Origin of the sequence: Pseudomonas paeninsulae (genome assembly GCF_035621475.1) — a bacterium.
Classification (GTDB): Bacteria; Pseudomonadota; Gammaproteobacteria; order Pseudomonadales; family Pseudomonadaceae; genus Aquipseudomonas; species Aquipseudomonas paeninsulae.
In genome coordinates this window covers 4217903-4331307 of sequence record NZ_CP141799.1, presented here as the reverse complement: position 1 = coordinate 4331307, position 113405 = coordinate 4217903, and the positions used below count along the sequence as shown (strand labels likewise).

General features: G+C 62.3%; 97 protein-coding genes, 3 tRNA genes and 5 pseudogenes (2 of these 105 running past the window's edge). 55 read left to right on the top strand and 50 right to left on the bottom strand.

From position 1 onward, the window contains the following. From VCJ09_RS19980 to ispH (VCJ09_RS19955), 6 genes and pseudogenes are all read left to right on the top strand, one after another. Positions 1-239: the 3' portion of a BrnT family toxin gene (locus tag VCJ09_RS19980; RefSeq protein WP_324731800.1), read on the top strand. 34 nt of this gene lie to the left of the window's left edge; 239 of the gene's 273 nt are visible here — the last part of the coding sequence; the start codon falls outside the window, past its left edge; it ends in the stop codon at positions 237-239. After that, positions 220-459, top strand: a complete 240-nt coding sequence (gene brnA / locus VCJ09_RS19975) for a type II toxin-antitoxin system BrnA family antitoxin (protein ID WP_324731799.1) — start codon at positions 220-222, stop codon at positions 457-459. Before VCJ09_RS19980 ends, brnA begins: the two co-directional genes overlap by 20 nt. Positions 460-599: 140 nt before the next feature. Beyond that, positions 600-1544 (top strand): 4-hydroxy-3-methylbut-2-enyl diphosphate reductase, encoded by a 945-nt coding sequence (gene ispH, locus VCJ09_RS19970; protein WP_324731798.1) that lies wholly within the window; start codon positions 600-602, stop codon positions 1542-1544. 467 nt (positions 1545-2011) lie between these two features. After that, positions 2012-2476, top strand: coding sequence for a helix-turn-helix domain-containing protein (locus VCJ09_RS19965; RefSeq protein ID WP_324731797.1), 465 nt, complete (start codon positions 2012-2014; stop codon positions 2474-2476). Continuing rightward, entirely contained in the window at positions 2469-3734 is a 1266-nt protein-coding gene (locus VCJ09_RS19960) for a type II toxin-antitoxin system HipA family toxin (RefSeq protein ID WP_324731796.1), read from the top strand. Before VCJ09_RS19965 ends, VCJ09_RS19960 begins: the two co-directional genes overlap by 8 nt. Before the next feature lie 90 nt (positions 3735-3824). Then, positions 3825-4358 (top strand): annotated as a pseudogene (ispH, locus tag VCJ09_RS19955) (4-hydroxy-3-methylbut-2-enyl diphosphate reductase); the annotation flags it as partial. 276 nt (positions 4359-4634) lie between these two features. On the opposite strand, the gene VCJ09_RS19950 reads toward ispH (VCJ09_RS19955), so the two are convergent. Further along, positions 4635-5150 (bottom strand): GspH/FimT family pseudopilin, encoded by a 516-nt coding sequence (locus VCJ09_RS19950; RefSeq protein WP_324731795.1) that lies wholly within the window; start codon positions 5148-5150, stop codon positions 4635-4637. 320 nt (positions 5151-5470) lie between these two features. Between VCJ09_RS19950 and VCJ09_RS19945 the strand changes: the two genes are divergently transcribed. From VCJ09_RS19945 to thiO, 7 genes are all read left to right on the top strand, one after another. Beyond that, on the top strand, positions 5471-5869 hold the full coding sequence (locus VCJ09_RS19945) for a type IV pilin protein (protein WP_324731794.1): 399 nt from the start codon (positions 5471-5473) through the stop codon (positions 5867-5869). 101 nt (positions 5870-5970) lie between these two features. Then, the gene (locus VCJ09_RS19940) at positions 5971-6420 is read left to right on the top strand and encodes a GspH/FimT family pseudopilin (protein WP_324731793.1); all 450 of its coding nucleotides are present in this window, start codon (positions 5971-5973) and stop codon (positions 6418-6420) included. A gap of 1 nt (position 6421) precedes the next feature. Further along, complete coding sequence (pilV, locus tag VCJ09_RS19935; protein ID WP_324731792.1) at positions 6422-6994, top strand: type IV pilus modification protein PilV; 573 nt, start codon at positions 6422-6424, stop codon at positions 6992-6994. A 2-nt stretch (positions 6995-6996) separates the two neighbouring features. Beyond that, on the top strand, positions 6997-7947 hold the full coding sequence (locus VCJ09_RS19930) for a PilW family protein (RefSeq protein WP_324731791.1): 951 nt from the start codon (positions 6997-6999) through the stop codon (positions 7945-7947). After that, positions 7944-8486 carry a hypothetical protein gene (locus tag VCJ09_RS19925; protein WP_324731790.1) on the top strand — a complete coding sequence of 181 codons (543 nt, stop codon included), beginning with the start codon at positions 7944-7946 and terminating at the stop codon, positions 8484-8486. The genes VCJ09_RS19930 and VCJ09_RS19925 overlap by 4 nt, the downstream gene beginning before the upstream one ends. A gap of 16 nt (positions 8487-8502) precedes the next feature. After that, the gene (locus VCJ09_RS19920; RefSeq protein WP_324731789.1) at positions 8503-11847 is read left to right on the top strand and encodes a pilus assembly protein; all 3345 of its coding nucleotides are present in this window, start codon (positions 8503-8505) and stop codon (positions 11845-11847) included. 261 nt (positions 11848-12108) lie between these two features. Next, positions 12109-13197, top strand: coding sequence for a glycine oxidase ThiO (gene thiO, locus VCJ09_RS19915; protein ID WP_324731788.1), 1089 nt, complete (start codon positions 12109-12111; stop codon positions 13195-13197). A gap of 347 nt (positions 13198-13544) precedes the next feature. Here thiO and VCJ09_RS19910 read toward each other — a convergent pair whose 3' ends face one another. The 3 genes from VCJ09_RS19910 to VCJ09_RS19900 are packed head-to-tail and all read right to left on the bottom strand — an operon-like array spanning position 13545 to position 16703. Beyond that, positions 13545-14882 carry a sigma-54-dependent transcriptional regulator gene (locus tag VCJ09_RS19910; protein ID WP_324731787.1) on the bottom strand — a complete coding sequence of 446 codons (1338 nt, stop codon included), beginning with the start codon at positions 14880-14882 and terminating at the stop codon, positions 13545-13547. Between the two features lie 2 nt (positions 14883-14884). Continuing rightward, positions 14885-16477, bottom strand: coding sequence for a sensor histidine kinase (locus tag VCJ09_RS19905; protein WP_324731786.1), 1593 nt, complete (start codon positions 16475-16477; stop codon positions 14885-14887). Then, a complete protein-coding gene (locus tag VCJ09_RS19900; RefSeq protein ID WP_324731785.1) occupies positions 16467-16703 on the bottom strand; it encodes a PP0621 family protein in 237 nt (78 codons plus the stop codon). Before VCJ09_RS19900 ends, VCJ09_RS19905 begins: the two co-directional genes overlap by 11 nt. 555 nt (positions 16704-17258) lie before the next feature. Between VCJ09_RS19900 and VCJ09_RS19895 the strand changes: the two genes are divergently transcribed. Continuing rightward, positions 17259-18890, top strand: a complete 1632-nt coding sequence (locus VCJ09_RS19895; RefSeq protein ID WP_324731784.1) for an NAD+ synthase — start codon at positions 17259-17261, stop codon at positions 18888-18890. A 299-nt stretch (positions 18891-19189) separates the two neighbouring features. Here VCJ09_RS19895 and VCJ09_RS19890 read toward each other — a convergent pair whose 3' ends face one another. Continuing rightward, positions 19190-20191 (bottom strand): outer membrane protein assembly factor BamD, encoded by a 1002-nt coding sequence (locus VCJ09_RS19890; RefSeq protein ID WP_324731783.1) that lies wholly within the window; start codon positions 20189-20191, stop codon positions 19190-19192. Between the two features lie 318 nt (positions 20192-20509). Between VCJ09_RS19890 and rluD the strand changes: the two genes are divergently transcribed. The 3 genes from rluD (at position 20510) to clpB (ending at position 25021) form a co-directional block, all read left to right on the top strand. Then, positions 20510-21484, top strand: coding sequence for a 23S rRNA pseudouridine(1911/1915/1917) synthase RluD (gene rluD / locus VCJ09_RS19885; RefSeq protein ID WP_324731782.1), 975 nt, complete (start codon positions 20510-20512; stop codon positions 21482-21484). After that, positions 21481-22218, top strand: a complete 738-nt coding sequence (gene pgeF / locus VCJ09_RS19880; RefSeq protein ID WP_324731781.1) for a peptidoglycan editing factor PgeF — start codon at positions 21481-21483, stop codon at positions 22216-22218. Before rluD ends, pgeF begins: the two co-directional genes overlap by 4 nt. Positions 22219-22456: 238 nt before the next feature. Further along, positions 22457-25021, top strand: a complete 2565-nt coding sequence (gene clpB / locus VCJ09_RS19875) for an ATP-dependent chaperone ClpB (protein ID WP_324731780.1) — start codon at positions 22457-22459, stop codon at positions 25019-25021. Between the two features lie 331 nt (positions 25022-25352). On the opposite strand, the gene VCJ09_RS19870 is transcribed toward clpB, so the two are convergent. Next, complete coding sequence (locus tag VCJ09_RS19870) at positions 25353-25685, bottom strand: PilZ domain-containing protein (protein ID WP_324731779.1); 333 nt, start codon at positions 25683-25685, stop codon at positions 25353-25355. A 17-nt stretch (positions 25686-25702) separates the two neighbouring features. Further along, positions 25703-28054: a DUF1631 domain-containing protein gene (locus VCJ09_RS19865; RefSeq protein ID WP_324731778.1), complete on the bottom strand. Its 2352-nt coding sequence runs from the start codon at positions 28052-28054 to the stop codon at positions 25703-25705. A 210-nt stretch (positions 28055-28264) separates the two neighbouring features. On the opposite strand from VCJ09_RS19865, the gene VCJ09_RS19860 reads away from it, so the two are divergent. From VCJ09_RS19860 to VCJ09_RS19850, 3 genes are all read left to right on the top strand, one after another. Continuing rightward, positions 28265-28340: transfer RNA gene (locus tag VCJ09_RS19860), tRNA-Asn, on the top strand. 10 nt (positions 28341-28350) lie between these two features. Then, positions 28351-28427 (top strand) — tRNA-Pro (locus VCJ09_RS19855). A 5-nt stretch (positions 28428-28432) separates the two neighbouring features. Beyond that, positions 28433-28508: transfer RNA gene (locus VCJ09_RS19850), tRNA-Lys, on the top strand. 413 nt (positions 28509-28921) lie between these two features. On the opposite strand, the gene VCJ09_RS19845 is transcribed toward VCJ09_RS19850, so the two are convergent. From VCJ09_RS19845 to VCJ09_RS19830, 4 genes are all read right to left on the bottom strand, one after another. Continuing rightward, positions 28922-30229, bottom strand: a complete 1308-nt coding sequence (locus VCJ09_RS19845; RefSeq protein WP_324731777.1) for an NAD(P)/FAD-dependent oxidoreductase — start codon at positions 30227-30229, stop codon at positions 28922-28924. Between the two features lie 63 nt (positions 30230-30292). Next, positions 30293-30466 (bottom strand): DUF3094 family protein, encoded by a 174-nt coding sequence (locus VCJ09_RS19840; RefSeq protein ID WP_324731776.1) that lies wholly within the window; start codon positions 30464-30466, stop codon positions 30293-30295. 82 nt (positions 30467-30548) lie between these two features. Then, a complete protein-coding gene (locus VCJ09_RS19835; RefSeq protein WP_324731775.1) occupies positions 30549-31043 on the bottom strand; it encodes an MOSC domain-containing protein in 495 nt (164 codons plus the stop codon). Positions 31044-31114: 71 nt separating this feature from the next. Then, positions 31115-31744, bottom strand: coding sequence for a DUF1780 domain-containing protein (locus VCJ09_RS19830; protein ID WP_324731774.1), 630 nt, complete (start codon positions 31742-31744; stop codon positions 31115-31117). A gap of 112 nt (positions 31745-31856) precedes the next feature. Between VCJ09_RS19830 and VCJ09_RS19825 the strand changes: the two genes are divergently transcribed. Continuing rightward, positions 31857-31994, top strand: coding sequence for a hypothetical protein (locus VCJ09_RS19825; protein ID WP_324731773.1), 138 nt, complete (start codon positions 31857-31859; stop codon positions 31992-31994). A gap of 132 nt (positions 31995-32126) precedes the next feature. After that, positions 32127-32816 (top strand): energy-coupling factor ABC transporter permease, encoded by a 690-nt coding sequence (locus tag VCJ09_RS19820; RefSeq protein ID WP_324731772.1) that lies wholly within the window; start codon positions 32127-32129, stop codon positions 32814-32816. A gap of 201 nt (positions 32817-33017) precedes the next feature. On the opposite strand, the gene yacG is transcribed toward VCJ09_RS19820, so the two are convergent. Both yacG and coaE read right to left on the bottom strand, forming a co-directional pair. After that, positions 33018-33224 (bottom strand): DNA gyrase inhibitor YacG, encoded by a 207-nt coding sequence (yacG, locus tag VCJ09_RS19815; protein WP_324731771.1) that lies wholly within the window; start codon positions 33222-33224, stop codon positions 33018-33020. After that, a complete protein-coding gene (gene coaE, locus VCJ09_RS19810; protein WP_324731770.1) occupies positions 33221-33829 on the bottom strand; it encodes a dephospho-CoA kinase in 609 nt (202 codons plus the stop codon). Before coaE ends, yacG begins: the two co-directional genes overlap by 4 nt. Positions 33830-34557: 728 nt before the next feature. Between coaE and VCJ09_RS19805 the strand changes: the two genes are divergently transcribed. Next, positions 34558-35094 carry an REP-associated tyrosine transposase gene (locus tag VCJ09_RS19805; protein ID WP_324731769.1) on the top strand — a complete coding sequence of 179 codons (537 nt, stop codon included), beginning with the start codon at positions 34558-34560 and terminating at the stop codon, positions 35092-35094. A gap of 280 nt (positions 35095-35374) precedes the next feature. Here the strand turns inward: VCJ09_RS19805 and VCJ09_RS19800 are convergent, their stop codons facing one another. From VCJ09_RS19800 to pilB, 3 genes are read right to left on the bottom strand one after another with little or no spacing between them, the layout of a single operon-like run. Further along, positions 35375-36247, bottom strand: a complete 873-nt coding sequence (locus VCJ09_RS19800; protein ID WP_324731768.1) for a prepilin peptidase — start codon at positions 36245-36247, stop codon at positions 35375-35377. A 3-nt stretch (positions 36248-36250) separates the two neighbouring features. Then, a complete protein-coding gene (locus VCJ09_RS19795) occupies positions 36251-37471 on the bottom strand; it encodes a type II secretion system F family protein (RefSeq protein WP_324731767.1) in 1221 nt (406 codons plus the stop codon). Between the two features lie 3 nt (positions 37472-37474). Beyond that, a complete protein-coding gene (gene pilB, locus VCJ09_RS19790) occupies positions 37475-39178 on the bottom strand; it encodes a type IV-A pilus assembly ATPase PilB (protein WP_324731766.1) in 1704 nt (567 codons plus the stop codon). Positions 39179-39412: 234 nt separating this feature from the next. On the opposite strand from pilB, the gene VCJ09_RS19785 reads away from it, so the two are divergent. The 5 genes from VCJ09_RS19785 (at position 39413) to VCJ09_RS19765 (ending at position 42973) form a co-directional block, all read left to right on the top strand. Beyond that, positions 39413-39598 carry a type IV pilin protein gene (locus VCJ09_RS19785; protein WP_324731765.1) on the top strand — a complete coding sequence of 62 codons (186 nt, stop codon included), beginning with the start codon at positions 39413-39415 and terminating at the stop codon, positions 39596-39598. A gap of 31 nt (positions 39599-39629) precedes the next feature. Next, positions 39630-40121, top strand: coding sequence for a hypothetical protein (locus VCJ09_RS19780; RefSeq protein ID WP_324731764.1), 492 nt, complete (start codon positions 39630-39632; stop codon positions 40119-40121). A 251-nt stretch (positions 40122-40372) separates the two neighbouring features. Then, entirely contained in the window at positions 40373-41182 is an 810-nt protein-coding gene (locus VCJ09_RS19775; protein WP_324731763.1) for an ABC transporter permease, read from the top strand. A gap of 1 nt (position 41183) precedes the next feature. After that, positions 41184-42023: a tetratricopeptide repeat protein gene (locus VCJ09_RS19770; protein ID WP_324731762.1), complete on the top strand. Its 840-nt coding sequence runs from the start codon at positions 41184-41186 to the stop codon at positions 42021-42023. After that, on the top strand, positions 42020-42973 hold the full coding sequence (locus tag VCJ09_RS19765; protein WP_324731761.1) for an ABC transporter ATP-binding protein: 954 nt from the start codon (positions 42020-42022) through the stop codon (positions 42971-42973). Before VCJ09_RS19770 ends, VCJ09_RS19765 begins: the two co-directional genes overlap by 4 nt. A 129-nt stretch (positions 42974-43102) precedes the next feature. Here the strand turns inward: VCJ09_RS19765 and VCJ09_RS19760 are convergent, their stop codons facing one another. The 6 genes and pseudogenes from VCJ09_RS19760 to nadC form a co-directional block, all read right to left on the bottom strand. Beyond that, positions 43103-43435 (bottom strand): type II toxin-antitoxin system HicB family antitoxin, encoded by a 333-nt coding sequence (locus VCJ09_RS19760; protein WP_324731760.1) that lies wholly within the window; start codon positions 43433-43435, stop codon positions 43103-43105. Then, on the bottom strand, positions 43432-43686 hold the full coding sequence (locus tag VCJ09_RS19755; RefSeq protein WP_324731759.1) for a type II toxin-antitoxin system HicA family toxin: 255 nt from the start codon (positions 43684-43686) through the stop codon (positions 43432-43434). Before VCJ09_RS19755 ends, VCJ09_RS19760 begins: the two co-directional genes overlap by 4 nt. Positions 43687-43815: 129 nt before the next feature. Then, positions 43816-43944 (bottom strand): annotated as a pseudogene (locus VCJ09_RS24905) (transcriptional regulator); the annotation flags it as partial. Positions 43945-44165: 221 nt separating this feature from the next. Continuing rightward, entirely contained in the window at positions 44166-44450 is a 285-nt protein-coding gene (locus tag VCJ09_RS19750; protein ID WP_324731758.1) for a type II toxin-antitoxin system RelE/ParE family toxin, read from the bottom strand. Then, complete coding sequence (locus VCJ09_RS19745; RefSeq protein WP_324731757.1) at positions 44440-44682, bottom strand: CopG family ribbon-helix-helix protein; 243 nt, start codon at positions 44680-44682, stop codon at positions 44440-44442. The genes VCJ09_RS19750 and VCJ09_RS19745 overlap by 11 nt, the downstream gene beginning before the upstream one ends. A gap of 294 nt (positions 44683-44976) precedes the next feature. Then, the gene (nadC, locus tag VCJ09_RS19740) at positions 44977-45825 is read right to left on the bottom strand and encodes a carboxylating nicotinate-nucleotide diphosphorylase (protein WP_324731756.1); all 849 of its coding nucleotides are present in this window, start codon (positions 45823-45825) and stop codon (positions 44977-44979) included. Between the two features lie 476 nt (positions 45826-46301). Here nadC and VCJ09_RS19735 point away from each other — a divergent pair, with 476 nt between their 5' ends. The 5 genes and pseudogenes from VCJ09_RS19735 (at position 46302) to VCJ09_RS24895 (ending at position 52889) form a co-directional block, all read left to right on the top strand. Further along, entirely contained in the window at positions 46302-48593 is a 2292-nt protein-coding gene (locus VCJ09_RS19735) for a DUF1631 domain-containing protein (RefSeq protein ID WP_324731755.1), read from the top strand. A 368-nt stretch (positions 48594-48961) separates the two neighbouring features. Then, the gene (gene ampD / locus VCJ09_RS19730) at positions 48962-49525 is read left to right on the top strand and encodes a 1,6-anhydro-N-acetylmuramyl-L-alanine amidase AmpD (protein WP_324731754.1); all 564 of its coding nucleotides are present in this window, start codon (positions 48962-48964) and stop codon (positions 49523-49525) included. Further along, on the top strand, positions 49522-50358 hold the full coding sequence (ampE, locus tag VCJ09_RS19725; protein WP_324731753.1) for a regulatory signaling modulator protein AmpE: 837 nt from the start codon (positions 49522-49524) through the stop codon (positions 50356-50358). The genes ampD and ampE overlap by 4 nt, the downstream gene beginning before the upstream one ends. A 533-nt stretch (positions 50359-50891) precedes the next feature. After that, a pseudogene (locus VCJ09_RS24900) lies at positions 50892-52034 on the top strand (HAMP domain-containing protein); the annotation flags it as partial. A gap of 141 nt (positions 52035-52175) precedes the next feature. Further along, a complete protein-coding gene (locus tag VCJ09_RS24895; RefSeq protein WP_407693052.1) occupies positions 52176-52889 on the top strand; it encodes a methyl-accepting chemotaxis protein in 714 nt (237 codons plus the stop codon). A gap of 271 nt (positions 52890-53160) precedes the next feature. Here VCJ09_RS24895 and VCJ09_RS19715 read toward each other — a convergent pair whose 3' ends face one another. Both VCJ09_RS19715 and cra read right to left on the bottom strand, forming a co-directional pair. Beyond that, on the bottom strand, positions 53161-53943 hold the full coding sequence (locus VCJ09_RS19715) for a TatD family hydrolase (RefSeq protein WP_324734699.1): 783 nt from the start codon (positions 53941-53943) through the stop codon (positions 53161-53163). 229 nt (positions 53944-54172) lie between these two features. Further along, complete coding sequence (gene cra, locus VCJ09_RS19710) at positions 54173-55168, bottom strand: catabolite repressor/activator (RefSeq protein WP_324731749.1); 996 nt, start codon at positions 55166-55168, stop codon at positions 54173-54175. Between the two features lie 167 nt (positions 55169-55335). Here cra and ptsP point away from each other — a divergent pair, with 167 nt between their 5' ends. The 4 genes from ptsP (at position 55336) to VCJ09_RS19690 (ending at position 63422) form a co-directional block, all read left to right on the top strand. Then, positions 55336-58212, top strand: coding sequence for a phosphoenolpyruvate--protein phosphotransferase (ptsP, locus tag VCJ09_RS19705; protein WP_324731748.1), 2877 nt, complete (start codon positions 55336-55338; stop codon positions 58210-58212). Next, a complete protein-coding gene (gene pfkB, locus VCJ09_RS19700; protein WP_324731746.1) occupies positions 58212-59147 on the top strand; it encodes a 1-phosphofructokinase in 936 nt (311 codons plus the stop codon). The genes ptsP and pfkB overlap by 1 nt, the downstream gene beginning before the upstream one ends. A 21-nt stretch (positions 59148-59168) precedes the next feature. Further along, positions 59169-60902 carry a fructose-specific PTS transporter subunit EIIC gene (locus tag VCJ09_RS19695; RefSeq protein WP_324731745.1) on the top strand — a complete coding sequence of 578 codons (1734 nt, stop codon included), beginning with the start codon at positions 59169-59171 and terminating at the stop codon, positions 60900-60902. A 123-nt stretch (positions 60903-61025) separates the two neighbouring features. Continuing rightward, positions 61026-63422, top strand: coding sequence for a membrane-bound PQQ-dependent dehydrogenase, glucose/quinate/shikimate family (locus tag VCJ09_RS19690; RefSeq protein ID WP_324731744.1), 2397 nt, complete (start codon positions 61026-61028; stop codon positions 63420-63422). A 324-nt stretch (positions 63423-63746) separates the two neighbouring features. Here the strand turns inward: VCJ09_RS19690 and VCJ09_RS19685 are convergent. Continuing rightward, positions 63747-65121: pseudogene (locus tag VCJ09_RS19685) on the bottom strand (chloride channel protein). Between the two features lie 157 nt (positions 65122-65278). Here VCJ09_RS19685 and VCJ09_RS19680 point away from each other — a divergent pair. The 3 genes and pseudogenes from VCJ09_RS19680 (at position 65279) to VCJ09_RS19670 (ending at position 67234) form a co-directional block, all read left to right on the top strand. Next, complete coding sequence (locus tag VCJ09_RS19680; protein ID WP_324731743.1) at positions 65279-66493, top strand: hypothetical protein; 1215 nt, start codon at positions 65279-65281, stop codon at positions 66491-66493. Then, a pseudogene (locus tag VCJ09_RS19675) lies at positions 66478-66696 on the top strand (PTS fructose transporter subunit IIBC); the annotation flags it as partial. The gene VCJ09_RS19680 and the pseudogene VCJ09_RS19675, both read left to right, overlap by 16 nt. A 139-nt stretch (positions 66697-66835) precedes the next feature. Further along, complete coding sequence (locus VCJ09_RS19670; RefSeq protein ID WP_324731742.1) at positions 66836-67234, top strand: endonuclease domain-containing protein; 399 nt, start codon at positions 66836-66838, stop codon at positions 67232-67234. Positions 67235-67395: 161 nt separating this feature from the next. Here VCJ09_RS19670 and VCJ09_RS19665 read toward each other — a convergent pair whose 3' ends face one another. Next, entirely contained in the window at positions 67396-68979 is a 1584-nt protein-coding gene (locus tag VCJ09_RS19665; RefSeq protein ID WP_324731741.1) for a peptide chain release factor 3, read from the bottom strand. A 436-nt stretch (positions 68980-69415) separates the two neighbouring features. Here VCJ09_RS19665 and VCJ09_RS19660 point away from each other — a divergent pair, with 436 nt between their 5' ends. Continuing rightward, positions 69416-70579, top strand: coding sequence for a type III PLP-dependent enzyme (locus VCJ09_RS19660; protein WP_324731740.1), 1164 nt, complete (start codon positions 69416-69418; stop codon positions 70577-70579). A 136-nt stretch (positions 70580-70715) separates the two neighbouring features. Here the strand turns inward: VCJ09_RS19660 and VCJ09_RS19655 are convergent, their stop codons facing one another. After that, on the bottom strand, positions 70716-72851 hold the full coding sequence (locus VCJ09_RS19655) for a TonB-dependent receptor (RefSeq protein WP_324734698.1): 2136 nt from the start codon (positions 72849-72851) through the stop codon (positions 70716-70718). 197 nt (positions 72852-73048) lie between these two features. On the opposite strand from VCJ09_RS19655, the gene VCJ09_RS19650 reads away from it, so the two are divergent. Both VCJ09_RS19650 and VCJ09_RS19645 read left to right on the top strand, forming a co-directional pair. Continuing rightward, positions 73049-75427, top strand: coding sequence for a sulfite reductase flavoprotein subunit alpha (locus tag VCJ09_RS19650; RefSeq protein WP_324731739.1), 2379 nt, complete (start codon positions 73049-73051; stop codon positions 75425-75427). A 103-nt stretch (positions 75428-75530) separates the two neighbouring features. Further along, entirely contained in the window at positions 75531-76277 is a 747-nt protein-coding gene (locus VCJ09_RS19645) for a 5-oxoprolinase subunit PxpA (protein WP_324731738.1), read from the top strand. 146 nt (positions 76278-76423) lie between these two features. Here the strand turns inward: VCJ09_RS19645 and VCJ09_RS19640 are convergent, their stop codons facing one another. From VCJ09_RS19640 to VCJ09_RS19605, 8 genes are all read right to left on the bottom strand, one after another. Continuing rightward, complete coding sequence (locus tag VCJ09_RS19640; RefSeq protein WP_324731737.1) at positions 76424-77413, bottom strand: peptide ABC transporter ATP-binding protein; 990 nt, start codon at positions 77411-77413, stop codon at positions 76424-76426. Further along, on the bottom strand, positions 77410-78381 hold the full coding sequence (locus VCJ09_RS19635; protein WP_324731736.1) for an ABC transporter ATP-binding protein: 972 nt from the start codon (positions 78379-78381) through the stop codon (positions 77410-77412). Before VCJ09_RS19635 ends, VCJ09_RS19640 begins: the two co-directional genes overlap by 4 nt. Beyond that, positions 78378-78533 carry a hypothetical protein gene (locus VCJ09_RS19630; RefSeq protein ID WP_324731735.1) on the bottom strand — a complete coding sequence of 52 codons (156 nt, stop codon included), beginning with the start codon at positions 78531-78533 and terminating at the stop codon, positions 78378-78380. The genes VCJ09_RS19635 and VCJ09_RS19630 overlap by 4 nt, the downstream gene beginning before the upstream one ends. Before the next feature lie 10 nt (positions 78534-78543). Then, complete coding sequence (locus VCJ09_RS19625; protein ID WP_324731734.1) at positions 78544-79455, bottom strand: ABC transporter permease subunit; 912 nt, start codon at positions 79453-79455, stop codon at positions 78544-78546. A 151-nt stretch (positions 79456-79606) separates the two neighbouring features. Beyond that, positions 79607-80617: an ABC transporter permease subunit gene (locus VCJ09_RS19620; RefSeq protein ID WP_324731733.1), complete on the bottom strand. Its 1011-nt coding sequence runs from the start codon at positions 80615-80617 to the stop codon at positions 79607-79609. Between the two features lie 137 nt (positions 80618-80754). Further along, positions 80755-82365, bottom strand: a complete 1611-nt coding sequence (locus VCJ09_RS19615) for an ABC transporter substrate-binding protein (protein ID WP_324731732.1) — start codon at positions 82363-82365, stop codon at positions 80755-80757. Positions 82366-82473: 108 nt separating this feature from the next. After that, positions 82474-84075, bottom strand: a complete 1602-nt coding sequence (locus VCJ09_RS19610) for an ABC transporter substrate-binding protein (RefSeq protein ID WP_324731731.1) — start codon at positions 84073-84075, stop codon at positions 82474-82476. A 224-nt stretch (positions 84076-84299) separates the two neighbouring features. Further along, complete coding sequence (locus tag VCJ09_RS19605) at positions 84300-85028, bottom strand: SIMPL domain-containing protein (RefSeq protein ID WP_324731730.1); 729 nt, start codon at positions 85026-85028, stop codon at positions 84300-84302. Positions 85029-85325: 297 nt separating this feature from the next. Between VCJ09_RS19605 and VCJ09_RS19600 the strand changes: the two genes are divergently transcribed. The 3 genes from VCJ09_RS19600 (at position 85326) to VCJ09_RS19590 (ending at position 88221) form a co-directional block, all read left to right on the top strand. Next, positions 85326-86579 carry an ATP-binding protein gene (locus VCJ09_RS19600; protein ID WP_324731729.1) on the top strand — a complete coding sequence of 418 codons (1254 nt, stop codon included), beginning with the start codon at positions 85326-85328 and terminating at the stop codon, positions 86577-86579. 13 nt (positions 86580-86592) lie between these two features. After that, positions 86593-87153 carry a response regulator transcription factor gene (locus VCJ09_RS19595; protein ID WP_079203159.1) on the top strand — a complete coding sequence of 187 codons (561 nt, stop codon included), beginning with the start codon at positions 86593-86595 and terminating at the stop codon, positions 87151-87153. A 126-nt stretch (positions 87154-87279) separates the two neighbouring features. Next, positions 87280-88221: an AEC family transporter gene (locus tag VCJ09_RS19590; RefSeq protein WP_324731726.1), complete on the top strand. Its 942-nt coding sequence runs from the start codon at positions 87280-87282 to the stop codon at positions 88219-88221. A 168-nt stretch (positions 88222-88389) separates the two neighbouring features. On the opposite strand, the gene VCJ09_RS19585 is transcribed toward VCJ09_RS19590, so the two are convergent. From VCJ09_RS19585 to gatC, 5 genes are all read right to left on the bottom strand, one after another. Next, a complete protein-coding gene (locus VCJ09_RS19585) occupies positions 88390-89484 on the bottom strand; it encodes a calcium/sodium antiporter (RefSeq protein WP_324731725.1) in 1095 nt (364 codons plus the stop codon). A gap of 99 nt (positions 89485-89583) precedes the next feature. Beyond that, a complete protein-coding gene (locus VCJ09_RS19580) occupies positions 89584-89955 on the bottom strand; it encodes a septal ring lytic transglycosylase RlpA family protein (RefSeq protein WP_324731724.1) in 372 nt (123 codons plus the stop codon). 225 nt (positions 89956-90180) lie between these two features. Continuing rightward, a complete protein-coding gene (gene gatB, locus VCJ09_RS19575; RefSeq protein WP_324731723.1) occupies positions 90181-91629 on the bottom strand; it encodes an Asp-tRNA(Asn)/Glu-tRNA(Gln) amidotransferase subunit GatB in 1449 nt (482 codons plus the stop codon). Positions 91630-91640: 11 nt separating this feature from the next. Continuing rightward, positions 91641-93095, bottom strand: a complete 1455-nt coding sequence (gene gatA, locus VCJ09_RS19570; protein ID WP_324731722.1) for an Asp-tRNA(Asn)/Glu-tRNA(Gln) amidotransferase subunit GatA — start codon at positions 93093-93095, stop codon at positions 91641-91643. Continuing rightward, on the bottom strand, positions 93092-93379 hold the full coding sequence (gene gatC, locus VCJ09_RS19565) for an Asp-tRNA(Asn)/Glu-tRNA(Gln) amidotransferase subunit GatC (RefSeq protein ID WP_324731721.1): 288 nt from the start codon (positions 93377-93379) through the stop codon (positions 93092-93094). The genes gatA and gatC overlap by 4 nt, the downstream gene beginning before the upstream one ends. A gap of 655 nt (positions 93380-94034) precedes the next feature. Between gatC and mreB the strand changes: the two genes are divergently transcribed. The 8 genes from mreB (at position 94035) to tldD (ending at position 105100) form a co-directional block, all read left to right on the top strand. After that, positions 94035-95072 (top strand): rod shape-determining protein MreB, encoded by a 1038-nt coding sequence (mreB, locus tag VCJ09_RS19560; RefSeq protein ID WP_079203152.1) that lies wholly within the window; start codon positions 94035-94037, stop codon positions 95070-95072. 137 nt (positions 95073-95209) lie between these two features. Continuing rightward, complete coding sequence (gene mreC, locus VCJ09_RS19555) at positions 95210-96136, top strand: rod shape-determining protein MreC (RefSeq protein WP_407692986.1); 927 nt, start codon at positions 95210-95212, stop codon at positions 96134-96136. After that, complete coding sequence (mreD, locus tag VCJ09_RS19550) at positions 96133-96621, top strand: rod shape-determining protein MreD (protein WP_079203150.1); 489 nt, start codon at positions 96133-96135, stop codon at positions 96619-96621. The genes mreC and mreD overlap by 4 nt, the downstream gene beginning before the upstream one ends. A gap of 41 nt (positions 96622-96662) precedes the next feature. Continuing rightward, entirely contained in the window at positions 96663-97283 is a 621-nt protein-coding gene (locus tag VCJ09_RS19545; RefSeq protein ID WP_324731720.1) for a Maf family protein, read from the top strand. 67 nt (positions 97284-97350) lie between these two features. Further along, positions 97351-98808, top strand: coding sequence for a ribonuclease G (gene rng / locus VCJ09_RS19540; protein WP_324731719.1), 1458 nt, complete (start codon positions 97351-97353; stop codon positions 98806-98808). Positions 98809-98839: 31 nt separating this feature from the next. Further along, positions 98840-102673, top strand: coding sequence for a YhdP family protein (locus VCJ09_RS19535; RefSeq protein WP_324731718.1), 3834 nt, complete (start codon positions 98840-98842; stop codon positions 102671-102673). Between the two features lie 93 nt (positions 102674-102766). Then, on the top strand, positions 102767-103621 hold the full coding sequence (locus VCJ09_RS19530; RefSeq protein ID WP_324731717.1) for a carbon-nitrogen hydrolase family protein: 855 nt from the start codon (positions 102767-102769) through the stop codon (positions 103619-103621). A gap of 36 nt (positions 103622-103657) precedes the next feature. Beyond that, positions 103658-105100, top strand: coding sequence for a metalloprotease TldD (gene tldD / locus VCJ09_RS19525; protein ID WP_324731716.1), 1443 nt, complete (start codon positions 103658-103660; stop codon positions 105098-105100). A gap of 42 nt (positions 105101-105142) precedes the next feature. Here tldD and yjgA read toward each other — a convergent pair whose 3' ends face one another. After that, a complete protein-coding gene (gene yjgA / locus VCJ09_RS19520; protein ID WP_079203144.1) occupies positions 105143-105661 on the bottom strand; it encodes a ribosome biogenesis factor YjgA in 519 nt (172 codons plus the stop codon). A gap of 117 nt (positions 105662-105778) precedes the next feature. Here yjgA and pmbA point away from each other — a divergent pair, with 117 nt between their 5' ends. Next, a complete protein-coding gene (pmbA, locus tag VCJ09_RS19515) occupies positions 105779-107125 on the top strand; it encodes a metalloprotease PmbA (RefSeq protein WP_324731715.1) in 1347 nt (448 codons plus the stop codon). Positions 107126-107292: 167 nt separating this feature from the next. Here the strand turns inward: pmbA and VCJ09_RS19510 are convergent, their stop codons facing one another. From VCJ09_RS19510 to VCJ09_RS19470, 9 genes are all read right to left on the bottom strand, one after another. After that, positions 107293-107565, bottom strand: coding sequence for an HPr family phosphocarrier protein (locus tag VCJ09_RS19510; RefSeq protein WP_324731714.1), 273 nt, complete (start codon positions 107563-107565; stop codon positions 107293-107295). 13 nt (positions 107566-107578) lie between these two features. After that, on the bottom strand, positions 107579-108436 hold the full coding sequence (gene rapZ / locus VCJ09_RS19505; protein ID WP_324731713.1) for an RNase adapter RapZ: 858 nt from the start codon (positions 108434-108436) through the stop codon (positions 107579-107581). Positions 108437-108438: 2 nt separating this feature from the next. Then, entirely contained in the window at positions 108439-108912 is a 474-nt protein-coding gene (ptsN, locus tag VCJ09_RS19500) for a PTS IIA-like nitrogen regulatory protein PtsN (RefSeq protein ID WP_324731712.1), read from the bottom strand. A 15-nt stretch (positions 108913-108927) separates the two neighbouring features. After that, the gene (hpf, locus tag VCJ09_RS19495) at positions 108928-109236 is read right to left on the bottom strand and encodes a ribosome hibernation-promoting factor, HPF/YfiA family (protein WP_079203139.1); all 309 of its coding nucleotides are present in this window, start codon (positions 109234-109236) and stop codon (positions 108928-108930) included. A 189-nt stretch (positions 109237-109425) separates the two neighbouring features. Then, positions 109426-110934: an RNA polymerase factor sigma-54 gene (locus tag VCJ09_RS19490; RefSeq protein ID WP_324731711.1), complete on the bottom strand. Its 1509-nt coding sequence runs from the start codon at positions 110932-110934 to the stop codon at positions 109426-109428. Between the two features lie 133 nt (positions 110935-111067). After that, positions 111068-111793: an LPS export ABC transporter ATP-binding protein gene (lptB, locus tag VCJ09_RS19485; protein ID WP_079203137.1), complete on the bottom strand. Its 726-nt coding sequence runs from the start codon at positions 111791-111793 to the stop codon at positions 111068-111070. Positions 111794-111795: 2 nt separating this feature from the next. Then, the gene (gene lptA / locus VCJ09_RS19480) at positions 111796-112338 is read right to left on the bottom strand and encodes a lipopolysaccharide transport periplasmic protein LptA (protein WP_324731710.1); all 543 of its coding nucleotides are present in this window, start codon (positions 112336-112338) and stop codon (positions 111796-111798) included. Then, complete coding sequence (gene lptC, locus VCJ09_RS19475) at positions 112325-112894, bottom strand: LPS export ABC transporter periplasmic protein LptC (RefSeq protein ID WP_324731709.1); 570 nt, start codon at positions 112892-112894, stop codon at positions 112325-112327. The genes lptA and lptC overlap by 14 nt, the downstream gene beginning before the upstream one ends. Before the next feature lie 8 nt (positions 112895-112902). Beyond that, on the bottom strand, positions 112903-113405 hold the 3' portion of the coding sequence (locus VCJ09_RS19470; RefSeq protein WP_324731708.1) for a KdsC family phosphatase. It continues 37 nt past the right edge of the window; 503 of the gene's 540 nt are visible here — the last part of the coding sequence; its start codon lies off the right edge, out of view — the gene reads right to left on this strand; the stop codon is at positions 112903-112905.

Sequence of the window (113405 nt, the reverse complement as noted above, 5' to 3'; positions counted from 1 at the left end):
AGTCCAACCAGGTAAAGCACGGGATCGATTTCATCGTCGCCCAGCGGCTCTGGAAGGATCTCGATCTGTTGGAGATTCCTGCCAAGACCCAAGATGAGCCGCGCTACCTGGTCATTGGGCGGATAGCAGAGAAACACTGGTCAGCCGTGATTACTTATCGGCAAGAGCACATACGCATTATTTCCGTTCGCGGGTCCCGTACGGAGGAGATAGCCCTATATGAAAGCAGCGAAATTTGATCGGCTTGTCGACGAAGGCGACGAGGACATCGTCTCTCATCTCGACCTCTCCCAAGCGAAGCGGGCCAAGCATCAGCAAAAGCGGGTCAATGTCGATTTTCCGGTGTGGATGATCGAGTCCCTGGACCGTGAAGCCAGCCGCTTGGGCGTGACGCGCCAATCGATCATTAAAGTCTGGCTGGCCGAGCGTCTGGAGCATAGTTCCGCCGCGTATCCCTGAGGTTCGTGGGAACGATCAAAGGCGTGAGGCAACCCTGCGAAGGGCGCCCCGCGTGTCGATTCGAACCCGTAGCTCGGGATCGTGCAGGCGTCTCGCGTTACACTCTTCATCCTCAAGTTTTCCGCGCGCCGGGAGTCACCATGCATATCAAACTCGCCAATCCCCGCGGCTTCTGCGCCGGTGTCGATCGCGCCATCGAAATCGTCAACCGCGCCCTGGAAGTCTTCGGCCCGCCGATCTATGTACGCCATGAGGTGGTGCACAACAAATTCGTGGTCGAAGACCTGCGCGCACGCGGCGCCATCTTCGTCGAAGAGCTGGATCAGATCCCCGACGACGTCATCGTCATCTTCAGCGCCCACGGCGTTTCCCAGGCCGTGCGCAACGAAGCCGAGCGGCGCGGCCTGAAGATCTTCGACGCCACCTGCCCGTTGGTGACCAAGGTGCACATGGAAGTGGTGCGCTACAGCCGCGAGGGGCGCGAATGCATCCTGATCGGCCACGCCGGCCACCCGGAAGTCGAAGGCACCATGGGCCAGTACGACACGGCCAATGGTGGCGCCATCTACCTGGTGGAAGACGAGGCCGATGTGGCCCGGCTCAAGGTGCGCAACCCTGAGGCCCTGGCCTTTGTCACCCAGACCACCCTGTCGATGGACGACACCAGCAAGGTCATCGACGCCCTGCGCAACAAATTCCCCAGCATCGGCGGGCCGCGCAAGGACGACATCTGCTACGCCACCCAGAACCGCCAGGACGCGGTCAAACAATTGGCCGCCGAGAGCGACGTGTTGCTGGTGGTCGGCAGCCCCAATAGCTCCAACTCCAATCGCCTGCGCGAACTGGCCGAGCGCATGGGCACCCCGGCCTACCTGATCGATGGAGCCGAAGACCTCAAGCGTGAGTGGTTCGATGGCGTTAGCGGCATCGGCATCACCGCCGGTGCATCGGCGCCGGAAGTGCTGGTGCGCGGGGTGATCAGCCAGCTCCAGGCCTGGGGCGCGACAGGGGAGAGCGAGCTGGAAGGGCGGCCGGAGAACGTGACGTTCTCCATGCCCAAAGAGCTGCGCGTTCAGCAGCTCTGAGCAGTTCCGTAGAATGGATTAGCCGCGCAACAACAAAACGCCCCGCACGAGGCGAGGCGTCAGTTGCGTACGGCTTTGGCGCGCAGCGACAGCCCGCCAGCTTTGCGCCACGCCGATCAACCACGGTGCACTGCCTGCGGCGAATGACCCTACGGATTGCGTGCCCTTCAGCAATAATCCGGCGCATCCCTGGCTCGTCTAAGTCTACGCTGCGGCGTGTGACCCTGATGCCGGCTGGTATGTGCGCGCGCCTCGTTGTCCTCGGGGTTCAATCACTGGCAGCGGCATAAGCTCTTTGTTTGCTTTCGTTCGTGCATCAAGCTCGGTTTGCTAATATGAAAATATGTTTTCATATATATCTAGATATATTAAATAATATTTTCACTTTTACGGTTGGTGCGAGTATATGTGTTGCGGGTGTTATTATTCCTCCATCTATCGCATGATAATTAATAAATACTTTCACTATGGCTAAGAGAACCGCCCCTTTGCTACCCGCAACAGACCGCTTGCTCGAGTCTTTTGGCGAGCGCCTGATGCTTGCGCGTAAGCGCCGGAAAATCACTGCCAAGCAGATGGCTGAGCGGGCCGGCATGTCACTGCCTACCCTGCGCTCGCTCGAGCAGGGCAGCGCTGGCGTGACCATCGGTGCCTACCTGGCTGTGCTGCAGGCGTTGGGGCTGGAGAATGATCTGTCCCATGTGGCGCTGCAGGATGAGCTTGGGCGTCATCTCCAGGACGCCGAACTGTCTCTCCCGAAGGCCAGAACTTCGGCTCCGGGCCAGGGCAAGGTGCGAATGGCGGGGGGCGGGAAGCTGAAGGAGGATGGCGGTCGGTCGGCACTCACCGCAATCAAGAAGTATCCCCCGCGCTCGACGTTGGTTACCGGTGCAGACCTGGCCGAATCGCTGCTGAGGGAATCTGATGGATAACACTGTCTTGGTTTACGCCGACTGGGACGGCCTTGGTGGCCCCCAGCTCCTGGGATATTTGCACTGCCTGCGCACGAAAGCCGCCGAGCGGTTTGACTTCGAGTACGCCGCCGCTGCGCTGGAAACCCCTGGGCTCCAGGTACAGATCGACCCAAGGATCTGGGCGACTGCCGGCCGGCAGTTTCCCGCCCAGGGGTCGGATACCTTTGGCGTATTCTCCGATGCTTCGCCCGACCGCTGGGGGCGTCTGCTGATGAAACGGCGACATGAGCGCGACAAGCGTGCGGGTGCTGCGCCAACAAATGCCAGGCTGTATGAATCCGACTTCCTGCTCGGCGTGCACGATAGCTTCCGCATCGGCGGACTCCGCTTCAAGACGCAAGCGCATGGCCCGTTCCTCGACGACCACCACGACCGGGCGGCGCCGCCGCTGGCCAAGCTGCGCGAGCTGGAAGAAGCCTCCCGGCGCTTTGAGCGTGGCGAGGACATGAGCGAAGGCCAAGACTGGCTGCGTATGCTGATCGCACCCGGTGGCTCGCTGGGCGGTGCGCGGCCCAAGGCCAGCGTTGCCGGCCCGGAGAATGCCTTATGGATCGCCAAATTTCCCAGCAACAATGACGACTACGACGTCGGGGCGTGGGAAATGGTGGTCAACACGCTGGCCAACCTCTGCGGCCTGCGTGTGGCAGAAGGAACCGCGGCGAAGTTCGCCAGTGACCATCACTGTTTCATGGTCAAGCGCTTCGATCGCACGCAGGACGGCCAGCGTCTGCACTTCGCGTCGGCCATGACCATGACCGGCCATGCCGATGGCGATGATCACTCCACCGGTGTCAGCTACTTTGAGATCGCCGAGGTCTTGATGCGCCATGGGGCGGCTCCGCAAGAAGATCTGAAGGAGCTGTGGCAGCGCATCGTCTTCAACCTGCTGGTCAGCAACACCGACGACCACCTGCGTAACCACGGCTTCATCCTCGATCCTGGTCGGGGATGGCGCTTGTCGGCCGCCTACGACATGAACCCTGTGCCCTACGCTGACGGGTTGAAGTTGAACATCTCCGAAGACGACAATGCGATGGATCTGCAGTTGGCCCGCTCGGTGGCGCATTACTACCGTATCAAGCCGTCTGATGCTGACGCCATCATCGAGCATTTCCAGTTGCGCATCGGTCAGTTCTGGCGAAAAGCTGCCCAGCGTGCCGGGCTAAGCCGATCGGAAATAGAGTTCATGGCGCCAGCATTCAGCCTGGTGCACTAACCTTTTCCCGAAACCATGAAGTTCCCGGGCACAAATGCGCTTCAGGCCGCGCCAGATAGGGGCTGGCGAATTCAACAACGGGTGGATGGTTCAGCCGGCGCCATCTACCTGGTGGAAGACGAGGCCGATGTGGCCCGGCTCAAGGTGCGCAACCCCGAGGCCCTGGCCTTCGTCACCCAGACCACCCTGTCAATGGACGACACCAGCAAGGTCATCGACGCCCTGCGCAACAAATTCCCCAGCATCGGTGGGCCGCGCAAGGACGACATCTGCTACGCCACCCGGAACCGCCAGGATGCGGTCAAGCTACTGGCGGCCGAGAGTGACGTGCTGCTGGTGGTCGGCAGCCCTAACAGCTCCAACTCCAATAGCCTGCGCGAACTGGCCGAACGCATGGGCACCCCGGCCTCCCTGATCGACGGCGCCGAAGATCTCAAGCGCGAGTGGTTCGATGGCGTTAGCGGCATCGGCATCACTGCCGGTGCATCGGCGCCGGAAGTGCTGGTGCGCGGCGTCGTTAGCCAACTGCAAGCCTGGGGCGCGATAGGGGAGAGCGTGCTGGCGGGGCGGCCGGAGAACGTGACGTTCTCGATGCCGAAGGAGCTGCGCGTTCAGCAGCTCTGAGCAGCCTGAGCTGGGCGCAGAGAATAGGGCGGTCCGGGCGGCGTTCCGTTTGGAGCGTAGCGACAGCCCTCCAGGAGGATGTGTGCCGCGCCGCTGAACCACGGTGCACTGTCTGCTGCACCCTACGGATTGCGGGTTATGCCAGATCGTGCGTTCGGCGACGTTCCGTAGGGCGGCTTCGGAGCGCAGCGACAATCCGCCAGATTTGCGCCGCGCCGATCAACCACGGTGCACTGCCTGCGGCGAGTGACACCCTGATATGGATTGCGTGCCCCTTCAGCAATAATCCGGCTCATCCCTGGCTCGTCTAAGTCTGCCGCTCGCGCTTAACACCAAGCGCCTGACCGCCTGCTCGCCGGTCGCGTGACAGAGCGTCAGCGTTCCCGCCTGAAAGGCGCCGCTCAACAGCTTGGCGTTGCCGAGCGGGGTGTAGCGTACATAGCGCCTGACTGGCGTATTGCCCTTGGCAATCACGCCCTTGGGCAGCGACTGTTCCTGTCTGAGTAAGGGTTCGCCCTCATCCAGTTGGCCGTTGTTGTTCAGGTCGACGAATACCCGCCAACCACTGGCCCAGTCGCCATCGACGTTGTCGACCAGTACCGGCTGGCGGCGCTTGATCGATTCGCTGCGAGCCAGCGACAGGTTCGCCGCCAGCGTATTGCTGGCGCTGACCAGTTGTTGATTGCCCATGAACTGCTGGGCACTGGGCACGCCTACAGTCGCCAGCAGGGTAAGGATGCTGAGCGAGGTAAGCAGTTCGACAAGGGTGAAACCGTATGCGTGGCGGTACATGGCGTCCGTGCCTCTTTGTTGAGTTCCCCTGCCATCCTGGTAGGGAGTGTGCCGGTCGTCTCCGCCTCGACTCCGGTGGTCGCGTAAGTCGGGGTCTTTTCTACGTCCGGCCTATAAGCTCTAGTCGGGAAACCGGTTTTTGCAAAGAAAAGGGCAAGAAAGCTGCTGGATTCACCTGAAACGATGGGCATGGCCGTCTGTGAGTTGAAACGCTCCAACTGTCGAAACTCCGTACTGGTTAGCGGTATTCCAGTGCAATGATTCGTACCCTACCGGGACATGAGTAGGGCATGTGGATAAAACCAACGGCGAGAGGGAACATGGTGAAGCGAACTGAACAGCGGGGGTTTAGCCTGATCGAGTTGATGATCGTGATCGCGATCATTGGAATCCTGGCAGCGATTGCTTACCCGTCATACACCCAATATGTGGTTCGAGCAAACCGCGGAGAAGCACAGGCTTACGTTATGGACCTGGCTCAGAGGGAGCAGCAGTACCTTATGGATGCGAGGGCTTACGCCAGTAGTGAATCGGCCTTGGGGGCCACCCAGCCAAGTAGCGTTCAGCGCAACTACACCATCACTATAAGTGTTGGGGCTGGCACCCCGCCAACCTTTACCATCACGGCTGCTCCCAAAACAGGCACTGTTCAAGCCGGAGATGGAAATTTGGTTATTAATCAGGCTGGCAGCAAAACATGGGCAGGGGGTGCTTGGTGATGTGTCGGGCTGTTGCCGCTTCATGCTCTCTGAAGGCTGGCGTGATTAAAGGGGCTGGCAAGGTCGAAGACTCGGCGCTATGGCGTGGTCGAGGGGTGGGCTTGAGCAAATGCAATGGCTTCACTTTGATGGAGCTGATGATCGGCTTGGTAGTCTTGGCGATTTTGGTGGGTATCGCGATTCCCTCATATAAGGGGATGGTCGCTAATCAACGCGTTCGCGCGACAACGACGGATCTGCATTCTGCCTTGGTTCTGGCGCGTTCAGAAGCGATCAAGCGCAACAGGCAGGTCACGCTAAGCCCTGCGGCGACCGGAGGTTGGGGTGGAGGGTGGAGTATTATCCCGAGCGGCGGTGCTGCAATACTCAGTCAAGTCCTGACGGGGGGGGTTGCGATATCTGGGCCAGCAGCTGCTATTGCCTTTAAGGCCTCTGGTCGAGTGGGTGCTGAAGCTAAGTTTGAAGTCAGTTCGACCTCCGACGCGGCAAAACTAAGTTGCCTGACTCTGGGTGTCGATGGGCGGGTCAGTTCGGCAAAGGGCGGGTGTTGATATGCGGCCAGCAAGGATTTATACAGCCTTCCAGGCAGGTTTCACCCTTATCGAAGTTTTGATTACGCTCTTGGTGCTGGCCGTAGGCTTGATGGGGTTGGCGGGCATGCAGGCGCGCATGTTGAATTCGCAGTTCGAGGCTTATCAGCGAGCGCAGGCAGTGATGCTGGTTGGAGATATGGCCAATCGTCTGCGGAGTAATGTCTCCGCCGCCCGTGATGCTCGGTATGTCAGTGCGACTCTCTATGGCATTAACAATGCCTTGGGAGATGCAACGGACTGTACGTCGGGAAATGTAGTTGAAAACGATCTTTGTGCCTGGAATCAGGCGCTCAAAGGGGCCTCAATCACGGAAGGTACGCAAAAGTTGAGCGCGATGATCGGTGCGCGAGGTTGTATTGAGAGCATTAGCGGTTCAGCGACCAGTCAGATGGTGGTCAGGGTCACGGTGGTATGGCAAGGGCTTTCGCCAACAGTAGCCCCTGCCTCGGCTTGCGGGAAAGAAAGCTATGGCGATGACCGCCAGCGTCGGGAGGTTTTCGTGGATGTGACGTTGGCCTATCTGGGGGTATGAACATGAGTTCCAAAATGTTTTTGTGTGCATGCCTGCGGCAACGGGGCTTTTCCTTGATCGAAATCATGGTGGCCATGGTACTCGGTATAGTCATCCTGCTTGCCGTGTCCGAAGTGTTCATCAATAACAGTCGCACCCGTGGCGAAATCGAGAAGACAGGCAGGCAAATCGAAAACGGCGCTTACGCTCTTTCACTGCTTGCGGATGAGTTGCGCAATGCCGGGTACTTGGGCGAGGCGGGCACTCAAGCGGCTCCGGCGTTGCTTCCACCGATATGCCCTACTGCAGTAGTAGATATTCAAAATGCATTGGGAGTTCCAGTGCAGGGGGTGATTGGTTCAGGCACTAACTGTGCTGCGGCTAAGAGCGGTAGCGATTTCATTGCTATTCGTCGGGCTAGTACTTGTGACGTCGGCTCGACAAATTGCCCGGCGTTTAAGGCCGGAGATGTTCATCTGCAGGTTTCAGCCTGCAAAAACTCCTCTCCCGGTGTGGTTCTCTTGGCTTCCGCTGCCGCTGGTCTGACGTACAAACAGCGAGACTGCACTAAAACGGCGCCTATTTACCGACTGCTGAGCAGGGTCTACTACGTGACAGCCGATGATGTGCTCACGCGAAAAGAATTGAGTGGCATTGATTATAGTTTCACAAGTCCACTGGTTGATGGTATCGAGACACTGCAATTTGAGTACGGACTCGATACCGACGGGGATGGCGAGGTTAATTCCTTTTCAGTCAGCCCAGCCGCCACCCAGTGGTCGAATGTGGTCGCCGTGCGAGTCTGGCTGGTTGCCCGCAATCTTGATCCAACCAATGGCTATACCGATGCGCGCACTTATCAGTTGGGGAGTTCTAATTACAGCGTGCCTGCCGCGTTGAAGGGCTTCAAACGGCAGGTTTATTCCACCACAGTGAATTTGCCCAATGTCTCTGGCCGGAGGGAAAGGTCATGAAGCGGCTCGTACACATTCCTTCCGGGAATTCGCAGCAAGGCGTGGTGCTTGTTGTCGCGCTTCTCATGTTGCTACTGGTTACCCTGATGGCGGTGAGTGGGTTCAACCTTACCCAAACCAATCTGCAGGTGGTGCAAAACATGGAAAGCCGGGAGCTGGTATTACATGCTGCCAGTTCTGCTTTGGAAGAAGCGATCAGCAGCACGAAAATCGTGAGCAGCCCTACGGCGATGTTTACCAACAGCTGCGGCCAGGCGAACAGCAAGTGCTACGACGTCAACGGTGATGGCATCAACGATATAACGGTCGCGGTTGCTCCGCCCAGTTGCGTAATTATCCTCAATATAAAGAATGACGACTTGGTTATGCCGCGTGATGCCGATTGTTTTATGAATGGGCAGAATTCCTTGTGCGTCAATGCAGTATTCGAGTTGACAGCCACAGCAACGGATAACCTGACGGGGGCGCAAGCCGTCATGACTCAGGGCGTGGGTATGCGTGCCAGTGCCAATAAAGTCAGTGGTATCTGTCCCGGATAAATGGAGGAGACTAAAAGTGAATATATGGCTTAGGTTCATCAAGCTGATGGCAATTTTAATGGCGTTGAATTTTCCGCTTGGTATGGCTAAGGCGGAAGACATTGATATTTTCATCGGGGGAGAAGCGAATTCCGCCTTACCCAATATCGTCTTTATCTTGGATAATACGGCTAACTGGTCGCGTGCATCACAGAAGTGGCCTGGCGGTCTGACGCAGGGGGAATCCGAGGCGCGCGCCATCAAAACGGCCCTTGCAGGCATGGTGGACAATACCACCAGCGTGGCCAAGTTTAATGTGGGTATGCTTGAGTTTACGACCTCCGGTAATGCCGGTGAGGACGGCGGTTTTGTGCGCTTCGATTTGCAAGCGTTGACGCCTAATGGCTATAAAGCGCTGAGCGAAGAGCTTGATGAAATACTCGCCCCAGGCGGGGTCAATGACAACAAGGAGAAGCGTAGCGCGAATACCGCTTACGGTAATTTGATGTACGATTTTTACAACTACCTTGGCGGTTTTTCGCAAAGTTACGCTGGGGGTGGTACGGAAAGTACCAAGGCAGATCCCGGTGGCTACAGTAGCCTGTACTCTCGCTTCGCTACGCCAATAGCCGACGATAATTTGTGCTCGAATACCTATCTGATCTTTATTGGTAACCCCAATTCGAGCGGGCCGGCGGATGATTCGTCGACTAACAGCGATGCTCTTAAGGCGCTCTATACCGCTTTAGGGGATTCTCCCGAGAAGCTTGCCGGGTTGAGTGGTGGCGCTCCACTGCCGCTGCCTCAGTTTACGACCACTACAACTACCACTCCAGCAACTCAGTTGGGCTATTCAGCGCAATGTTACAAGAACAACGAGGTTAATAACTGTACTACGGCGGAGAATGCCACAGGGTTGTGCGTAGGGAAAAGTAACTGCTCATGTAGTACAGCTACCCCCCAAGCATGTACAAAATCAACCTCGAAGTTTGTGGTGTCACAGGCTGGTGAAACCACCACAACAGTGGCGCCTGTTGTAGGCTCTTTCGACACTACGTCTGGTGCAGCTTGGAACCTTGATGACTGGAGCAAGTTTCTCCATAACTATGGTGTGCCATTTACAGTGACTGATGCTTTTTCGGGCAACTCAGTAATTCAGCGAGTCAAGGTGACCTCCTATTTGATCGATGTGTTTAATGCCCATCAAGATGCTAGTCAAACCAAGTTGTTTTTGAGTGCGGCCGATGTCGGCGGTGGGAAATATTTCGCCGCGAAAAATGAAAATGCGATAGTCGATGGCATCAACTCGGCGCTGTCGGATATTCTTTCGGTCAGTGCGACCTTTTCTGCTGCTACCTTGCCGCTGAGTGCCACCAACCGCTCGCAAAGTGCGAACGAAGTGTACATCGGCATGTTTCGTCCGTATAAGGCGCCGCGTTGGTTCGGCAACCTTAAGCGCTATAAAATTGGACTGATTAATGGCGCCGCCGAACTGGTAGATAGTTCGGGTGAATCTGCAGTAAATAATCTGAGTGGATTTTTGACTGAATGTGCGAAAAGCTATTGGACGCTGGATAAAGGCAATTACTGGGAGAGCCTGAACTTATCTCCCCCCCCCTTAAGTCAGTGTACGACAGCGAGTATCCTCCAAAAGTGGTCGGATTCGCCGGACGGGCCATTCGTGGAGAAAGGTGGCGCTGCACAGGTCTCGCGCTACAGCGTGATTGCCAACCGGAAGGTGCTGACGGTGAGCGGGAGCAGCCTGGCGGCGGTGACCGCCGCCAATTTGGGCAATAACACTACCCTGTTGAACTACTTGAAGGGCAGCACGCCTGGTGCGGGTGAGACCATGTCATCCTCCACCGGCAGGCCGAGCATTCATGGTGATGTTATACATTCGCGCCCTTTGCCGATTAACTATGGCGGCAGTACGGGTACCGTGCTGTTCTATGGTGTAAACGATGGCTTGTTTCGAGCAGTTAAAGGTGCTGACGGTTCCGAGCTGTGGTCGCTTCTGGCACCAGAACACTTCGCTAAGATCCAGCGTTTGTACGATGACAGTCCATTGATCGCTTTTCCCAACGCAAGTGCGACCGAGACGCCTACTCCCACGCCAAAGGATTACTTCTTTGACGGTGCCGTGGGCCAAATTACTAACTACGATGCGAATAATGCGGTTACCTCGGCCTATATCTACCCGACCATGCGCCGCGGGGGGCGCATGGTCTATGCCTTGAATGTGACGGATCCGAATGCTCCTTCACTGTTATGGAAGCGCGGCTGCCCTAATCAGGGCAACACCACTGGCTGCGATAGCGGCTTCTCTGGTATCGGCCAGACCTGGTCAACACCACAAGGCGCCTATTTAGGCGGATATGTCGATGCTACTAGTGGCGCTAGTAAGCCGGTTTTGATCTTCGGTGGAGGCTACGATACCTGCCTTGATCCGGATAGCCGCACTTTCGCCTGCTCTTCGGCCAACGGCAAGGGCGTCTACGTGCTGGATGCCACAGACGCCACAATACTGGGCACTCTGCCAATTCTCGCAACTGACTATCCGGTAGTGGGAGACGTCGCGCTAGCTGATGTGAACTCAGACGGCAAGACGGATTTTGCGTATGCAGCGGATGCGGCAGGTAATCTTTATCGAGTCAATTTTGCAAACATGGCTAGCGATGGCACGCTTACTGCGCTAGCAAAAAATGCATGGAGCATAACCAAGATCGCTTCGACTCAGGGTGCTAATCGGCGCTTCCTCAACTCACCAGCGGTAGCGGTCTATAAGAACTCAGTGTATGTGAGTTTGGGCTCGGGTAATCGGGAGCGACAACTGAAATCCAATTACCCCTACCAGACTCAGGTAGAAGACCGCTTCTATGTATTCCTGGATAATCCGAGTTCTAGCAGCGGAGCCGTCGACCTTGATGGCAGTTCTATGAATAATTCAGTGGCAGGAAGCAATTGCGGAGCTGCAGGAATCTATCCGAATAGCACTAAGCGCGGCTGGTACTATGACTTGGCTGGACGAGGTGAGCAGGTGATTAATCCTGCGGTCATCGGCGCCGGAAAAGTATTCTTCAACTCGTATCAGCCCGATGGTACGAGCGCGGGGGTCTGTGCTGGTCCTAAGGGCATTGCGACTGGCTATAGTGCGAGTCTTTTTACTGGCGCCTGTGAGATGACAACAACGACTCTCGTCGGACCTCCTCCAATACCGCCCACTATTCCTCCAGCCATTTGCATTGCAAATTGTGATACGACTAATCCTATAATCGTTACTGTCTGTATCGGATGTAAGCCGGGGCTTGCTCCGGTCCTGGTTGAGCCGAAAGTAGATCAGTCGCGTCAAAAGATTTACTGGAAAACAGATATTGATCGCTAAGGAAGGTCTGAATTAGCGGCGCCTAGGCATGCTGCCGGCTTCAAGCTGGGTGCAGGGCGCTCCCACCGCGACCACCTTTGTCCTGCAGGCTACGCGGGCCAACACCATGGCGAACGATCCGTGCGGCAACTTCAGAATCTCCCACTCTGGAGCGCAGACCCTGGATGGGGCGACGCGTACCGTGGCGCAGTGTTGGTAGAAAACTGCAGGGGTTTTGACGTATAACGGGCCGCCTTTGCGGCCCGTTTTTTTGGAGGAGCTATGCGGATCTTGGTAGTGGGGGGCGGTGCAATCGGTCTACTGTCGGCGCGTTTGTTGGCCGCGGCCGGTGTCGAGGTATGCCTGCTGGATCAGAGCGCGGTGGGTGGCGAGTCCTCCTGGGCCGGAGGCGGCATCGTTTCGCCGCTTTATCCCTGGCGCTACAGCCCAGCGGTGACGGCGCTGGCGCACTGGTCGCAGGATTTCTACCCGCAGCTGGGAGCGCAGTTGCTCGAGGACACTGGCATCGATCCCGAGGTGTATGTCACCGGCCTGTACTGGCTCGATCAGGAACAAGCCGCGCCCCTGGCTTGGGCCGCGCGGGAACAGCGGCCGATGCAGGCGGTGCCTGTCGAGGCGGTGTATCGGGCTGTGCCGGCGTTGGCCCAGGGCTTCTCGCAGGCGCTGCACATGCCGGATGTGGCCAATGTGCGCAACCCGCGGCTGGTCAAGGCCTTGCGGGCGGCGCTGGCACAAATGCCGAATGTGACCGTGCATGAGCAGTGTGCGGTAACCGGGTTTATCCGTGCAGGCGAGCGGATTGGTGGCGTGCATACTTCGCTGGGGGAGATGCATGCCGATCAGGTCGTGGTCGCCGCCGGCGCCTGGAGTGGCGAGTTGTTGCGCAGCCTGGGCATCGAGTTGCCGGTCGAGCCGGTGAAGGGACAGATGATCCTCTACCAGTGCGCCGAGGATTTCCTCACCAGTATCGTGCTGGCCAACGGGCGTTACGCGATTCCCCGCCGCGATGGCCATATCCTGATTGGCAGTACCCTCGAGCATGTGGGGTTCGACAAGACGCCTACTGAGGCAGCCTTGGCCAGCCTCAAGGCGTCGGCGGTCGGACTGTTGCCGGCGCTTGCCGATGCCGACGTAGTGGGCCATTGGGCCGGATTGCGGCCCGGATCACCCAAAGGCCTGCCCTTTATCGGCGCGGTGCCGGGGCATGCAGGCCTTTGGTTGAACTGCGGCCATTTCCGCAATGGCCTGGTGCTGGCGCCGGCCTCCTGCCAGTTGTTGACAGACCTGCTGCTCGGGAATGAACCGATCATCGATCCGGCGCCTTACGCGCCAGAGGGGCGTTTGGGTTGAGGATGCGGTGTCCGCTGCTTTTGTAGGAGGGTCGCCCCGGCGCGATGCTTTGGTTTTGCCTGGTTCCCATGCCCTGCGTGGTAACCCCGCTCAGGACGCTCGGCGTGGGTACGGGCCTGGCGGTGATCCGCTCCAGCCCACCAGTGGCTGCACGGATCACCGGTCAATCAATCACCTGGCTCGAGTAAGCCCCCGGCGTAATCCGTGGAGCGCTCGTGCCGGCGCGGATTTCACGGATGCATCCAAATCGCTGTGATGGGTATCGCTGCGCTCAACGCCATCCTACGGGTTGGCGGTCTGGGGCCTTTGTAGGATGCGGTTGAGCGCAGCGATACCCATCGGCAGGCTCAATCGATCCCCAGTTTCTTCAGCCGGTAGCGCATCGAGCGGAAGCTCAGGCCCAGGCGTTGGGCGGCGGCGGTGCGATTCCAGCGGGTTTCTTCGAGGGCTTGCATGATCAGCTTGCGCTCGATGTCTTCCAGGTGGTCTTCCAGGTTGTCGATCTGCGCCAGGCTGGCGTCGCCGGTTTCGCTGGAGCCGCAGACGTCGGCTAGGCGCAGGTCACTGGCGGTGATGCGGTCGTCTTCGCACAGGGTATAGGCGCGTTCGAGCATGTTCTCCAGTTCCCGCACGTTGCCGGGGAAACGATAGCTCTTGAGCTTGTCCAGCGCCTCTGCGTCGAGTCTGACCGGGCTCAGGCCGGGGCCTTCGGCCAGGCGCTTGAGCATGACCTCGGTCAGCTGGCCGATGTCTTCGCGTCGCTCGCGCAGCGGTGGCACGCGCAGTTCGATGACGTTCAGGCGGTAGTAGAGATCCTGGCGGAAGCGTCCCGCGGCGACCTCTGCGGCCAGGTCTTTGTGGGTGGCGCAGAGAATGCGCACATCGACCACCAGTTCCTGTTGGCCGCCGACCGCGCGTACGGCTTTCTCCTGAATCGAGCGCAGCAGCTTGACCTGCATGGGCAAGGGTAAGTCGGCGACTTCGTCGAGGAACAGAGTGCCGCCATTGGCCGCCTGAAACAGCCCCTGCTTGTCTTCGATGGCGCCGGTGAAGCTACCCTTCTTGTGGCCGAAGAATTCGCTTTCCATCAGTTCCGACGGGATCGCGCCGCAGTTCACCGGCACGAACGGCTGTTCGCTGCGGCCGCCCTGTTCGTGGATCAGGCGGGCGACCAGTTCCTTGCCACTGCCGGACTCGCCGCTGATATACACCGGCGCCTGGCTGCGCGCGAGTTTGAGGATCTGCTTGCGCAGCGCCTTCATCGGCGGCGACTCACCGAGCAGGCGGCTGTCGACCGGCAGCTCTTCGCTGCCCGTCGAGCGCAGGCGCAGAGCGGTGGCTACCAGCTCGCGCAGGCGGCCGAGGTCGACCGGTTTGGTCAGGAAGTCGAAGGCGCCGGCTTTCAGCGCATTGATCGCGGTGTCCAGGCTGCCGTAGGCGGTGATCATGGCCACCGGCACCTGCGGATGACGTTGCAGGATATGCTGCACCAGGTCCAGGCCGGTGCCATCGGGCAGGCGCATGTCGGTCAGGCACAGGTCGAACGGCTCCTTGGCCAGCCATTCGCGCGCTTCCTTGACGTTGCGGGCGCTGCGGGTGTCGAGCTTCATGCGGCCTAGGGTGATTTCCAGGAGTTCGCGGATATCGGGCTCATCGTCGACGATCAGGGCTCTCTGGCGGGTCATGGTCAGCTCAGTTTGCGTGGATGGGCGAAGGTGATACGAAAGCAGCTGCCGCCGCCCTCGCGCGGTTTGTAGTCGAGTCGCGCCTGGTTGCTTTCGCACAGCTCGCGGGAAATATACAGGCCAAGGCCGGTGCCTTTGTTTTCCGTGGTGAAGAACGGTTCGAAGATGTGCTGCAGTTGCTCGGGCGCCACGCCTGGACCGTCGTCGAGTATTTCCAGCGCCGGCAGATCGCTGTTCTTATCGCGGAACAGTTTCAGCCAGACCTGACCCTGCGGGTTGTTCTGCGCGCTGTAGCGCAGGCCGTTTTGTACCAGATTAGTCAGTACCTGGGTGAGTTGGTGCGGGTCCATGCGGGTTTGCACGGTGCCGCTCTGGGTCTCCAGGTGGAGTGTCTGGCCAGGCGCAGCCGAGCTGCGGAACTCGCTGGCGAAGCGGTGCATCCAGTATTTCAGGTCCAGCAGTTGCGGCTCGGCCTGGCGTCGGCGCGACAGCTGCAGGACGTTTTCGATCACCAGGTTCATCCGCCGCGAGTGATCCTGAATGATTTGCGCCAGGCGCTGGTCCGGGCCATGTAGGTCTTCCGACTCCTGCAGCAGTTGCGCGGCATGACTGATCGCGCCGAGCGGGTTGCGGATCTCATGGGCGATGCCGGCGGTCAGGCGACCGAGGGAGGCGAGCTTGAGCTGCTGGGCCTGCTGGGCAATCTGCGAGATGTCATCGAGAAACACCAGGATGTGCCGCTGGCCGCCGCGCTGCAGGGCGATAAAGCTCGGTTGTAGTGTCGGGCCATCGGCAAAGGCCTGCAGGCTCGAGGGGCGTAACGTCGGGTTGTGCAACCATTCCTGCAGGCGCTTGACCAGTTCGGGGCAGTGCGGGTCGAGGATCTTGCCGGTCAGTGCATCATGGCCGAGCAGGTGCAGTGTGCCCTGGTTGGCCAGCAGTACCCGATGCTGCGCGTCGAGCACCAGGATGCCGGTACGCATGCGCTGTAGGATCAGGGCGTTCAGGGCTTCCAGGCTGGCGACGTCCGCCGCGCGCTGTTCGGCCAGGCTTTCGCTGTCTTGCAGGCGCCGGGTCAGCCCTTGCACAAGCAGGGCGGCGGCAAAACACAGGGTGCCGAGCGCCCCAGCTTGCACATACTGCGCGCTGGCTTCCGGGCGACTGAGGCTAAGGTAGAAGGTCAGGTAGATCAGGCCGATGGTGGCGACAGCGGCGATCAGCAGGCCGATGCGTCCGCGCAGCAGAATATTGGCGATGGCCACCGCAACGATCAGCAGGTTGCCGATCCCGCTGGGCGTGCCGCCGGCCGCATAGAACAGGGCGGACAGCAGGATCACATCGACCATGGCCAGGCTGAAGATCTGCACCACGTTGCGGGGGCGCTGCACCAGCACGGCCACCAGCATATTCAGGATCAGGTAAAACCAGCTGCCGTAACGGAACAACTCGGCATGGGCCAGGTTCAGCAGCTGTGTGTCCATGTCGCTGGAAATCAACAGGACCAGGGCCAAACCGATGGTCAGACGATACAGGTGGTAGAGCCGCAGCACGCGGCGGCCCTGAGTACCGGTGAGCGCTAGCGCTTCAACGCTCACCGGTTTTTGGGCCCTGCTCGAGATGGCCCTGACTGCAATACCAGCGATCTGCCTCGGTCAGTGCCTCTTCGCGGGGCAGATAAACCCCGCAATGGGCACAGCGGACCATGGGCGCGGGGTCTTGCCGGCTTGGCCCGGAGCGCCGCGCGGGGCGGGTAAAGCGCCGCCAGAGCCAGAAGGCGGCGGCGATAATGGCTATCCAGAACAGCAGGCGGAACAGGCCCATAACGCTCTCTTCTTGATTGGAAAGGCAGATGGATGGAAAGCCTGGCAGTTTAGCCAAGGAAGTGGCGTCAGCACAGCGGCTATTCTGCTTCCTGGTTGGCTACCATCGAAACCGCGCTCCCCTGTAGGAGGACCGCGCCCGTTCCTGACGGGCTTTGCGGCATTCCCCTCATCCATAACGTCCGCCCAACAATCAAGAGCATCGAGCCGGGGTCGGCCCTCCTACAAATGCAGCAGACACCGCGTCGATGGTTCCCACGCAGAGCATGGGAACCATCGAATCCTATGGGCTGGCGGCGGCGGGCTTTTGTAGGATGCGGTTGAGCGCAGCGATACCCATCACGGCGATCTGACGAAACCCCGCATCGCGCCGGGGCGGCCCTCCTACAAGAGCGGCCAGTGTAGTGGTCAACTAATTTCGGACAGTTTTGCCTGTGATTGCGTTCGCGACATGCTTACCTGCCGGTTAAACCCTATGCTGATGAGTGGATGATGGAGTGTTACGACTGAGCCGCCGGGCGCAGTCGAAAGTGGGACTTATGAGGTGGAGGCAGTCATGAGCCAAATCCTGCGGGTCGTGATGGCCCAGTTGAATTTGCGTGCGGGTGATGTGCACGGCAACGTCGAGAGCATCATCGAGGCGGCATGCAACGCCCGTGATCAGTGGCTGGCGGATGTCATCGTGTTCCCCGAATTGGCGCTCTGCGGCTATCCGCCAGAGGATCTGCTGTTGCGCTCGAGCATGCAGCGGCGCATCGAGCAGGGCTTGCAGCGCCTGCAGGACGACGTCAGCGGCATCTATCTGGTGGTTGGCTATCCCTGGCAGGAGGATGAACTGCGCTACAACGCCTGCGCGGTGATCGCCGACGGCCAACTGCTAGCCAGCTACTATAAGCAAAAATTGCCAAATTATCGGGTGTTCGACGAGAGGCGCTATTTCGAGCCCGGCAACCAGCCCTGCGTGGTCGACATCAAGGGCGTGGCCGTGGCGCTGAGCATCTGCGAGGACATCTGGTTCGCCGAGCCGATGGCGCAGGCCCGTGCCGCCGGGGCGCAAGTGATGCTGAGCCTGAACGCCTCGCCGTTCCACCTCGACAAGCAGCGCGAGCGCGAGGAAGCACTTGCCGAGCGTGCGCGCGAAGGGGCGATGCCGATTGTCTACGTCAACCAGGTTGGCGGCCAGGACGAGCTGGTGTTCGACGGTGGCAGCTGTGTGGTCGATGCCGACGGCCAGGTCTGTCAGCGCATGGCCGCCTTCACCGAAGGCTTGTATCCGGTTGACCTGGTGTGTGATGGCGAGCGGGTCAGCCCGCGGCCGGCCAACTGCGTGCCCTTGCCGGAGCTGGAAGCCAGCGTGTATCAGGCCCTGGTGGTGGGCGTGCGCGACTATGTGGGCAAAAACGGCTTCAAGGGCGTGCTCATCGGGCTGTCCGGCGGCATCGACTCGGCCCTGACCCTGGCGGTGGCGGTCGATGCGCTGGGCGCCAAACGGGTCGAAGCGGTGATGATGCCGTACCGCTACACCGCGCAGATCAGCCTGGAGGACGCCGAGCTCGAAGCCCATGCGCTGGGCGTGACTTATCGGGTGCTGCCGATCGGGCCCATGGTCGAAGCGTTCATGGGCACCCTAGCCCCGGTGTTCAAGGGCCTGGCCCGCGATGCCACCGAGGAAAACCTGCAGGCACGCTGCCGTGGCACGCTGTTGATGGCCCTCTCCAACAAGCAGGGCTACCTGGTGCTGACCACCGGTAACAAGAGCGAGATGGCGGTCGGCTACGCCACCCTCTATGGCGACATGGCCGGGGGTTTCGATGTGCTCAAGGATGTGCCCAAGACCCTGGTGTTCCGCCTCTGCGAGTACCGCAACAGCCGGGGGGGGGGGATTCCGCAGCGGGTCATTGACCGACCGCCTTCAGCCGAACTGGCGCCGGATCAGCAGGACGAGGATTCGCTGCCACCGTACCCGGTGCTCGACGAGATCCTCAAGCTGTACATCGAGTACGACCTGTCGGCCGATGCGATCATCGCCGAGGGTTTCGATGCGGATACGGTCAAGCGCGTGCTGCGCCTGGTCGATCTCAACGAGTACAAGCGCCGCCAGGCCGCAGTCGGCGTGCGGGTCACCCAGCGCGGCTTCGGTCGCGACCGGCGCTACCCGATCACCTCGGGTTGGCGGATTGGCGATTGAGGTGTAAAGGCAGCCTGCGTCAAATCACGGGTCGCCGTGAGGGATATCACTCTGCTCGGCCTACGCGGCCCGCACCATCCTGCGTGTTGGCTGTTTTGATTTTTTGTAGGATGCGGTTGAGCACAGCGATACCCATCGGTAGCCGTCAACCCATGACGAATAAGCCCCGGCGCAATCCATGGCTCGGTTACGCAGGCGTCTGATATCCCCGATTTTATCTTGCCCATAAAAAATGCCGCGCACTCGTCTCAAGTGCGCGGCATTTGCTCTGAATCTCGCTGTTTAGGCGGTTCAGTTTTTCAGTCGAACAGGCCGAAGGTCATGTAGCTGAACCAGGAGCGTTTGCGGCCCTGGGTTTCCTGGCGGGGTTCGTCAGCGGTTGCCGATTTCAGCTCTTCGGGGATCTCCTCCGCGGCGTCTTCGTACTGGCGGATCACGTCCTGGCCGGCGCGGGTTTCGCCCGGCGGCAGCGGCGTGTCGCTTTCGATCAGGCCGAGAGTAGCCTTGGCCAGCCAGGAGCGGGTGTCGGCTTCTTCTTCACGGGGCACGAATTCGCCACCGACCAGGCTTGGGTGATCCGGGTAGTTGAGCTTGAGGGTTTCCAGGCTGGTCGCGGCCAGATCATCCAGGGTCAGGCGCTGATAAGCCTCGGTCATCACCGCCAGGCCGTCGCCGACTGCCGGGGTTTCCTGGAAGTTTTCCACCACGTAGCGGCCACGGTTGGCGGCGGCGACATAAGCCTGACGGGTCAGGTAGTAGTGAGCCACATGGATTTCGTAAGCGGCCAGCAGGTTGCGCAGGTAGATCATGCGCTGCTTGGCATCCGGCGAGTACCGGCTGTTCGGGTAGCGGCTGGTGAGCTGGGCGAACTCGTTGTAGGAGTCGCGGGCGGCACCGGGGTCGCGCTTGGTCATGTCCAGCGGCAGGAAGCGGGCGATCAGGCCACGGTCCTGGTCAAAGGAAGCCAGGCCCTTGACGTAATAGGCATAGTCGACATTCGGATGCTGCGGATGCAGGCGGATGAAGCGCTCGGCGGCGGATCTTGAGGCTTCCGGCTCGGCATTCTTGTAGTAAGCGTAGATCAGCTCCAGCTGGGCTTGTTCGGCATAACGGCCGAACGGATAACGCGACTCCAGAGCCTTGAGCTTGGTCACCGCACTGGTGTAACTCTTGTTGTCCAGATCGCTTTGAGCCTGCTGGTACAGCTCGGTCTCGCTCAGGTTCTCGTCGAGTACGTCTTTGGACGAGCAGGCAGCGGTAAGGGCGAGGATGGCGATCAGCAGCAGGTGTCTCACTTGCATGGCGGCTTGCGTCCCTGTGACGGCGGCTGTCTTGAGCAAAGCCGTCCTGTTATGATGAGCGCCCCCGGTGACCCTGGGGCAAAGACGCCGTATTTAACCACAAGCGCGTAGCCGAAACCAAAAGTAGGGCCTGTTGACGTTGCATTTTCGCCGCAGCCCTTGGGGTTGTGCGGTAAAAGCAGCCAGGTCGTATTGCGGGTCGTGCCAAGTTAGCGACCATTCCGCGATGTCCCACGCCTTGCCTGGCCTGATTGGCCACGGCAATGCGGCGTGCAATGAAACATCAACCGACCCTCAGGTCCTCCACTGTTGCCGAGCATGTCCTCTATTAATAAGCAGACCATTGAACTGAACGCCGAGGTGCCCATTGATATGGGCGGTCAACGCCTCGACCAAGTCGCCGCCCAACTGTTCGCCGAGCACTCGCGTTCGCGCCTGTCTGCCTGGATCAAAGAGGGGCTGCTGACTGTCGATGGTGCCGTGGTACGCCCGCGTGACATCGTGCATGGCGGAGCGTTACTGGCGCTGCGCGCCGAGCAGGAGGCCCAGGGCGAGTGGATCGCCCAGGACATCGCCCTGGACATCGTCTTTGAGGACGAGCAGATTCTGGTGATCAATAAGCCGGCGGGGCTGGTGGTGCATCCGGCCGCGGGGCATGCCGATGGCACTTTGCTCAACGCCTTACTGCACCACGTGCCGGATATCGTCAACGTGCCGCGTTGCGGCATCGTTCATCGCCTGGACAAGGACACCACCGGACTGATGGTGGTGGCCAAGACCATTGAGGCGCAGACGCGCCTGGTCGATCAACTGCAGAAGCGTACGGTCAGCCGGATCTACGAGTGCATCGTGATCGGCGTGATCACCGCCGGCGGCAAGATCAACGCGCCCATTGGCCGCAGTTCGGCGCAGCGCCAGCGTATGGCCGTCAGCGACGGCGGCAAGCCGGCGGTCAGCCATTACCGGGTGCTGGAGCGCTTCCGCTCGCACACCCATGCGCGGGTCAAGCTGGAAACCGGGCGTACTCACCAGATTCGCGTGCACATGAGCCATGTTGGTTATCCGCTGGTCGGCGACCCAGTCTACGGTGGGCGTTTCCGCATTCCGCCTGCGGCCAGCCTGACCATGGTGCAGAGCCTCAAGGAGTTCCCGCGTCAGGCCCTGCATGCGCGCTTCCTCGAACTGGATCACCCGATTACCGGGAAACGGATGAAGTGGCAGTCGCCGCTGCCGGATGATTTCGTCTGGTTGTTGACGCTATTGCGTCAGGATCGCGAGGCATTTATCGGGTGAGCAGCTGGGCCCATGACTGGTTGACGCCAGATTGGCCTGCGCCCGCCTGGGTCAAGGCCTGCATCACGACGCGCAGCGGTGGCATCAGCGCCGCGCCGTTCGACAGCTTCAACCTCGGCGAGCATGTCGAGGACGACCCCGTTGCCGTGATCAAGAACCGCCAGCGCCTGATCAGCCAGCTGGGCTGCAGGCCGGCCTGGTTGCGTCAGGTGCATGGCGTTGCCGTCGTGCCTGCCGAGCCGGGTGAAGTGGTCGAAGCCGACGCCAGTTGGACCGCCACGCCGGGGGTCGCCTGTACCGTGATGACCGCCGATTGTCTGCCAGTACTGTTTTGTGATCGTGCCGGCAGTCGGGTCGCCGCCGCCCATGCGGGGTGGCGTGGGCTGGCTGGTGGCGTGCTGGAGGCGACTCTGGATGCGCTGGCCGTGCAGCCGGAGGACGTACTGGTCTGGCTCGGGCCAGCGATTGGCCCGCAAGCCTTCGAAGTGGGCGCCGAGGTGCGCGAAGCGTTCATGGCCGTGCATCCTCAGGCAGCCGAAGCCTTCGTTGCCAGCGTCAACCCGGATCGTTATATGGCCGATATCTATCAGTTGGCGCGGATCCGGTTGGCGGCGCGAGGGGTTACGGCCGTCTACGGAGGCGGTTTGTGCACCTACAGCGACCCGCGCTTCTACTCCTACCGCCGCGCCGCCCGTACCGGTCGCTTCGCTTCGTTGATCTGGCTGGCCAGCTGATCCTTTCTCTCTAGGGTGTCGCTCGCCGCAGGCAGTGCGCTGCGGTTTGTGGGCGCGGCACAAGGCAGGCGAGCTTGTTGCTGTGCTCCGAGCGAACGCCTGAGTGCTCGGCATGACCCAGATCAACGCTTGCGCGCTTGAAACTCGCACAATCGACCTCATCTAGTCTTCATCTCGGCAGGCTTTCAATATAGGGGTGTCCATCGCGCCGGCCTGCTCTTAAAGGAAGGATGACGCAATGCGAATCGACCGTTTAACCAGCAAGTTGCAACTTGCCTTATCCGACGCCCAATCACTGGCAGTCGGCCTCGATCATGCCGCTATCGAGCCGCTGCACCTGATGCAGGCGTTGCTCGACCAGCAGGGCGGTTCGATCAAGCCGCTGCTGAGACAGGTTGGCTTCGACGTCAACAGCCTGCGCCAGGGGTTGAGTCAGGAGCTCGATCGTCTGGGCAAGATTCAGAACCCTACCGGTGATATCAACCTGTCCCAGGACCTGGCGCGCCTGCTCAACCAGGCCGATCGCCTGTCCCAGCAGAAGGGTGACCAGTTTATTTCCAGCGAGTTGGTGCTGTTGGCTGCCCTGGACGAAGGCACCAAACTGGGCAAGTTGCTGCTCGGCCAGGGCGTGAGCAAGAAAGCCCTGGAAAACGCTATCAGCAACCTGCGCGGCGGCGACGCGGTGAACGACCCGAATGCCGAGGAATCTCGTCAGGCTCTGGATAAATACACCGTCGACCTGACCAAGCTCGCCGAAGAGGGCAAGCTGGATCCGGTGATCGGCCGTGACGACGAGATCCGCCGCACCATCCAGGTGTTGCAACGCCGCACCAAGAACAATCCGGTGCTGATCGGCGAGCCGGGCGTGGGCAAGACCGCGATCGTCGAAGGCCTGGCCCAGCGTATCGTCAACGGCGAGGTGCCGGATGGCCTGAAGGACAAGCGCGTGCTGTCGCTGGACATGGGCGCGCTGATTGCCGGGGCGAAATTCCGCGGTGAGTTCGAGGAGCGCCTGAAGGCGGTGCTCAACGAACTGGGCAAGCAGGAAGGGCGGATCATCCTGTTTATCGACGAAATCCACACCATGGTGGGCGCCGGCAAGGCCGAGGGCTCCATGGACGCCGGCAATATGCTCAAGCCGGCCTTGGCGCGTGGCGAACTGCACTGCGTCGGCGCCACCACCCTCAACGAGTACCGTCAGTACATCGAGAAGGACGCCGCTCTGGAGCGACGCTTCCAGAAGGTGCTAGTGGATGAGCCGAGCGAGGAAGACACCATCGCCATCCTGCGTGGCCTCAAGGAGCGCTACGAGGTTCACCACAAGGTGGCGATCACCGACGGCGCGATCATCGCCGCGGCCAAGCTCAGCCACCGCTACATCACCGACCGCCAGCTGCCGGACAAGGCCATCGACCTGATCGACGAGGCAGCCAGTCGTATCCGCATGGAGATCGACTCCAAGCCGGAAGTGCTCGACCGTTTGGAGCGCCGGCTGATCCAGCTCAAAGTCGAAGCCCAGGCGTTGAAGAAAGAGGACGACGAGGCGGCGATCAAGCGCCTGGAAAAACTCAAGGAAGACATCGCCCGGCTGGAGCGCGAGTACGCCGATCTTGAAGAGATCTGGAAGGCGGAAAAGGCCGAGGTGCAAGGCTCCGCGCAGATCCAGCAGAAAATCGAGCAATCGCGCCAGGAGCTGGAGGCCGCGCGCCGCAAGGGGGATCTCAGCCGCATGGCCGAGCTGCAGTACGGCATCATTCCGGATCTGGAGCGCAGCCTGCAGATGGTCGACCAGCACGGCAAGACCGAGAACCAGCTGCTGCGCAGTAAGGTCACCGAGGAAGAAATTGCCGAGGTGGTGTCCAAGTGGACCGGTATCCCGGTATCGAAGATGCTCGAAGGCGAGCGCGACAAGCTGCTGAAGATGGAAGGCCTGCTGCACCAACGGGTGATCGGCCAGAACGAAGCGGTGGTCGCCGTGGCCAATGCGGTACGGCGATCCCGCGCCGGGTTGTCCGATCCAAATCGGCCCAGCGGCTCCTTCCTGTTCCTCGGCCCGACCGGGGTGGGCAAGACCGAGCTGTGCAAGGCATTGGCCGAGTTCCTCTTCGACACCGAGGAGGCGCTGGTGCGCATCGACATGTCCGAGTTCATGGAGAAACATTCCGTGTCGCGGCTGATCGGTGCCCCGCCAGGCTACGTCGGCTACGAAGAGGGCGGTTACCTGACCGAGGCGGTGCGCCGTAAGCCCTACTCGGTGGTGCTGCTTGACGAGGTGGAGAAAGCTCACCCGGATGTGTTCAACATTCTGCTGCAGGTCATGGAAGACGGTCGCCTGACCGACAGCCATGGGCGCACCGTCGACTTCAAGAACACCGTGATCGTGATGACCTCCAACCTGGGCTCCGCGCAAATCCAGGAGCTGGTCGGTGACCGCGAGGCGCAGCTAGCTGCGGTGATGGATGCGGTGAACACGCATTTCCGTCCGGAGTTCGTCAACCGTATCGATGAAGTGGTGGTGTTCGAGCCGCTGGCCCGCGAGCAGATCGCTGGCATCGCGAAAATCCAGCTGAGCCGCTTGCGCCTGCGTCTGGCTGAGCGCGAGCTGAGCCTGGAACTGAGCGATGAGGCCTTGGACAAGCTGGTTGCCATCGGTTACGACCCGGTCTACGGCGCGCGGCCGCTGAAGCGGGCGATTCAGCGCTGGATCGAAAACCCGCTGGCGCAACTGATCCTCGCCGGCAAGTTCGGCCCTGGCAGCACCGTCACCGGCACAGTCGAAAACGACGAAATCGTCTTCGTCTAAGCCTGCTGCTGCAACAACGCCCCGCACGGCCAGCGCCGTGCAGGGCGTTTTCATGCGGTTGCGGCCGCTCTCATGCGTGGCCGCGAGTCTGTAGGTACGGCTTTTTGTAGGATGCGGTTGAGCGCAGCGATACCCATCGGCGGCCACGCGGAGCAACGCTCACTCAGCGACGTAGCCGGCACAAGCCCCCGGCGCAATTCGGGGGAGGTTGGGCAGGCGCCGCAATTGCCCGTATTTCCTACCGGTCGCGGTGATGGGTATCGCTACGCTCAGCCTACGCGGCCCGCACCATTCTACGGATCACTGGATCATCGGCATGATCGGCTAGCGTTTAAAGATGCTTGAGCAGCACGTCCAGTGCTGCGGCTTGGCCTGGTTCCAGGTCGATGATATGAAAACCGGCCCAGCAGTGTTGGCCGTCGGCGCCGGGGCGGCTCCATAAACAGTCGGCGCTCAACTGGATCTCGCCGACCCCGTCGATCACCTGTTCACTGACCAGGCGGCATTCGACCAGGCTGTCCGCGCGGTGCGGCTTGTCGCTGAACAGCATGAAACCGTCGGCGGAGAGGTCTGCCACCCGGCCGAGGCGCTGTCCGGTATGCAGCTCGAAGACTTCCAGCTGCAGTTCGGTGCTGTGACGGCTGTGCTGACGGCGATCTTCCATGGGGGTTCCTTGGCGGGTTAGCGGGGTTTGCTCGTGCGGCCGCTAAAGCGCTGCAGCACACGATAAATGGCGTTGAGGGCGCGATCCACCAGCGGCGCATCGCTTTCGGGTGGAACGATGCGGGCCTGGCCCTGTTCCATTTCAGTGGCCAGTTGGGTTAAGGGTTTGATCGCCGCCCGTTGGCCGCTGTGGTCGACAAACATGTAATTGCGCGTGGTCGGACTGAACCAAGAGAGCTTGAGCAGGTGGGGTTGATTGTCCGTGAGGAATTCGAACCAGGTACCGAACTCGATTTGCATCAGCTCCTGGGCGAATGTTTGCGCGCGTGCAGACAGGCCAGACTCGCGCGGCGCCAGAGAGGCGAGCATGGCGTCCTCGCCGAGCATGGCGCCGAGTGTGCTCGCCGCCAGTTGCTGGGTGAAGGTATCGGCGAGTTGCGGTTGTTTGGCTTGTGCGGCGTACTGGCAGGCAACCAGGTCCTGAAGCAAGCGGCGAATGCCATCCTCGTGGTAACCACCAAGCAGTTGCAGGCCTTTGCGCAAATCATCCAGTAGCGCCACGCGTAGCGCTTGCAGTTGCTGGCGGCCGCTTTCATCGAGTGGTGTGCCGCTCCAGGCCAGTTGTTCAGCCACTTCACAGGCGCGTTGCCACTCCCTGCTACTCTCGCCATGGCGTAACAGGACGAACACCAGAACATCGGCCCAGGTCAGTTTGAGGAAGCTGCGAATGATCCCTGGCGTCTGGCGTTGGTTCAGGCTGCGGGCAATCACGTTGACGGCCTGCTGGCGGGCGCCCAGCAGTTTGTCGCGGCCCTTGGCGGCCTCCACGGCGCGGTGTTCGCGCAGTTCGACCTTGTGCTTGAGGGTGGCGGTGTATTCGTCAAACTGTTCGAGTAGCGTCTCGAACAGCGATTGATCGCCGCTGTCTGCGCCAATCACCCGCTCCACCACCCCTTGCATCTTGGCCAGCAGGGCGCGCTCATTGGTTTCGCCGCCATAGAGCGTGCCTGCCTGGGCCATGCTGTTGAGCAGGCGACGCGCCGGATGCTGGTGCTGGGTGAACAGCGCCTTGTCTTGCAGCGCCACTTTCAGATAAGGCGTGTGCAGGTGGGAGAGGAGAGTCTTGTAGCTGTCCTTCAGGCAGGTGTCGTCGAGAATGAAGTCGAACAGCATGCCGACCAGGTCGATCACGTCGGTTTCCTGTTCCGCCAGTTTCTGTTGACCAGGGCGCTGACTGAAGACTTCCAGTTGTCGCTGCAAGTCGGCTTTCAAACTGTCGACCTGCTGTGGATGCTGTAGGCGCTGCGCCAGTTCATCGGCTGACTGACGTTGCATGTGGTTGAGGGCGTCGAGCAGGTCGCTTGCGCTGTACGTGCTGGTGGCATCGCGCGGGGCATAGCTGGCGATACTGCGCGTGCCGCCGAGCAGGGGGGCGTCAATATCGCGTTGGCGGTGTTCGCCAAGCAGGGCGGACAGGCCCTGTAGCAGCACTAGCGGATTGCTGGGGGGCGGGCCATCGAGATCGAGCGGCTGTGCCGGGCCTGAGCGGTGGCTCGCGCTTGTCGAGGGGCTGGCGGTGGTTTGGGGATTGCTACCCGCTGGCAGGTCTATCCTGGTGTCGGGCGTGTTCTCGGTTCTGCTTGGTCGCTCTGGGTTGGCGGCGCGCTGGGCGCTGTATTTGAGGTTGGGCAGTACACCCGCGTCCACCAGTCGCTGATTCAGTGCGCTATATATAGTGTCCAGACTGAGCATCACGTGCTTGTCGAACAAGCTGTAGAGGATGGCTTTGATTTGCAGCGGAAACGGGCTGGGCGCCAAGGCCTGACGAAATGCCAGGGCAATCATCTGCGGGCCGAAGGGATTGTTCTCCTCGCCCAGTTGTTGTCCATTGTTGAGCAGGGCCAGGCGTTGCTCCAGAGCAAACAGTTGCTGCGCGCAGCGTGATGTGACCTGGCTGACCATGGTGGTGATCAGCAGGCTTTCCTCGTACTCCTCGTTCTGTACCAGGGCGAGCTGCTCGGCATCCAGTTCAGTGGTGCTGGGCAGAGGTTTGAGTTTGCCATCAAGGAAGTCGGAGAAATTCTGCGAGATTTTCTGGTGGTAGCTTCGCTCGATCAGTGGCCGCTGTTTACGAATCTCGCGCATGTTGTCGAAGAACAGGTTTTGCACCTGATTATTCTCGGCTTTTTCCGCGCACTCGAACATGGTGTCATCGACTTGAGCAAAAACGCCCGTCAGTTGCTCCGCCAGTCGGTTCATCACCAACTTGCGACAGCTTTGCACCAGCTCGCCAAAGCGAGGCTGAATACCGCGGCTGGCCAGGGTTGGCGCTGGTTTTTGCGTGCCTGATGGTATGTCCTGATTGCTCATGGATTTTCCTGATTGCGGCCTTGTGGCTAACGCATCCTGCGCGGAGCACACTCAGTGAAGATATAGCAGGCCCTCACAAACGTGCAAAGCATTGTCATAAAAGCAATTTAAGGGGTTGACAGGCGGCTGCGGAAACGTAAAATGGCGCGCCTCAGACACGGGAATAGGTTCACGCCAAAGCCTAGTAGAAGAGACCTGAAAGCACGAAGTTCCGCGATAGCTCAGTCGGTAGAGCAAATGACTGTTAATCATTGGGTCCCAGGTTCGAGTCCTGGTCGCGGAGCCAATCTTTCAATCGGGGTATAGCGCAGTCCGGTAGCGCGCCTGCTTTGGGAGCAGGATGTCGGGAGTTCGAATCCCCCTACCCCGACCATTTTTGGGTCGTTAGCTCAGTTGGTAGAGCAGTTGGCTTTTAACCAATTGGTCGTAGGTTCGAATCCCACACGACCCACCATTTTCACCTGCAGCTGTTTGCAGCGTTGAATCTTAAGGTTGCGATGAGATGTTCATCGACAACCATAAAAGAAGCGCCCTTCGGGGCGCTTTTTTTATGCGCGTGATTTGTAGTCGGTCTCGCGACGATAGCAGGCTTGAGGTGGCGATCCGTTCGGAGCGCAGCGACAGCCCGCCAGCTTTTGTGCCGCGCCGATAAACCAATGGTGCACTGCCTGCGGCGAGTAACACCCTGCGGGTTGTGGATTGCCTCAGATTCGGCGGTCCGTATGTAGGGCGGCCTCGGAGCGCAGCGACAACCCGCCAGCTTTTGTGCTGCGCCGATTAAACCAATGGTGCACTGCCTGCGGCGAGTGACACCCTACGAGAGCGCCGGGCCAGCGAATGCATCTGCCCCGGCGTCCCGTATATCGCTCAATGCAGTTTCAGGCGAGGCTCGGTGCTGCGGCCGATGCGGTCGCTGAGCATCAGTAGCAGGGTGCGCAGCGGGCCGTACAGCGCCATTTGGTGCATGCGGTAGAGCGAGACATAGAACACTCGCGCCAGCCAGCCTTCCAGCATCACGCTGCCGGTGAGGTTGCCCATCAGGTTGCCGATCGCCGAAAAGGTCGACAGTGAAATCAGCGAGCCGTAATCACGGTAGCGGTATTCCGGCAGGGCTTGGCCCTGGTCGTCGATGCGTAGTTTCAGCGACTTGGCCAGCAGCGAGGCCTGCTGGTGAGCGGCCTGGGCGCGTGGTGGCACATTGCGGCCTTCGCTGCCGGGTTGCGGGCAGGCGGCGCAGTCGCCGAAGGCGAAGATATTGTCGTCGCGGGTGGTTTGCAGGGTAGGGCGCACTTGCAGCTGGTTGATCCGGTTGCTTTCCAGGCCGTCGAGGTCCTTGAGGAAGCCGGGCGCGCGAATACCCGCGGCCCAGACCTTGAGGCTGGCAGTGATGATGTCGCCCTGGGCGGTGTGCAGGGAGTCGCGGGTCACCTGGCTGACCGAGGCGTTGGTCATGACCGTCACGCCGAGGTTTTCCAGGGTCTTGTGCACCGGTTTACCGATCCGCTCCGGCAGTGCCGGCAGCACCCGTGGGCCGGCTTCGATCAGGGTGATGCGCATGTTTTCCGGGTGGATGCTGTCCAGGCCATAGGCCGCCAATTGATGCGCCGCATGGTGCAGTTCGGCGGCCAGTTCCACGCCCGTGGCGCCGGCACCGACGATGGCCACGCTGATCTGCTCGGTGGTATCGCTCTGGCTGGCGTGGGCGCGCAAATAGTGGCTGAGCAATTGGCTATGGAAGCGCTCGGCCTGTTCGCGGGTGTCGAGAAACAGGCAGTGTTCGGCGGCGCCGGCGGTGCCGAAATCGTTGGTGGTGCTGCCGACCGCGATCACCAGGCTGTCGTAGCCCAGTTGCCGCTCGGGCACCAGCACCTCGCCGCGCTCGTCGAGCGTCGCGCTGAGGGTGATGCGCTGCTCGGCCCGGTCGAGCCCGGTCATGCGCCCGAGCTGGAACTCGAAGTGATTCCACTTGGCCTGGGCCACGTAGTTCAACTCGTCTTCCGACGAGTTTAGCGAGCCGGCGGCCACCTCATGCAGCAGCGGTTTCCAGATGTGCGTCAGGTTGGCGTCGACCAGGGTGATTTTGGCTTTACTGCGTTTACCCAGAGTTCTACCCAGGCGGGTAGCAAGCTCCAGGCCGCCGGCACCGCCGCCGACGATCAGGATTCGATGGGACATGGATCACTCTCACAAGGCTTGGAAAAAAATTCGGCAAGTCTGGCTGGGCGAGCGCGAAGCAGCTCATAGCACCAGGCGACTCAGAAGGCGGCTCAGCAGGCCCAGGGCGATCACCACGCCGACAATGATCAGCAGCAAGCGCCACACCTTGAAGGGTTGACGTTCGACTTGATGCTGGGGGGCACTCAGGTACTGGTCGACGCGTTTTTGATCGTCGGGACTCAGGCGGCTGGACATAAGAACCTCGAAGGATCAGACCGTGGGGAAACACTGCGGTTCTCGGTCGGCCTGTGGATGGTGGCTATTCTAGCCGTGGCGTTCACAAGGGCTCAACGCACAGGTCGTCATTCAGACGAATAATGCCGCCTTCCAGTACGCGGGCGGTGATGCCGCCATGACCGCGCACCGCCTGGAAGGTACCTGGCCCCAAGCGTTCTTCGAGCCGCGCACAGGGCTGGCACCAGCCGGTAGTTTCCAGCACGGCCTGGCCGATGCGAAAGCGCCGGCCCTTGAGGCTGAACAGGTTGATACCACTGATGGCGATATTGCGGCGCAGATCCTGCGGCTGGATCGGTTGTGTGGCGGGACGGCCGAGCAGGGCGCCGATCACTGCCAGGTGTTCCCACTGGATCAGGGTGACCTGTCGCGCATTGCGTGGCCCGGGACGGCTGTGGTCGCCGGTGAGGCCGGCTTCATGGCGCGCCTCCACCGCATCCAGTGCGAGCATGGCGCCGCGCGAGGCGGGACGTACGCCAATCCAGCGCACCTGGCCACGTTGCGGTACGGCCGCGAGCAGTTCTTGTAATGGACTCATGGCGGCTCAGTGTCTCTCGCGTGCTGTCATCAGGTGGGCCGGATTGCAGGGCGTTTCAGCGTCTCAGGTCATCACAGGCTGATGCCGACATCGAACAATACGCTGCGGCCGAGGTTGCTGCGCAGAAAATCTGGCGCATCGGGATGAGCAAACAATACCCGCGCAAAGGTCGGGCCGACCAGCGACAGCGAGCGCCAGCCCTGACGCAGGAACTCGGTGGGCGGCGGGAAGTGGCTGTTGAAGTCAGGGACGGCGCGTTTCAGGCTGACGAACGCCAGCATGTCCAGTTCGCCAAGGTCGAGGCCGCGTTCGCTGTAGTTGTGCGCTTTCTTGCGCAGGGTCGTCGCCAGGCGTGCCTGCAGCTCGGCGGCCCCGATACGTCTGGGTTTGGCCTCGCGCTTTACCAGTTGGCTGAGTGAGAAGGCACTGCGCCGGCGTTCCAGCTCGGCGCGCCACTCCTCGGTGAGGCGCCGGCCTTCGTCGAGCACGAAAAACACCTCGAAACTGGCCTCGCGAAACAGTACGTCCGGCGGTTCCTGCTCGGCCGCACTGAACTCCTCGAGTCGATGGCTGACGTTCAAGGCTTGCAGCAGGCGCTGGCACACCCAACGCTCACGCTCCCACTTGCGGGCGTTGGAAAGGAATTCATTAGCCTGCTCGGCCTGGTGCGTGAGCAAGCGCAGGTAGTCGGAATCATCCATGCCTACAGCTTAGCCTGCAGTCATGGGGGCTTGGTAGCCCCTGGGCCGTTCCGTCCGGTTCAAGCCTGCGCGGCCCGCTACATCCTACAAAAACGCTGCGGCCCCGTAGGATGTGGTTGAGCGCAGCGATACCCATCAACTGGTTGCCCTGCCGCCGGATTTTATTGATTTGCCGCAGATCGTCGTGATGGGTATCGCTGCGCTCAACGCCATCCTACAAAAACTCATCCTGCGGCATGGTCAAACATGACCTGCCAGGCTAAGGGTTGCGGGTTGTTCCGGATTTTCCGGGCGGCATTGCGCTTCGGCCGCGAAGCGTTATTCGTCGTCTAAGCACCGGTGTAGACTGGCTGCGTCCATCATTCAGGCGTAGGCGCTACCTATGATCGCTGCCGAACTGCTCTCACCTGTCAGCCAGATCATCGGCTGGGCACTTTATCTGCCGCTGGTCTTCTGGGCCATATGGCGGGCGCCGTGGCTGGAGTTGTTCAGCGACCTGCGGCGCCAGCATCTGGTCTTCGGGGCGGTGTTCGCGCTATTTGTGCTGTGGCTGGTGCGCCGCGATTTCGACTCGGGGTTGTCTTACCATGTCATCGGCATGACGGCGGTGACGCTGTTGCTCGATTGGCCGCTGGCGATCCTCGCCGGGTTTATCGCCCAGCTCGGCATGCTCCTGTTGGGCCGCCAGGACTTGGCCGCGCTGGGCATGAACGGTGTACTGCTGGTGTTGATTCCGGTGCTGGTCACCGAGCTCTGTGCGCTGCGGGTCGAGCGCGCGCAGTCGCGCAATCTGTTCGTCTACATATTTTTTAGCGGCTTCTTCCCTGCGGCCCTGGCCGCCTTGCTGTGCATTCTGGCCGGGCTGGGGGTGTTGTGGGTCGGCGGCCTGTTCCCGATGCCGCCCTGGCTCGGGGATTTCGTCGGCTACCTGTGGCTGGTGATCTTTCCCGAGGCGTTCATCAATGGAATGCTGGTTACCGCGCTGGTGGTGTTCTACCCCGACTGGCTGGAAACCTTCAATCGCACGCGCTACCTGTCTGCCCCCTGGAAGGACGACGACAAGCCGCGTTGAGTGCGAGGCGGCAGTCCGTAGGGTGGATTAGCCGCGCAGCGGCGTAATCCGCCGTCAATCTAGAGGTGCGCGGTAAGCGGTGGAAACGCCAGGGGCGGTTCTACCCTACGCTCTGATCCCCGTCGTTCCGCCTCCGTAAGCTGTGCCGTGCGCACCCACGGTCGTGCTCACGGCGTGGGCTTATTGGCATGGCTCCAGTCGTCAGTGCTGGCGCGGCGGCAGATCCAGATCGCTGGAGAATAGGTCGTCTTCCAAGCCGCCACCGGGGATGGCGTGTTCTTCCGAGGCCCAAGCGCCTAGGTCGATCAGCTTGCAGCGTTCCGAGCAGAAAGGTCGTTGCGGACTTTGTGGGCCCCATTCGACCGGGGCGTTGCAGGTGGGGCATTTCACGATGGTGGGTTGGCTCATGGTTGGCCTCCGCGCAGGGTCAGGTAAAAGGTGTGCAGGCGTTCGACTTCGCTTTTCAACCAGGCCAGGTCGCGATCATTGAGCAGCACATCATCGGCATGCTGCAGACGTTGTTCGCGGCTGGCCTGGGCCTTGAGAATCGCCTGCACCTGTTCGGCCGAGCTTTGGTCGCGCTGCATGGCGCGCTGCACTTGCAAGTGCTCGGGTGCGTCGACCACCAGCACGCGCTGGGTCAAGCGCTGTTGGCCGGATTCGACCAGTAGCGGCGACACCAGAATCGCGTAAGGCGACTCGGCGCGCGCCAGGTATTGGCTGATTTCCTGACCGATCAGCGGGTGCAGTAGGGTTTCCAGCCAGCGCCGTTGCTCGGGGTTCTGGAAAATCAGACCGCGTAGCGCCACGCGGTCGAGCTGACCGTCAGGCCGCAACACCCCTTCACCGAAGTGCTCGACGATCTTGGCCAGCGCCGGCGTGCCCGGCTCGACCACCCAGCGCGCCGCATGATCAGCATCGACCAGATGCACGCCTTGATCGATAAAGTGCTGGGCGACTGCGCTTTTACCGCTGCCAATACCGCCCGTGAGGCCAAGAATCCAGGGTTTCATCTTCGGGTGCGGCTCTCGTTGGCCATAAACAGGGCAACAATTGTAGAGCAGGAGCCGGCGCCCTGGCGAATCAGGTGGCGGATCCGCGGCGCCCGCAGGGCTTTTGTAGGATGCGGCTCACCACAGCCTACAAAAATGGTGCAGCTGCCAACCCGTAGGATGGTGTTGAGCGTAGCGATACCCATCAAGCGGTTGCGCAGCCGCCGGGTTTTATTGATTTACCGCAGATCGTTGTAATGGGTATCGCTGCGCTCAGCCTATGCGGCCCACCACAGCCTACAAAAACGGTGCAGCTGCCAACCCGTAGGATGGCGTTGAGCGTAGCGATACCCATCAAACGGTTGCGCAGCCGCCGGGTTTTATTGATTTACCGCAGATCGTCGTAATGGGTATCGCTGCGCTCAGCCTATGCGGCTCACCACAGCCTACAAAAACGGTGCAGCTGCCAACCCGTAGGATGGCGTTGAGCGTAGCGATACCCATCAAGCGGTTGCGCAGCCGCCGGGTTTTATTGATTTACCGCAGATCGTTGTAATGGGTATCGCTGCGCTCAGCCTATGCGGCCCACCGCAGCCTACAAAAACGGTGCAGCTGCCAACCCGTAGGATGGCGTTGAGCGTAGCGATACCCATCAAGCGGTTGCGCAGCCGCAGCGGTCGCCATCATTTAATCAATCCACTTGCATCAACTACACTGGCCCAGCCCTGCCTTGCAAAGGACTGCAGCCCATGACCGCTTACCGTCGCGATAACACGCCGGGCGCCACCTGGTTTTTCACCCTCAACCTGGCTGACCGCCAACGCGGTTTGCTCACCACGCAGGTCGACCTGCTGCGCGCCAGTTTCGCTGGGGTGATGCGCCGGCATCCCTGGCGTATCGAGGCCATCGTCATCCTCCCTGATCACCTGCATGCCCTCTGCACCCTGCCGCTCGGCGATGCCGACTTTGCCGTGCGCTGGCGGCTGATTAAAACCGGCTTCTCCCGCGCCTTGCCTGGCGGCGAACAGATTGGCGCCAGCCGACGGGGCAGGGGCGAGCGCAACATCTGGCAGCGGCGTTATTGGGAGCACCGCATCCGTGATGACCAGGACTTCGTCCGGCATGTCGACTACATCCACCACAACCCACGCAAGCACGGCCACGTACAACGAGTAGCCGATTGGCCGTGGTCGTCCTTCCACCGCTATGTGCGGGCGGGTTTGTTACCCGAAGATTGGGCCGGAGCAGATGATGGCCCAGACAGCGAATACGGCGAGCAGCAATAGGTGGAGTGATCGTTTACAGCCAACCGGCCGCCACAGGGCTTTTGTAGGATGCGGCGGCCGCGTAGGCTTTTGTAGGATGTGGCGGGCCGCGTAGGCGTGAGCGCAGCGATACCCATCACCGGTTGCCCAGCCGCCGGGTTTTATTGGTTTGCCGCAGATTGCTGTGATGGGTATCGCTGCGCTCAACGCTACAGCATGGGTATCGCTGCGCTCAACGCTACAGCATGGGTATCGCTGCGCTCAACGCTACAGCATGGGTATCGCTTCGCTCAACGCCATCCTACGGCCCAAACCCGGCAAATTGGAGGTAGGTTCCGGTGATCTGCTCGCCCCACATCAGGGCGATCCAGCCGGCGATGGCCAGGTAGGGGCCGAACGGGATGGGGGTGCTGGTTGCGGCGTTGCGCAGGCGCAGCATGATCAGGCCGAGCACGGCACCGACCAGCGACGACAGCAGGATGGTCAGCGGCAGCACTTGCCAGCCGCCCCAGGCGCCGAGCATGGCCAGCAGCTTGAAGTCGCCATAGCCCATGCCTTCCTTGCCGGTCACCAGTTTGAACAGCCAGTACACCGACCACAGGCTCAGGTAACCGCCAATCGCGCCCCACAGGGCGGCTTCCAGGCTGGTGAGCAGGCCGAAGTAGTTGGCGATCAGCCCCAGCCACAGCAACGGCAGCACCAACGAGTCCGGCAGCAGTTGATGGTCGGCGTCGATCAGGCTCATCGCCAACAGGCCCCAGCTCAGCAGCAGCATGCCGGCGGCCTGCCAGGTGAAGCCGAAATGCCAGGCCACATACGCCGACAGCAAGCCGCACGCCAGTTCCACCAGCGGGTAGCGCAGGCTGATCGGCGCCTTGCAGTTGGAGCACTTACCGCGCAGGAACAGGTAGCTGATTACCGGGATATTCTCCCAGGGGCGAATCTCGTGGCCGCAGTGCGGGCAGCGCGAATTGGGCAAAATCAGGTTGAAGATCGGTCCGCTGGGTAACGCAGGCAATTCCAGGATTTCCCGCGCCTGGGCCTGCCAGTCGTGCTGCATCATCACCGGCAGGCGATACACCAGCACATTGAGAAAGCTGCCGATCAGCAGCCCGAGCAGCAGGCAGATCAAGGTAAAGGCCGGCAAATTGCCGGCCAGGAACTCTAGCGTCATGAGTTAGCCAACCACCGAACCCAGCTGGAAGATCGGCAGGTACATGGCAATGATCAAACCGCCGACCAGCACGCCGATAACCGACATGATCATCGGCTCCATCAGGGTGGTCAGGTTGTCGACGGCGTTGTCCACCTCGTCCTCGTAATAGCCCGCGACCTTGTCCAGCATCTCGTCCAGCGAGCCAGATTCCTCGCCGATGGCGGTCATCTGGATGGCCATGCTCGGGAAGATGCCGGTGCTGCGCATCGAGAAGTTCAATTGGGTACCGGATGACACGTCATTGCGGATCTTGTGCACGGCATTGCGGAACACCACGTTGCCGGTTGCCCCGGCCACCGAGTCGAGGGCCTCGACCAGCGGCACCCCGGCGGCGAAGGTCGTCGCCAGCGTGCGGGCGTAACGTGCCACCACCGCCTTGTACATGATGTCGCCAACGATGGGCGCCTTGAGCAGGGTGCGGTCGAGGAAGTCGCGGAATTTCTCCGAGCGCTTGAACACCCATTTAAACGTGAAGGCAATGGCGAATATGCCGAAAATAAACATGAACCACCATTCCTGCAGGCCGCGCGACATGTTCACCACCACCTGGGTGAAGGCCGGCAGTTCGGCGCCGAAACCGGCGAACACACTCTCGAATTGCGGCACCACCTTGATCAACAAAATCGCCGTGACGATCACCGCCACCACGATCACCGCGATCGGGTAGGTCATGGCCTTCTTGATCTTGGCCTTGAGTGCCTCGGTCTTTTCCTTGTAGGTGGCGACCCGGTCCAGCAGGGTTTCCAGCGCGCCGGACTGTTCGCCCGAGTCGACTAGGTTGCAATACAGGTCATCGAAGTACAGCGGCTTCTTGCGCAGCGAGGCGGCGAAGCTGTTGCCCGCGGCCACCTCCTGCTTAACCTCGTCGATCAGTTTGCGCATGTTCGGGTTGTCGAAGCCCTCGCCGATGATCTCGAAGGACTGCAGCAGCGGCACCCCGGCCTTCATCATGGTGGCCATCTGCCGGGTGAACAGGGCGATATCCATGGGCTTGATCTTCTTGCCGGCGCTGAACAGCGACATCGGCTTCTTGCGCACCTTGAGCGGGTTGATGCCCTGCTTGCGCAACTGGGCCTTGATCAGGGCAGGTGACTGCCCCGTCAACTCGCCCTTCATCTTGCCGCCTTTCTTATCGGTGCCTTCCCAGATGAAAACGCTGGTTGTTAGTGCTTTGGCCGCCATCGGTTAGTCCTTTGTCACGCGGTTCACTTCTTCGAGGCTGGTGATGCCCTGCATGGCCTTCAGCAAGGCTGAAGTACGCAGGTCATTGAAGCCGTCTTTGCGCATTTGCACGGAGATATCAATGGAATTACCTTCCTCCATGATAATCCGTTGCAGTGCAGGCGTGTTTTTAACCACTTCATAAATTCCGATACGGCCTTTGTAACCGCCGTTGCAATTTTCGCAGCCGACCGGGGCGTAAATCTTGAAGCTGCCGAGCTGGTCTTGCGGGAAACCTTCCTCAAGCAGCGCCTCGCGCGGGATCTGCACTTCCTTCTTGCAGTGGACGCACAGCTTGCGCGCCAGGCGCTGGGCAATGATCAGGCTGACCGAGGTGGCGATGTTGAACGAGGGCACGCCCATGTTGCGCAGGCGGGTCAGGGTTTCCGCGGCGCTGTTGGTGTGCAGGGTCGACATCACCATGTGCCCGGTCTGCGCCGCCTTGATCGCGATGGAGGCGGTATCCAGGTCGCGAATTTCGCCGACCATGATGATGTCTGGGTCCTGGCGCAGGAAGGCGCGCAGCGCGGCGGTGAAGTCCATGCCCTGCTTGGGGTTGACGTTGACCTGGTTGATGCCTTCCAGGTTGATCTCCACCGGGTCTTCGGCGGTGGAGATGTTCACGTCCACGGTATTGAGGATGTTCAGGCCGGTGTACAACGACACCGTCTTGCCCGAGCCGGTCGGCCCGGTCACCAGGATCATGCCCTGCGGTTGCTTGAGCGCGGCCATGTACAGGTCTTTCTGCCCGGGCTCGTAGCCCAGTGCATCGATGCCCATCTGTGCGCTTGAAGGGTCGAGAATCCGCATCACGATCTTCTCGCCCCACAGCGTTGGGCAGGTGCTGACGCGAAAGTCGATCGACTTGGTCTTCGAGATGCGCATCTTGATCCGTCCATCCTGCGGCTTGCGCCGCTCGGAAATATCCAGTGCCGCCATCACCTTCAGCCGCGCCGAGATGCGTGGTGCCAGCTGGATCGGCGGCCGGGCGATTTCCTGCAGAATGCCGTCGGTACGAAAGCGCACCCGGTAGGCTTTCTCATAAGGTTCGAAGTGCAGGTCCGAGGAGCCGCCCTTGATCGCGTCCAGCAGCATCTTGTTGACGAAGCGCACCACCGGCGCGTCGTCGGCGCTTTCGCCAGCGACACCCTCTTCCTTGTTCTCATCCACCACTTGCACGTCGAGGCCGTCGAGGTCGACGTCGGCCAGGTCTTCCATGCCGCTGTTGGCCGCCTCGAAGAACTTGTCGATGGCCTCGCCGAGCTTGTCGTCCTCCACCAGCATCGCTTCGGTGCTCAGGCCGGTGCTGAACTGGATGTCGGTCACCGCCTGATGGTTGGTCGGGTCGGACAGGGCGACGAACAGCTTGTTGCCACGGCGGTACAGCGGCAACACGCGGTGCTGGCGACACAGCTTTTCGCTGACCAGGTCGTGCGGCTGGCTGTCCTTGTCGATGGCCTTGAGGTCGCACAGCGGCACGCCGAATTGCTCGGAGGCGATTTCCGCCACTGCCCGGCTGCTGGCCAGCTTGTTCTGCACCAGGTAGGACACCAGCGGGATCTTGTTGCGCAGCGCCTGGGCTTGAGCCTGGGCGGCGGCACGTTCGTCCAGTAGTTCGGCGTTGACCAGTTGTCGAGCCAGGCCGGTCAGATTCGGAGTGTCGTTCATTACAGCCTGCTAATCGAAGGGCGGCGGATGCTGCTGACTTATAGCCTAATCGCGCGCCAAGCCCAAGTGTGGTAGTTGTCGCTGACAAAAAACGTCAGTTGTTGCCCCGTTGGAGGCCGATAACTTGCTCCGGGTTAGCAAAAAATCCCCGGCGCGGCGAGTTCTGTCGAGTTGGCACGCCATCTGCTTTATCCCTCACAGGTCGCTGACCTTAATCACAACAGGAGCTTGACCATGAAGTCTCTCAAGAAACAAAAAGGTTTTACCCTGATCGAACTGATGATCGTGGTTGCGATTATCGGTATTTTGGCTGCCATCGCTATTCCGCAGTTCAACGAATACCGCGCCAAGGCGAACGATTCGACAGCCAATGTGGATGCTAAGAATATTTATACAGTTATGGCTTCGGCTCAACGCTGAGCTTGAAATGATTCGTTTTGGAGATCGTGAGATGACAAAGAATATTTTAGCTTTGCTGGTGGCTGCTGGTATTTCTGCAGGGGTTATGGCTGCCGATAACGCAGGGACAGCGATTCCTGCCAATGGCGTTATTACAACTGTTGCTGCTGCGGGCTGCTCTCTGTTGAGTGAAGATGTGGTTTTGAATCTTTCGTCTGGTGTGAAGGGTTCCTATGCATGTAATACCGCTCTGAACGTTGTCGCTGTTGCGGCCTGTCATCCGAATGGGCGCAAGCAAGGCGTGTCAGTTGATTGTGACCCTGTTCCAAGGGATGCGACTGCTCCGGGTGGCGCATACGTCCCCCCACAAGGATGTGCGGTGAAGGCTAGCCCTACAAGTCCAAATGATGGATCCATGATCGTGCAGGGCGGGGTTACCTACGCTGCAAGTTCCCGTGGTGGGCGGGTTCAGGGCGTTCAGGCGTTGGCCTGCACCGCAGCTGGCAACGTCAATACTGAAGTTGCTACTGCTGCGGGTTTGTAATAGTGCTCGCTTCTGCAAGTCGGGCTTGTCTCGGCTTGCAGAGTGCGGGAAATAAAGGTGTATTGCTCAGGTTTTTGTGGGTTGGTAGTGTTGTTTTCTTATATTGGTTTTGAGTGCTTTTGTTCTGATGTGTTGGGTGTTAGTGAGTAAATGGGTCAGAGCCGATTTCACCTCTTTATCGTCTAGTTAATAATGGGCAATCCCCGTGTTATGACTTTTTAAATTTCCCAATAAATTCCTGATGGCCGCTTATGCTGTATTCCCCTGATTTTCTAACCGGACTTCGCTTGGCCTTGCGCGCCCGCTATCTATGGCTGGCGAGTTGTTCGTTGCTGGTGCTGGCCTTGGCCGCGCTGTTGGCCGCCCAGTTCAGCGGTCGCCAGCCCGCCACCGTGGCACTGGATGTCGGCCTGTCGGTGATGCGCCTGTTGCTGCCGCTGGTGCTGGTACTGATGACCCAGGAATTGCTCTCGCGCGAATTCGATCGGCGCTATTTCCTCAATACCCTGACCTACCCACGCCCGCGGCATAGCCTGTTGCTGGGGCGTTTTCTCGCGGTTGCCGCTTTGACCCTGGGTCTGCTGCTGTTGCTGGCGCTGCTGCTGGCGCTGCTGGTCTGGCTGGTCGGCCAGGGCTACGCACAGGGCACGCCGGTAGCCCTGGATCACCACTACCTGGTCACCATCGGCTTTATCGGGGTGGACCTGCTGCTGCTGAGCGCGTTGGCCTGTCTGCTGGCGGTGGTCGCCTCGACCCCCAGTTTCGTCCTGATCGGCACCTTCGGCTTTATGCTGGTGGCGCGCTCGTTTGCCGCCATTATCGAACTGCTTAGTCGTGACGCTTCAGTGGTTGGCGATGCAGAGAGCTACCGCACAGGCGTTGGTCTGCTTGGCTATCTGCTGCCGGATCTCGGCGCGCTGGATGTGCGTATGGTCGCGCTGTACGGCAAGATGGAATTCCTGCCGGCCGACTGGCCCTGGCTGCTGCTCTCCAGTCTGGCCTATATAATCGCCCTGCTGGCGCTGGCGGTCTGGGCGTTGCAACGCAAGCGGTTTGCCTGATATGCGCAGCCGCTACGTTCCCCTTTTGCTGGCCCTGCTGGGTTTTGCCGCCTTTGCCGGCATCGCCTTCTGGCGCGCCCAGCAGCCGTTGCCGGTCGAGCAACCGCAGGTGCAGGATCGGGTGGTGATCGCCGCGCCCATTCTGTTGGCGCTGTATGGCGGCGATCGTTTTCTCGCCGCCGACCTGGAAACCATGCGCCTGGCCGCCACCGGCATGCAGGAGGGGCAGAGCGATACCCAATACCTGATTCGTGCCCAGCAGGTGGCCGCGCAGTTGAATGCCTGCCATGAAGACAACTATTACCTGGCCAACGGCCTGCTCACCTGGGGCGGCGCGGTCAGCGAGGGCAATCAGGTGCTGCGCGCGGCGGTGCAGTGCCGGACCTGGGATTTCGTTCCGGCTTTCTTCTATGGCATCAACCTGGCGTTCTTCCAGCGCGATATCGCCGAGGCGCAGCGCATCCTCGAGCTGGGCGCGCAGCGCTCGCCGGAGAATGCCGCGGGCCTGCGTAAATTGGCGGTTATGCTGCAGGCGGAAACCTTCGTCGATGAGAAGCTGGCCCTGAATTACCTGCAGCAGCAGCGCGACGCCGCCAGCGATCCCAAGCTACGCGATATGCTCGACAAGCGCGTCGTTCGGCTGCAAGGCCTGGTCGCCCTGCGCGAGGCGCAGCGCCGTTTCGAGCGCAACAACGGCGCGCTGGAAAATCTGCAGCAGCTGGTCGAATCCGGTTTTTTGCCAGCCTTGCCGGATGACCCGCTCAGGCTCGGCTATGAACTGCGCGAGGGGCGCATCATCTTGAAGAAATTGAAGATCGCCGGCATGGAGGATCAGTCGTGAGTGCTGCACTGGAGTTTCATGGCGTCAGCCAGACCTTTCGCGTCAAGGGCAAGCCGGTGCAGGCGCTGCGCGAGGTCAGCTTCAGCCTGGCCGAGGGCGAGGTGTTCGGCTTCGTTGGGCCGAATGGCGCCGGCAAGTCGACCACCATCAAGGTCATGCTCGACATCATCAATGATTACCAGGGCCGGGTCAGCCTGTACGGCACCTGTGCGCGCCAGGCCGAGGCGCGCCAGGGCGTGGCCTATGTGCCGGAAGCCCCGGCGCTGTACGAACAGTTCACCCCGCTGGAAATCCTGCGTATGGGCTTGTCCATGTACGGCATCCGCCGGGCGGACGAGAAAGCCTGGTGCCTGCACTGGCTGGAGCGCTTTTCCATCGAAGCGACGGCCAATCGGCGCATCCGCGAACTGTCCAAGGGCACGGTACAGCGCGTGGCGCTGGCCCATGCCATGGTGGTGCAGCCCAAATTGCTGGTGCTCGATGAGCCGCTGTCCGGCCTCGACCCGGTCGGGCGCAAGGATGTGGTGGATATCCTCAACGAATACAAAAACCAGGGCGGCGCGATCTTCTTCACCTCCCATGTGCTGCACGACGTCGAACGCATCGCCGACCGCTTCGGCTTCATCAACCAGGGCGAACTGCTGACCGTGCGCTCGCCGCGCGAACTGGCGGCCGAACGCGCCGATTACCTGCTGGTGCGCTTCAATGCCGAACACGCCATCCAGCCCGGCGCCCGCCAATTGCGCGACCGCGAGTTCGAATGCGAACTGACCCAGGCCGCGCTGCCGGCCTTCATCGCCCAACTCAACCAGACCGGCGGCCACCTGCTGGCGGTAAAACCCGCGGTATCGCTGGAAAGCGTCTTCTTCAAAATCCTCGACGACGCCGCCCGCAAACCCCAACCCCAGCCTACCCCCGAGCCATTACCGCCAAGCAAAGTGCCGGCATAACCCTGCGATCCGTCGTGTTCGACTCTTTGTAGGATGGCGGCCCCCGTAGGATGGCGTTGAGCGCAGCGATACCCATCGAGTGGCTGCAAAAGCGCCGGGTTATTGGTTTGCCGCAGATCATTGTGATGGTTAGGCGTGCGCCTCGCGGCTGATTACGTCGGCTACCCACTGGTTGATGCTCTTGTGGGCCAATTCAGCCTTCATGGCAACGGTGGCGTGCAGTTCTGGCTCCAGGCGCAGACTGAGCTTGCCGGAGTAGGGCTTTTGCGGGGCGCGGCCAAGCGTGGCGCAGGTTTCGAGGTAGTCGTTCACGGCCTCTTCGAATGCCGTGCGAAGCTCATGCACGGACTCGCCATGAAAGCCCACAACATCGCGGATTCCGGCGATATGACCGACGAATACGCCGTCCTCTTCGCTGTAGTCGATGCGGGCGGCATAGCCTTTGTAGTTCATCACGCTCATGGGGTAACTCCTGCTTGCTCAAGGAAGGTCCGCGCATCGCGAACCTGGTAGGGCTTGGCCTCCTTGTCTGGATGGGGGCGATGGAAGGTGACGATCACGCCATTAAGCTCGAAGCGTACTCGCGAACCATTGCCTTCTATGGTTCGGGCTCCCGCTGCGATAAATAACGACTCGATGCGCGTCCATTCAAGTGTGCTCGGCACCGGCTTGGCGAAGATGGCTTTGAGGGTGCTGAGCTGTTTGTTATTCATGGTATTACAATACGATACCGTATTGATTCGCGCAACGATGCATACGGATCGTAGTGTTAAGTCGCCGCAGACAGTGCGCCATGGTTTGTCGGTGGAAAGCTGGGGTCAGACCACGGTTTATTCCCGCGGTCAGTGGTTGGCTATATGCCGGTACGGCTGGATCAAGCTTTCCGCCGGGATGCCAAACATATCGTGCAGCTTCCAGATCATCGGCAGCGTTAGCGCCCGCTTGCCGTTGAGCACCTCATAGACTCGGTTCCCGATGGTTCCCATGCTCTGCGTGGTAACCCTGCCGTGGACGCTCTGCGTCCGTCGTGCTGAGACGCGGAGCGTCTCGGGCTGCATGCCCACGCGGACGGTTCGACGCCTCGACGTGGGAGCGATCAAAGTCGCCGCAGACGCTTGCGCCGTTTACCGCGGTTGCGCGGCGCACCCTGCGGGCGACGACCTGGCACGAGATCGTAGGAATCGTACCGCCCCTACCAACGTTGCGGAAGGCTTCGTGAGGTATGGAATACCCGCAGGATTTCTACCGCCTGGAGGTTGACGCGATAGGGGATCAGGTAGCGAGAGTCCGGCACCAGCAACTCACGGGTGCCGGGAATTCGGCCGGGGCGCCCAAGCCCTGGTTGTGTTTCAAGCAGGGCTACGGCGGCAAGGATTCGTGACGCGGTTCGCTGTGCTGTTTGGGGGTCTTCAACTGCAATGAAGGCGATTTCGTCGTCGAGATTGCGCAGGGCCGTCCGTAGCCACTTAATCTGCATTCACGCTCCACTTGTCGCGCAGGGCTTCTACTTCGCCGGGGCTTGCGAAGTCACCGTTATCGGCTTCATTCAGTGCAGTTTGTATTTCCCTGACCTGCCATTCGTTCAGCTCGATGTACTCGCGAATGGCTTCGGCGGCAAGAAAAGACCTGCTTCTGTTCGTCGAACTGGCCAGAGCATCCAGGCGAGCTTTGGTGTCTTCTTCCAGGCGGATGGTCATTGTGGTGGACATGTTGACTCCAGCTTGTGCTTGCATGTGTACAAGCTAGCACATAAGCGATCTTGGGCATGAGTCATGAGCTAGGTTGTGACGAGCTGTCATTGCGTGGTTCGACAGATTACGCCGCTGGGCGGCTACTCCATCCTACGGGTTGCGAATTTACAATCACGGTATGACGGCGCGCCGATCGTAGTGTGGAATCGCCGCAGGCGCTTGCGCCGTTTACCGCGATCCAGGCATGGTCGCACCGTCGTGGCGCGGCCCGCGGCGGATTACGCCGCTACGCGGCTAATCCACCCGACGAATCTATAAACTCAGGCGCATCGACAGGTCCACCGCCTTCACGTCCTTGGTCAGGGCGCCGATCGATATGTAATCGACGCCGGTCTCGGCGATTGCGCGCAGGGTGGATTCATTTACGCCGCCCGAGGCTTCCAGCTTGGAGCGGCCCTGGGTGATGGCGACCGCTTGGCGCATGTCGTCCAGCGACAGTTCGTCGAGCATGATGATGTCGGCGCCGGCGTCCAGGGCTTGTTGCAGTTCTTCCAGGCTTTCCACTTCGACTTCCACCGATTTGCCGGGGGCGATTTTGTGCGCGGCTTGCACGGCTTCGACGATGCCGCCGCAGGCTGCGATGTGGTTTTCCTTGATCAGGAAGGCGTCGAACAGGCCGATGCGGTGGTTGTGGCAGCCGCCGCAGGTGACGGCGTATTTCTGCGCCAGGCGCAGGCCGGGCAGGGTCTTGCGGGTGTCGAGCAGTTTGACTGCGGTGCCTTGCACCAGGTCGGCGTACTGCTGGCAGCGGGTGGCGACAGCGGACAGAGTCTGCAGGAAGTTCAGGGCACTGCGCTCGCCGCTGAGCAAGGCGCGGGCCGGACCTTCGAGATGGAACAAGGCCTGGTTGGGGCTGACGCGCTCACCGTCGCGGACCTGCCAGTGCACGGCGACGCGCGGGTCGAGCCGGCGAAACACGGCATCGACCCAGGCGCTGCCGCAGACCACCGCGGCTTCGCGGGTGATGATGGTGGCGTGGGCCAGACGCTCGGCGGGGATCAGTTGGGCGGTGATATCGCCGCTGCCAATATCCTCGGTCAGCGCGCGACGGACATTGGCCTCGATTTCGGCAGTCAGGTCGGCGAGGGTTAGGTTCGGCATGGTGGGCTCCACTGTCAGGGTCGGGCGATTATAGGGATTGCCGAAGGCGGGTGCAGCGAGATTGCTAATCGCGGGTGCTCGGAGACTTTCATTCGATGCGGTTGAACGCAGCGATACCCATCGGCAATCTGCTGCAATCGCCGCAATGCGCCTGATGCGTGGCTATGGGTGCCGCTGCGCTCGCAGCTATCCTGCGGGCGCGTCGCCCGAATAAGCCTTGGCGCAATCCGGGGCGGGGGTGGTTGTCTGGCTTGAATGATTGCGTTGGTCGGGTTCTGCTCGTCGTCGTAAGGCTGGTGCTTTATATCTGTGACCTGGGTCATATCCGCAGGAAAAGTCTGTTTTGGGGTGGATGCGGTATACCTATAATGACTTTATGGATATTGACGCCATAACCTTGACGCTAGGGATGACGCTCGGTTGGTTGCTATGCAGATCGGTTGGCCCAGGCAGGGGCAGTCTGCAGGAGAGTCGCAATGAAGACTGACGCGAAAGTGGTGCACCTGAACAAGGTGGCCGCGGAGCAATCGCCCACTTCACCGGGAGGAAGACTGCCCGTGGCGCTCATTCATCTACGCGACAAGGCTGCGCTGCAGCTCAAGCACGCCTTGCAAGCGCTGTTCGACAATGCCGACGATACGCTGTTCGATATGGCGGATCGGGCGGCCAGTAACGCCGAGCAAAACGCTTTCTTCGAGGCTATGCGCGATCTGCGTTTGAAGCGCAAGAATATCGAGCGCGGCTTCCTGCAAAAGGTCTTCGAGCCTTTCGCCACCCTCAACCAATACGAGATCGGCAAGCCGCCTATGGAGGCCGTCTCCTTCGACAGCCTGGCGCTGGTGCAGAACGATGAGCTGGAGGAGTCCGTGGCGCTGGATGCCATGGTGGCCAAGGTCATGAGCAGGGACAGCATGGGGGTCAGCCATCTGACCACGCGCTTGAATGCCCTGGTCAGCAAGAAGCTCGACGACAAGTCCAACCCGCTCGGTCCCGCTGCGCTCTGTGCGGCTTTTCTCGAGGCGTGCAGCAGCTTGGGGGTGGAGATCAAGGTCAAATTGATCATCCTCAAATTGTTTGAAAAGTATGTGTTGGCCGATCTCGATCAGCTCTATGCCGAGGCCAATCAGTCGCTGGTCGCTGCGGGTGTGTTGCCGGAGCTGAAATCGGCACCGGCGCGGCGTAACCCGGGTCGTTCCGGGGCAGCTGCGCGCGGCCCGGCTGAGCCGGCGGGCGCCAGTGCTGGCGAGCAGGCCGGCGACGGCGTGCAGGAAGTTTTCGTGGCGCTGCAGGAGCTGCTTGGCCAGGTGCGCGGCAGTGCCATGCCGCGGCGCGAACTGCCGGCCGACGCGTCACCGATTACCAGTCACGACTTGATGCGCCTGCTCTCCCATATGCAGCAGCATGCCCCCCTTCAGGTTAGCGATGATTTCGATCTGCGTGAGCAGCTCGAACAACTGCTCAGTCGCGCCAGTGCCAGGAGCGGCAAGGCCCGGGTGGTCGGCGAGGTGGATGAGGACGTTATCAACCTGGTGTCGATGCTGTTCGAATTCATCCTCGATGACCGCACCCTGCCGGATTCGCTGAAAGCGCTGATCGCGCGCTTGCAGATCCCCATGCTCAAGGTCGCGGTGCTGGACAAGACCTTCTTCAGTCGTGGCAGTCATCCTGCTCGGCGGTTACTCAATGAAATCGCCTCGGCCGCTCTGGGCTGGGGTGAGCAGGACGAGACGCAGCGCGGCAGCCTGTATCAGAAGATCGAGCAGATGGTGCAGCGCCTACTCAACGACTTTGTCGATGATCCACTGATTTTTTCCGAACTGCTGGCGGACTTTCTCGCCTTTACCGGTAACGAGCGGCGGCGCAGTGAGCTGTTGGAGCAACGTACTCGCGACGCGGAAGAGGGCAGCGCCAAGGCCGAGCTGGCTCGGCGCCAGGTCGAACGGGCACTGAATGAGCGGCTGCTGGGCAAGCGTTTGCCCGAAGTGGTGGTGCGCGTGCTGCAGGAGGCGTGGAGCAAGGTATTGATGCTCACCTGTCTCAAGCACGGCGTCGACTCGCCCGAGTGGCAGATGGCGTTGGCGACCATGGATGATCTGGTCTGGAGTGCGCAACCCCACGAGGATCCGCAAGCGCGCCAACGCTTGCTCGAGCTGGTGCCGGGGCTGCTCAAGGCGCTGCGTGAAGGCATGGCCAGTGCGGCGTTCGATCCGTTCTCCACGGGTGAGTTTTTCAGTCAACTGGAAGATCTGCATGTGCAGTCTATTCAGCGATTCAAACAAGTGATGCCAGCGGTCGAAGCGCTGGCAGTGCGCGCGAACGACGATCAACCGCATGACGCCGTGGCTGCGAGCGGTGACGAGCCATCCTTGCTGGAGCTGCCAGCACCGACAGAGTTGTCGGCGATGATCGAGGTAGTCGAGGAGATCGTGCTGCTGGCCCCGGGGCAAAGCAGCGCGAGCGAACCTGAAATCTGCCTGGCAGATGATGACGAAGCCCTGCTGCGAGTCGATAACCTGCGGGTAGGTAGCTGGGTAGAGTTTCAGGAAGACCAGGAACACAAGCTGCGTTGCAAGCTGGCCGCGGTGATCAAGCCAGCCTGCAAGTACATCTTCGTCAACCGCACCGGCATGAAGGTCCTGGAAAAAACCCGTATGGGCCTGGCGGTCGAGTTTCGCCGCAATGCCATCCGCCTGCTCGATGATGCGCTGCTGTTCGACCGGGCGCTGGAATCGGTTATCGGTAACCTGCGCAAGCTCAAGGGCGCCTGACCTGGCTCGCTTTCTCTGGCCCTTGTGCAGGGGGGCTACGGCCCTTGGGGCCGCCTAAAGCTTCGCGGCTGAGCGGAACGCCGCCGGGACCGCCCTACGGTCGAGAGCAATCCGCGATCCGTAGGGTGGGTTAGCGGCACCACGCTCCGAACGATCAGGCGCCGCGATCGTGGCGCGCCGCGTAACCCACCAGGCGATATACCGGGTTGCGCCGATGGTGGGTTACGGTGCATCAGATCTTGCCGGGTCATCGCTATCGGCAACATGCACCTAACCCACCCTACGATCTGTCGCTGCGCTCTGAGGGGATCGCCCCTTGGCCCCGTTGCCGGCCTGCTCTAGAGTGGAGGCTCGTTCAAGGAGCCTTTATGCAGCCGGATCCTCGCAGTGGTTGGTGCCAAGGTGTGCGCCACTGCCCGTCCCCCAATTTCAATGAGCGCCCGCAGGGTGAGGTTTCCCTGTTGGTGATCCATAACATCAGCCTGCCGCCGGGGCAGTTCGGTACCAGCAAGGTGCAGGAGTTTTTCCAGAATCGCCTGATCGTCGATGAGCATCCATACTTTGCCGAGATAGCGACGTTGCGCGTGTCGGCGCATTTCCTGATTGAACGCGACGGCGCCATCACCCAGTTTGTCTCGTGCAACGAGCGCGCCTGGCATGCCGGGCAATCGTGTTTCGCCGGGCGCGACAACTGCAACGATTTTTCTCTGGGGATTGAGCTGGAAGGTACTGACGAACAGGCCTTCACCGATGCGCAATATGCCGCATTGGTTGGCCTGACGGTCGAGTTGCAAAGGGCGTATCCGGCGCTCACCCTGGAACGGATCTGCGGGCACAGCGACATCGCTCCGACCCGCAAGACTGACCCCGGCCCGGCGTTCGACTGGTCGCGCCTGCGCGCTGCACTGATGGATAGGAAGGAGAAATCATGAGTTTTCTGGTGTTGTTGCTGGTGCTGTGGGTGGAAAAATTCTCGGCCTGGCGCAACAAGATCCAGCAGGACGGTCCCTGGTTGCGGCTGCTGGCCTGGGCGGAGCGGCAAGCGAGCTTTATCGAGAGCCCATGGTTGGCGATCGTGCTGCTGGTGGTTCTGCCGCTGGTGGTGCTGGGGCTGCTGCTGGTGCTGCTCAAGCCGCTGGCCTACGGTTGGTTGGCGTTGCCGCTGCACCTGCTGGTGCTGATCTATAGCCTTGGGCGTGGCGATTTGCAGGCGGCGCTCGGGCCGTTTCGCGACAGCTGGCGGCGCGGCGACAGCGAGGCGGCCTATCTGGTCGCCCGCCGTGACCTGGCTCTGGAGGCCGACGAAGAGGGCGCGCTGCTGCAACAGGTGCAGGGTCATCTGGTGTGGCAGGCCTACCAGAGTTTATTTGCCGTGATCTTCTGGTATGCACTGCTTGGCCCGTTGGCGGCCTTGGCTTATCGGCTGCTGGCTCTGCTGGCCGAACATGCTGAGCAGGAAGTCTTGCGCGAGCGCGCCGTGCAGCTGCGGCATGCCTTCGACTGGTTGCCGGTGCGGGTACTGGCGGCGAGTTTCGCCCTGGTCGGCAATTTCGTGGCGGTCAATCGGGTGTTGCTGCACGAATTGTTGAGCTGGGACATCAGTGCCGCACAGTTGGTGATCGATGTCGGGCGTGCGGCCTGCGAAACGCCGGCGCCGGTGATCGGCGAAGTCGGGGTGAGCAGCCTGGACAGCTTGTGGCAGCTGCTGGTGCGCGCTGCCGTGCTCTGGTACAGCGTATTCGCCCTGTGGGCGCTGTTCTACTGATCATTCGCGCTCGCAGGCTTTTGTAAGATGTGATTGAGCGCAGCGATACCCATCGGCGCTCATGCGTCATCATCGGTCAATCAGTCCATATACGCATAAGCTTCGGCGCTCTCCGGGGCGCGGTTGCGCGTGCGGCAGATTTCCCGGCGTTCATCCGGGCCACTGTGAGCGGTATCGCTGCGCTCAGCCTACGCGGCCCGCAGCATTCTACGGCTGCCGGTCAGCCTGCGCTCGCCGGGCAAGGCACCCGCTCCTGCTGACGGCCCACGCTTGGGATATGCGCGTGCTTAACCTTAAGTTACAGAGACTGGCGTCGATAACAGGTATACAAGGTGCTGTGCCCGATAAGTTCTTTGTGCGACTGCTCAAGCTGGTCAATCGGTATCTAACGCACTGCTTGCAACACCCTGGGTCGGGCTGCAAGAGACGCAAGGCCTGTCGCCTCTTGGGTGAACGACCGTGCACCGCTTCATAACAATAATTAGAACAGGAGACGTCTTGTGAAGACCGTGCTGTATCCGGCCATCGCGCTAATGAATCGCCTCAGCTTTGGCATGAAGTTCAGTTTGATCAGTGTCCTGTTCTTTCTGCCCATGCTGGTCACCAACTTCTATCTGGTACGTGACTCCAATCGCCAGTTCGTCAGTACCCAGGCGGCTCTGGAGAGTATTGATCTGCTCGGTCAGGCGCTGAATTTAAGGCGCGACCTGGAGGATTTCTCCGACCTGGCGGAAATCAACGTGATGATCGGTCAGTCCGGTCAGGCCGGCGATCTCGAGAGTCGTAGCGCGCGCCTGCAAGGCTCCATCGCGGAGCGCCTGCGCGACTTGGCGCCGGTGGTGCACGAGGCCGAACAGATCGATGAATTCGCCGCCAAACGCGATGAAATGATTGCCAACCTGGCCGCTGTGCAGAGCGAGACGTCGCTGCAAGGCAAAGCGGCAATGGCCGAAAAGCTGTTGGGCCGATCGCAGGTATTTATCAAGCTGATCGCAGCTCAGGCCGGACTCAGCCAGGATCGTCAGCGCGAAGTGCGGCAGATGACCGAGCTGATCGTCGGCATCACGCCGCGGGTTGTCTCCGCATTGGGCGAAGGCCGGACGATGGGTGCTGCTTCCCTGGGGCAGGGCTTTCTCAATTCGGGCACCAGTACCAAGTTCGACGACTTATTGCTGGAACTGGAAAAACTCCACGCTGAATATGGCTTGAATCTGCAGGAAGCCTTGAGTAGCAGCCCGGCTGCGCGTGGGGCACTGGAAACCTTGGCCACGGCCAGCCAGGCGACCCTGAAGACCAGCGCGGTGCTGTTCGAAGACAAGGTGGTGATCGCCGATACCCTGGATACGCCCTGGACGCAGTTCTATGAAGAAGTCGGCGCGGCCATGGGCAAGACCTATGAGCTGAACGATGCGGTGCTGGCTTTCCTCGATCAGCAGCTGCAGGAACGGCTGCAGGAAAATCGTGGGCAGATGGTCCTGTTGGTCGCGGCGCTGGTGCTGGTGTTCCTGCTGATCGGCTACCTCTATGGCGCCTTCTATGTGTCGACCCGGAGCACCTTGAAAAGCCTCGGCGAGGTCATGAATAAAGTCGCGGCCGGCGATATGACGGTCAGCTTCACGGCGCAGAGCAAGGACGAGTTGGGCGAACTGGGGCAGGTGTTCAACGAGACCGTGCAGAAGATCCATGACCTGATCGAGCGCGTCGGCCAGACCGTGGTCGAGGTCGAGCGTCAGGCCGATAGCGTGGAGCTGGTTTCCGGCGAGAGTAACCAGGCGGTCGCCGGGCAACGCAGCCAGATCGAATTGGTGGCGACGGCGATGAACCAGATGTCCGCCACCGCCCAGGAGGTAGCACGCAGTGCGGCCGCGGCGGTCGACAGCGCGCAGAGTGTGAACCGCGAAACCGTTAACGGCCGCGCCTTGGTCGAGTCCCAGGTGAGCAGTATTCAGCGCCTGGCCGGCGAGATCGATCAGTCGGTGGCGGTGATCAACCAATTGGCCAGCGACAGCGCCTCGATCAGCCAGGTGCTGGACGTGATCAAGGGCATCGCCGAACAGACCAACCTGCTGGCCCTCAACGCGGCTATCGAGGCGGCGCGGGCCGGCGAACAGGGCCGCGGTTTCGCCGTGGTCGCCGATGAGGTGCGCAATCTGGCCAAGCGCACCCAGCAGTCTACGGAGCAGATTGAGAGCATGATCGGCAAGCTGCAGGGTGGCGTCGGTGCGGCGGTCAAGGCCATGGGCGCCAGCCATCAGATGGCCAGCGGCACGGTCAGCGAGTCGGGCAAGGTGCAACTGGCGCTGGAGAACATCCTCGGTGCGGTGGGCATGATCGTCGACCAGAGCCAGCAGATCGCCGCGGCCGCCGAGCAGCAGACTGCGGTGGCACACGATATCGACCAGAACATCGTCGAAATCAACCGCGCTGGCGAACGCACCGCCGCGGGCGCCAGCCAGACCGAAACGGCCAGCCGTGAGTTGTCCGGGCTGGTGTCGCGCTTGAAGCAGTTGATCGGCGCGTTCCGCGTCTGAGGTTTGTAGCAGTACCGACAAGGCCCGCCATTTGGCGGGCCTTGTCGTTTGCGCCAGGAGCGTAGGGCGGTCCGGGCTGGCTGCCGGTTGATGGGTCGCTTCAGGCCAGCAATCCGTAGGATGGGCCGCGTAGGCTGAGCGTAGCGATACCCATCACGACAATCTGCGGCAAATCAATAAAACCTGGAGGTTGTGAACCAGTTGATGGGTATCGCTACGCTCAACCGCATCCTACAAAAACTGCGGCCGCCAGCAGGCAAGGTTGTGGTGTTCAGAGAGCCCAGCCGAACAACTCCGCGGCATTGCGGCTGCTGGCTGCGGCCAGTTGCTCTGGCTCGACATTCATCAATTGGGCCAGGCAGGCGCAGATTTCCGGCAGATATTCGGGGCTGTTGCGCTGGTGCGGGTGCATGGCCGGGGCCATGTCCGGGGCGTCGGTTTCCAGCACCACGGCCTCCAGCGGCAGGCGCGCCAGGGTTTGCTGCAGGCGCTTGGCCTGGGGCCAGGTCGGCGCGCCGCCGAGGCCCAGTTTGAAGCCCAGCTTGAGGTATTCGCGGGCTTCCTCGTAGCTGCCGGCGAAGGCGTGGATGATGCCGCGGCGCGCAGGCTTGAGCTGCTTCAAGGTGGCGATGCAGGCGGCATGGGCACGCCGTACGTGCAGCAGGACCGGCAGCTCGAACTCCAGCGCCAGGCGCAGTTGCGCCTCGAACAGCGTCTGTTGGCGTTCGCGGTCGAGCCGCTCGAGAAAATAATCCAGGCCGAACTCGCCCACCGCGCAGAGTTGCGGGTGGCCGGCCAGGCGCTGCAGCCAGTCGCGCAATGCGAGCAGGTGCTCGGGGCGATGGCTGTCGAGGAACACCGGGTGCAGGCCGAAGGCGGCGTACAGGCCGGCATCGCCCTGCACCAGATCCCACAGCCGCTGCCAGTTGTCCTGCTGCACGCCGAGCACCACCAGGCGCTCCACTCCGAGGGCGCGGCAGCGTGCGAGCAGCTCGGTGCGGTCGGCGTCGAAGTCGGGGAAATCGAGGTGGGTGTGGGTGTCGATCAGGCGCATGGCCAGAATCATACGCCGCCCGGCTTTTTTGTAGGAGCCGGCCATGCCGGCGATTCGCACGCATGGCGTGCTCCTACAGGTTTGCGACATTTGAACCCTGTCGTGACACTAGCGTCGCGTCAACCATGATATGCCGGTTCAATGCCAGGCTGGTGTGGGAACGCCACCCGGCCCTCCCACGGAAAGCGACAGATTATTCGTGGCGCGACACCAGACGTCCCCCTGGCTCCTACAACGCGTGGCGGATCTTGAGAATGCGCGGGATGGCTTCGATACCGGGTTGGTAGTCGTTGTGCTCGATGGCGCGTAGGGCCAATTCGAGGACGCGTTCGGCGATCTGTGCATGTTGCTGGACTATGGCGTTGACCCGCAGCGGCAGAAAATCCAGCAACTGGGTGTCGCCGAAGGTGGCTATACGCAGACCGTCGATGCCCGGCCCCGACTGTTCCTGCAAGGCATCGAAGACCCCTTCGAGCAGGACATAGGCGGTGGTGATCAGCGCATCCGGCAAGTCGGTGGGGTTGTCCAGCAGGGCACGCATCTGCCGGTAACCACAGGCGCGGTTGAATTGTTCGGCGTGGCTGACGCTGACAGTGCCGCCGAAATCGTGCAGGGCCTGACGAAAGCCGCGCTCGCGGGCCTGGCTGATCGGCAGCTCCGGGCGCGCGCCGATCAGGGCGATATGCCGCGGTGGCGGGCTGAGCAGGCTGGCGGTGAGCAAGGCGCCGGCCTGCTGGTCGTCGCTGACCACCGAGCAGATGTGCGCGGGATCGAGGGCGCGGTCGACGGCGATTACCGGCACGCCGGCAGTGAGCAAGCGTAGATAGGCCGGGTCGTCCTGCGGCAGGCAACTGGCGACGATCAGGGCGTCGCAGCGGCGCGAACGGAACAGTTCGAGCAACTGGCGCTCGCTGCTCGGGTCGTCATCGGAGCTGGCGATCAGCAATTGATAACCGGCGGCGCGGGCGCGCTGTTCGAGCAGCTTGGCCAGGCGCGCGTAACTGGGGTTCTCCAGGTCCGGCAGGATAAACCCCAGGCAGCGGCTCTGTCCGCGGCGCAGGCCAGCGGCTTGCTGGTCGGGGCGGTAGCCGTGGCGTTCGACCACTTCCAATACCCGCGCCACGGTGGCGGCGCTGATCCGCCGTTTATCGGCCTGGCCGTTGATGACGTAACTGGCGGTGGTCACGGAAACCTGGGCCAGGCGGGCGATGTCACTGAGTTTCAAGGCGGAGTCCTGAGTGGGATGACGACCGGGCTTCAAGGATCGCCGATTATCAGGTAACGTGCCAGTCATTAGGTGAAACGATTCAGCAAGTCGCCAGAGCGACTATTCTTTGCGAATAGTCGGGGTTTCACGCTAGCGCCGCCGTCAGTTGCCAGAGGATGTCTTCAATGCTCGAGTTGAATGTCACGCAGATCCAGATGGGCCGTAGCGCCGCGGATAAACCGGCGGCGCTGGTGCTGCTTGCCGATCGCCTGGTTGGCGATGATTTGGTGGCGCCCGGCTATCTCGCCGGCATGCAGGCGCGCGAAGCGCAGGGCTCGACCTACCTGGGCCAGGGCATCGCGATTCCCCATGGCACCCCGCAAACCCGCGATCAGGTGTATTGCACCGGCGTGCGCCTGATCCAGTTCCCCGACGGGGTGGACTGGGGCAATGGGCAGATGGTCTACCTGGCGATTGCCATCGCCGCTCGCTCGGATGAGCACCTGCGTCTGTTGCAACTGTTGACCCGGGCCCTCGGCGAAGGCGATCTCGGCCCGGCGTTGCGCGAGGCGCAGGAGCCCGAGGCGATAGTCGCGTTACTGCAAGGTGCGCCGCAGGAACTGGCGCTGGACAGTCAACTGATCGGCCTGGGCGTGGCGGTCGAGGATTTCGACGAGTTGCTCTGGCAGGGCGCGCGGCTGCTGAAGAAGGCGGGTTGCGCCGAGTCGGGGTTCGCCAACAGCCTGGCCCAAGGCCAGCCGCTGCCGCTGGGCAATGGCCTGTGGTGGTTGCACAGCGATCAGGCGGTGCTCAGTCCCGGTCTGGCGTTCGTCACCCCGGCGCAGCCGCTCGACTATCAGGGCCAGCCATTGACTGGCCTGTTCTGCCTGGCCAGCCTGGGTGAGGCCCACCGGCAATTGCTCGAACGCTTGTGCGACCTGTTGATCGAGGGCCGCGCCGCGGCCTTCAGTCAAGCGACCAGCAGTCGTAGCGTGCTCGAGGCCCTGGGCGCCGAAGTGCCCGCCGACTGGCCGATGCGGCACGTGATCCTGGCCAATACCCATGGCCTGCATGCCCGCCCGGCCAAGGCCTTGAGCGAAATCGCCCTGGCTTTTGCCGGCGAGGTGCGGGTGCGTCTGGCTGGCGAGGCGGGGCCCGGGGTGTCGGTCAAGAGCCTGAGCAAGCTGCTGGCGCTGGGCGCGCGGCGTGGTCAGGCGCTGGAGTTCAGCGCCGAACCGGCGATCGCCGCAGAGGTCCTGCCGGCCCTGGAAGCCGCCGTGTTGGCCGGTCTCGGCGAAAGCCTCGAGCCCTTGCCGCTGGCCGACACCCCAGTTTCGGCCAGTGTTGCGCCAGTGCTCAGTACTGTGCCCAAGCCGCAAGCACCGGCTGCCGGGGCGCGACTGCAGGCAGTTGCCGCCGCGCCAGGCATCGCCATCGGCCCGGCGCTGGTGCGGGTGCCGCCGGTGCTGGATTACCCGCAGCAAGGTCAGGGCGCAGCGCTGGAACAGCAGCGCTTGAGCGCGGCGCTGGAACAGGTCAGCGCCGACATCCAGCGCTTGGTCGAGGCCACGGCCGAGGCCAATATCCGCGAAATATTCATCACCCACCAGGCGATGCTGCGTGACCCGGCCCTGGCCGAGGACGTGACGGCGCGCCTGAGCGCTGGACTCAGCGCCGAGGCGGCCTGGGCTGGCGAGATCGAGGCGGCGGCGAGCCAGCAGGAAGCCTTGCATGATGCGCTGCTGGCCGAGCGCGCCGCCGATCTGCGGGATATCGGCCGCCGCGTGCTGGCTACGTTGTGTGGCGTCGAGGCGCTGCACGAGCCGGACGAACCCTACATTCTGGTGATGGACGAAGTGGCGCCTTCGGATGTCGCCAGCCTCAATCGGCAGCGCGTCGCCGGCATCCTTACCGCGCGCGGCGGCGCCACCGCGCACAGTGCGATCATCGCCCGCACGCTGGGTATCCCGGCGGTGGTGGGTGCCGGCGAGGCGGTCCTGGCGTTGGCCCAGGGCACTGTGCTGTTGCTCGATGGCGATCACGGTCTGCTCCGCGTGGCGCCCGACCAGCAGACCCTGGCGCAGGCGCTGCGCCAGCGCGAGGCCAGTGAAGCCCGCCGCGCGCGCGCCCATGCCGAGCGCATGCAGCCAGCGGTGACCCGCGACGGTCATCGTCTGGAAGTGGCGGCCAATATCGGCGCCAGCGGTGAAACCGCTACGGCGGTCGAGTTGGGTGGCGAAGCGGTCGGGCTGTTGCGCACCGAGCTGGTGTTCATGGATCACGCCGAGGCGCCGACCCAGGCGACCCAGGAGGCCGAGTACCGGCGCGTGCTCGATGCCCTCGACGGGCGACCGCTGGTGGTGCGCACCCTGGATGTCGGGGGCGACAAGCCGCTGCCTTACTGGCCGATGCCGGCGGAGGTGAATCCATTTCTCGGCGTGCGCGGCATTCGTCTCAGCCTGCAGCGCCCGGAGATCCTGGAAACCCAGTTGCGCGCCTTGCTCGCCGCCGCCGATGGACGGCCGCTGCGGATCATGTTCCCGATGATCTGCTGCGTCGAGGAATGGCGCAGCGCGCGTGACATGGCGCTGCGCTTGCGCGAAGAGATGCCGCTGGCCGACCTGCAACTGGGGATCATGGTCGAAGTGCCTTCGGCGGCGCTGCTGGCCCCGGTGCTGGCGCGCGAGGTGGACTTCTTCAGCATCGGCACCAATGACCTGACCCAGTACACCCTGGCCATCGACCGCGACCACCCGACCCTGTCGGCCCAGGCCGATGGCCTGCATCCGGCGGTGCTGCGCCTGATCGGTATGACCGTCGAGGCCGCCCACGGCCATGGCAAGTGGGTCGGAGTGTGCGGCGAACTGGCGTGCGACATGCTCGCGGTGCCCCTGCTGGTCGGCCTGGGGGTGGACGAGTTGAGCGTCTCGGCGCGCAGCATCGCCCTGGTCAAGGCGCGGGTGCGCGAGCTGGATTTCAGTCAGAGCCAGTTGCTGGCCCAGCAGGCGCTAGGTCTGGAAAGCGCCGCGGCAGTGCGCGCCCTGGTCGAGGAGATTGGCTGATGGCACGCATTCTGAGCCTGACCCTGAACCCGGCGCTGGACCTGACCGTATCGCTCGAAGCCCTGCACCCCGGCGCGGTCAATCGCAGCCTGGGCTTGCACGCTCACGCCGCCGGCAAGGGCCTGAACGTGGCCCAGGTGCTGGCAGACCTGGGCCACAAGGTCACGGTCAGTGGTTTTCTCGGGCTGGGCAACGCCACGCCCTTCGAGGCCTTGTTCGCTCGGCGCGGTTTTGTCGACGCCTTCGTCCGCGTGCCCGGCGAAACCCGTAGCAATATCAAATTGGCCGAGCGCAGCGGGCGGATCACCGACCTCAATGGTCCGGGACCGCAGGTCGAGGCGGTGCACCAGGCCGAGTTGCTCGAGGCGCTGGAACTGATGGTTGCCGGCCACGACGCCATCGTGGTCGCCGGCAGCCTGCCGCAGGGCGTCAGCCCCGAATGGTTCACCAGCCTGCTGCGCCGGCTGCAGGCGTTTGGCCTGCCGCTGGCGCTGGACAGCAGTGGCGCTGCGTTGCGCGCCGGACTTGGCGTGGCGCCCTGGTTGATCAAACCCAACGAGGAGGAGCTGGCCGAGGCCTGCGCTTTGCCGACGTCCTCGGCGGCCGATTTGCGGGCCGCTGCGCTGCGCCTGCGTACCTCGGGCGTGGAGCATGTGCTGCTGTCGCGCGGCGCCGAGGGCGTCTACTGGTTCGGCCCGGACATTGCGCTGCAAGCGCGGCCGCCGCGAGTCGAGGTGGTCAGCACGGTGGGCGCCGGCGACTCGCTGCTGGCCGCCACCCTGCACGGCCTGCTGATTGGCTGGCCGGCCGAACGCACGTTGCGTCTGGCCACCGCGATTGCCGCCCAGGCGGTCACCCAGCTCGGTTTTGGTATTCACGACCGGGAACAACTGGCGCGCCTGGAAGCGGGCGTGACTGTCGCGCACCTGGATTAAAACAATAATGAGGTCATTGCCATGAATTTACTGATTGTCACCGCCTGCCCCAATGGCATGGTCACCAGCGTGCTCTGCTCGCGCTTACTGGAAGCCGCTGCCCAACGTCTGGGTTGGACGAGTCGGGTCGAGGTCCACGACCCCAAGGCGATAGGCTCGCCGCTGAGCGAGGCGGATATCGCCGCCGCCGAACTGGTGGTGGTGGTCAAGACCGGCGACCTGTCGCTGCAACGCTTCGTCGGCAAGCGCCTGGTGCAATCCACGCCGGCCGAAGCGCTGGTCGATCCGCAGCAGTTCCTGCTCGCCGCCGCCGAGCACGCCGAAATCCTGCAGCACGATGCGCCAGCGCTCGCCGAGGCGACTGCCCGGCCACGCCTGGTCGCGGTGACCGCCTGCCCGACCGGGGTAGCGCATACCTTCATGGCCGCCGAGGCCCTGCAACAGGCGGCCGAGCAGCTTGGCTACCAGTTGCAGGTGGAGACCCGCGGCTCGGTGGGCGCGCGCAACGTGCTGGATGACGCTGCCATCGCCGCTGCCGATGTGGTTCTGCTGGCCACCGATATCGAGGTGGAAACCGCCCGCTTCGCCGGCAAGAAGGTCTTTCGCTGCGGCACCGGGGTGGCCCTCAAGCAGCCCCGGCAGACCCTCGAACGGGCTTTGGTCGAGGCGCAACCGTTGGTCGCTGGCGGCAAAGCAGAAGCCGCCCAGTCCGGCCCCGCGGCACAGGGCGGGGCGTACAAGCACCTGCTCACGGGTGTGTCCTTCATGTTGCCGATGGTGGTGGCCGGCGGCCTGATGATCGCCCTGTCGTTCGTCTTCGGCATCGAGGCGTTCAAGCAGGAGGGCAGCCTGGCCGCCGCGCTGATGCAGATCGGTGGCGAAGCCGCGTTCAAATTGATGGTGCCGGTGCTGGCCGGTTACATCGCCTATTCGATCGCCGACCGCCCCGGCCTGGCGCCAGGGATGATCGGCGGTCTGCTCGCCAGCTCGCTGGGGGCGGGCTTTATCGGCGGCATCATCGCCGGCTTTCTCGCCGGCTATGCGGCCAAGGCCATCGCCCGCTGGGTGCAGCTCCCGGCCAGCGTCGAGGCGCTGAAACCGATCCTGATCATCCCGTTGCTGGCCAGCCTGTTCACCGGCCTGGTGATGATCTATGTGGTCGGCAAGCCGGTGGCGGGCCTGTTGCTCGGGCTCACCGCGTTCCTCGACAGCATGGGCAGCACCAACGCTATCCTGCTCGGCCTGCTGCTCGGCGGCATGATGTGCGTCGACCTTGGCGGGCCGATCAACAAGGCCGCCTACGCCTTCTCCGTCGGCCTGCTGGCCTCGCAAAGCTACGCGCCCATGGCCGCGGTGATGGCCGCCGGCATGGTGCCGCCGATCGGCATGGCCATCGCCACTTTTATCGCCCGACACAAGTTCGCCCAGAGCGAACGTGAAGCCGGCAAGGCGGCGGGGGTGCTGGGACTGTGCTTTATTTCCGAAGGGGCGATTCCTTTCGCGGCCAAGGACCCGTTCCGGGTGATTCCGGCGAGCATCGCCGGTGGCGCCTTGACCGGTGCGCTGTCGATGTACTTCGGTTGCAAGTTGATGGCGCCGCACGGCGGCCTGTTCGTGCTGCTGATCCCCAATGCGATCAACCATGCGGCGCTGTACCTGCTGGCGATAGTCGCCGGCAGCCTGCTGACCGGGGTGGTGTATGCGGTGATCAAGCGGGGCGAGGCGCAGCCGCTGGTCGTCGATGCGCTAGCCTGAGTTGAGTGGTAGCAGGGCTGAATCAAGGCCCTGCAGCCGTAGCCACAGATAGCGCGCTGAAATGATGTTGTGCCAGATTGCGCCAGCGCTGCGGGCGCAACTGAATCGGCAGGAGAGTGCTGGATGAATAGTGAATACGCAGCACGTCCATTGCGGATCACCCTGACTGCCGTGGTGATACTGGTGCTGGGGGGGCTGCTGCTGGCTGGCGGCGGTTACCTGGTGCTACTGGGCGGGTCCTGGTATTACCTGTGCGCTGGCATCGGCCTGGTGGTCGTGGCCGGGCTGATGTTCGCCCGGCGGCGCGACGCAATCGGGCTTTACGCGTTGTTGCTGCTCGCCACGCTGGCCTGGGCCCTCTACGAGGTGCGCTTCGACTGGTGGCAGCTGGCGCCGCGTATCGACCTCTGGTGCATCCTTGGTCTCTGGTTGATCGTGCCGTTTATCAATCGTCATGTCGGCGACCGGCTGGTCTGGCGCGACGGTGCCACCGGTCTGCTTGGCCTGGGCCTGCTGGCTGGTGCACTGATGGCGGGTTACGCGCTGACGCAGGACTATTCATCGCTCAAGGGCGAGTTCAGCGACGCCCAGATGCAGGGCCTGAATCCTCAAGGGCTGGCGGGGCGCTCGGCGAACGACTGGACGGCCTATGGCGGCTCCGATCGCGGCGATCGCTATTCACCGGCCAAGCAGATCACTCCGGAAAACGTCGGCACGCTGGAAAAGGCCTGGGAATACCACACCGGTGACCTGCCGGGCGCGGGTGATCCCGGCGAGGTGACCAACCAGGTCACCCCGCTCAAGGTGGGCGACAAGCTGTTCATCTGCACGCCTCACAGCATTGCCATCGCGCTGGATGCCGACAGCGGCGAGGAGCGCTGGCGCTTCGATCCGAGCATCAATCGAGAGGCCGAGTACTACCAGCACATGACCTGTCGCGGCCTGGCGTTGCACGACGCCAGCGTCTATGCCGCGGCTGGGGCAAAACCTGTAGCGCCGACAGCCGCCCGCTGCGAGCGCCGGCTGTTCCTGCCGACCAACGACGGTACCCTGGTTGCGCTGGATGTTGAGGACGGCAAACCCTGCGCGGACTTTGGCAGCGCAGGCGTCGTCGACCTGAAGGTCGGCCTGGGTGAGGGTGCGCTGGGCGTCTATCTGCCGACCTCACCGCCGGTGGTGACCGAGAAGCTAGTAATTGTCGGCGGCTCGATCACCGACAATGGTGCGGTGGATTCTCCGGGCGGGGTGATTCGGGCCTATGACGTGCGCAGCGGCCGGCTGGTCTGGAATTTCGATCCAGGCAACCCGGACGCGACCGCCCCCTTGCCGCCGGGCGAAAGCTACGTGCGTAGCACGCCGAATTCCTGGACCATCGCGACGGCCGATGAGGCGCTGGGGCTGGTCTACATACCCACCGGCAACCAGACGCCCGACCAGTGGGGGGTGCAGCGCACGCCTGAGTCCGAGCGGTTTACCGACGCGCTGGTGGCACTGGAGCTGGACAGCGGCAAGGTGCGCTGGGAGTTCCAGACCGTGCACCACGACCTCTGGGATCGCGACCTGCCAGCACAACCGATACTGGTGGATATCGACGGTCCGCAGGGCAAGGTCCCGGCGATCATCCAGCCGACCAAGCGTGGCGACCTCTATGTGCTGGATCGTCGGACCGGCGAACCCATCGTCCCGGTGACCGAGCGGCCGGTCGCGCAGGGCGCCGTCGCCGGTGACTTCACCGCGCCGACCCAACCGGCCTCCGCCCTCAGCTACGCGCCGGATCAACCGCTGCGCGAGCGGGATATGTGGGGCGGCACACCGCTGGACCAGATGATGTGCCGCATCCAGTTTCGCCAGCTGCGCTATGAAGGCGACTTCACGCCGCCGTCGGAGCAGGGCTCATTGATCTATCCGGGCAATGTAGGCACCTTCAACTGGCCATCGGTGGCGGTCGATCCGGTGCGGCAACTGCTGTTCGGTGCGCCGAACTACCTGGCGTTCGTTTCGCAACTGGTCAAGCGTAGCGACGTCGACCCGCAGGAACGCAGCGGCGGTGGAGAGACCGGTCTGCAACCCAACCTCGGCGCGCCCTATATGGTGCGCCTGCAACCCTTTATGTCGGTGCTCGGCCTGCCGTGCCAGACGCCGCCCTGGGGCTTCGTCAGCGCAGTCGATCTGCGCAGCATGAAGCCGGTATGGATGCACAAGAACGGTACCAGCCGCGACAGCGCGCCGCTCGGCATCCCCTTTACGGTGGGTACGCCGGCGCTGGGCGGACCGCTGGTAACCGCCGGAGGCGTTGCTTTCCTCAGCGGCACGTTGGACTACTACCTGCGGGCGTACGATCTGCAGAACGGCGAGCAGCTGTGGAAAGCCAGGCTGCCGGCGGGCGGTCAGGCGACGCCGATGACCTATGTGTCGGCGAAGACCGGCAAGCAGTACGTGGTGCAGATGGCCGGCGGGCATGGATCCTTCGGTACCAAGATCGGCGATTCGCTGATTGCCTGGACGCTCGCCGAGCAGTAGCCGCACGCTCGGCGCATTCGCGAGCAGGCGTGCAAGACGGCTGCGGTGCTGGATCGGGTCGCTGTTTAGGTGTCGGTTATTCGCCGGCCCAGGCTTATGCACTGCTCGGTGTTGCGCCGGTGCCGGCATTGTCGGTGTGCCCAGCGCCTGCGGTCGCTGCAGGCCAAACAAATCGCTGGCACCCCACCCCGACCAACCCGCAGGCGATGAAGGCAAGCCCGCCGGTCGAGCGTGGATGCTCAGTCACTAAGGCGATTTTTTGCTGCGAGAGGCTGGCTAAGCCTGCACCGGTTCATTGGCTGGTGCAGGAGGTGGCCTGAGTATCTAGCGGGGTGGGGCTTCGGCGGCGGGTGGCGTGGGCGGCTTTTCTCGCAGCGGCGCGATGCTGTCCAGCAACTGATTGGCGAAGGCGCGATACAGCGCCACCGGCGAGATGCGTGCCGAAATGCTGCTGGCCAGCAGGCTGGCCGCGAGGATCGGCAGGGCCATGTCCTGGCTGTGCGACAGCTCGATGGTGATCACCGTGGCGGTCAGTGGCGTGCGGGTCACGCCGGCCAGGTAGGCGGCCATGCCGAGCAGGCCAGCGGTCTGCAAGTCGATTCCGGGAATCCAGTCGACCAGCCAGGGCGCCATGCCGGCGCCGACCGCCAGTGACGGCGAAAACAGGCCGCCGGGGATGCCCGCCAGGTAGGACACCACGTTGGCCAGGAACTTCCACAGGATGAACAGTGCGTCGGTCTGTGGCTGGCCGTCGAGCAGGGCGCGGGTTTCGGCGTAGCCGGTGCCGAATACGTGATGGCCGGAGATCAGCCCGAGCAGGGCCAGGAGCAAGCCGCAGGCGCCGGCGAACAGCACCGGGCGGCGTGCCCTCCAGGCACCGAGCACGGCCAGCGGGCCGCGCCTGGCCGGTAGCACTAGGCGACAGTAGAGACCGGCCGAGCACGCCGCCGAGTACCCCGCAGGCCAGCACCGCCAGCCAGGCGCTGCTTAGCGGCAGCGTTGCACTGAGTTCGCCGAAGTAGCTGTAGCGGCCGACCAGACCGAGGGTGACCATGCCACCGATCAGCACCGCCATCAGGATCAGGACATTGAAGCTCTGCTCCATGCGGTGGCTTAACTCTTCGATGGCGAACACCACGCCGGCCAGCGGGGTGTTGAACGCCGCGGCAATCCCGGCGGCACCGCCAGCGAGAATCAGTCCGGACAGGGCATGGCGGCCATGCAGGCCGAGACGCCGGCCGAAGTTGTACATCAGTGCCGCGCCCACGTGCACGGTGGGGCCTTCCCTGCCGACGGAGGCGCCGCAGAGCAGGGCCAGGACCGTCAACAGCATCTTGGCGATGGCCACCGGTACCGCCAGCAGCTGGCTGCGCAGGCGCGTCGAGGGCTGTTCCAGGCAGGCGATCACCTGGGGAATGCCGCTACCCTTGGCCTCCTTCAGCCAGCCCTGGGTCAGCCAGGCGAGCAGGGCGAAGCCCAGTGGGGTGACCAGCCAGGGCCAGTAGACACTCTGCCCCAGCAACCATTCGAACTGCTCGAAGGCATGGTCGGCCAGCCAGGCGAAAGCCAGCGCGATGAGGCCGACCAGCAAGGCGCCGAGCCAGAAAGCCGCACGCTGGCGCAGGCTGCGCAACCGGCGGCGCCGCTCACGCAGGCGCTGGGTGGGAGTCAGGGCAATCGGTGGCGATGGCTTTTCCATGGTTTCCCGGGGGTCGCAGGCGCTCTGCAATGGTCAGTGTAGCGCGCCGACCGCAAGCGCGGGGCCGGCCGGAACCCTGCGGGTAAACGCCGCTTGCCTTGCCGTGCCCCGGAGCGGCAGGATTCGGCCCCTGAATTCAGCTGGATGGCAGGACACGATGCTGAGCATCAATAATGGCGTACTGATTGGCGCGGCCCTGTTGTTCGCCTGCCTGTTGTTTCGGCCCAGGCTGCTGGCTGCGCCCATGTGGCGGGCGACGGTCACGCCACTGGCCTCGATCATCGGCTCGGGCTTCCTGGTGGCCGGGCCGATCCTGGCGCATACCGTGGGCAACTGGGCCTGGCTGGCGATGCTCGCCCTGTGTGCGCTGGGCTACTGGTTCGGTGCGTCCATTCGCTACAACATCAGCTATGTCGAGCCGAGCCTGGCTAATCAGCCACCGCTCTATCAGGTGGGTTTGGAGCGTCTCTCCGAGCTGGCATTGTCGCTGGCCTACTTCGTCTCGGTGGCCTACTACCTTAATTTGTTCGCTGCCTTTGGCCTGCGTCTCGGCGAGGTGCTCGACCCGTTCTGGATTCGCCTGGTGTCGACGGTGGTGATCGCCACCATCGGCCTGCTCGGGGCCCTGCGCGGCCTCGCCGGGCTGGAACGCCTCGAAGTGCTGGTGGTCGCCTTGAAGCTGTCACTGATTGGCGGTCTGTTGGCGGTGCTGGCGCAGGTCAACCTGTCAGCGTTCACGGCGGGCGAGCTGGCCTGGCTCGGCCAGCAACATGTGCGCGGCTGGCAGGCGCTGGAGATCCTCCTGGGGCTGGTGATTCTGGTGCAGGGTTTTGAGACTTCGCGTTATCTGGGTAGCAAATATGACCCGGCCACCCGGGTGCGCAGCATGCGTTGGTCACAATGGATTGCTACCGCGATCTATCTGGCGTTTCTGTTGCTGATTACCAGTCTGTTCAGCGATGGCTTGCCGCCCCAGGGTGGGGAAACCGCGATCATCGACCTGCTGCGACCGCTGGGCAGCGCCGTGGCGCCGCTACTGATCCTCACCGCGCTGGCCTCGCAGCTGTCTGCTGCGGTAGCCGACATGAACGGCGCCGGCGGTTTGTTGGCCGGTGCTTCGGGCGGGCGGGTGCCGGTGCGCCTGGGCAACCTGCTCACCGCGCTGGTGGCCATTGCCATCACCTGGACGGCGAATATCTACGAGATCATCACCTACGCCTCGAAGATGTTCGTCATCTACTACGCCCTGCAAGCCTTGCAGGCTTCGCTGGCCGCCCGGCGGCGGGGGGATTGGTGGCGCGCCTGCGGGTTTGCCGCTGCGTTGCTGGTGGCTCTGGGGGTGATTGTGTTCGCCAAGCCGGTCGCGGCCTGATCGGTGCGCTGTCGATGTACTTCGGCTGCAAGCTGATGGCGCCGCATGGCGGCCTGTTCGTGCTGCTGATCCCCAATACGATCAACCATGCAGCGCTGTACCTGCTGGCGATAGTCGCCGGCAGCCTGCTGACCGGGGTGGTGTGTGCGTTGATCAAACGGGGCGAGGCGGTGGAGCTGGTGGCGGCGGGGGCGAAGGCGTAGGGGGCGTGTCAGTATTGCTTACCTATTATTGGTAAGGGACTGACTGCGATCTTCTTGGCGGTACAGATCAGTTCCCTCTTCCCTTCGGGGAGAGGGCTAGGGTGAGGGGTGACTCTGCAATTTCACACGGAGGTGAAACATGCCCAAAGGCACTCAACGGCCTACGGCCGAGCAACGCGAATTTGCCCAACGATTGCGTCATGAATTGACCGACTGCGAACGGTTGCTCTGGCAGCGTCTGAGAAATCGCCAGCTCGGCGGTTTCAAGTTCCGTCGGCAGTATCCGTTGCCGCCTTATGTGCTGGATTTTTACTGTGCCGAGTTGCGTTTGGCGGTCGAACTGGATGGTGGGCAACACTTTAGCGATGAGGCCCTGTGCAAGGATGCCGAGCGCAGTCGCTATCTGGAAGGGTATGGAGTGCGGGTGCTGCGCTTCAGTAACCGGGAGGTTTTGGCGCAGATGCCTGAGGTACTTGCGGAGATTTTGCGACAGGCTGAGATAGCTGCCCCTCACCCCAACCCTCTCCCCGGAGGGTAGAGGGAGCCGACCGCGTAGAGCCTGTTTGACCGTGATCTTTCCGTCACCGCCGAACAGCCCAGGGAGACGACTGCATGGATGCAGGAGGTAGGGCTACGCCGGACGCTAAAGCCGAGGGCTGGGGCGCCCGGCTAGGGGAGAGGGTTGGCTTTCACCACCGATCAATGATGCTCGCGCGTCGCCCTGAATTTCACCTCCGGCCAGCGCTCTTCCATCAGTGCCAGGTTGACCCGGGTTGGCGCCAGATAGGTGAGGTGGCCGCCGCCATCGATGGCGAGGTTTTCCACCGCTTTGTTGGTAAATTCCTCGAGCTTCTTCTTGTCGCTGCACTCGATCCAGCGCGCCGACCAGACGGTGATCGGCTCGTAGCCGCACTCGACCTTGTATTCGCCTTTCAGGCGGCTGGCGACCACGTCGAACTGCAGCACGCCGACCGCACCGAGGATGATGTCGTTGCTGCGCTCGGGGAAGAACACCTGGGTCGCGCCTTCCTCGGCCAGCTGTTGCAGGCCCTGGCGCAGTTGCTTGGATTTCAGCGGGTCCTTCAGGCGCACGCGGCGGAACAGCTCCGGAGCGAAGTGCGGGATGCCGGTGAAGCCCAGCGCCTCGCCTTCGCTGAAGGTATCGCCGATCTGGATAGTGCCGTGGTTGTGCAGGCCGATGATGTCGCCGGCGTAGGCCTCTACCAGCATTTCGCGCTCGCTGGAGAAAAAGGTCAGGGCATCGCCGATGCGCACGTCCTTGCCGGTGCGCACGTGGCGCATCTTCATGCCCTGGCTGTACTTGCCCGAGCAGATGCGCATAAAGGCAATGCGGTCGCGGTGCTTGGGGTCCATGTTCGCCTGGATCTTGAACACGAAGCCGCTGAATTTATCTTCGCTGGGTTCGACGGTGCGCTCGTTGGCGACCCGCGCCAGCGGCTTGGGCGCCCAGTTGACTACCGCGTCGAGCACGTGGTCGACGCCGAAGTTGCCCAGCGCGGTGCCGAAGAATACCGGGGTCAGCTGGCCATTGAGGAACTCGTCCTGGTCGAATTCGTGGCAGGCGCCCTGGACCAGTTCCAGCTGCTCGACAAAGCGCTGGTACTCGTCACCGAGGTGGGCGCGGGCTTCGTCGGAGTCGAGCTTCTCGATGATCTTCACATCGGTGCGTTCATGACCGTGGCCGGCGGTGTAGACGATGATGTAGTCGTCAGCCAGGTGGTAGACACCCTTGAAGTCGCGGTAGCAGCCGATCGGCCAGGTGATCGGCGCGGCCTTGATCTTGAGGACCGCCTCGATTTCGTCGAGCAGCTCGATCGGGTCGCGGATATCGCGGTCGAGTTTGTTGACGAAGCTGACGATCGGCGTGTCGCGCAGGCGGCACACATCCATCAGGGCGATGGTGCGCGGCTCCACACCCTTACCACCGTCGAGCACCATCAGCGCCGAATCCACTGCGGTCAGGGTGCGGTAGGTGTCTTCCGAGAAGTCTTCGTGGCCGGGGGTGTCGAGCAGGTTGATCATGTGGTCGCGGTAGGGGAACTGCATCACCGAGGTGGTGATGGAGATGCCGCGCTGCTTTTCCATCTCCATCCAGTCGCTGGTCGCGTGGCGGTCGGACTTGCGCGACTTCACCGTGCCGGCGATGGCAATCGCCTTGCCCATCAGCAGGAGTTTCTCGGTAATCGTGGTTTTACCGGCGTCCGGGTGGGAGATGATGGCGAATGTGCGCCTTTTGGCGACTTCGGCGGCCTGGTTGCTCATGCTGGGGGAACCCGTCGACTGATAGTCTGTCTGTCAAAAAAGGCGTCGATTATAACGGCAAACGGCCCTGAGCGCGGAGACCTGTAGTCAGTGCGGTAAAAGTGCGATTTGCCGGACGTTGTGCAGCATTTCGTGACGCCTTGTTTTGAATCTGCAACGACCCATGAATACGCCGAAAAAACCGAGTGGCAATCCGACAATTTTTGATTGATCTAAGCTGTCCATGGTCCTAAAGTTCGCGCCCGAACGTCCATGCTGGCAACGATCCATCCGGCTCAAGTACTGACGACGAGAGATCGATTTCGATACTCGGCGACATGCCTTGGGAAGTAGGCGAACCAAAGTGGGGAAACTGATCAGGCGTTCGCGGCCTTGCAATTAGTTGGTAAGGCCTCCCTAATTACCTTTGTGTGTTTTGCCATTTGGAGTCCCGCGCATGCCGATTCAGGTCGAAGACTACTACCCGCGTGAAACCTTCCAGAAAATGAAGGATTTCGCCGACCAACAGGAAACCCCGTTCGTGGTGATCGATACCAAAATCATCGATCAGGCTTACGACGACCTGCGCGCTGGTTTCGATTTCGCCCAGGTCTACTACGCGGTGAAGGCCAACCCGGCGGTCGAGATCATCAACCTGCTCAAGGACAAAGGCTCAAGCTTCGATATCGCCTCGATCTACGAGCTGGATCGGGTGATGAACTGTGGCGTCGGCCCGGAGCGCATCAGCTACGGCAACACCATCAAGAAAGCCAAGGACATCCGCCTGTTTTTCGAGAAGGGTGTGCGCATGTTCGCCACCGACTCGGAAGCCGACCTGCGCAACATCGCCAAGGCCGCGCCAGGCTCGAAAATCTATGTGCGCATCCTCACCGAGGGCTCCACCACGGCTGATTGGCCCCTGTCGCGCAAATTCGGCTGCCAGACCGACATGGCCATGGACCTGCTGATTCTCGCCCGTCAACTGGGCCTGGTGCCCTACGGCGTATCCTTCCACGTCGGTTCGCAGCAGCGCGATATTTCCGTATGGGACGCGGCCATTGCCAAGGTCAAGGTGATCTTCGAGCGCCTCAAGGAAGAAGACGGCATCGAGCTGAAGATGATCAACATGGGCGGCGGCTTCCCGGCCAACTACATCACCCGCACCAACAGCCTGGAAACCTACGCCGAGGAAATCATCCGCTTCCTCAAGGACGATTTCGGCGATGACCTGCCGGAAATCATCCTCGAGCCGGGCCGCTCGTTGATCGCCAACGCCGGCATCCTGGTCAGTGAAGTGGTGCTGGTCGCGCGCAAGTCGCGTACCGCCGTCGAGCGCTGGGTGTATACCGACGTCGGCTTGTTCAGTGGTTTGATCGAAACCATGGGCGAGGCCATCAAGTTCCCCATCTACACCGAGAAGAAAGGCGAGCTGGAAGAAGTGGTTATCGCCGGGCCGACCTGCGACAGCGCCGACATCATGTATGAGAACTACAAGTACGGCCTGCCGCTCAACCTGGCGAGCGGCGACCGCCTCTACTGGCTGTCTACCGGGGCTTACACCACCAGCTACAGCGCAGTGGAGTTCAACGGCTTCCCGCCGCTGAAGGCTTACTACCTGTAACAGCTTCTGCATAAAAAAGACCCGCCTGTTGGCGGGTCTTTGCGTTTTAGGCCTGGGGGAGCATCGGTTGTTGCCGGATTTTCCGGGTAGCCCCACCCTTGAGCTCAACGGTGGGGGACACTCGATAGGCATAGACTTAGAAACGATAGTTGGCGCTCAGCTCCAGGCTGCGCGGCGCGCCGGGGGTGATCAGGTCGACCGAACCGTGGGCCGAGGCGAAGTACTCCTTGTCGAACACGTTGCGCAGGCGCAGGGCCGCGTCCCACTGCGGCTGGTTGTACAGCAGCGCGGCATCGAAGGTGGTGTAGCCAGGCATGACGGTGGCGTTATCCAGCGCGGTGAAGCGCTCGCCGACGTAGTTGGCGCCCAGGCCGACTCGCCACTGCTGGGTCAGCGAACGCACCAGCCACAGGTTGGCGCTGTGTTCCGGGGTCAGGGTCGGGGTCTGGCCTTCATTGGCCACGCCATTGGTGAAGCTGGTGGACTTGCTGATCTGCGCGTCCAGGTAGGCATAGCCGGCATACACCTGCCACTTGTCGCTGAGCTGGCCGGTCAGGGTGGTCTCGAAGCCATCGGTACGTTGCTCGCCGGCGAGGATCAACTGACCGGGATTGGCCGGGTCACTGGTCTTCATGTCGGTGCGCTCCAAGCGGAACACCGAGGCGGTCAGCGACAGGCGCTGATCGAGCAGGTCCCATTTGCCGCCCAGCTCGTAGTTGGTGGTTTGTTCCGGCTCCAGGTCCTTGTTCGAGTTGCTCAGCGGGAAGGTTTCGGCGGACGGCTGGAAGGAGCGGCTCACCGACACGTAGTAGGACTGGATCTGGTCTGGCTGATAGACCAGGCCGACGCGCGGGCTCCAGGTTTTGTCGGTGCGGGCGATGTCGCTGCCGCTCAGAGCGTCCTGGAATTCCTGGTCGAACACGTCGTAGCGCACGCCGAGCAGGGCCTTCCACTGCGGCGCCAATTCGATCAGGTCCTGCACGTAGAAGCCGGCGGTGTCCTGAATGTTGCGGCCCTTACCAGTCAACTGCGCCGCCTGGAACGGCACCTCGACCAGGCCGTCGCGGAACACCGGAACGCGTGCCACATCGCTCTGGCTGAAGAACGCCTGGTCCTTGTTCTGCCGACCCAGCTCTACGCCGTACAGCAGGTTGTGCTGCATGCCGGCGAGCTGCGCCTGCTGCTTCAGTTCGGTCTGGTTGAACCAGCCATCTTCCTTGCGTTGTACGTTGCCGCGGCGCAGCTTGACCAGCAATTCGCCGTTGGCCGCGGTGACGAAGCGGTTGGCGTCGGTGTGCGCCAGGGTGTTATTGCGGTCCAGGTCGTAGTGGTAGTAACGGCTGGTGTTGGACAGGCTGAAATCATCGTTGATCTGGTAGTCGAGGCCGGCGGTGAAGGAAAACATCTCGCTGCGGGTGTAGTCCTGGTCCGGATCGCCTGAGCCGAAGCGCGTGCCCGGGTCGACATCCACCGGGCGGCCGTTCAGCGCCGGAATGCCGAAGTCGATCAGGCGTTTGTCGTACAGGTAGCTGGCGCCCAGGTTGAGTTCCAGATCATCGGACAGCCTGAAGTAGGCCGAAGACGCCAGAGCCTTGCGCTCGAGGAAGGCGTCGTCGCGAAAACCGTCGCTGTCTTCCACTGCACCGGTGACGCGCAAGGCCTTGTCGCCCTGCTCCTGGTCGGCCCAGCCGGCGTCGAACTGAGTGCGCTGCTTGCCTTCGCTGTCGACAGTGACGCCGACTTCCTGCACCGGGGCGAAGGTCGGGCGCTTGCTCACGCTGTTGATCAGGCCACCCGAGGAGCCGCGGCCATAGAGCACGGCGGCGGGGCCCTTGATCACTTCCACTCGCTCGATGTTGGACAGGTCGCGGTAGTACAGCGCGTCGTCGCGGATGCCGTCGATGTACTGGTCGCCGATGGCGCTGAAGCCGCGGATGGTGACCTGGTCGCGCTGGCCATCGCCGTTGGACAGGCCCACGCCCGGCACGTTCTTCAGCACGTCTTCCATCGACTGGGCGCCCTGATCCTTGATCACGCTCTGCGGGATGACGTTGACCGTCTGCGGAATATCACGCAGCGGTGCATCGATCTTCAGCGCACTGGTGCTGTGGCTGGGCTTGTAGCTGGTCTGTTGCTGCTGCCCGGTCACCACGGCGGCTGGAATCTCCAGTGCGGTGTTCGATTCGGCATGCACGGTCTGCACGGCGAAGGCGCCCAGCAGCGATAGATAGAGTGGATTTAAGCGTAAGACGGTCACCGCGCGACTCCCCATGAAAAGAGCGCGAATGATATTGCTTTGCATTTACGCATGCAAATGAGTTGCAACGTTATTTGTAGATTTCGCTCGGGAGAAGCGGGAGGGGTAGGCGTGACGAGCTAATTGCAGTTGATTGTGTTTATCAAATAGAATTCGTTCTCAAAATTCGGGCGCATTGGGCGTCCGACTCATGGTCGTGTCGAGCCTCGTCGATGTTCAAGAAAGCCTTGTTTCAACTGCACTGGTTGTTCGGGATCAGCGCCGGTCTGGTGTTGGCGCTGATGGGCGTAACCGGTGCGCTCTACGCCTTCGAGGGCGAGATCATGGCGGCGCTCAATCCACAGGTGTTGCGCGTCGAGGCGCGCGACTCCGGGATACTGCCGCCGGCCGAACTGGTGAGAAAGATTCAGGCGGCAGCAGGCAAGACGGTCTCCGGGCTATGGGTGGATACCCGCGATGCAAGCGCCGCACGAGTGTTCTTCACCCCGCCATCAGGCGAGCGACGTGGGCCGATGCGCTACTTCGACCCCTATACCGGTGAGCTGCTTGGACGCCCTGCTGGGCAGCAGTTCTTCGGCCTGATGCTGCAACTGCATCGTTTCCTCGCCATGGGTGAGACGGGCAAGCAGATCACCGCGGCCAGCACCCTGGCGCTGCTGTTTTTCTGTCTGTCTGGTCTGTACCTACGCTGGCCGCGTCGGGCCCTGAACTGGCGAGCCTGGCTGACGCTCGACTGGGCCAAGCGCGGGCGCGCCTTCAAGTGGGACCTGCATGCGGTCGCCGGCACCTGGTGCCTGCTGTTTTACCTGTGCGCCAGCCTGACCGGCCTGTACTGGTCCTACGATTGGTACCGCGAAGGCATGACCCGTCTGCTCGGCGATGCGTCCGCGCAGCAGCAAGACAAACGGGACGGCTCACGAGCATCACGGGCCGGGCGAGGCGAGGCACCAGCCGCGCCGCCGGCGGTCGACTATGACGCGGTCTGGCGCAGCCTGCAGGACGCCGCCGGCCCTGGGCTGGTGGCCTGGAACCTGCGTCTGCCGCCGGTGGCCGGTAAGCCGGCTACCGTGTTCTATCTGCTAGCGGACGCCGAACATCCGCGTGCGTTGAACCAGCTCAGCCTCGACCCGCTCAGCGGCCAGGTTAGCCGGAACGAGCGCTATGCCGACAAGTCCTTCTCCGCGCAGTTGCTGACCAGCGTCTATGCCCTGCACACCGGCGAATACTTCGGCCTGGCGGGGCGCATCCTGATGCTGCTGGCCAGCCTGGCGATGCCGCTGTTTGCGATCACCGGTTGGCTGCTGTATCTCGAGCGGCGGCGTAACAAACGCGCGGTTTCCAAAGCGCGTAGCGGCTTGGTTGCTGCAGATACCGGGCAGACGAGTTGGCTGATTGGTTTTGCCAGCCAGAGTGGTTTCGCCGAGCACCTGGCCTGGCAGACCGCCGGGCAGTTACAGGCCGCCGGCGTGCCGGTGAATGTGCAACCCCTGGCGCGGGTCGATCAACAGATGCTCAGCCAGGCGCAGAACGCGTTGTTTGTTATCAGCACCTTTGGCGACGGCCAGGCGCCGGACAGTGCCCGCGGTTTCGAGCGCGCGCTGCTCGGTCGTGAGCTGGCGCTGGGCGAGTTGCGTTACGCGGTATTGGCCTTGGGCGACCGCCAGTATCAGCAGTTCTGTGGTTTTGCCCAGCGTGTGCATGACTGGCTGACGCGGCAAGGCGCCGCCAGCCTGTTCGCGGCGATCGAGGTCGACAGTGGTGACGTCGAAGCGATTGCCAGCTGGAACCGCCAACTGAGTGCACTGACCGGTGCCGTTGCGCTACCGACGCTGGAACGGGCCTTCGACGAGTGGCGCTTGCTGGCACGGGTCTGCCTGAACCCCGGCAGCGCCGGCGCGCCGACCTTTCTGTTGCGCTTGCAGCCGCCCGAGGGCGCGACCTGGCAGGCGGGGGATCTGCTCGAAGTGCTGCCGCGCAATGACCGCGAGTTGGCCGTGCGCGAGTATTCGATTGCGTCATTGTCGAGCGATGGTGCTCTGGAGTTGATCGTGCGCCAGGAAACCCACCCCGACGGCTCCCTGGGGCTGGGGTCTGGCTGGTTGTGCCAGGAACTCGTCCCCGCGCAGGTACTCAAGGCGCGATTGCGCCGCAACAGCAATTTCCATCCGCCGGAAGATGCCCGGCCGCTAATTCTACTGGGCAACGGCACCGGCCTGGCCGGACTGCGCAGCGTGCTCAAGGCGCGCATCGCGGCCGGTCATCGGCGTAACTGGCTGCTGTTCGGCGAGCGCAATCAGGCCCACGACTTCTATTGTCGTGACGAGCTGCAGGGCTGGCTGGCCAGCGCTGATCTGACGCGCCTGGACCTGGCGTTTTCCCGCGACCAGGCGCGCAAGGTCTATGTGCAGGATCGCTTGCGCGAGTCCGCCGAGCAGCTGCGCGACTGGCTGGCGCAAGGGGCGTCGATCTACGTGTGCGGCAGCCTCACCGGCATGGCTAGCGGAGTGGATGGTGTGCTGCATGAACTGCTGGGCGAGGCGGCGGTTACCGAGTTGATCGAACAAGGGCGCTATCGGCGTGACGTCTATTGACGCCTAGTCCGGATGTAGTTTGCGGCCGGCTCAGCGCGAGCATGACGGCGGACTGCATCCGGGGCACTGGTACTGCTCCTGCCGGCGCTCTAAGCTTGTGCCCATGAACAGACGAATCCTGCTGAATTGCGATATGGGCGAGAGTTTCGGCGCCTGGAGCATGGGTGATGATGCCCTGGCCATGCCGTTGGTCGATCAGGCCAACCTGGCCTGTGGCTTTCACGCCGGCGATCCGCTGAGCATGCAGCGTACTGTCGCCCTGGCGGTGCAGTATGGGGTGAGCATCGGCGCGCATCCCGCCTACCCCGACCTGGTCGGCTTCGGCCGCCGGCATCTGGCCTGCTCGCCGGAGGAGGTCACCGCCCAGGTGCTCTATCAGATCGGCGCGCTGGATGCCTTCTGCCGCTCCGCCGGTAGTCAGCTGGCCTACGTCAAGCCGCATGGCGCGCTGTACAACGACCTGGTGCGCGACGATGCCTTGCTCGCGGCGGTGCTGGATGCCTGTGCCAGCTACCGCAAGGGCTTGCCGCTAATGGTCTTGGCGCTGATCGATAACCGCCGCGAGCTGGAGTTTGCCGATGCCGCCGACGTGCCACTGATCTTCGAGGCTTTCGCCGACCGCGCCTACCTGGCCGACGGTCAGTTGGCGCCCCGGCGGCTGGCCGATGCGCTGCACCGCGATCCGCAGCGGATTCTCGATCAGGGCCTGGCCATCGCCCAGGGCGAAGCCTTTGCCGATATCGACGGCAAACCGCTGCAGCTCTGTGCCGACAGCCTCTGTGTGCATGGCGACAATGCCGAATCGTTGGCCGTGCTGCGGCGTTTGCGGGCGCTGCTGGACGCCATGTGAGGCGCTCCGAAGCCGCCCCTCCTCCGAACGCAACGCCGGCCGAGCCGGCCAACGCCCGAGCGGACTGCCGATGGTTGCAGCCGTCGCCGCAGAGGGGGTTTTTTCACACCCTCTCAGTCCAACGCGTTACCGGGTTGCCCAGCCTGCTAGCCGTTGATCGTCTCCGCGTGATGACAGGCCACCTGCCGCGCATCGAGAAGGCGTAGGTGCGGCTGTTCCACGCTGCAGCGCGCGTTCGCATAGGGGCAGCGCTGATGGAAGGCGCAGCCACTGGGGGGCGACAGCGGGTTGGGCAGTTCACCGACGATCTTGATTTTCGGCTTGCTCGGGTCCGGGTGGATGGTCGGCGTGGCGGAGAGTAGCGCCTGGGTATAAGGGTGCAGCGGGCGGGCATAGATCAGTTCCTGCGGGCCCATCTCGACCGGCCGGCCGAGGTACATCACCAGCACATCGTCGGCGACATGGCGCACCACCGAGAGGTTGTGCGAGATGAATACGTAGGCGGTGTCGAACTGTTCCTGCAGGTCCATGAACAGGTTGAGCACCTGGGCCTGGATCGACACGTCCAGCGCCGAGGTCGGCTCGTCCGCCACCAGCACCTTGGGGGTGAGCATCATGGCCCGGGCCAGGGCCACGCGCTGGCGCTGACCGCCGGAGAACATGTGCGGATAGCGCTGGTAGTGCTCGGGGCGCAGACCGACCTGCTGCATCATCGCCTGCACCTTGTCGCGGCGCTCGAGGCGCGACAGCGACGTATTGATCAGCAGCGGCTCGGCCAGTTGGTCGCCGATCTTCTGCCGCGGGTTGAGCGAGGCGTAGGGGTTTTGAAAGACCATCTGCACGTCGCGGCGCAGTTGCTTGCGCTGGGCCTTGTTGGCGCCGCTGACTTCCTGGCCGGCGATCTGCAACGAGCCGGATGAGGGCTCCTCGATCAGGGTCAGCGCGCGCGCCAGGGTCGACTTGCCACAGCCGGATTCGCCGACCACGGCCAGGGTCTTGCCGGCCTGCAGCTCGAACGACACGCCATTGAGCGCCTGCACCGTGGCGTGGCCCTTGAACAGGCCGCGCGATACTGCGTAGTGGCGGGTCAACTCGCGCGCGCTGAGCACGCTGCTGTTGCGCGGGGCGTCAGTCATCCCGTGACCTCCTGATTGAGCGGATAGAAGCAGCGCGCCGCGCCGTGGACCTGCGGGTCCAGCGTCGGTCGCTGCGCATGGCAGTTGCTTTGCACGTAGGGGCAGCGCGGCGCGAGCAGGCAACCCTGGGGGCGGTCGAAGCGTCCGGGGACGATGCCGGGCAGGGTGGCCAGACGCCGGGCGCCCAGGCTGTGTTCGGGAATCGCCGCGAGCAGCGCTTCGGTATAGGGATGGCTGGGCGCGTCGAACAGGTGCGGCACCCGGCCGATTTCCACCGCTTGTCCGGCGTACATCACGCAGACGCGCTGGGCGGTTTCGGCGACCACGGCGAGGTCGTGGGTGATCAGCACCAGGCCCATGTTCTGCTCGCGTTGCAGGTCGAGCAGCAGCGCCATGATTTGCGCCTGGATGGTCACGTCCAGCGCGGTGGTCGGTTCGTCGGCGATCAGCAGTTTGGGCTCGGCGGCAATCGCCATGGCGATTGCCACGCGCTGGCTCATGCCACCGGAGAGCTGGTGCGGGTAAGCGCCGAGGCGGCTTTCGGCGGCGGGAATCTCGACCCGTTCGAGCAGTTGCAGGGCGCGCTGGCGGGCGGCCTTGGCCGACAGGTTGAGGTGCTGACGGAGCACTTCCTCGATCTGGAAACCCACGGTGAAACTGGGGTTGAGCGAGGTCATCGGGTCCTGGAAGATCATCGCCAGGTCCTTGCCGACGATGTGCCGGCGCTGCCGGCCCTTCAGGCGCAGCATGTCGGTGCCGTCGAATTGCAGGCTGTCGGCGCGGACGATGCCAGGGGCGTCGATCAAGCCCATCAGCGCCATCATGGTCACCGATTTGCCCGAGCCGGACTCGCCGACGATGGCCAGCACCTCGCCCTTGTCCACCGAGAGGTCGAGGCCATCGACCACCGGCACGGCGTTGGCGCCGCCGAAGCGCACGCTGAGATTCTTGATGTCGAGCAGGCTCATACGGCGGTCTCCGGGCGTGCATTTGGGCGACGGTAGGATGGGTCGGGCCGCGCAAAGTTGAGCGGCGCGATACCCATGCTGCTGGTCGAGCGGTAATGATGGGTATCGCTGCGCTCAACCCATCCTACGAAATGTTGTGCAGTGCGGCTCATGCTGGCCTCCTCACTGGGCATTTTTCAGCTTCGGATCGAGCGCATCGCGCAGGCCGTCGCCCATCAGGTTGATCGCCAGCACGCTGAGCAGGATGGTCAGGCCGGGCAGGGTGACCACCCACCAGGCGCGCTCGATATAGTCGCGTGCCGAGGCCAGCATGGTGCCCCACTCCGGCGTTGGCGGTTGTACGCCGAGGCCGAGGAAGCCCAGGGCGGCGGCGTCGAGAATCGCCGAGGAAAAACTCAGGGTGGCCTGCACGATCAGCGGCGCCATGCAGTTGGGCAGCACGCTGACGAACATCAACCGCGGCAGGCTGGCGCCGGCCAGGCGCGCGGCGGTGACGTAATCGCGGTTCAGTTCGCCCATTACCGCGGCGCGGGTCAGGCGCACATAGGATGGCAGCGAGACGATGGCGATGGCGAAGATGGTGTTGATCAGCCCAGGGCCAAGGATCGCGACGACGGCCACCGCCAGCAGCAAGGACGGCAGCGCCAGCATGATGTCCATCAGGCGCATGATCGAGGGGCCGAGCAGGCGCGGGAAGAAGCCGGCGGTGAGGCCCAGGAGAATGCCGGGGATCAGCGACAGCACGACCGAGGCCAGGCCGATCAGCAGCGACAGGCGTGCACCGTGAATCAGCCGCGAGAGCAGGTCGCGGCCCAGCTCGTCGGTGCCCAGGAGAAACTGCAGTTGGCCGCCTGCGAGCCAGGCTGGCGGGGTCAGCATGAAGTCGCGGTACTGCTCGCTGGGATCGAACGGCGCCACCCAGGGGGCAAACAGCGCGCAGAACACCAGCAGGCACATGAACAGCAAACCGGCTACTGCGCCCTTGTTGTGCGCGAAGGCCTGCCAGAATTCCTGCAGCGGCGAGGGGTAGAGCAGGCTTTGGTCGATGACGGGTGTAACGGTTTCAGTTGTCATAGTGGGCTCCGTAGAACCTGTGCATGGCCTCGCGAGCTAGAGCGAGACAAGGAAAAATTTGTCGAGAGAGCGCAGTTTGCTCTGGCAAATGAGCATCTCGAGACGGATTTGACGCGGTATCGCTGACGCGCAGCAGGCCATGGGCAGGCTCTTAGCGCTGATGGCGAATGCGTGGATTGGCCAGGCCGTAGAGGATGTCCACCACGAAGTTGACCAGGATCACCAGGCAGGCGATCAGCAGGATGCCGTTCTGCACGACCGGGTAGTCGCGGGCGCCGATCGATTCGATCAGCCACTTGCCAATGCCCGGCCAGGAAAAGATGGTTTCGGTCAGCACCGCGCCAGCGAGCAGGGCGCCGACCTGCAGGCCAAACACCGTGAGCACCGGAATCAGCGCGTTGCGCAGGCCGTGGACGAACACCACCCGCGCCGGTGACAGGCCCTTGGCGCGGGCGGTGCGCACATAGTCCTCACCCAGCACTTCGAGCATCGCCGAGCGGGTCATCCGGGCGATCACCGCCAGGGGGATGGTGCCGAGCACGATGGCCGGCAGGACCAGGTGGTGCAGGGCATCGGCGAAGGCGCCTTCTTCACCGCTGAGCAGGCTGTCGATCAGCATGAAGCCGGTCACCGGCGGGATGTCGTAGAGCAGGTCGATGCGCCCGGACACCGGTGTCCAGCCCAGCCACACCGAGAAAAACATGATCAGCAGCAGGCCCCACCAGAAGATCGGCATGGAATAGCCGGCCAGGGAGATGCCCATCACCCCGTGATCGAACAGCGAGCCGCGTTTCAGTGCGGCCACCACCCCGGCGATCAGGCCCAGGCTGCCGGCGAACAGCAGGGCGGCGAGGGCCAGCTCCAGGGTCGCGGGGAACAGGGTGAGGAACTCGCTCCAGACACTGGTGCGGGTGCGCAGCGATTCGCCAAGGTCGCCCTGAGCCAGTTGGCCGATGTAGTCGATGTACTGGGCGTATAGCGGCTTGTTCAGGCCCAGGCGCTCCATGGCTTCGGCGTGCATGACCGGGTCGACCCGGCGTTCACCCATCATCACTTCCACCGGGTCGCCGGGGATCATGCGAATCAGGGCGAAGGTGAGCAAGGTGATGCCGAAAAAGGTGGGGATCAGCAGCCCCAGGCGGCGAGCAATAAAGGACAACATGGGATATCAGCACTCCAACGGTTGGCTCGGTGTGCCGGGCTGCGTGGCCCGGCGCTGTTGTTGTGGGGAGACATTCATCAATGACGGCGTAGGAGCGGGCCATGCCCGCGATAGCTGTTCGCGGGCATGGCCCGCTCCTACGGGTCGAATTTCACCCTGGCGAAGTTGTTCGAGCCCATGGGGCTGAGGACGAAACCCTGGACGCCCTTGCGCAGGACGCTGAACTGCTTGGGATGGGCCAGGGCGATCCAGGGCGCCTGCTCATGAAAGATTGCCAGAGCCTGGCGATACAGCGCGGCCCGTTGCGCCTGGTCGTGCACCTGGCGGGCCTGGCTGATCAGCGCCTCGAAGTGCTTGTCGCACCAGCCGGCCTGGTTTTCGCCGCTTGCCGCGGCCGCGCAGGACAGGTTGGGGGTGAGGAAGTTGTCCGGGTCGCCGTTGTCGCCGGCCCAGCCCATGAACACCAGGTCGTGTTCGCCATTCTTCGCTCGCTTGATCAGCTCACCCCACTCGAACATGCGGATATCGGCCTGGATGCCGATGGCCGCGAGATCGGCCTGGAGCATCTGCGCGCCTATGCCCGGGTTGGGGTTGGTCGGGCCGCCGCCGGGGCGGGTCCAGATCGACAGCTTGAAGCCGGCGCCGAGGCCTGCGTCGCGCAGCAACTGTTTGGCGCGCTCGACATCATAGGGCCAACCGGTCAGGCCAGGGTCGTGGCCCCAGAGCGTCGCCGGGTAGGGCGCCACGGCCGGGCTGGCGCCGCCCTCACCGTATTGCGCGCGCAGGTAGGCGGCCTTGTCGAAGGCCAGGTTGAGTGCCTGGCGTACGCGCACATCGTCCAGCGGTGGATGGCGGGTATTGATGCCGATATAGGCGGTGAGCAGCGAGTCCAGCTCCAGCACCTGCAGCGCGGGGTCGGCGTTCAGTGCCGCAATGTCCACCGGCCGCGGGTACAGGGCGATCTGGCAGTCGCCGGCCTTGAGCTTCTGCTGACGCACAGTGGGCTCGGGGGTGATGGCGAAGATCAGCCGCTCGAGTGCCGGCGCGCCATTCCAGTACTGCGGGTTGCCGCGAAAACGCACCTGGGCGTCTTTGGCATAGCGTTCGAAGACGAAGGGGCCGGTACCGATTGGCAGGCGGTTGAGCTGTTCGCTCTTGCCCTGGGCGAGCAACTGCCCGGCGTACTCGGCGGAATAGATGGACGCGAAGCCCATGGCCAGGTCGGCCAGGAAGGGCGCTTCGGGGTGTTTGAGGACGAAGCGCACGGTACTGTCGTCGAGTTTGTCGATGCGTTCGATCAGCTGCGCCATGCCCATGGCTTCGGCATAGGGGAAGCCGCGCACGGACAGCTGGTGCCAGGGATGCTGCGGGTCGAGCTGGCGTTGCAAGCTCCAGAGCACGTCGTCGGCATTCAACTCGCGGCTCGGGGTAAACCAGGCGGTGCTGTGGAATTTCACCCCCCGGCGCAGGTGAAAGGTGTAGCTCAGGCCATCGGCGGAGACGTCCCAGCGCTCGGCCAGGCCGGGGATCAGCGCGGTGCTGCCCGGCGCGAAATCGACCAGGCGCTCGAGCACGGTTTCCGCCGCGGCATCGGCGGTGGTCGCCGCGGTGTACTGGACGATGTCGAAGCCTTCCGGGCTGGCCTCGGTACAGACCACCAGGCTGTCGCTGGCGGCATAAGTCTGGCTGGCAGTGGCAAGGGCGCCACAGAGCAGCAGGTGGATCAACACGCGTGGACAGTTCGGCATGGTGCTTCCCCGAAGGACGGCAGTGCGGATCAGTAACAGCCGGATAAGCTGCTCTGGCACGGAACCCGAGCCGGTGGGTAACCGGCTCGGGTGTTCACTTTGGGCGGGTTACTTGCTGACGCTGACGCCGTAGAACGAAACCAGGCCGAATGGGCTGATTTTGAAACCATGGACCTTCTTGCTCATCGGCTGGTACACAGTGGAGTGGGCAATCGGGGTGATCGGCACTTCGCGCTTGAGGATCTGCTGAGCCTCTTTGTAGAGGACGCTGCGTTGATCCTTGTCGTTAATCGCTTTGGCTTGCTTGATACGCTTGTCGAACTCAGCGTCACACCAGCGACCATAGTTGTTGCCACCGATGGCATCACAGCCATACAGCACGCCCAGCCAGTTGTCCGGGTCACCGTTGTCGCCGGTCCAGCCGATCAGCAGGGCGTCGTGCTCGCCGGCCTTGGCGCGTTTGTTGTACTCGCCCCATTCGTAGCTGACGATCTTCGCCTTGATGCCGACCTTGGCCCAGTCAGACTGGAGCATCTCGGCCATCAGCTTGGCGTTGGGGTTGTAGGGGCGTTGCACCGGCATGGCCCACAAGGAGATCTCGGTGCCTTCGGCGACACCGGCCTCTTTCAACAGTTGTCTGGCCTTTTCCGGGTTGTAGCCGGCGTCCTTGATGGTCTCATCGTAGGACCACTGAGTCGGTGGCATGCCGTTGACGGCCAGTTGTCCGGCGCCCTGATAGACGGCGTCGATGATGCCTTGCTTGTTCACCGCCATGTCCAACGCCTGGCGTACTTCAAGCTTGTCGAACGGCTTGTGCTCGGTGTTGTAGGCGAGGTAGCCGACGTTGAAACCTGCTTGTTCCGGCATCTGCAGGTTGGCTTCTTGCTTCAGCGAGTCCAGATCGGCGGGGCGCGGGTAGACGCTGACCTGGCATTCGCCAGCCTTGAGCTTCTGCATGCGCACCGAGGCGTCGGTGTTGATGGCGAAGATCAGGTTGTCGATCTTCACGTCATCGGGGTTCCAGTATTCCTTGTTGCCGGTGAAGCGGATCTGCGAGTCCTTCTGGTAACGCTTGAATACGAAGGGCCCGGTGCCGATTGGCTTTTGGTTGATGTCGGCGGCCTGGCCGGCCTTGAGCAACTGCCCGGCGTATTCGGCCGAGTGGATCGAGGCGAAGCTCATCGCCAGGTTCTGGATAAACGCGGCGTCCACTGTGTTGAGGGTGAACTTGACGGTCTTGTCGTCGAGCTTTTCCAGCTTGGCGATGTTGGCGTCCATACCCATGTCGGTGAAGTAGGGGAACTCGGTGGGGTAGGCCTTACGGAACGGATGACTCTTGTCGAGCATGCGTTGAAAGGTGAACAGCACGTCGACGGCATTGAAGGTGCGACTCGGCGTGAAGTACGCGGTGCTGTGGAACTTGACGTCGGGACGCAGGTGGAAGGTGTAGCTCAGGCCGTCTGCGGCGATGTCCCATTTTTCCGCGAGACCGGGGATGACGGCGGTGCCGCCGCGCTCGAACTGGGTCAGGCGGTTGAATACGGTTTCCGCTGAAGCATCGAAGTCGGTGCCGGTGGTGTACAGGCCTGGGTCGAACCCGGCCGGGCTGCCTTCCGAACAGTACACCAGGTTACTGGCGGCCTGAGCCAGCGGAGTGCTGGCGATCAGCCCAGCAACGAGAAAAGCCTGGATGACGGCGTTCTTACGCATAGTGACCTCATTGATTATTATGGTTGTTCGCGTGAGGGGACTCTCGTGGAGACCTTGGCTGAAACTATGCATGGCATGTGCCGCAGGCAAGGGGCATAACGCATTCAGCGTAGCAACTGTGGGAGAGTTGTACGTGGTTGTCGCATTTGAGCAATTGTGTGGCGATAACATGGCAAAACGCCGCTATCTTCCGATAACGGCGCGGCATGCTTGCAAGGCATGGTTCAGGGCATCTGCACTTCGATCACGCCGTCGGCATTGATGGTCACCTGGCTGGTGCCGGCTTCGATTTCCGGTGTCACTGCGTCCTCCATCCTCGCTGCGCCTTTCATCGTGCTCATGCGCATCGGCAGCGGCGATTGAAAGCCACCGCTGTTCAGGCTCAGATTGACCAGTTTGTAGCCGCTGCCACCCAGGGCTTCGGTGGCCAGTTGCGCGCGGGCCTTGAACGCCGCCACGGCCTCTTTGAGCAGGGCATCTTCATGGGTTTTGCGCGTGGCGCTGGCAATGCTGAAGTTCATGCCGCCCATCTTCAGGTCTTGCAGCATCTCGCCGGTAAGCCTGGACAGGGCGCTGAAGTCGGCGCTTTCCAGGCGCAGTTCGGCACGCTCGCGCCAGGCGGTGATCTGCTGACCCTTGTCGTCCCCCTTGGTTTCAGAGTAGATCGGGTAGCTGTTTCGGCTGCCCATGGCCACGCTGACGCCTTTGGCCTTGCGCGCCTGGGCGATGCTGGCGTTGAGGGTCTTGCTGATCTGCGCAGCCAGTGCGGCCGGGTCGCTGTCCTGCGCTTCGCTGTACAGCGTGACGTGCATCAGGTCGTGGGCGATTTCCTGATTGACCTCGGCGCGCAGGGAGATCTGGTTGTAGTGGACCTCTTCGGCGTGTGCCGCAAGGCTGAGCAGGCCGGTGGCGCTGATGACCAGGGCACTGGCAAGACGGGACAATGGCTGCATGACGTTTCCTTGTGCGTGATGGGGACACGGAGTGTGCGGGGTGTTGCTAAGGGTTGACGTAGTGATTCGACGGTTCGGGTTAACGCCGGTTGATTGTCCGGCCTGGGCAGTCGCGTTGCGTTGCTGCGGGGCGGGGCGTTTGCCTTGGTTATGGTGTTTGCTGGGCTGAAACGAATCGCCGTCCGCCCGCCCTTGTAGCTGACTGCTGCCATGACTGCGGCCAGTTGCCGCAGCTGACTAGGCGGAGCCTTGGTTATACTCGCCCAGCTCGGCAAACGAGACTTTTTTGGAGAGCCCATGCTCGCACCCGTACAGTTGCTGTCGGCCAGTCGGCAAAATCTCTGGCGCCTGACGCTGATTCGTATCCTGGTGTTGGCCGCCCAGGCGGGCTCGGTGGGCCTGGCCTACAACTCCGGATTGCTGCCGTTGCCCTGGCAGGAGCTGAGCATCACCCTGGGGGTCTCGCTGGTGTTGTGTCTGCTGACCGCCTTGCGCCTGCGCGGACCCTGGCCGGTCACCGAACTGGAGTACGCGGTGCAGCTCGGCTGCGACCTGATCATCCACAGCGTGCTGCTGTATTACTCGGGTGGCTCGGCCAACCCCTTTGTCTCCTATTTCCTGGTGCCATTGACCATCGCCGCGGCGACCTTGCCCTGGATGTTCACCATCACCTTGTCGGGCCTGGCACTGGCCGGCTACACGCTGCTGCTGGTGTGGTCGCACCCGCTGAACTTGCCGCCAGGTCCGCGCGAAAGCCTGTTGATCTACGGCATGTGGCTGAGTTTCGCCCTGGCTGCGGGGCTGATTACCTTCTTCGTCGCCAAGATGGCCGAGGAGCTGCGCGATCAGGAGGAACTGCGCGCCGAGCGCCGTGAGGAAGGCTTGCGCGACCAGCAGTTGCTGGCGGTTGCCACCCAGGCCGCCGGCGCCGCCCATGAGCTAGGCACGCCGTTGGCGACCATGAGCGTATTGATCAAGGAGCTGCGCCGCGAGCATCAGGATCCGCTGTTGCAGGAAGATCTGGCGGTGCTGCAGGAGCAGGTCAAGCTGTGCAAGGAAACCCTGCAGCACCTGGTGCGCGCCGCCGAGGCGGACCGGCGTCAGGCGGTGATCGAGCAGTCCGCGGTGGAGTGGCTGGAAACCGCCCTAAAACGCTGGCACCTGATGCGCCCGGAGGCCAGCTACCGCTATCAGTGCCTGGGGCTGGGTACGGCGCCCCATCTGATGCCGCCGGCGGATCTGACCCAGGCGCTGCTCAACCTGTTGAACAACGCTGCCGATGCCTGCCCGGACAAGCTGGATATTCGCCTCGACTGGGATCACCAGTGGCTGCGCCTGAATATTCGCGACTTCGGTACCGGGGTGCCGCTGGCGATTGCCGAGCAGATTGGCCGGCCGTTTTTCACCACCAAGGGCAAGGGTTTCGGCCTGGGTCTGTTTCTCAGTCAGGCCAGCGTCACCCGTGCCGGGGGCACGGTAAAGCTGTATAACCACGAAGAGGGCGGCACGCTCACCGAGCTCAAGTTGCCGCGCGCCTATGGCCGAGCCTGAGGAAGTATTGAGTATGAGTGACGAAGTCTTATTCGAAGGCGAAGAGCAGCCCCATCTGCTGCTGGTCGACGATGACCCGACGTTTACCCGGGTGATGGCGCGGGCCATGAGCCGTCGCGGCTTGCGTGTGTCGACCGCCGGTTCCGCCGAAGAAGGTCTGGCTCTGGCCGAGCAGGACGTGCCGGAATACGCGGTGCTCGATTTGAAGATGGAAGGCGATTCCGGGCTGGTGCTGTTGCCCAAGTTGCTGGAGCTGGATGCCGAGATGCGCGTGGTGATTCTCACCGGCTATTCGAGCATCGCCACCGCGGTGGAGGCGATCAAGCGCGGCGCCTGCAATTACCTGTGCAAGCCGGCCGATGCCGACGATGTGCTGGCCGCGCTGCTGACCCAGCACGCCGACCTGGACACCCTGGTGCCGGAAAACCCGATGTCGGTGGACCGCCTGCAGTGGGAGCATATCCAGCGCGTGCTCAGCGAGCACGAAGGCAATATCTCCGCCACCGCCCGCGCGCTCGGCATGCACCGGCGCACCTTGCAACGCAAATTGCAGAAGCGCCCGGTCAAGCGCTGAGAAAGGCGGCGCGACTGCACGTCCCCCCTGGAGCGCATCCGGCGGACGTGCAGATAGTGTCGGGTTATCGTACCTCTTCTGTTGCTATGATTAGCCCCCTAAGTAAATCGTCTTCCAGGGGCTGCCATGCTCGCCGTCGTTCAGCAAACCCTCGCCATCACCGCGCCGGTCTTCTCGATGCTGTTTCTCGGTGTGGGGCTCAAGCGCCTGGGCTGGATCGACGACGCCTTTATCAATACCGCCTCGTCGCTGGTGTTTCGCGGCACCCTGCCGGCTCTGCTGTTTCTCGGTATCGTCAAGGCAGACCTGAGCGCGGCCCTGCAGCCGGCGCTGCTCGGCTACTTCGTGCTGGCGACCTTGGTGTGTTTCCTGATCGCCTGGGGCTGGGCGATCTGGCGCTGGCCGCAGGTGGATCGCGGGATCTACACCCAGGGTGCGTTTCGCGGCAACAACGGCATCGTCGGCCTGGCGCTGGCCACCAGCCTATACGGTGATTACGGCCTGTCGGTCGGGGCGGTGTTGGGCGCGGTGGTGATCCTTTGCTACAACACCCTCTCGTCCATCGTCCTGGCGATCTACAGCCCGCACGTCAAGTCCGGTCCCTGGGCCATCGGCAAGAGCATCCTCAGTAATCCGCTGATTATCGGCGTGCTGGCGGCGATGCCGATCGCCTACTGGCGGCTGCCGCTACCGGATTGGCTGATGATCTCGACCCAGTACTTCGCGCAGATGACCCTGCCGCTGGCATTGATCTGCATCGGTGGCACCCTGACGCTGGCCTCGTTGCGCAACAGCAGCGGCATTGCCATCAGTGCAAGCCTGATGAAGATGGTCTGGCTGCCGTTGCTGGCCACCCTGGGCGCCTGGCTGTGGGGCTTCCGTGACGCGGATCTGGCGATCCTGTTCCTCTACTTCGCCAGCCCCACGGCTGCCGCCAGCTTCGTCATGGCGCGGGCGGTGAATGGCAATCATCAACTGGCGGCGGCGATCATCGTGATCACCACCCTGGCCGCGGTGGTGACCATCAATATCGGTTTGTTGCTGTTGCAGTGGGCCGGCTGGATCTAGGGGGCTGCTGGGCAAGGCCAGGCGTTTATCCAGAACGCTGTGATAGCCAGCGGCGGCCCGCGGAGCACCGCTCAATTGGCGACCTAGGCCAATGCTAAGCGTCAGCGCAATCCAGGAGCCCCCGCCCTGCGAGGCTTGCTCATTGAGGGCGAGGAGGGTCTCTAGGGTCTAACAGGCCTGGCGCTGCTTTTGCCAGGCGCGTCCGGCGATTACCGCCAGGGTCACCGCAGTCAGCGGCAGCACATAACCGAGCATGGCGTCGCCGAAGGTCTGGGCGAACGGTCGGCCGGTGGCGAACAGCGCCAGGTAGAGGGTGTAGGCCAGGTAGTAGGCGAGGAATAGCAGACCCTCCCAGCGGTTGATGCGGTAGCCGGCAAAGAAGATCGGCAGGCAGGCCACGGCCACGGCGATCATCACCGGGAAGTCGAAGGCCAGGGCGTTCGGCGAGATCGAGATCGGCAGCGGCGAGACCAGCGAGGCCAGACCCAGTACGCAGAGCAGGTTGAAGATATTACTGCCGACGATATTGCCCACGGCGATATCCCGTTCGCCGCGGATGGCGGCGAGGATCGAGGTCGCCAGCTCCGGCAGCGACGTGCCGATGGCCACCACGGTCAGGCCGATGATCAACTCGGACAAACCGAGGGCGCGGGCCAGGCTGACGGCGCCTTCGACCAGGAAGTGGGAGCCGCTCACCAGCAGGATCAGGCCGACCACGATCAGTGCCAGGTTGATCAACCAGGCGTAGGGTTTGGGTGCTGCGTGCAGGCTGAATTCCTTGGCGAACTCATCATCCTCGCTCGTGCTCTTGTCGCGCAGGCTGCTGATGATCAGAAAGCCGGTGTAGGCCACTACGCCGCTGAACAGCAAGGCGCCGTCGAGCGTACTCAGGCTGCCGTCCCAGGCCAGGGCGTAAACCACCAGGCTGGCGCCGATCATGATCGGCACATCCAGGCGGATCAGTTGCCGGGAGACGATCAGCGGTGCGACCAGGGCCGTCATGCCGAGGATCAGCAGGACGTTGGCGATATTGCTGCCGATCACGTTGCCGATGGCCAGGTCGCCACTGCCGTTCAATGCGGCTTGTACGCTGACGGCGGTTTCCGGCGCACTGGTGCCGAAGGCCACTACGGTCAGGCCGATGACCAGCGGCGGGATACCGAATTGCGCCGCCAGCTTGGCGGCGCCGCGGACCAGCACCTCGGCGCCGGCCACCAGCAATACCAAGCCGGCAATCAGGTAGACGAAGGTAATCGGGGTCATTGCACGGGGCTCCAGAAAAGTGCCGCTAGTTTAATCATCGGCGTGCAGTACGCCAGAGGGCGACCAGGGCAATCGCGACTTCTTTGTAAACAGCTATGTTCACTCGGCCAGTTGCTGCACGCGCACCGGCACCACGCCGGCGCGCAGCATATCCAGCTGTTCGGCGGCTTTTTTCGAGAGGTCGATGATGCGTTTCTTGGCATAGGGGCCGCGGTCGTTGATGCGTACCACCACGCTCTTGTCGTTGCGCAGGTTGGTGACCAGTACCTTGCTGCCGAAGGGCAGGCTGCGATGCGCGGCGGTCAGGGCGTGCTGGTCGAAGCGCTCGCCACTGGCGGTTTTCTTGCCATGGTGGCGCGCGCCGTAATAGGACGCCTGACCTTCGGCGCGGTAACCGTGCGGGTCTAGCGGGCCCTGGCTGGCACACGCGCTGAGTAGCAGGCTGATGGTCACGATCAAGAACAGGCGCATGGCGACTCCTTGTCTGGATGGATAGCGCTTCGGGCATCCACCGGATTGTGGAGGAAAACCCTGCGCGGTTTTCCACCCTACGGATAAAGCAACGCCGGGCGGGCCCGGCGTTGTGTGTAGCGAGACATCCGTATCCTGTTAAGAGGATCGGCCCGGCCATTCATGGCCGGTCGTTCGCTGGGCCAACGCAAGCGTTGGCGTATTCTTCAGAAATTTAAAGCAGGCTCAACCTTCGAGCTTTTTCTTCAGCAGTTGGTTCACCTGGCCGGGGTTGGCCTTGCCTTTGGAGGCCTTCATGGCCTGGCCGACGAAGAAGCCGAACATCTTGCCGCGCTTGGCTTCGTCGCTGGTACGGTATTGTTCGACCTGCTCGGCATTGGCCGCCAGCACTTCATCCAGCATGCTTTCGATGGCGCCCGAGTCGGTGACCTGCTTGAGGCCCTTGTTCTCGATCACCTCGTCAGCCGTTGCGCCTTCGCCAGCGGCCAGCGCCTCGAACACCATCTTGGCGATTTTGCCGCTGATGGTGTTGTCCTTGATGCGCAGGATCATCCCACCCAACTGCTCGGCGGAGACCGGCGACTGCTCGATGGCCAGGGCATCCTTGTTGAGCAGGCTGGACAGCTCGCCCATCACCCAGTTGGCGGCCAGCTTGGCATCGCCACACACGGCATTGACCGCCTCGAAGTAGTCGGCCAATTCGCGAGTGGCGGCCAGTACGTCGGCATCGTAGGCGGACAGGCCGAACTGCGCCTCGAAGCGCGCGCGTTTCTCCACCGGCAACTCTGGCAGGCTGGCGCCGATTTCATCGAGGAAGCTCTGTTCGATCACCACCGGCAACAGGTCGGGGCAGGGGAAGTAACGGTAGTCGTTGGCTTCCTCCTTGCTGCGCATGGAGCGCGTTTCGTCCTTGTTCGGATCGTACAGGCGGGTTTCCTGGACGATCTTGCCGCCGTCTTCGATCCGCTCGATCTGCCGCTGTACTTCATGGTTGATAGCTTTTTCGATAAAGCGGAACGAGTTGACGTTCTTGATTTCGGCGCGGGTGCCGTATTCGGCCTGGCCGACCGGACGTACCGAGACGTTGCAGTCGCAGCGCAGCGAGCCTTCGGCCATGTTGCCGTCGCAGATCCCCAGGTAACGCACCAGGGCGTGGATGGCTTTGACATAGGCCACCGCTTCCTTGGCCGAACGAATGTCCGGTTCGGAGACGATCTCCAGCAGCGGCGTACCGGCACGGTTGAGGTCGATGCCGCTCATGCCGTGGAAGTCTTCGTGCAGGCTCTTGCCGGCGTCTTCTTCCAGGTGTGCGCGAGTGATGCCGATGCGCTTGCTGCTGCCGTCTTCCAGGGTGATGTCGAGGAAGCCCTTGCCAACGATGGGGTGATCCATCTGGCTGGTCTGGTAGCCCTTGGGCAGGTCCGGATAGAAGTAGTTCTTCCGGGCGAACACGTTCTGCGGCGCGATGTGCGCGTCGATCGCCAGGCCGAACTTGCAGGCCATGCGCACCGCTTCGGCGTTGAGCACCGGCAGAGTGCCGGGCATGCCGAGGTCAACCAGGCTGGCCTGGGTGTTGGGTTCGGCGCCGAAGGCGATGGCGCTGGCGGAAAAAATCTTCGATTGGGTGCTGAGCTGTGCGTGGATTTCCAGCCCGATCACGGTTTCCCATTGCATGTGAGTCGTCCTCAAAATCCGCTTGGCGCGCGAGTGTGCCAATCAGTGACTTGTTGATATTGGTGCGCCACGTTGAGTAGGCGTCCTTCCTGGAAATACGGCGCGAGCAGTTGCACGCCGACCGGCAAGCCATCGACGAAGCCGGCGGGCATCGACAGGCCGGGAATACCGGCGAGGTTGGCGGTGATGGTGTAGATGTCTTCCAGGTAGGCGGCGACCGGGTCGTTGTTCTTCTCGCCGAGCTTCCAGGCCAGGTTCGGCGTGGTTGGGCCGAGAATCACGTCCACCTCGTTGAAGGCACTGACGAAGTCGTTCTTGATCAGTCGGCGGATCTTCTGCGCTTTCAGGTAATAGGCATCGTAGTAACCGGCCGACAGGGCATAGGTGCCGATCATGATCCGGCGCTTGACCTCGGCACCGAAGCCTTCGCCGCGCGAGCGCTTGTACAGATCTTCGAGGTTGACCGGGTTTTCGCAGCGGTAGCCGAAGCGCACGCCATCGAAACGCGACAGGTTGGAGCTGGCTTCGGCCGGAGCGATCACGTAATAGGCCGGAATCGCATGCTGCATGGCCGGCAGGCTGATGTCCTTGACCGTGGCGCCGAGTTTTTTCAGCTCCTCGACCACGCTCAGCACCGCCTCGGCGATACGGCTGTCGAGGCCGGCACCGAAGTACTCCTTGGGCAAGCCGATGCGCAGGCCATTCAGCGGTTTGGCCAGTGCCGCGAGGTAGTCATCGACCGGCTGGTCGACGCTGGTGGAATCTTTCGGGTCGAAACCGGCCATGGCCTGCAGCATCAGTGCGCAGTCTTCGGCGCTACGGGCCAGTGGGCCGCCTTGGTCGAGGCTGGAGGCGTAGGCAATCATGCCCCAGCGCGAGACGCGGCCGTAGGTCGGCTTGATCCCGGTGAGGTTGGTCAGCGCCGCCGGTTGGCGGATCGAGCCGCCGGTGTCGGTGCCGGTGGCGGCCGGCAGCAGGCGTGCGGCTACTGCTGCGGCCGAGCCGCCGGAGGAGCCGCCCGGTACGCGGGTCAGATCCCAAGGGTTTTTCACCGCGCCGTAGTGGCTGGATTCGTTGGCCGAGCCCATGGCGAATTCGTCCATGTTCAGCTTGCCCAGGGTCACGGTGCCGGCGGCGGCGAGTTTCTCCACCGCGGTGGCGTTATAGGGCGCCTTGAAACCTTGGAGGATTTTCGAGCCGCAGCTGGTCAGCACATCTTTTGTGCAGAACAGGTCCTTGTGGCCGATTGGCGCGCCGAGCAGGGCGCCGGATTCACCCGCGGCGCGGCGGGCGTCGGCGGCCTTGGCCTGGCCTAGAGCCAGCTCTTCGGTGACGCTGATGAAGCTGTTGAGCTGCGGGTCGAGTTGCGCAATGCGTTGCAGCAGGCCGCGGGTCAGTTCCTCGGCGGAAAATTGTTTGGCAGCCAGGGCGCGGGCGATTTCAGCCAGGGTCAGTCGATGCATCACTCAATCACCTTGGGAACCAGATACAGGCCGTTCTCGACGGCCGGGGCGATCGCCTGGTAGGCGTCGCGGTGGTTTTCTTCGGTCACTGCGTCGGCGCGCAGGCGCTGGGTCGCTTCCAGGGGGTGAGCCAGTGGCTCGATACCCGTGGTGTCGACCGCCTGCATCTGATCGATCAGGCCGAGAATATTGTTGAGGGTCTCGGTTGTACGTGGAATTTCGCTTTCATTCAGGCCCAGTCGGGCCAGATGGGCGATTTTTTCCACCTCGGAGCGTTCAAGCGCCATTGAGGTTCTCCAGTAGAGGGCAGCCAATTGAAGTGTGCGTGGGTCGCCATGCCTAAGCAGGGTGTTTACAAATTACTGCACTCGGTCATGCTGCGTTGAAATCAGCCTCAAAATGCTCATGTACTACTCGTACACTCCGCTTTTTCGGCTGATTTCGCCTTGCCTGGCCATCGCTCGCTACTTTTGTAAACACCCTCTAGCAGGCCGTTGAAAAACTCCTGCGCTCGGCTAAGCGGCGTTGAAATCAGCCCGGGGCTCGGCGTCTCAAAATGCTTATGTACAGCTCGTACACGGCGCTTCTGACTCACTTCGCCTGCCCGGCGGGCTAGCCTGCGGTTGTTACTGCGCTCCGTAGCGGCTGAATGCGCCTGGCTACGCGGCCCGGCTTAGCCGTCGCTCGTTATATTTTTCAATGGCCTACGGGGCTGGGCAGGGAACGGATTCAGTGATTGGGTGGTCAAAGGCCGCGATGATGAGCGGTAAAGCCCCGAAAACAGGCAATCTAACATATTGCCGCCTTGCTCAAAATCCCTGTCGTTGTTAGAGTTTGCCGCACTTTTTACCTGCGCGTTACTCGCGCGTGCTTTATGCACACATTACCTGCGCGTTACCCGCGCGTTGCTTTTACCCACGCGTTGCCTAGGGTCCCTCTCCCATGTTCAAAAAACTGCGTGGCATGTTTTCCAGCGATCTGTCGATCGATCTGGGCACTGCCAATACCCTGATTTATGTGCGCGAGCGCGGTATCGTCCTGAACGAGCCTTCGGTCGTAGCCATCCGTACCCACGGCAACCAGAAGAGCGTCGTTGCTGTCGGTACTGAAGCCAAGCGCATGCTCGGTCGCACCCCTGGCAACATCGCAGCTATCCGGCCGATGAAGGATGGCGTGATCGCCGACTTCAGCGTGTGCGAGAAAATGTTGCAGTACTTCATCAACAAAGTTCACGAGAACAGCTTTCTGCAGCCTTCGCCGCGTGTGCTGATCTGCGTGCCGTGCAAATCCACCCAGGTGGAGCGTCGCGCCATCCGTGAATCGGCCCTGGGTGCCGGTGCCCGCGAAGTATTCCTGATCGAAGAGCCGATGGCCGCCGCTATCGGTGCCGGCTTGCCGGTGGAAGAGGCGCGTGGCTCGATGGTCGTCGATATCGGCGGCGGCACCACGGAAATCGCCCTGATTTCGCTGAATGGCGTGGTTTACGCCGAATCCGTACGGGTCGGTGGCGACCGTTTCGACGAAGCCATCATCACCTACGTGCGGCGCAACTACGGTTCGCTGATCGGTGAATCCACCGCTGAGCGGATCAAGCAGGAAATCGGCACCGCCTATCCAGGCGGTGAAGTGCGCGAAGTCGACGTGCGTGGCCGCAACCTGGCCGAGGGTGTGCCACGCGCCTTCACCCTCAACTCCAATGAAGTTCTGGAAGCCCTGCAGGAATCCCTGGCCACCATCGTGCAGGCGGTCAAGAGTGCGCTGGAGCAGTCGCCGCCGGAGCTGGCTTCGGATATCGCCGAGCGTGGCCTGGTGTTGACCGGTGGCGGTGCCTTGTTGCGTGATCTGGACAAGTTGCTGGCCCAGGAAACCGGTCTGCCGGTGATCGTTGCCGAAGACCCGCTGACCTGCGTCGCCCGTGGCGGCGGCAAGGCCCTGGATATGATGGATCGCCACACCATGGACCTGCTGTCCACGGAGTGAGCCGTCTGCGCCAAGTCTCGAGCTGCAAGCCGGGTTTCCACTCGCTTGCAGCTTTTTGTTTGCTGCTTGACGCTTGAGAGGAACTCGCCATAAAACCGCTATTTGCCAAAGGTCCTTCGCTCGGTGTACGCCTGCTGGTGTTCACAGTGCTATCGGCTGCGCTGATGGTGGTGGATGCGCGACTTACCGTGTTGCAGCCGTTGCGCAGCCAGTTGGGTCTTATTGTCGAGCCGGTCTACTGGTTTGGCCGTTTGCCGGTGACCCTATGGGACAGCGCCACTCAGGAACTCAGTTCGCGCAGCGACCTGGCGGCCGAGAATGAAAAACTCAAGGCCGAAAGCCTGATGATGCAGCGGCGGCTGCAGAAACTGGCGGCCTTGACCGAGCAAAATGTGCGCTTGCGCGAGCTGCTCAACTCGTCGGCGTTGGTCGATGATGATGTGTTGGCCACCGAGCTGATCGGTATCGACCCCAACCCCTTCACCCACCGCATCCTGATCGACAAGGGCGCCAAAGACGGCGTGCTGCTCGGCCAGCCGGTACTCGATGCACGCGGCCTGATGGGCCAGGTGGTCGAGGTGATGCCCTACACCTCGCGGGTGCTGCTGCTCACCGACACCACCCATAGCATCCCGGTACAGGTCAACCGCAATGGCCTGCGCGCGATCGCCACTGGCACCGGCAATCCGGAGCGCCTGGAGTTGCGCCATGTGGCCGATACTGCGGATATCAAGGAAGGCGATCTGCTGCTCAGCTCCGGGCTGGGCCAGCGTTTTCCGGCCGGCTATCCGGTGGCGGTGGTCACCGAGGTGATTCATGACTCCGGTCAGCCGTTCGCGATTGTCCGCGCCATGCCGACCGCCAACCTCAATCGCAGCCGCTACATGCTGCTGGTGTTTACCGATCCGCGCACGCCGGAGCAGCGCGCCAGCGATTCGGCCGAGGCCCAGGAGGCGGTGGATCGGCAGTCCCTTGAGCAATCGCCGCACTCGTCGGCAGTGCCTGCGGCGCAGAGCGACGCGCCAGCTACTTCATCCACCACTGCAGCGGAGCCTGGCCAATGATCGCTTTGCGTGCGCGCAATACCTGGGTGATCTGGCTCAGCCTGGCTCTCGCCCTGTTGCTCAGTGTGTCCAGCTTACCCAAGTTCATGGAGGTCGGCCGGCCGCTGTGGCTGGCGTTGTTCCTGACCTACTGGGTGCTGGCCTTGCCCCATCGGGTGGGCATGACCACGGCCTGGTGCACCGGCCTGTTGGCCGATGTGCTGAACGGTACGCTGCTGGGGCAGAATGCCCTGATTCTGACCCTGGTGATCTTCTTGGTATTGAACCTGCAGCAGCGCTTGCGCATGTTCCCCATGTGGCAGCAGAGCATGGTGCTGCTGGTGGTGTTCGGTCTAGCCCAACTGGTCCAGCTGTGGCTCAATGCCTTGACCGGCAACCGTCCGCCGACCCTGGCGTTCGTCTTGCCAGCACTGGTCAGCGCACTATTGTGGCCATGGGTCTGTGTCATCCTGCGCGGTGTGCACAAACGCCTCAGCGTCAATTGAGTGCGGCTGGCCCTGCACGAACTCGACAGGGAGAAGTCCGCATGACTACGCTTTATCTGGCGTCCGGGTCGCCGCGACGTAGCGAATTATTGGCCCAGATCGGTGTGCCCTTCATCACGCAAATCGTCCCCGTCGATGAAAATTCATTGCCAAACGAGTCACCCAGCGCCTATGTAGAGCGTCTGGCCCGCGCCAAAGCGCAGGCCGGACTGGCCGTCTTGGTTGATCCGGGTGATGCTGTAGTACTCGGTGCCGATACCGCGGTGGTCCTCGATGGGCAGATTCTCGGCAAGCCACAGGATCGCGACGAAGCCGTGGCGACCCTGAGCGCGCTGTCCGGTCGCGAGCATCAGGTGCTGACGGCGGTGGCCCTGGCGTCGACTGCCAAGGTGGCTGCGCGGGTGGTCAGCAGTCGGGTGAGCTTTCGGCAGTTGAGCCGTGCAGAGATCGAGGCGTATTGGGCCACCGGCGAGCCCCGGGACAAGGCTGGCAGTTATGGTATTCAAGGGCTGGCGGCAGTGTTCGTCAGCCAGTTGCAGGGCAGTTACTCGGCCGTGGTGGGCTTGCCCCTGTGCGAAACCGCCGAGTTGCTCGCAGAATTCAGCATTCCGTGCTGGCAGACGCTGCCAGTCCATAGTCAAGAGAGCGCTGGCCGCGGGTGAGTGAATCCTTGCGCTGAAGGCTTGGGTTCCCCCCGGTTCGCCGCTTCGCCGGAACAGAGATAGAGCCATGAGTGAAGAGATCCTGATCAATATCACGCCGATGGAGTCGCGCGTAGCGGTAGTGGAAAACGGTGTGCTGCAAGAGGTACACGTCGAGCGCACGCAGAAGCGCGGTATCGTCGGCAACATTTACAAGGGCAAGGTGGTGCGGGTGTTGCCGGGCATGCAGGCGGCGTTCGTCGACATCGGCCTGGATCGCGCTGCCTTTATTCATGCCGCGGAAATTTCCAGCCGTGAAGGCAGTGCGGTGGAAAGCATCAGCGCCCTGGTGCATGAAGGCCAGGCCTTGGTAGTGCAGGTCACCAAGGATCCGATCGGCAGCAAGGGCGCACGGCTGACCACGCAGTTATCGATCCCCTCGCGCTATCTGGTGTACATGCCGCGGACCAGTCATGTCGGCATCTCACTGAGGATCGAGGACGAAGCCGAGCGCGAACGCCTCAAGCAAGTGGTGGCGGACTGCGTGGCGGCTGAAGGCATCGCCGAGGCTGGCGGCTTTATCCTGCGCACCGCCGCCGATGGTGTGGGCGCCGACGAAATTCTGGTCGATATCCGCTACCTGCGCCGCCTGTGGGATCAGATTGCGGCGCAGAAGCAGAGCGCCCCGGCTCCTTCGGTGATCTACGAAGATCTCAGCCTGGCCTTGCGCACCCTGCGCGACCTGGTCGGCATGCGCACCGAGAAAATCCGCATCGACTCGCGGGAAACCTTTCAGAAGATCAGCCTGTTCGTCGCCGAGCTGATGCCGGAAATCGCCGATCGTCTGGAGCACTACCCGGGCGAACGGCCGATTTTTGATTTGTACGGCGTCGAAGACGAGATCCAGCGGGCGCTGGAGCGCAAGGTATCGCTGAAATCCGGTGGTTACCTGATCATCGACCCGGCCGAGGCGATGAGCACCATCGACGTCAATACCGGTGCCTTCGTCGGTCACCGCACCCTCGAAGAGACTATCTTCAAGACCAATCTTGAAGCGGCCACTGCCATCGCTCGGCAACTGCGCCTGCGCAATCTTGGCGGCATCATCATCATCGACTTCATCGATATGGAAGATGAAGAGCACCAACGCCAGGTGTTGCGAACCCTGGAAAAACAGCTGGAGCGCGATCACGCCAAGACCAACATCATCGGACTCACCGAGTTGGGCCTGGTGCAGATGACCCGCAAGCGCACGCGCGAGAGCCTCGAGCAGATACTCTGCGAGCCCTGCGGCTGCTGCCAGGGACGCGGCAAGATGAAGACCCCGGAAACCACCTGCTACGAGATATTCCGCGAGATTCTGCGTGAGGCGCGGGCCTACCAGGCCGAGGGCTATCGCGTGCTGGCCAACCAGAAAGTGGTGGATCGCCTGCTCGACGAAGAGTCGGGCAATGTTGCCGATCTCGAAGCCTTTATCGGCCGGACCATCAAATTTCAGGTCGAGACGATTTACTCCCAGGAGCAATACGATGTGGTGCTGCTGTGAATCCGTCGGCCGTGTTCAAGGTATGAACTGAATGGCGCTTCTGGCCCGTTTGTTGGTGGTGGCGTTGCGCTGGGGGCTGGGCTTGTGCGCACTGGGCCTGGTGCTGGCGGCGCTGTATGTCAGCCTCGGTCGCGAGTTGGTGCCGTGGGTCGCCGAATATCGCCTGGAGGCTGAAGACCAGGCCTCCGCGGCGCTCGGCATGCCGCTGCGTATCGGCAGACTGGAGGGGCGCTGGCAGGGCTTCGTGCCGCTGTTGATCGCCCATGACGTGCAGCTGGGCGAAGGTGTCAGCGCGCTGCGTCTGGATCAGGTACGCCTGACGCTGGACCCGTTCGCCAGCCTGTTTGCGCGCGAGCCGCGGCTGGCCAATCTTGAATTGGATGGCTTGCAGTTCAGTCTGCACCAGGACGAGCAGGGCGCTTGGACGTTGAAGGGGCTGCCGCAGCGCAGTGAGCCCGCAGCCCTGGATGTCGCTCAGGTATTGCAGCAGTTGCAAGCGGTGAACCGGGTGTCGCTGCTGAACAGCCAGGTGACCCTGGAAGCCCATGAGCGGCCGGCCGTTACCCTGACGTACGTCAACCTGACCCTGCGCAATGGCGCGAGTCGCCAGCGTCTGGATGCGCGCCTACTGCTCCCCGATGGCCAGCCGGTTGCCGTGCAACTGCGCACGCGCATGCGAGCCGAGCGCTGGCGCGAGGCGCAGGCCAACCTGTACCTGAGTCTGCCGCAAAGCGATTGGGCGCGCTGGTTGCCGCCGAGCGTGACGCGCGAGTGGCGCCTTGAGCAGTTGCAGGCCGGCGGTGAAGTCTGGCTGGACTGGGCCGATGGTGCCTTGCAGCGTGCCGTTAGCCGCCTGCATGCGCCGCAAGTGGTCGCTGCCTATCGCGAGCGTGAGGCGGCGCAGGTGCAGAACCTCGCCCTCAACGCCTATTTCAACCGCACCGAGCTGGGCTTCGAGCTGCTGCTGGACGATCTCGCCCTGAGCCAGGGGGAGACCCGCTGGGGCGAGGTGCAGCTGGGTATCAGTCATCTTCAGGGCAGTACTGAAGCCGAAGAACAGTGGTCGCTTGGCGCCGATCGCCTCGACTTGGCGCCGCTGCTACCGCTGGTCAAGGCCCTGGCGCCCTTGCCGGACAAGAGTCTGGCGCTGCTCGAAAGCCTGCAGCCGCAGGGGGCCTTGCGCAACATCCAGGTGGACTACCGGCCGCAGGCCGAAGGCGACAAGCGCCTGCAGTTCGCCGCCAATCTCGAGCGCATCGGCTTTGCCGCCTATTTGGCTTCGCCCGCGGCAGAAAACATCAGCGGCAGTGTGGCCGGTGACCTGGGGCAGGGCGAGCTGCGCCTGGCAGCAGAGAATTTCTCCCTGCACCTGGATACGTTGTTCCCCAAACCCTGGCTGTATAGCCAGGCCAACGCCCGGCTGACCTGGCAACTGGATGAGCAGGCCTTCACCCTGCGCAGCCCCTATTTGCAAGTGGTCGGTGAGGAGGGGCCAGTTGCCGGTGACTTCCTGATCCGTCTGATGTTCGATCCCGAGGCCGAGGACTACATGGATCTGCGTGTGGGTCTGCGTAACGGCGACGCGCGTTATACCGAGAAATACCTGCCGACCCGTGCACCTGACTTTAGTCCGCAACTGGCTGACTGGTTGAAAAGCGCGATTCGCGGCGGCAAGGTCAATGAAGGCTATTTTCAATTTCAGGGTTCGCTGATCAAGGGCTCCGCCGATTCCGCGCGCAGCCTCAGCCTGTTCTTCGCCGTGGAAGATGCCGAGCTGGCCTTCCAGCCGGGTTGGCCGGCACTGCGCGAGGCACGTGGCGATGTGTTCATCGAAGACAGCGGCGTGCGGGTACGGGTGGCCGAGGGGCGCATACTCGATAGTCGGGTGCGCAATGCCGAGGCTGACATCCCCCACGCAGCGCCGGGGCAGGCACTGCGGCTGCGGTTGACCAGCGAGCTGGAAAGCAACGTCGTCGATGCCCTGAAGATACTCCAGGATGCACCCATGGGCACTGCCGAGACGTTCGCCGGCTGGCAGGGCGAGGGGCCGTTATCGGGTAGGCTGAAACTCGATCTGCCGCTGCGCAAGGGGCAGGCAGCGGACGCGGACGTGATAGTCGACTTCGCCACCAAAGGTGCGCGGCTGCAGTTGCGCACTCCCGAGCTGGAGCTCAGCCAGCTCAAGGGGGCTTTTCGCTATGACACGGCCAGTGGCTTGAGTGCCCCGGACATTCGCGCGCAAGTCCTCGGCCATGCCGTGCGGGGCAAGGCAATCGCGGAGGGTACCCGCGGCCAGGCGCGCACCCAGATCGAGGCCGGCGGGCAGGTGCCGCTGAGCAACCTGACGGCTTGGCTGGGCGTGACCGCACCGCTGCCTCTGAGCGGTACCTTGCCCTATCGCCTGCGCCTGACTCTGGATGGGGTCGACAGCCAGCTGCGCGTGGATTCCAATCTCCAGGGGGTGGCCGTCGCACTACCAGCGCCCTTCGGCAAAAGCGCCAGCGAGGAAGGTTATGCCGATTGGCGCATGACCTTGAATGGCGCCGAGCGCCGCTATTGGCTGGATTATGCCGATCTGGCGAGTCTGGCCTTTGCGGCACCGCCCGGCCAGTTAGCCGAGGGCCGCGGCGAACTGCGTCTGGGTGACGGCCCGGCGCTGTTGCCGGCGGCGAAGGGTGTGCGCTTGCGTGGGCAAGTCCGCGAACTGGATTGGCCGGCCTGGCAGGCGGCGCTCAAGCCTTATGCCGGTGTGGCGCGCGAGGATGCGCAGCAGGTGTTCAAGGATGCACAGCTGCAGATCGGTCGATTCAGCGGCTTTGGCAGCACTGTCGACAACCTCGGGGTACAGCTTAAGCGTGCGCCTGCAGCTTGGTTGCTTCACCTGGATAGCCAGCTATTGAAAGGTCGGGTCGACTTGCCGGACGCCGACGCGACGCCTATCGCGGTCAACCTGGAGTACCTGCGTTTGCCGGCGGCCGCCGCCAAGGATGCCGCGGTCGAGGACAAGCCGGACCCGTTGCTTGGCGTCGACCCGCGGCAGATTCCGCTTCTCGATCTGCACATCGATCAGGTGCTGCAAGGTACCGAGGCGCTGGGCGCGTGGTCGCTGAAAGCGCGACCGAGCGCTAGGGGGGTGCAGTTCAACGACCTGGATCTGAATCTGAAAGGCTTGCAGCTGACCGGTCGCGCCGGTTGGCAGGGTACGGCAGATGCCAGCAGCAGTTGGTACAAGGGGCGCCTGCAGGGCAAGGACCTGGCCGATGTGCTGCTGGCCTGGGACTTTGCGCCGACGGCCAGCAGTGAAAGCTTTCATCTGGATGTCGATGGGCGTTGGCCGGGTTCGCCGGCGTGGATCAGTCTGAAGCGCTTTTCCGGCAGCCTGGATGCAACCTTGCGCAAGGGCCAGTTCACTGAAGTGCAAGGCCCTGCATCGGCGCTGCGGGTATTTGGCCTGCTCAATTTCAACTCGATTGGCCGCCGTCTGCGCCTGGACTTTTCCGACCTGCTCGGCAAGGGCTTGAGCTATGACCGGGTCAAGGGGCTACTGGTCGCCAGCGACGGGGTGTACGTCACTCGCAAACCCATTACCCTGACCGGGCCATCGAGCAATCTGGAGCTGGACGGCACCCTGAACCTGGCCGATGACCTGGTCGATGCCAAGCTGCTGGTGACCTTGCCGGTGACCAACAACTTGCCGCTGGCGGCGTTGATCGTCGGCGCACCGGCGATTGGCGGGGCGTTATTTCTGGTGGACAAGCTGCTGGGCGATCGCGTGGCACGTTTTGCCAGTGTGCAATACAGCGTCAAAGGCCGTTGGCAGGATCCACAGATCACGTTCGACAAGCCTTTCGAGAAGTCGCGCTGACAGGTTGTTGAAAAAACCGCTGCGCCAGGCGATGCAGCCGATGGCCATGGCTTGTAAGCTGAAGATCCAACCACTCACCGACCTGGAGCGCGCATGACCCTTGCGGTGATTCAAATGGTCAGCCGGGACGATGTGCCGGCCAATCTGCTCCAGGCCCGGCGTCTGCTTGAGCAGGCCGCGGCGGGCGGAGCGCGCCTGGCGGTATTGCCGGAGAACTTCGCCGCCATGGGGCGCCGCGACCTAGCCGCGCTGGGCCGCAGCGAAGCGCGCGGTGAAGGGCCGATCCTGCCCTGGTTGAAACAGGCCGCCCGCGACCTCAAGTTATGGATAGTGGCCGGTACCTTGCCCTTGCCGCCCGCAGGTCAGCCCGAGGCAAAGGCGCGGGCCTGTTGCCTGTTGCTCGACGAGCATGGCGAGCAGGTTGCGCGCTACGACAAGCTGCACCTGTTCGATGTGGAGGTCGGCGACAGCCAGGGCCGTTACCGCGAGTCCGATGATTTTGCCCACGGCAGCCAGGTCGTGGTGGTCGATACCCCCGTTGGGCGCCTGGGGTTGACGGTTTGCTACGACCTGCGTTTCCCTGAGTTGTATGGCGCCCTGCGTGACGCCGGGGCTGAGTTGATCAGCGTACCGGCGGCCTTTACCGCGCTGACCGGTGCGGCGCATTGGCAGATACTGGTGCGGGCCCGGGCCATCGAGACCCAGTGTTACCTGCTGGCCGCCGGTCAGGGCGGCATTCATCCCGGCGGGCGCGAGACCTTCGGCCATTCGGCCATCGTCGATCCCTGGGGTCGGATGTTGGCCGAGCAGGCGCAAGGCGAAGCGGTCTTGCTGGCTAGCCGCGATGCCGTCGAGCAGGCGGCGATTCGCCAACGCATGCCGGTAAGCCGGCATAAACGATTTTTTGCAGCGGCCGAACCACGGCTGCCTGGTTTGGAACAGTCATGAACGAGATGAAACAGCCATGAACGAGATGAAGCAGTTATGAGCGAGATGTTGTTATCCGTCAGTGAGCACCTGTTGGGCCCAGGCGGCTTGACCCTCGACCATCTACCAGGGGTGCTGGGCGAGTTGTCCGGCCCCGGTATCGATGCTGCCGATCTGTATTTCCAGAGCCAGGTGTCCGAGACCTGGGTGCTGGAGGACGGCATCGTCAAGGAAGGCAGTTTCAATCTGGATCAGGGCGTCGGTGTGCGTGCCCAGTCCGGCGAGAAAACCGGGTTTGCCTACAGCAATGCCATCACCGCCGAGGCACTGACCCAGGCCGCCCGTGCGGCCCGCTCGATTGCCCGCGCCGGGCAGAACGCGCGGGTGCAGGCCTTCAGCAGCCCGCAGGTCACTGCCTTGTATGCAGCGGAAAACCCGCTGGACGTAATCGGTCGGGCGCAGAAGGTCGAGTTGCTCAAGCAGATCGATGTGGCCACGCGTGCTCTCGATTCGCGGATCAAGCAGGTCACGGTCAGTCTCGCCGGGGTCTGGGATCGCATTCTGGTGGCGGCGCAGGACGGCAGCCTGGGCGTCGATATTCGTCCGCTGGTGCGTTTCAATGTCAGCGTGATCGTCGAGCAGAACGGCCGCCGCGAGCGTGGCAGCCATGGTGGTGGTGGGCGTAGCGACTACCGCTACTTCATGAGCGAGGATCGCGCCATGGGTTATGCCCGCGAAGCGCTGCGCCAGGCCCTGGTCAATCTCGAAGCGATTCCCGCGCCAGCCGGCACCCTGCCGGTGGTGATGGGCGCCGGTTGGTCCGGCGTGCTGCTGCACGAGGCGGTCGGCCATGGCCTGGAAGGCGATTTCAATCGCAAGGGCAGTTCCGCCTACAGCGGGCGCATGGGCGAGAAGGTCGCCTCCAGCCTGTGCACCATCGTCGACGACGGCACTCTGGTCGGGCGTCGTGGCTCGCTCAGCGTGGATGACGAAGGCACGCCGACGCAGTGCACCACGCTGATCGAGAACGGCGTGCTCAAGGGCTATATGCAGGACAAGCTGAACGCCCGCCTGATGGGGCTGGCACGCACCGGCAACGGTCGCCGCGAATCCTACGCGCACCTGCCGATGCCGCGGATGACCAATACCTACATGCTGGCTGGGGAAAGCGACCCGGAAGAAATCATCCGCTCGGTGAAGAAAGGCATTTACTGCGCCAACCTCGGCGGCGGCCAGGTCGACATTACCAGCGGCAAGTTCGTCTTCTCCACCAGCGAGGCCTACCTGATCGAAGACGGCAAGATCACCGCGCCGGTCAAGGGCGCCACCCTGATCGGCAACGGCCCCGAGGCCATGAGCCGGGTATCGATGGTCGGCAACGACCTGGCCCTGGACAGCGGCGTCGGCACCTGCGGCAAGGACGGTCAATCGGTGCCGGTCGGCGTCGGCCAGCCGACCCTGAAGATCGATGCGATTACCGTCGGCGGCACAGGCTCCTAGGACGTGGGTTAGCCGAGGGCGTTACCCACCTTTACGGCAGGATCAACGCAATCCGCGTTGGGCTTCGTCCAGTTCGCGGATGTACTTGAAGATTTTGCGCGAGGTCGCTGGCGCTTTGTTCTGCGCCAGTTCGTGCTGGGCCTGGCGAATCAACTGCCGCAGGTGTTGCCGATCTGCTTCAGGATAGTCGCCAACAAAGGCTTCCAGGGTGTCGTCGGTACCGTTGATAAGACGGTCACGCCAGCGCTCCAGGCCATGAAAGCGTTCGTTGTACTGACGGGTGGAGGCATCAAGCTGGTCGAGCAGGGTAAGAATCGCTTCGATGTCCTGATCGCGCATCAGCCGGCCGATAAACTGCATATGGCGCTTTTTCGCGGAATTGGCCGTGTGCTTGGGCGCCTCTTCGAGGGCGCGGCGCATTTCGTCGGTCAACGGCAGTTTGTTGAGCAAGTCGGGCTTCAGGGTGGTCAGGCGTTGACCCAGGTCTTGCAAGGCGTGCAGCTCGCGCTTGACCTGGGTTTTACTCTTCTCGCCGGAGAAGTCATCAAGATATTCAGGCATGGGGGGGGTCCAATGGAAAACGCCGCCATGATAGCAAGTATCCAACTGCAAGCGTTCAGCCCGCAGCATCACGCGCGAAGCTCGCAGTAGATCCGGAACAGATTCTTAGGAGTGGTTATGAGTGCAGTAGATAGTGTCGGCCCCGAAGCCGTGCCGCAGTTGCAGGCCCAGGTCGAGCAGATTATCGCCGAGGCGAAGAAGCAGGGCGCCAGTGGCTGTGAGGTGGCCGTGTCGGTGGAACAAGGCTTGTCCACGTCGGTTCGCCAGGGCGAAGTCGAAACGGTCGAATTCAATCGTGACCAGGGTTTCGGTATCACCCTGTATGTCGGCCAGCGCAAGGGCTCGGCCAGCACCTCGGCAAGTGGCGATGCCGCTATCCGGGAAACCGTGGCGGCGGCTCTGGCGATCGCCAAGCATGCGTCGGAAGATGAGGCAGCAGGCTTGGCCGATGCCGAGCTGATGGCGCGCGAGTTTCCGCAACTGGATTTGTATCACGCCTGGGCGGTCAGTCCGGAGCAGGCCATCGAGCAGGCGCTGCGCTGTGAAGCTGCAGCCTTTGCCGCGGACCCGCGGATCAAGAACGCCGACGGCACCACCCTCAATACCCATCAGGGCTGCAGGGTCTATGGCAATAGTCATGGTTTCATCTCAGGCTATGCCAGCACGCGGCACAGCTTGAGCTGTGTGATGATCGCCGAAGATGGCGGGCAGATGCAGCGCGATTACTGGTATGACGTCAATCGTCAGGGCGAGCTGCTGGCCGATGCCGCAGGGATTGGTCAGCGTGCCGCGCAGCGTGCGGTCAGTCGTCTGGGCGCGCGGCCGGTACCGACCTGCGAAGTGCCGGTGCTGTTTTCCGCCGAACTGGCGACGGGGCTGTTTGGGCATTTCCTCGCGGCTATTTCCGGCGGCAACCTGTACCGTAAGTCATCCTTTCTCGAAGGTGCCCTGGGCCAGCAGTTGTTCCCCGAGTGGCTGACTCTCGACGAGCGTCCGCATATTCCGCGTGCCCTGGGCAGTGCGGCCTTCGACGGCGATGGGCTGGCGACCTATGCCAAGCCCTTTGTCGCGGGCGGCGAGCTGGTCTCCTACGTGCTGGGCACCTACTCGGGGCGCAAGCTGGGCATGCCGAGTACGGCCAACTCTGGAGGTGTGCATAATCTGTTCGTCAGCCATGGCGCGGAAGACCAGAACGCGCTGCTCAAGCGCATGGGCCGTGGCCTGTTGGTCACCGAGTTGATGGGCCAGGGCCTGAACATGGTCACCGGCGACTATTCGCGAGGGGCTGGTGGTTTTTGGGTAGAGAACGGCGAGATCCAGTTCCCGGTGCAGGAGGTGACCATCGCCGGCAACCTGCGCGACATGTTCAAACAGATAGTCGCGGTGGGTAACGATCTCGAGCTGCGCAGTAATATCCGCACCGGCTCGGTGTTGATCGAGAAGATGACGGTGGCGGGTAGCTGACGCCAGCCCTAAGCGGCAAGCTAAAAGTAAAAAACGAAAGGGCGCCCATTGGCGCCCTTTCGTTTGGCTGTTTCTCAAGGTTCTCTGTCCCTGGCAATCTAAAGCTGCAAGAAAAACAGGAGGTCAACTGAGTGAATACGAGGGCACACTGCTTGTCGCTTGCGCGCTTATTCGCCTTCGTCGAAGTAGTTGTTGATCAGTTCGACCAGGGAGTTGAGTGCGTCATCGTCCTGCTCACCTTCGGTGTGCAGGTGAATCGGCGTGCCTTTGCCAGCCGCGAGCATCATTACCGCCATGATGCTTTTGCCGTCCACCAGGCTCTCCGGTGCGCGGCCGACCCTGACCTGGCAGGGGAAGCGCCCGGCGACACCGACGAACTTGGCGGCTGCGCGTGCATGCAGGCCCAGTTTGTTGATGATGGTGACTTGGCAGGTGGGCATCGCGGCAGGATCCTTAGCTAAGGTCGCGGTGGCGAACCTGGACGTTTTTCAGAATGGGTTTCAGGGCCTCGCCCAGGCGATTGGCCAGGTATACCGAGCGGTGATGACCGCCAGTGCAACCTATTGCCACCGTGACATAGGCGCGGTTGCTGGCGGCGAAGCGGGGCAGCCATTTCTTCAGGTAGGCGAGGATGTCCTGGAACATTTCCTCGACATCGGCCTGGGCCGCCAGATAATCGGCAACCGGCTGGTCGATCCCGGAAAAATCGCGCAGGTCCGGCTTCCAGTAGGGGTTGGGCAGGCAGCGCACATCGAACACCAGATCGGCATCCACCGGCATGCCGCGCTTGAAGCCGAACGACTCGACCAGAAAGGCCGTGCCTGGCTCCGGTTGATTGAGCAGGCGCAGCTTCAGGCTGTCGCGCAACTGGTAGAGGTTGAGATGGGTGGTGTCGATTTGCAGGTCGGCGAGGTCGGTGATTGGCCCGAGCAGCAGACTTTCATCGGCAATGGCCTCGGCCAGCGAGCGGTTCGCGTTGGTCAGCGGATGGCGCCTGCGGGTCTCGGAAAAACGCTTGAGCAGGGTTTCCTCATCGGCATCCAGGTAGACCACGTCGCACTTGATATGCCGCGCACGGACCTCTTCGAGGATTTCCGGGAAACGCTTGAGCTGGCTGGGCAGGTTGCGCGCGTCGATCGACACGGCGACTTGTGGGTGGAGCAGTTCGGTGTCCTGCAGGGTGCGCTCCGCCAGTTCGGGGAGCAGGCCGGCCGGCAGGTTATCGATGCAGTAGAAGCCGTTGTCCTCAAGGACGTCGAGGGCGGTGCTTTTGCCGGAGCCGGAGCGACCGCTGACGATGATCAAGCGCATGGTCAGGCCCGGTTGAGTTGGCTTTGTATGTCCACCACGACCTGATACAGCGCGTCGCTGCTCTGGGCTTGGCGCAAACGCTCACGCACATCGCTGCGGTCGAGCATGCTGGCAATCTGGCGCAGCAGTTCCAAGTGTTCGTCGGTGGCCGCTTCCGGTACCAGCAGGACGAACAGCAGGTCGACCGGGGCGCCGTCTATGGCGTCGAAGTCCACCGCTGCATCCAGGCGCAACAGCGCACTGATCGGTGCGTTACAGCCCGGCAGGCGACAGTGCGGAATGGCAATGCCATTACCGAAACCGGTCGAGCCGAGTTTTTCACGGGCGATCAGGCTTTCGAAGATGTCTTGGCCATCCAGGTCGGGCAGTTCGCGTGCCACCAGGTTGGCTATCTGTTCGAGTACGCGTTTCTTACTGCCTCCCGGCACGTTCACCAGGGAACGGCCGGGGGTCAGGATATTTTCGAGTCGGATCATAGGAGGGAGGCGATCTCAGCGGGCCATAGCGCCCTGCTGGCGGTCGATCTGCTTTTCCTTGTGCTTGATGAGTTGGCGGTCGAGTTTGTCGGTCAGTAGGTCGATGGCTGCGTACATGTCGTCGTGCTCGGCATTGGCGACCACTTCGCCGCCGGCGATATGCAGGGTCGCTTCGATTTTCTGCTTGAGCTTCTCGACCTCCATGGTGACTTGCACGTTGGTGATCTTGTCGAAGTGGCGCTCCAATCGACCGAGTTTTTCGTCGATATAGTCGCGCAGGGCGTCGGTCACATCCAGCTGATGTCCACTGATGTTGACTTGCATACCGTTTCTCCTTGTTGCCGCGGATGAGAGGCAGGCTACCGGGCCTGCCGCCGGAATACTTTGGCGTGAAAGACGCTGGCAAGTCACACCTGGCGCTGTCGCTCGGGTCTTGGCAGTGTGGCTGCTATCGCGAGAGCGAGGCCGGGTATGACGTATGCCTTGTTTGTGGGTCTTTCGTCGAGTGCCACCTTACATCAATCGCTTACGCTCGCTAGAAGGCGCTATACCAAGCGATTCACGGTATTTTGCGACTGTGCGGCGGGCTACTTGTATGCCCTGTGCCTCCAGTAAACCAGCGATCTTGCTGTCACTCAACGGCTTTTTTGCATTTTCCGCGGCGACCAGTTTTTTGATGATGGCGCGGATCGCCGTCGACGAGCATTCGCCGCCTTCGGAGGTGCTGACGTGGCTGGAGAAGAAATATTTCAGCTCATAAATACCACGTGGGGTGTGCATGAATTTTTGCGTGGTGACCCGCGAAATGGTCGACTCATGCATGCCCACCGCCTCGGCGATGTCGTGCAGGACCAGTGGCTTCATCGCCTCGTCGCCGTAGTCGAGAAAGCCGCGCTGGTGCTCGACGATCTGGGTGGCGACCTTCATCAGGGTTTCGTTGCGACTCTGCAGGCTCTTGATGAACCAGCGCGCTTCCTGCAGCTGGTTGCGCATGAAGGTGTTGTCGGCGCTGGAGTCGGCGCGTTTGACGAAACCGGCGTATTGCGCATTGACCCGCAGGCGCGGCATGGCTTCCTGGTTCAGTTCTACCAGCCAGCGTTCGTTGTGCTTGCGCACGATGACGTCAGGCACCACGTATTCTGGCTCACTCGACTCGATCTGCGAGCCGGGGCGCGGATTGAGGCTCTGGATCAGTTCGATGACCTGGCGCAGCTCGTCTTCCTTGAGCTTCATGCGGCGCATCAGCTGGCTGTAGTCACGACTGCCGAGCAGGTCGAGGTAGTCGTTGGCCAGGCGTTGAGTCTCGGTCAGCCAGGGTGTCTTGGCTGGAAGCTGGCGCAGTTGCAGGAGCAGGCACTCGCGCAGGTCGCGGGCGGCAATGCCGGCTGGCTCGAACTGCTGGATGCGGTGCAGTACGGCTTCCACTTCGTCGAGCTCGATGTCCAGGTCCGGGTCGAAGGCTGCGACGACTTCCTCGAGGCTTTCTTCCAGGTACCCCTGATAGTTGATGCAGTCGATCAGGGTGACCCCGATCAGCCGATCCTTGTCGGACATCGGCGCCAGATTGAGCTGCCAGAGCAGGTGACTCTGCAGGCTTTCGCCAGCCGAAGTGCGAGTAGTGAAGTCCCACTCGTCATCGTCGTTGCTCGGCAGGCTGCTGGCGCTGGTCTGATAGACGTCTTCCCACGCGGTGTCGACCGGCAGCTCGTTGGGGATACGTTCGTTCCATTCGCCCTCTTCCAGGTTGTCCACGGTCTGTGGGGTTTCCTGGTGGTTGTTGTCCTGGTAGGACTCTTCCTGCTGAGGGGCGGGCGCCGGGTTTTCGGCGCCGTCGGCCAAGGGGTTCGCGTTGTCGAAGTCGTCACCGTCTTCTTCGCGCTCGAGCATCGGGTTGGACTCCAGGGCCTCCTGGATCTCTTGCTGCAGATCTAGGGTAGACAATTGGAGTAGGCGAATAGCCTGTTGCAGCTGCGGGGTCATCGTCAGCTGCTGGCCCATTCTCAGGACTAGCGATGGTTTCATTGCAGACCTTATTTGCCGGCGTCTGTGCGCAATCCACTACAGGGCGCCGTAGCGCCACAAGGAAGCAAATTATATGCCTGATCTGCAGTGGTTTGCCTAGCTCTGGCTGCTGTTCGGTTGAGGAAAACCGCTGTTACAGGCGGAACTCGTGCCCCAGGTAAACGTCTTTGACCAGTTGGTTGGCCAGAATAGCATCGGCATCGCCTTCGGCAATCAGTTGGCCGTCGCTGACGATGTAGGCTGTTTCACAGATATCCAGGGTCTCGCGGACATTGTGGTCGGTGATCAGTACGCCGATTCCCTTGGCCTTGAGGTGGTGGATAATCTGCTTGATGTCGCCGACCGAGATCGGGTCGACTCCGGCGAAGGGTTCGTCGAGCAGGATGAATTTTGGTGCGCTGGCCAGGGCGCGGGCGATTTCCACGCGACGGCGTTCACCACCAGACAGGCTCATGCCGAGGTTGTCGCGGATGTGGCTGATATGGAATTCCTGCAGCAGGCTTTCCAATTCTTTGCGACGACTGGCCCGATCCAGCTCCTTGCGGGTCTCGAGGATGGCCATGATGTTGTCGGCCACGCTGAGCTTGCGAAAAATCGAGGCTTCTTGCGGCAAGTAACCGATACCGGCGCGGGCGCGGCCGTGCATCGGCAGGTGGCTGACGTCGAGGTCGTCGATCAGTATGCGGCCCTGATCGGCCTGCACCAGGCCGACGACCATGTAGAAACAGGTGGTCTTGCCCGCGCCGTTGGGGCCGAGCAGGCCAACGATCTGCCCGCTGTCGATGCTCAGGCTGACGTCGCGCACGACTTGGCGGCCTTTGTAGCTCTTGGCCAGGTGCTGGGCTGTCAAAGTGGCCATTGCTACTGTGCCTGCTGTTCGGCTGGTGGGTTCTTCGGCTGGATCACCATGTCGATGCGTGGGCGCGGCGTAGTGATGTTGGTGCCGGTGGCACGCCCGGCATTGACGATCTGGCGGCGGGTGTCATAGATGATTTTCTCGCCCTCGAAGGTATTGCCTTCCTGGATCACCTTGGCCTGGTCGATCAGCACGATGCGCTCATTGGCGGCGAAATACTGGATGGTCAGGCCGTAGGCTTTGACGATCTGCTTGTCCGCAGATGGTTTCTGCTCGTAATAGGCGGGTTTGCCGACCGAGGTGAAAATTTCGATGTCGCCCTGGGCGTTCTGGGTGATGGTCACGGTGTCGCCGGTGATCTTCAGGGTGCCCTGGGTGATGATCACGTCGCCGCGATAGACCGCGACGCCTTGTCGATCATCGAGTTCGGCACTGTCGGCCTGTACGCGAATCGGTTGCTCACGGTCAGTGGGCAGCGCCCAAGCGCACGCGCTTCCGAGCGCGACGCTCAAGCTGAGCAAAAAGGGGAAGGTTTTAACGAACCTCATGCTGGCCTCTTACGTTGGACAGCAGGAGCATCCTGCCGTCATTCAAATACGCTTTCATTCCTTGTGCCGTGGTCACTCCATTGGCCGCGACGATTCTAACGGCTTGCTGGGTCTGCGCATATTCCTTATCCGGAAATACGGTCAGGCGGCTGGTGGTCAGGATAGTTGGGCGGCCCTTGGCATCGGTGCGTTCGACGCGGACGTTGTCGATCAATTCCACTTCCTTGCCTTGCGGCGCCACTTCGGCGCGCTCGCTACTCACCTTCCAGGGTAGTTCGGTGCCGCGATACAGGTGCAGGAAGGGGCTGGTCAGCAGGGTGATGTCGCTGCTCTTGATGTGCTCCAGCTTGTCGCTGGTCATCTGGTAATGCAGCTTGCCGTCGGCCTGGTATTGCACGGTAGTGGCATTGACCACATAGAAGTCGATGGCGTTTTCGTCGCTGGCTCGTACCGGCTGCTCGGAGAAACTGTCGGGGTTGATGTTCCAGTAGCCTACGGCGGCAAGCAGTGCGGCCGCGAACGTGTAAAGGACGGGTGTCAGCAATTTGCGCAGCATAGTGGGCTCTACAGGTAGGCGGCTTGGGCGGCGTCGAGGCTGCCTTGGGCGCGCATGATCAGCTCGCAGAATTCGCGGGCTGCGCCTTCGCCGCCGCGGGCCTGGGTCACGCCATGGGCATGCTGGCGCACAAACGCGTCTGCGCTGGCGACCGCCATGCCCAGGCCAACCCGGCGGATCACCGGCAGGTCCGGCAGGTCGTCACCCAAATAGGCGACTTGCTCATAGCTTAGGCCGAGTTCGCCGAGCAGCTCATCCAGGACGACAAGCTTGTCTTCGCGGCCCTGGTACAGGTGCTGGATGCCCAGATTTTTTGCCCGGCGTTCGACTACCGGAGTCGTGCGTCCGCTGATTATGGCGGTGCGCACGCCCGAAGCGATCAGCATCTTGATGCCGTGGCCGTCGAGGGTGTTGAACGTCTTGAACTCGCTACCGTCGACCAGGAAGTAGAGCTTGCCGTCGGTGAGCACGCCGTCGACATCGAAAATCGCCAGTTTGACTGCCTGGGCGC

Bases quoted from the DNA above. Each gene is read 5' to 3' on its own strand.
- lptC (WP_324731709.1), bottom strand. From the start codon at position 112,894: ATGCTGCGCAAATTGCTGACACCCGTCCTTTACACGTTCGCGGCCGCA.
- lptA (WP_324731710.1), bottom strand. From the start codon at position 112,338: ATGAGGTTCGTTAAAACCTTCCCCTTTTTGCTCAGCTTGAGCGTCGCG.
- pfkB (WP_324731746.1), top strand. From the start codon at position 58,212: ATGGCACGCATTCTGAGCCTGACCCTGAACCCGGCGCTGGACCTGACC.
- VCJ09_RS19750 (WP_324731758.1), bottom strand. From the start codon at position 44,450: ATGCAGATTAAGTGGCTACGGACGGCCCTGCGCAATCTCGACGACGAA.
- VCJ09_RS19585 (WP_324731725.1), bottom strand. From the start codon at position 89,484: ATGACCCCGATTACCTTCGTCTACCTGATTGCCGGCTTGGTATTGCTG.
- VCJ09_RS19795 (WP_324731767.1), bottom strand. From the start codon at position 37,471: ATGGCGGCCAAAGCACTAACAACCAGCGTTTTCATCTGGGAAGGCACC.
- VCJ09_RS19845 (WP_324731777.1), bottom strand. From the start codon at position 30,229: ATGTCCCATCGAATCCTGATCGTCGGCGGCGGTGCCGGCGGCCTGGAG.
- rng (WP_324731719.1), top strand. From the start codon at position 97,351: ATGAGTGAAGAGATCCTGATCAATATCACGCCGATGGAGTCGCGCGTA.
- mreD (WP_079203150.1), top strand. From the start codon at position 96,133: ATGATCGCTTTGCGTGCGCGCAATACCTGGGTGATCTGGCTCAGCCTG.
- ptsN (WP_324731712.1), bottom strand. From the start codon at position 108,912: ATGATCCGACTCGAAAATATCCTGACCCCCGGCCGTTCCCTGGTGAAC.
- VCJ09_RS19830 (WP_324731774.1), bottom strand. From the start codon at position 31,744: ATGGATGATTCCGACTACCTGCGCTTGCTCACGCACCAGGCCGAGCAG.
- VCJ09_RS19945 (WP_324731794.1), top strand. From the start codon at position 5,471: ATGGTGAAGCGAACTGAACAGCGGGGGTTTAGCCTGATCGAGTTGATG.
- VCJ09_RS19640 (WP_324731737.1), bottom strand. From the start codon at position 77,413: ATGACTGACGCCCCGCGCAACAGCAGCGTGCTCAGCGCGCGCGAGTTG.
- VCJ09_RS19775 (WP_324731763.1), top strand. From the start codon at position 40,373: ATGCTGTATTCCCCTGATTTTCTAACCGGACTTCGCTTGGCCTTGCGC.
- VCJ09_RS19490 (WP_324731711.1), bottom strand. From the start codon at position 110,934: ATGAAACCATCGCTAGTCCTGAGAATGGGCCAGCAGCTGACGATGACC.
- VCJ09_RS19895 (WP_324731784.1), top strand. From the start codon at position 17,259: ATGAGCCAAATCCTGCGGGTCGTGATGGCCCAGTTGAATTTGCGTGCG.
- VCJ09_RS19695 (WP_324731745.1), top strand. From the start codon at position 59,169: ATGAATTTACTGATTGTCACCGCCTGCCCCAATGGCATGGTCACCAGC.
- VCJ09_RS19865 (WP_324731778.1), bottom strand. From the start codon at position 28,054: ATGAGCAATCAGGACATACCATCAGGCACGCAAAAACCAGCGCCAACC.
- VCJ09_RS19840 (WP_324731776.1), bottom strand. From the start codon at position 30,466: ATGTCCAGCCGCCTGAGTCCCGACGATCAAAAACGCGTCGACCAGTAC.
- VCJ09_RS24895 (WP_407693052.1), top strand. From the start codon at position 52,176: ATGAACCAGATGTCCGCCACCGCCCAGGAGGTAGCACGCAGTGCGGCC.
- VCJ09_RS19745 (WP_324731757.1), bottom strand. From the start codon at position 44,682: ATGTCCACCACAATGACCATCCGCCTGGAAGAAGACACCAAAGCTCGC.
- VCJ09_RS19965 (WP_324731797.1), top strand. From the start codon at position 2,012: ATGGCTAAGAGAACCGCCCCTTTGCTACCCGCAACAGACCGCTTGCTC.
- VCJ09_RS19820 (WP_324731772.1), top strand. From the start codon at position 32,127: ATGATCGCTGCCGAACTGCTCTCACCTGTCAGCCAGATCATCGGCTGG.
- VCJ09_RS19925 (WP_324731790.1), top strand. From the start codon at position 7,944: ATGAAGCGGCTCGTACACATTCCTTCCGGGAATTCGCAGCAAGGCGTG.
- VCJ09_RS19835 (WP_324731775.1), bottom strand. From the start codon at position 31,043: ATGAGTCCATTACAAGAACTGCTCGCGGCCGTACCGCAACGTGGCCAG.
- VCJ09_RS19910 (WP_324731787.1), bottom strand. From the start codon at position 14,882: ATGACCCGCCAGAGAGCCCTGATCGTCGACGATGAGCCCGATATCCGC.
- VCJ09_RS19645 (WP_324731738.1), top strand. From the start codon at position 75,531: ATGAACAGACGAATCCTGCTGAATTGCGATATGGGCGAGAGTTTCGGC.
- VCJ09_RS19800 (WP_324731768.1), bottom strand. From the start codon at position 36,247: ATGACGCTAGAGTTCCTGGCCGGCAATTTGCCGGCCTTTACCTTGATC.
- VCJ09_RS19665 (WP_324731741.1), bottom strand. From the start codon at position 68,979: ATGAGCAACCAGGCCGCCGAAGTCGCCAAAAGGCGCACATTCGCCATC.
- yacG (WP_324731771.1), bottom strand. From the start codon at position 33,224: ATGAGCCAACCCACCATCGTGAAATGCCCCACCTGCAACGCCCCGGTC.
- brnA (WP_324731799.1), top strand. From the start codon at position 220: ATGAAAGCAGCGAAATTTGATCGGCTTGTCGACGAAGGCGACGAGGAC.
- gatC (WP_324731721.1), bottom strand. From the start codon at position 93,379: ATGGCGCTTGAACGCTCCGAGGTGGAAAAAATCGCCCATCTGGCCCGA.
- coaE (WP_324731770.1), bottom strand. From the start codon at position 33,829: ATGAAACCCTGGATTCTTGGCCTCACGGGCGGTATTGGCAGCGGTAAA.
- VCJ09_RS19755 (WP_324731759.1), bottom strand. From the start codon at position 43,686: ATGAATAACAAACAGCTCAGCACCCTCAAAGCCATCTTCGCCAAGCCG.
- mreB (WP_079203152.1), top strand. From the start codon at position 94,035: ATGTTCAAAAAACTGCGTGGCATGTTTTCCAGCGATCTGTCGATCGAT.
- VCJ09_RS19960 (WP_324731796.1), top strand. From the start codon at position 2,469: ATGGATAACACTGTCTTGGTTTACGCCGACTGGGACGGCCTTGGTGGC.
- VCJ09_RS19615 (WP_324731732.1), bottom strand. From the start codon at position 82,365: ATGCCGAACTGTCCACGCGTGTTGATCCACCTGCTGCTCTGTGGCGCC.
- VCJ09_RS19680 (WP_324731743.1), top strand. From the start codon at position 65,279: ATGCTGAGCATCAATAATGGCGTACTGATTGGCGCGGCCCTGTTGTTC.
- VCJ09_RS19600 (WP_324731729.1), top strand. From the start codon at position 85,326: ATGCTCGCACCCGTACAGTTGCTGTCGGCCAGTCGGCAAAATCTCTGG.
- VCJ09_RS19780 (WP_324731764.1), top strand. From the start codon at position 39,630: ATGACAAAGAATATTTTAGCTTTGCTGGTGGCTGCTGGTATTTCTGCA.
- ampE (WP_324731753.1), top strand. From the start codon at position 49,522: ATGAGTTTTCTGGTGTTGTTGCTGGTGCTGTGGGTGGAAAAATTCTCG.
- VCJ09_RS19950 (WP_324731795.1), bottom strand. From the start codon at position 5,150: ATGTACCGCCACGCATACGGTTTCACCCTTGTCGAACTGCTTACCTCG.
- VCJ09_RS19930 (WP_324731791.1), top strand. From the start codon at position 6,997: ATGAGTTCCAAAATGTTTTTGTGTGCATGCCTGCGGCAACGGGGCTTT.
- VCJ09_RS19670 (WP_324731742.1), top strand. From the start codon at position 66,836: ATGCCCAAAGGCACTCAACGGCCTACGGCCGAGCAACGCGAATTTGCC.
- VCJ09_RS19635 (WP_324731736.1), bottom strand. From the start codon at position 78,381: ATGAGCCTGCTCGACATCAAGAATCTCAGCGTGCGCTTCGGCGGCGCC.
- VCJ09_RS19530 (WP_324731717.1), top strand. From the start codon at position 102,767: ATGACCCTTGCGGTGATTCAAATGGTCAGCCGGGACGATGTGCCGGCC.
- ampD (WP_324731754.1), top strand. From the start codon at position 48,962: ATGCAGCCGGATCCTCGCAGTGGTTGGTGCCAAGGTGTGCGCCACTGC.
- VCJ09_RS19545 (WP_324731720.1), top strand. From the start codon at position 96,663: ATGACTACGCTTTATCTGGCGTCCGGGTCGCCGCGACGTAGCGAATTA.
- VCJ09_RS19785 (WP_324731765.1), top strand. From the start codon at position 39,413: ATGAAGTCTCTCAAGAAACAAAAAGGTTTTACCCTGATCGAACTGATG.
- ptsP (WP_324731748.1), top strand. From the start codon at position 55,336: ATGCTCGAGTTGAATGTCACGCAGATCCAGATGGGCCGTAGCGCCGCG.
- thiO (WP_324731788.1), top strand. From the start codon at position 12,109: ATGCGGATCTTGGTAGTGGGGGGCGGTGCAATCGGTCTACTGTCGGCG.
- VCJ09_RS19510 (WP_324731714.1), bottom strand. From the start codon at position 107,565: ATGCCCACCTGCCAAGTCACCATCATCAACAAACTGGGCCTGCATGCA.
- VCJ09_RS19770 (WP_324731762.1), top strand. From the start codon at position 41,184: ATGCGCAGCCGCTACGTTCCCCTTTTGCTGGCCCTGCTGGGTTTTGCC.
- nadC (WP_324731756.1), bottom strand. From the start codon at position 45,825: ATGCCGAACCTAACCCTCGCCGACCTGACTGCCGAAATCGAGGCCAAT.
- VCJ09_RS19590 (WP_324731726.1), top strand. From the start codon at position 87,280: ATGCTCGCCGTCGTTCAGCAAACCCTCGCCATCACCGCGCCGGTCTTC.
- VCJ09_RS19620 (WP_324731733.1), bottom strand. From the start codon at position 80,617: ATGTTGTCCTTTATTGCTCGCCGCCTGGGGCTGCTGATCCCCACCTTT.
- rluD (WP_324731782.1), top strand. From the start codon at position 20,510: ATGTCCTCTATTAATAAGCAGACCATTGAACTGAACGCCGAGGTGCCC.
- VCJ09_RS19760 (WP_324731760.1), bottom strand. From the start codon at position 43,435: ATGAGCGTGATGAACTACAAAGGCTATGCCGCCCGCATCGACTACAGC.
- clpB (WP_324731780.1), top strand. From the start codon at position 22,457: ATGCGAATCGACCGTTTAACCAGCAAGTTGCAACTTGCCTTATCCGAC.
- VCJ09_RS19690 (WP_324731744.1), top strand. From the start codon at position 61,026: ATGAATAGTGAATACGCAGCACGTCCATTGCGGATCACCCTGACTGCC.
- VCJ09_RS19805 (WP_324731769.1), top strand. From the start codon at position 34,558: ATGACCGCTTACCGTCGCGATAACACGCCGGGCGCCACCTGGTTTTTC.
- tldD (WP_324731716.1), top strand. From the start codon at position 103,658: ATGAGCGAGATGTTGTTATCCGTCAGTGAGCACCTGTTGGGCCCAGGC.
- VCJ09_RS19610 (WP_324731731.1), bottom strand. From the start codon at position 84,075: ATGCGTAAGAACGCCGTCATCCAGGCTTTTCTCGTTGCTGGGCTGATC.
- pilB (WP_324731766.1), bottom strand. From the start codon at position 39,178: ATGAACGACACTCCGAATCTGACCGGCCTGGCTCGACAACTGGTCAAC.
- VCJ09_RS19890 (WP_324731783.1), bottom strand. From the start codon at position 20,191: ATGCAAGTGAGACACCTGCTGCTGATCGCCATCCTCGCCCTTACCGCT.
- gatB (WP_324731723.1), bottom strand. From the start codon at position 91,629: ATGCAATGGGAAACCGTGATCGGGCTGGAAATCCACGCACAGCTCAGC.
- VCJ09_RS19900 (WP_324731785.1), bottom strand. From the start codon at position 16,703: ATGGGCCTGTTCCGCCTGCTGTTCTGGATAGCCATTATCGCCGCCGCC.
- VCJ09_RS19735 (WP_324731755.1), top strand. From the start codon at position 46,302: ATGAAGACTGACGCGAAAGTGGTGCACCTGAACAAGGTGGCCGCGGAG.
- VCJ09_RS19605 (WP_324731730.1), bottom strand. From the start codon at position 85,028: ATGCAGCCATTGTCCCGTCTTGCCAGTGCCCTGGTCATCAGCGCCACC.
- VCJ09_RS19715 (WP_324734699.1), bottom strand. From the start codon at position 53,943: ATGCGCCTGATCGACACCCACACCCACCTCGATTTCCCCGACTTCGAC.
- VCJ09_RS19660 (WP_324731740.1), top strand. From the start codon at position 69,416: ATGCCGATTCAGGTCGAAGACTACTACCCGCGTGAAACCTTCCAGAAA.
- VCJ09_RS19630 (WP_324731735.1), bottom strand. From the start codon at position 78,533: ATGAGCCGCACTGCACAACATTTCGTAGGATGGGTTGAGCGCAGCGAT.
- VCJ09_RS19535 (WP_324731718.1), top strand. From the start codon at position 98,840: ATGGCGCTTCTGGCCCGTTTGTTGGTGGTGGCGTTGCGCTGGGGGCTG.
- VCJ09_RS19650 (WP_324731739.1), top strand. From the start codon at position 73,049: ATGTTCAAGAAAGCCTTGTTTCAACTGCACTGGTTGTTCGGGATCAGC.
- lptB (WP_079203137.1), bottom strand. From the start codon at position 111,793: ATGGCCACTTTGACAGCCCAGCACCTGGCCAAGAGCTACAAAGGCCGC.
- rapZ (WP_324731713.1), bottom strand. From the start codon at position 108,436: ATGCGCTTGATCATCGTCAGCGGTCGCTCCGGCTCCGGCAAAAGCACC.
- hpf (WP_079203139.1), bottom strand. From the start codon at position 109,236: ATGCAAGTCAACATCAGTGGACATCAGCTGGATGTGACCGACGCCCTG.
- yjgA (WP_079203144.1), bottom strand. From the start codon at position 105,661: ATGCCTGAATATCTTGATGACTTCTCCGGCGAGAAGAGTAAAACCCAG.
- VCJ09_RS19580 (WP_324731724.1), bottom strand. From the start codon at position 89,955: ATGCGCCTGTTCTTGATCGTGACCATCAGCCTGCTACTCAGCGCGTGT.
- VCJ09_RS19655 (WP_324734698.1), bottom strand. From the start codon at position 72,851: ATGGGGAGTCGCGCGGTGACCGTCTTACGCTTAAATCCACTCTATCTA.
- VCJ09_RS19625 (WP_324731734.1), bottom strand. From the start codon at position 79,455: ATGACAACTGAAACCGTTACACCCGTCATCGACCAAAGCCTGCTCTAC.
- ispH (WP_324731798.1), top strand. From the start codon at position 600: ATGCATATCAAACTCGCCAATCCCCGCGGCTTCTGCGCCGGTGTCGAT.
- pilV (WP_324731792.1), top strand. From the start codon at position 6,422: ATGCGGCCAGCAAGGATTTATACAGCCTTCCAGGCAGGTTTCACCCTT.
- pmbA (WP_324731715.1), top strand. From the start codon at position 105,779: ATGAGTGCAGTAGATAGTGTCGGCCCCGAAGCCGTGCCGCAGTTGCAG.
- VCJ09_RS19870 (WP_324731779.1), bottom strand. From the start codon at position 25,685: ATGGAAGATCGCCGTCAGCACAGCCGTCACAGCACCGAACTGCAGCTG.
- VCJ09_RS19595 (WP_079203159.1), top strand. From the start codon at position 86,593: ATGAGTGACGAAGTCTTATTCGAAGGCGAAGAGCAGCCCCATCTGCTG.